129 protein-coding genes, 11 tRNA genes, 1 other RNA gene and 1 pseudogene (2 of these 142 cut by a window edge) are annotated in these 111,457 nt (G+C 44.3%); 86 read left to right on the forward strand and 56 right to left on the reverse strand.

Annotated features, from left to right (window positions below; all coding sequences use genetic code 11):
* On the reverse strand, window positions 1-56 hold the 5' end (the start) of the coding sequence (locus QVC96_RS02315) for a helix-turn-helix domain-containing protein (RefSeq protein WP_238024782.1). 526 nt of this gene lie to the left of the window's left edge; only the first 56 of its 582 coding nucleotides appear in the window; it begins with the start codon at window positions 54-56; its stop codon lies beyond the left edge, outside the window.
* A gap of 175 nt (window positions 57-231) precedes the next feature.
* On the opposite strand from QVC96_RS02315, the gene QVC96_RS02320 reads away from it, so the two are divergent.
* A tRNA-Glu gene (locus QVC96_RS02320) sits at window positions 232-320 on the forward strand.
* A gap of 488 nt (window positions 321-808) precedes the next feature.
* Here QVC96_RS02320 and QVC96_RS02325 read toward each other — a convergent pair.
* A complete protein-coding gene (locus QVC96_RS02325) occupies window positions 809-1,702 on the reverse strand; it encodes a translation elongation factor (RefSeq protein ID WP_287689829.1) in 894 nt (297 codons plus the stop codon).
* A 41-nt stretch (window positions 1,703-1,743) separates the two neighbouring features.
* On the opposite strand from QVC96_RS02325, the gene QVC96_RS02330 reads away from it, so the two are divergent.
* Both QVC96_RS02330 and QVC96_RS02335 read left to right on the forward strand, forming a co-directional pair.
* The gene (locus QVC96_RS02330; protein ID WP_287689830.1) at window positions 1,744-2,004 is read left to right on the forward strand and encodes a TIGR00304 family membrane protein; all 261 of its coding nucleotides are present in this window, start codon (window positions 1,744-1,746) and stop codon (window positions 2,002-2,004) included.
* A gap of 159 nt (window positions 2,005-2,163) precedes the next feature.
* Entirely contained in the window at window positions 2,164-3,081 is a 918-nt protein-coding gene (locus QVC96_RS02335; protein WP_238024774.1) for a transcription initiation factor IIB, read from the forward strand.
* Between the two features lie 24 nt (window positions 3,082-3,105).
* Here the strand turns inward: QVC96_RS02335 and yciH are convergent, their stop codons facing one another.
* On the reverse strand, window positions 3,106-3,405 hold the full coding sequence (gene yciH, locus QVC96_RS02340) for a stress response translation initiation inhibitor YciH (protein ID WP_238024773.1): 300 nt from the start codon (window positions 3,403-3,405) through the stop codon (window positions 3,106-3,108).
* Between the two features lie 91 nt (window positions 3,406-3,496).
* Between yciH and QVC96_RS02345 the strand changes: the two genes are divergently transcribed.
* A complete protein-coding gene (locus QVC96_RS02345) occupies window positions 3,497-3,646 on the forward strand; it encodes a DNA-directed RNA polymerase subunit P (RefSeq protein WP_238024772.1) in 150 nt (49 codons plus the stop codon).
* Here the strand turns inward: QVC96_RS02345 and speB are convergent.
* Entirely contained in the window at window positions 3,633-4,514 is an 882-nt protein-coding gene (gene speB / locus QVC96_RS02350) for an agmatinase (protein WP_238024771.1), read from the reverse strand. The two genes, QVC96_RS02345 and speB, sit on opposite strands and share 14 nt — an antisense overlap.
* Window positions 4,515-4,566: 52 nt before the next feature.
* Here speB and glyS point away from each other — a divergent pair, with 52 nt between their 5' ends.
* Genes glyS through QVC96_RS02380 form a run of 6 tightly spaced genes read left to right on the forward strand, consistent with a single transcriptional unit; the run spans window position 4,567 to window position 8,688 of the window.
* A complete protein-coding gene (gene glyS, locus QVC96_RS02355) occupies window positions 4,567-6,282 on the forward strand; it encodes a glycine--tRNA ligase (RefSeq protein ID WP_238024770.1) in 1,716 nt (571 codons plus the stop codon).
* The gene (locus QVC96_RS02360) at window positions 6,279-6,629 is read left to right on the forward strand and encodes a hypothetical protein (protein WP_287689831.1); all 351 of its coding nucleotides are present in this window, start codon (window positions 6,279-6,281) and stop codon (window positions 6,627-6,629) included. Before glyS ends, QVC96_RS02360 begins: the two co-directional genes overlap by 4 nt.
* Window positions 6,629-7,030 (forward strand): hypothetical protein, encoded by a 402-nt coding sequence (locus QVC96_RS02365; protein ID WP_238024768.1) that lies wholly within the window; start codon window positions 6,629-6,631, stop codon window positions 7,028-7,030. Before QVC96_RS02360 ends, QVC96_RS02365 begins: the two co-directional genes overlap by 1 nt.
* 17 nt (window positions 7,031-7,047) lie before the next feature.
* The gene (locus QVC96_RS02370; protein ID WP_238024767.1) at window positions 7,048-7,689 is read left to right on the forward strand and encodes a phosphate transport regulator; all 642 of its coding nucleotides are present in this window, start codon (window positions 7,048-7,050) and stop codon (window positions 7,687-7,689) included.
* Window positions 7,689-8,237, forward strand: coding sequence for a tRNA-intron lyase (gene endA, locus QVC96_RS02375; protein ID WP_425597975.1), 549 nt, complete (start codon window positions 7,689-7,691; stop codon window positions 8,235-8,237). Before QVC96_RS02370 ends, endA begins: the two co-directional genes overlap by 1 nt.
* Before the next feature lie 40 nt (window positions 8,238-8,277).
* On the forward strand, window positions 8,278-8,688 hold the full coding sequence (locus tag QVC96_RS02380) for a hypothetical protein (protein WP_320056929.1): 411 nt from the start codon (window positions 8,278-8,280) through the stop codon (window positions 8,686-8,688).
* Here QVC96_RS02380 and QVC96_RS02385 read toward each other — a convergent pair.
* On the reverse strand, window positions 8,681-9,289 hold the full coding sequence (locus QVC96_RS02385) for a UbiX family flavin prenyltransferase (RefSeq protein ID WP_287689832.1): 609 nt from the start codon (window positions 9,287-9,289) through the stop codon (window positions 8,681-8,683). The genes QVC96_RS02380 and QVC96_RS02385 overlap by 8 nt on opposite strands.
* Before the next feature lie 229 nt (window positions 9,290-9,518).
* Between QVC96_RS02385 and QVC96_RS02390 the strand changes: the two genes are divergently transcribed.
* The 6 genes from QVC96_RS02390 to QVC96_RS02415 are packed head-to-tail and all read left to right on the forward strand — an operon-like array spanning window position 9,519 to window position 13,013.
* Window positions 9,519-10,334: a sulfide-dependent adenosine diphosphate thiazole synthase gene (locus tag QVC96_RS02390; protein ID WP_287689833.1), complete on the forward strand. Its 816-nt coding sequence runs from the start codon at window positions 9,519-9,521 to the stop codon at window positions 10,332-10,334.
* A 6-nt stretch (window positions 10,335-10,340) separates the two neighbouring features.
* Window positions 10,341-10,682 carry a 30S ribosomal protein S24e gene (locus tag QVC96_RS02395; protein WP_238024763.1) on the forward strand — a complete coding sequence of 114 codons (342 nt, stop codon included), beginning with the start codon at window positions 10,341-10,343 and terminating at the stop codon, window positions 10,680-10,682.
* Window positions 10,675-10,860: a 30S ribosomal protein S27ae gene (locus QVC96_RS02400; protein ID WP_238024762.1), complete on the forward strand. Its 186-nt coding sequence runs from the start codon at window positions 10,675-10,677 to the stop codon at window positions 10,858-10,860. Before QVC96_RS02395 ends, QVC96_RS02400 begins: the two co-directional genes overlap by 8 nt.
* Window positions 10,857-11,852: a KEOPS complex N(6)-L-threonylcarbamoyladenine synthase Kae1 gene (kae1, locus tag QVC96_RS02405; RefSeq protein ID WP_287689834.1), complete on the forward strand. Its 996-nt coding sequence runs from the start codon at window positions 10,857-10,859 to the stop codon at window positions 11,850-11,852. Before QVC96_RS02400 ends, kae1 begins: the two co-directional genes overlap by 4 nt.
* The gene (locus tag QVC96_RS02410) at window positions 11,840-12,484 is read left to right on the forward strand and encodes a Kae1-associated kinase Bud32 (RefSeq protein WP_287689835.1); all 645 of its coding nucleotides are present in this window, start codon (window positions 11,840-11,842) and stop codon (window positions 12,482-12,484) included. The genes kae1 and QVC96_RS02410 overlap by 13 nt, the downstream gene beginning before the upstream one ends.
* Entirely contained in the window at window positions 12,453-13,013 is a 561-nt protein-coding gene (locus QVC96_RS02415; RefSeq protein WP_287689836.1) for an XTP/dITP diphosphatase, read from the forward strand. Before QVC96_RS02410 ends, QVC96_RS02415 begins: the two co-directional genes overlap by 32 nt.
* Before the next feature lie 30 nt (window positions 13,014-13,043).
* Here QVC96_RS02415 and QVC96_RS02420 read toward each other — a convergent pair whose 3' ends face one another.
* Entirely contained in the window at window positions 13,044-14,012 is a 969-nt protein-coding gene (locus QVC96_RS02420) for an aldo/keto reductase (protein WP_287689837.1), read from the reverse strand.
* A 56-nt stretch (window positions 14,013-14,068) separates the two neighbouring features.
* Here QVC96_RS02420 and QVC96_RS02425 point away from each other — a divergent pair, with 56 nt between their 5' ends.
* Window positions 14,069-14,410, forward strand: coding sequence for a hypothetical protein (locus QVC96_RS02425; RefSeq protein WP_287689838.1), 342 nt, complete (start codon window positions 14,069-14,071; stop codon window positions 14,408-14,410).
* Here the strand turns inward: QVC96_RS02425 and QVC96_RS02430 are convergent.
* The 5 genes from QVC96_RS02430 to QVC96_RS02450 form a co-directional block, all read right to left on the reverse strand.
* Window positions 14,378-15,349 (reverse strand): V0D/AC39 family V-type ATPase subunit, encoded by a 972-nt coding sequence (locus QVC96_RS02430; protein ID WP_287689839.1) that lies wholly within the window; start codon window positions 15,347-15,349, stop codon window positions 14,378-14,380. The genes QVC96_RS02425 and QVC96_RS02430 overlap by 33 nt on opposite strands.
* Complete coding sequence (locus QVC96_RS02435; protein ID WP_287689840.1) at window positions 15,346-15,678, reverse strand: hypothetical protein; 333 nt, start codon at window positions 15,676-15,678, stop codon at window positions 15,346-15,348. The genes QVC96_RS02430 and QVC96_RS02435 overlap by 4 nt, the downstream gene beginning before the upstream one ends.
* Before the next feature lie 6 nt (window positions 15,679-15,684).
* The gene (locus QVC96_RS02440; RefSeq protein WP_287689841.1) at window positions 15,685-16,470 is read right to left on the reverse strand and encodes a tRNA (adenine-N1)-methyltransferase; all 786 of its coding nucleotides are present in this window, start codon (window positions 16,468-16,470) and stop codon (window positions 15,685-15,687) included.
* A gap of 87 nt (window positions 16,471-16,557) precedes the next feature.
* Complete coding sequence (locus QVC96_RS02445) at window positions 16,558-16,704, reverse strand: ribbon-helix-helix domain-containing protein (RefSeq protein WP_012022157.1); 147 nt, start codon at window positions 16,702-16,704, stop codon at window positions 16,558-16,560.
* A 36-nt stretch (window positions 16,705-16,740) separates the two neighbouring features.
* Complete coding sequence (locus QVC96_RS02450; protein ID WP_287689842.1) at window positions 16,741-17,487, reverse strand: TrmB family transcriptional regulator; 747 nt, start codon at window positions 17,485-17,487, stop codon at window positions 16,741-16,743.
* Window positions 17,488-17,536: 49 nt separating this feature from the next.
* On the opposite strand from QVC96_RS02450, the gene QVC96_RS02455 reads away from it, so the two are divergent.
* Complete coding sequence (locus QVC96_RS02455; protein ID WP_238024752.1) at window positions 17,537-17,860, forward strand: 30S ribosomal protein S25e; 324 nt, start codon at window positions 17,537-17,539, stop codon at window positions 17,858-17,860.
* Here the strand turns inward: QVC96_RS02455 and QVC96_RS02460 are convergent.
* Together QVC96_RS02460 and rgy are read right to left on the reverse strand one after the other, a co-directional pair.
* Complete coding sequence (locus QVC96_RS02460) at window positions 17,845-18,720, reverse strand: carbon-nitrogen hydrolase family protein (protein WP_238024751.1); 876 nt, start codon at window positions 18,718-18,720, stop codon at window positions 17,845-17,847. The two genes, QVC96_RS02455 and QVC96_RS02460, sit on opposite strands and share 16 nt — an antisense overlap.
* Before the next feature lie 7 nt (window positions 18,721-18,727).
* Window positions 18,728-22,390 (reverse strand): reverse gyrase, encoded by a 3,663-nt coding sequence (gene rgy / locus QVC96_RS02465; protein ID WP_287689843.1) that lies wholly within the window; start codon window positions 22,388-22,390, stop codon window positions 18,728-18,730.
* A gap of 50 nt (window positions 22,391-22,440) precedes the next feature.
* Between rgy and QVC96_RS02470 the strand changes: the two genes are divergently transcribed.
* A complete protein-coding gene (locus tag QVC96_RS02470) occupies window positions 22,441-24,702 on the forward strand; it encodes a CDC48 family AAA ATPase (protein ID WP_238024749.1) in 2,262 nt (753 codons plus the stop codon).
* Complete coding sequence (locus tag QVC96_RS02475) at window positions 24,699-25,940, forward strand: 2,3-bisphosphoglycerate-independent phosphoglycerate mutase (protein WP_238024748.1); 1,242 nt, start codon at window positions 24,699-24,701, stop codon at window positions 25,938-25,940. Before QVC96_RS02470 ends, QVC96_RS02475 begins: the two co-directional genes overlap by 4 nt.
* 49 nt (window positions 25,941-25,989) lie before the next feature.
* On the opposite strand, the gene QVC96_RS02480 is transcribed toward QVC96_RS02475, so the two are convergent.
* From QVC96_RS02480 to QVC96_RS02505, 6 genes are read right to left on the reverse strand one after another with little or no spacing between them, the layout of a single operon-like run.
* Window positions 25,990-26,511 (reverse strand): GTP-dependent dephospho-CoA kinase family protein, encoded by a 522-nt coding sequence (locus QVC96_RS02480; RefSeq protein ID WP_238024747.1) that lies wholly within the window; start codon window positions 26,509-26,511, stop codon window positions 25,990-25,992.
* Complete coding sequence (gene spt4 / locus QVC96_RS02485; protein WP_238024746.1) at window positions 26,484-26,681, reverse strand: transcription elongation factor subunit Spt4; 198 nt, start codon at window positions 26,679-26,681, stop codon at window positions 26,484-26,486. The genes QVC96_RS02480 and spt4 overlap by 28 nt, the downstream gene beginning before the upstream one ends.
* Window position 26,682: 1 nt before the next feature.
* A complete protein-coding gene (locus tag QVC96_RS02490; RefSeq protein WP_238024745.1) occupies window positions 26,683-27,213 on the reverse strand; it encodes a DNA-directed RNA polymerase in 531 nt (176 codons plus the stop codon).
* Window positions 27,214-27,225: 12 nt separating this feature from the next.
* Complete coding sequence (locus QVC96_RS02495) at window positions 27,226-27,663, reverse strand: PIN domain-containing protein (RefSeq protein ID WP_287689844.1); 438 nt, start codon at window positions 27,661-27,663, stop codon at window positions 27,226-27,228.
* Entirely contained in the window at window positions 27,627-28,874 is a 1,248-nt protein-coding gene (locus QVC96_RS02500; RefSeq protein ID WP_238024743.1) for a translation initiation factor IF-2 subunit gamma, read from the reverse strand. The genes QVC96_RS02495 and QVC96_RS02500 overlap by 37 nt, the downstream gene beginning before the upstream one ends.
* 4 nt (window positions 28,875-28,878) lie before the next feature.
* Window positions 28,879-29,517 (reverse strand): 30S ribosomal protein S6e, encoded by a 639-nt coding sequence (locus QVC96_RS02505; RefSeq protein WP_238024742.1) that lies wholly within the window; start codon window positions 29,515-29,517, stop codon window positions 28,879-28,881.
* 68 nt (window positions 29,518-29,585) lie between these two features.
* Between QVC96_RS02505 and QVC96_RS02510 the strand changes: the two genes are divergently transcribed.
* The gene (locus QVC96_RS02510; RefSeq protein WP_238024741.1) at window positions 29,586-29,978 is read left to right on the forward strand and encodes a CbiX/SirB N-terminal domain-containing protein; all 393 of its coding nucleotides are present in this window, start codon (window positions 29,586-29,588) and stop codon (window positions 29,976-29,978) included.
* Window positions 29,956-30,402 carry a ribonuclease HI gene (rnhA, locus tag QVC96_RS02515; RefSeq protein ID WP_238024740.1) on the forward strand — a complete coding sequence of 149 codons (447 nt, stop codon included), beginning with the start codon at window positions 29,956-29,958 and terminating at the stop codon, window positions 30,400-30,402. Before QVC96_RS02510 ends, rnhA begins: the two co-directional genes overlap by 23 nt.
* 7 nt (window positions 30,403-30,409) lie before the next feature.
* Here the strand turns inward: rnhA and QVC96_RS02520 are convergent, their stop codons facing one another.
* The 4 genes from QVC96_RS02520 to pcn are packed head-to-tail and all read right to left on the reverse strand — an operon-like array spanning window position 30,410 to window position 33,574.
* Window positions 30,410-30,868 carry a 30S ribosomal protein S15 gene (locus QVC96_RS02520; protein ID WP_238024739.1) on the reverse strand — a complete coding sequence of 153 codons (459 nt, stop codon included), beginning with the start codon at window positions 30,866-30,868 and terminating at the stop codon, window positions 30,410-30,412.
* Window positions 30,869-30,885: 17 nt separating this feature from the next.
* The gene (locus QVC96_RS02525) at window positions 30,886-31,881 is read right to left on the reverse strand and encodes a methionine synthase (RefSeq protein WP_287689845.1); all 996 of its coding nucleotides are present in this window, start codon (window positions 31,879-31,881) and stop codon (window positions 30,886-30,888) included.
* Window positions 31,878-32,840, reverse strand: a complete 963-nt coding sequence (locus QVC96_RS02530) for a hypothetical protein (RefSeq protein WP_238024737.1) — start codon at window positions 32,838-32,840, stop codon at window positions 31,878-31,880. The genes QVC96_RS02525 and QVC96_RS02530 overlap by 4 nt, the downstream gene beginning before the upstream one ends.
* The gene (gene pcn / locus QVC96_RS02535) at window positions 32,837-33,574 is read right to left on the reverse strand and encodes a proliferating cell nuclear antigen (pcna) (protein WP_287689846.1); all 738 of its coding nucleotides are present in this window, start codon (window positions 33,572-33,574) and stop codon (window positions 32,837-32,839) included. The genes QVC96_RS02530 and pcn overlap by 4 nt, the downstream gene beginning before the upstream one ends.
* 150 nt (window positions 33,575-33,724) lie before the next feature.
* Between pcn and QVC96_RS02540 the strand changes: the two genes are divergently transcribed.
* The 6 genes from QVC96_RS02540 (at window position 33,725) to QVC96_RS02565 (ending at window position 35,529) form a co-directional block, all read left to right on the forward strand.
* Window positions 33,725-33,813 (forward strand) — tRNA-Tyr (locus QVC96_RS02540).
* A gap of 98 nt (window positions 33,814-33,911) precedes the next feature.
* Window positions 33,912-34,139 carry an LSM domain-containing protein gene (locus QVC96_RS02545; RefSeq protein WP_238024735.1) on the forward strand — a complete coding sequence of 76 codons (228 nt, stop codon included), beginning with the start codon at window positions 33,912-33,914 and terminating at the stop codon, window positions 34,137-34,139.
* 9 nt (window positions 34,140-34,148) lie between these two features.
* Window positions 34,149-34,334 carry a 50S ribosomal protein L37e gene (locus tag QVC96_RS02550; RefSeq protein ID WP_238024734.1) on the forward strand — a complete coding sequence of 62 codons (186 nt, stop codon included), beginning with the start codon at window positions 34,149-34,151 and terminating at the stop codon, window positions 34,332-34,334.
* Complete coding sequence (locus tag QVC96_RS02555) at window positions 34,334-35,245, forward strand: methyltransferase domain-containing protein (protein ID WP_238024733.1); 912 nt, start codon at window positions 34,334-34,336, stop codon at window positions 35,243-35,245. Before QVC96_RS02550 ends, QVC96_RS02555 begins: the two co-directional genes overlap by 1 nt.
* Window positions 35,246-35,276: 31 nt before the next feature.
* Window positions 35,277-35,385 (forward strand) — tRNA-Ser (locus QVC96_RS02560).
* 44 nt (window positions 35,386-35,429) lie between these two features.
* Window positions 35,430-35,529, forward strand: a tRNA-Leu gene (locus tag QVC96_RS02565).
* A 92-nt stretch (window positions 35,530-35,621) separates the two neighbouring features.
* Here the strand turns inward: QVC96_RS02565 and QVC96_RS02570 are convergent.
* Window positions 35,622-35,696: transfer RNA gene (locus QVC96_RS02570), tRNA-Val, on the reverse strand.
* Between the two features lie 70 nt (window positions 35,697-35,766).
* Window positions 35,767-37,695 (reverse strand): beta-CASP ribonuclease aCPSF1, encoded by a 1,929-nt coding sequence (locus tag QVC96_RS02575; protein WP_238024732.1) that lies wholly within the window; start codon window positions 37,693-37,695, stop codon window positions 35,767-35,769.
* A 73-nt stretch (window positions 37,696-37,768) separates the two neighbouring features.
* On the opposite strand from QVC96_RS02575, the gene QVC96_RS02580 reads away from it, so the two are divergent.
* Complete coding sequence (locus QVC96_RS02580; RefSeq protein WP_287689847.1) at window positions 37,769-38,824, forward strand: NAD(P)-dependent glycerol-1-phosphate dehydrogenase; 1,056 nt, start codon at window positions 37,769-37,771, stop codon at window positions 38,822-38,824.
* On the opposite strand, the gene QVC96_RS02585 is transcribed toward QVC96_RS02580, so the two are convergent.
* Window positions 38,814-39,512, reverse strand: coding sequence for an FKBP-type peptidyl-prolyl cis-trans isomerase (locus tag QVC96_RS02585; protein WP_287689848.1), 699 nt, complete (start codon window positions 39,510-39,512; stop codon window positions 38,814-38,816). The two genes, QVC96_RS02580 and QVC96_RS02585, sit on opposite strands and share 11 nt — an antisense overlap.
* A gap of 171 nt (window positions 39,513-39,683) precedes the next feature.
* Window positions 39,684-39,757, reverse strand: a tRNA-Ile gene (locus tag QVC96_RS02590).
* Between the two features lie 247 nt (window positions 39,758-40,004).
* Here QVC96_RS02590 and ahcY point away from each other — a divergent pair.
* The 7 genes from ahcY to QVC96_RS02625 all read left to right on the forward strand — a co-directional run bounded on the left by ahcY (window position 40,005) and on the right by QVC96_RS02625 (window position 47,091).
* Window positions 40,005-41,255, forward strand: a complete 1,251-nt coding sequence (gene ahcY / locus QVC96_RS02595) for an adenosylhomocysteinase (RefSeq protein ID WP_287689849.1) — start codon at window positions 40,005-40,007, stop codon at window positions 41,253-41,255.
* A gap of 296 nt (window positions 41,256-41,551) precedes the next feature.
* Window positions 41,552-43,354 (forward strand): ribosome biogenesis/translation initiation ATPase RLI, encoded by a 1,803-nt coding sequence (locus tag QVC96_RS02600; RefSeq protein ID WP_287689850.1) that lies wholly within the window; start codon window positions 41,552-41,554, stop codon window positions 43,352-43,354.
* A gap of 81 nt (window positions 43,355-43,435) precedes the next feature.
* Window positions 43,436-44,587, forward strand: coding sequence for a fructose-1,6-bisphosphate aldolase/phosphatase (gene fbp / locus QVC96_RS02605; RefSeq protein WP_238024727.1), 1,152 nt, complete (start codon window positions 43,436-43,438; stop codon window positions 44,585-44,587).
* Window positions 44,588-44,626: 39 nt separating this feature from the next.
* Entirely contained in the window at window positions 44,627-44,857 is a 231-nt protein-coding gene (locus tag QVC96_RS02610) for a 30S ribosomal protein S17e (protein ID WP_238024726.1), read from the forward strand.
* Window position 44,858: 1 nt separating this feature from the next.
* Complete coding sequence (locus tag QVC96_RS02615; protein ID WP_238024725.1) at window positions 44,859-45,104, forward strand: ubiquitin; 246 nt, start codon at window positions 44,859-44,861, stop codon at window positions 45,102-45,104.
* 3 nt (window positions 45,105-45,107) lie between these two features.
* Window positions 45,108-45,476 (forward strand): hypothetical protein, encoded by a 369-nt coding sequence (locus QVC96_RS02620; RefSeq protein WP_287689851.1) that lies wholly within the window; start codon window positions 45,108-45,110, stop codon window positions 45,474-45,476.
* 211 nt (window positions 45,477-45,687) lie between these two features.
* A complete protein-coding gene (locus QVC96_RS02625) occupies window positions 45,688-47,091 on the forward strand; it encodes an ATP-binding protein (protein WP_287689852.1) in 1,404 nt (467 codons plus the stop codon).
* Window positions 47,092-47,114: 23 nt separating this feature from the next.
* Here QVC96_RS02625 and thsB read toward each other — a convergent pair whose 3' ends face one another.
* Together thsB and QVC96_RS02635 are read right to left on the reverse strand one after the other, a co-directional pair.
* Window positions 47,115-48,776 carry a thermosome subunit beta gene (thsB, locus tag QVC96_RS02630; protein WP_238024722.1) on the reverse strand — a complete coding sequence of 554 codons (1,662 nt, stop codon included), beginning with the start codon at window positions 48,774-48,776 and terminating at the stop codon, window positions 47,115-47,117.
* Window positions 48,777-49,032: 256 nt separating this feature from the next.
* Window positions 49,033-49,617, reverse strand: coding sequence for a TFIIB-type zinc ribbon-containing protein (locus QVC96_RS02635; protein WP_287689853.1), 585 nt, complete (start codon window positions 49,615-49,617; stop codon window positions 49,033-49,035).
* A 104-nt stretch (window positions 49,618-49,721) separates the two neighbouring features.
* On the opposite strand from QVC96_RS02635, the gene QVC96_RS02640 reads away from it, so the two are divergent.
* The 3 genes from QVC96_RS02640 to psmB all read left to right on the forward strand — a co-directional run bounded on the left by QVC96_RS02640 (window position 49,722) and on the right by psmB (window position 52,172).
* Complete coding sequence (locus QVC96_RS02640; protein ID WP_238024720.1) at window positions 49,722-50,096, forward strand: ribonuclease BN; 375 nt, start codon at window positions 49,722-49,724, stop codon at window positions 50,094-50,096.
* A gap of 5 nt (window positions 50,097-50,101) precedes the next feature.
* Window positions 50,102-51,394, forward strand: coding sequence for a histidine--tRNA ligase (gene hisS, locus QVC96_RS02645; protein ID WP_287689854.1), 1,293 nt, complete (start codon window positions 50,102-50,104; stop codon window positions 51,392-51,394).
* 187 nt (window positions 51,395-51,581) lie between these two features.
* Window positions 51,582-52,172, forward strand: coding sequence for an archaeal proteasome endopeptidase complex subunit beta (gene psmB / locus QVC96_RS02650; RefSeq protein WP_238024718.1), 591 nt, complete (start codon window positions 51,582-51,584; stop codon window positions 52,170-52,172).
* A 1-nt stretch (window position 52,173) separates the two neighbouring features.
* Here the strand turns inward: psmB and mtnA are convergent, their stop codons facing one another.
* Window positions 52,174-53,223, reverse strand: coding sequence for an S-methyl-5-thioribose-1-phosphate isomerase (gene mtnA / locus QVC96_RS02655; RefSeq protein WP_238024717.1), 1,050 nt, complete (start codon window positions 53,221-53,223; stop codon window positions 52,174-52,176).
* Between the two features lie 2 nt (window positions 53,224-53,225).
* On the reverse strand, window positions 53,226-53,612 hold the full coding sequence (locus tag QVC96_RS02660) for a DNA-directed RNA polymerase subunit G (protein ID WP_425597976.1): 387 nt from the start codon (window positions 53,610-53,612) through the stop codon (window positions 53,226-53,228).
* A 45-nt stretch (window positions 53,613-53,657) separates the two neighbouring features.
* Between QVC96_RS02660 and QVC96_RS02665 the strand changes: the two genes are divergently transcribed.
* Together QVC96_RS02665 and tgtA are read left to right on the forward strand one after the other, a co-directional pair.
* Window positions 53,658-54,095 (forward strand): Lsm family RNA-binding protein, encoded by a 438-nt coding sequence (locus tag QVC96_RS02665; RefSeq protein WP_238024715.1) that lies wholly within the window; start codon window positions 53,658-53,660, stop codon window positions 54,093-54,095.
* Window positions 54,095-55,588, forward strand: coding sequence for a tRNA guanosine(15) transglycosylase TgtA (gene tgtA, locus QVC96_RS02670; protein WP_287690406.1), 1,494 nt, complete (start codon window positions 54,095-54,097; stop codon window positions 55,586-55,588). The genes QVC96_RS02665 and tgtA overlap by 1 nt, the downstream gene beginning before the upstream one ends.
* Here the strand turns inward: tgtA and QVC96_RS02675 are convergent.
* The 3 genes from QVC96_RS02675 to QVC96_RS02685 are packed head-to-tail and all read right to left on the reverse strand — an operon-like array spanning window position 55,556 to window position 57,956.
* A complete protein-coding gene (locus tag QVC96_RS02675) occupies window positions 55,556-56,281 on the reverse strand; it encodes a proteasome assembly chaperone family protein (protein WP_287689855.1) in 726 nt (241 codons plus the stop codon). The genes tgtA and QVC96_RS02675 overlap by 33 nt on opposite strands.
* Complete coding sequence (locus QVC96_RS02680; RefSeq protein ID WP_238024713.1) at window positions 56,263-56,784, reverse strand: PUA domain-containing protein; 522 nt, start codon at window positions 56,782-56,784, stop codon at window positions 56,263-56,265. The genes QVC96_RS02675 and QVC96_RS02680 overlap by 19 nt, the downstream gene beginning before the upstream one ends.
* Window positions 56,781-57,956: a proteasome-activating nucleotidase gene (locus QVC96_RS02685; RefSeq protein WP_287689856.1), complete on the reverse strand. Its 1,176-nt coding sequence runs from the start codon at window positions 57,954-57,956 to the stop codon at window positions 56,781-56,783. The genes QVC96_RS02680 and QVC96_RS02685 overlap by 4 nt, the downstream gene beginning before the upstream one ends.
* A 70-nt stretch (window positions 57,957-58,026) precedes the next feature.
* On the opposite strand from QVC96_RS02685, the gene QVC96_RS02690 reads away from it, so the two are divergent.
* From QVC96_RS02690 to QVC96_RS02720, 7 genes are all read left to right on the forward strand, one after another.
* Window positions 58,027-58,515, forward strand: coding sequence for a multiprotein bridging factor aMBF1 (locus tag QVC96_RS02690; protein ID WP_287689857.1), 489 nt, complete (start codon window positions 58,027-58,029; stop codon window positions 58,513-58,515).
* The gene (hflX, locus tag QVC96_RS02695; protein ID WP_287689858.1) at window positions 58,512-59,564 is read left to right on the forward strand and encodes a GTPase HflX; all 1,053 of its coding nucleotides are present in this window, start codon (window positions 58,512-58,514) and stop codon (window positions 59,562-59,564) included. Before QVC96_RS02690 ends, hflX begins: the two co-directional genes overlap by 4 nt.
* Window positions 59,561-60,097, forward strand: a complete 537-nt coding sequence (locus tag QVC96_RS02700) for a tRNA methyltransferase (protein ID WP_238024898.1) — start codon at window positions 59,561-59,563, stop codon at window positions 60,095-60,097. Before hflX ends, QVC96_RS02700 begins: the two co-directional genes overlap by 4 nt.
* A 13-nt stretch (window positions 60,098-60,110) precedes the next feature.
* On the forward strand, window positions 60,111-60,617 hold the full coding sequence (gene tfe, locus QVC96_RS02705; protein WP_238024891.1) for a transcription factor E: 507 nt from the start codon (window positions 60,111-60,113) through the stop codon (window positions 60,615-60,617).
* Complete coding sequence (locus tag QVC96_RS02710) at window positions 60,604-61,545, forward strand: DNA cytosine methyltransferase (protein WP_238024710.1); 942 nt, start codon at window positions 60,604-60,606, stop codon at window positions 61,543-61,545. The genes tfe and QVC96_RS02710 overlap by 14 nt, the downstream gene beginning before the upstream one ends.
* The gene (locus QVC96_RS02715; RefSeq protein ID WP_238024709.1) at window positions 61,545-61,991 is read left to right on the forward strand and encodes a RecB-family nuclease; all 447 of its coding nucleotides are present in this window, start codon (window positions 61,545-61,547) and stop codon (window positions 61,989-61,991) included. The genes QVC96_RS02710 and QVC96_RS02715 overlap by 1 nt, the downstream gene beginning before the upstream one ends.
* 77 nt (window positions 61,992-62,068) lie before the next feature.
* A tRNA-Val gene (locus tag QVC96_RS02720) sits at window positions 62,069-62,143 on the forward strand.
* 378 nt (window positions 62,144-62,521) lie between these two features.
* Here the strand turns inward: QVC96_RS02720 and QVC96_RS02725 are convergent.
* Window positions 62,522-62,596: transfer RNA gene (locus QVC96_RS02725), tRNA-Arg, on the reverse strand.
* 39 nt (window positions 62,597-62,635) lie between these two features.
* Between QVC96_RS02725 and rpiA the strand changes: the two genes are divergently transcribed.
* The 8 genes from rpiA (at window position 62,636) to rnpB (ending at window position 65,878) form a co-directional block, all read left to right on the forward strand.
* A complete protein-coding gene (gene rpiA, locus QVC96_RS02730) occupies window positions 62,636-63,319 on the forward strand; it encodes a ribose 5-phosphate isomerase A (RefSeq protein WP_238024708.1) in 684 nt (227 codons plus the stop codon).
* Window positions 63,320-63,389: 70 nt separating this feature from the next.
* The gene (locus QVC96_RS02735; RefSeq protein WP_238024707.1) at window positions 63,390-63,641 is read left to right on the forward strand and encodes a metal-binding protein; all 252 of its coding nucleotides are present in this window, start codon (window positions 63,390-63,392) and stop codon (window positions 63,639-63,641) included.
* On the forward strand, window positions 63,638-63,802 hold the full coding sequence (locus QVC96_RS02740; RefSeq protein WP_238024706.1) for a hypothetical protein: 165 nt from the start codon (window positions 63,638-63,640) through the stop codon (window positions 63,800-63,802). The genes QVC96_RS02735 and QVC96_RS02740 overlap by 4 nt, the downstream gene beginning before the upstream one ends.
* Window positions 63,792-64,127, forward strand: a complete 336-nt coding sequence (locus QVC96_RS02745) for a transcription elongation factor (protein WP_238024705.1) — start codon at window positions 63,792-63,794, stop codon at window positions 64,125-64,127. The genes QVC96_RS02740 and QVC96_RS02745 overlap by 11 nt, the downstream gene beginning before the upstream one ends.
* Entirely contained in the window at window positions 64,081-64,839 is a 759-nt protein-coding gene (locus QVC96_RS02750; RefSeq protein ID WP_238024704.1) for a geranylgeranylglyceryl/heptaprenylglyceryl phosphate synthase, read from the forward strand. The genes QVC96_RS02745 and QVC96_RS02750 overlap by 47 nt, the downstream gene beginning before the upstream one ends.
* On the forward strand, window positions 64,839-65,012 hold the full coding sequence (locus tag QVC96_RS02755) for a preprotein translocase subunit Sec61beta (protein ID WP_238024703.1): 174 nt from the start codon (window positions 64,839-64,841) through the stop codon (window positions 65,010-65,012). Before QVC96_RS02750 ends, QVC96_RS02755 begins: the two co-directional genes overlap by 1 nt.
* 40 nt (window positions 65,013-65,052) lie before the next feature.
* Complete coding sequence (locus QVC96_RS02760; RefSeq protein WP_238024702.1) at window positions 65,053-65,577, forward strand: CBS domain-containing protein; 525 nt, start codon at window positions 65,053-65,055, stop codon at window positions 65,575-65,577.
* A 1-nt stretch (window position 65,578) separates the two neighbouring features.
* An RNA gene (gene rnpB, locus QVC96_RS02765) (RNase P RNA component) lies at window positions 65,579-65,878 on the forward strand.
* Window positions 65,879-65,897: 19 nt separating this feature from the next.
* Here rnpB and QVC96_RS02770 read toward each other — a convergent pair.
* Window positions 65,898-66,449: pseudogene (locus tag QVC96_RS02770) on the reverse strand (DUF367 family protein); the annotation flags it as partial.
* On the opposite strand from QVC96_RS02770, the gene QVC96_RS02775 reads away from it, so the two are divergent.
* Window positions 66,427-66,675 (forward strand): Lrp/AsnC ligand binding domain-containing protein, encoded by a 249-nt coding sequence (locus QVC96_RS02775; RefSeq protein ID WP_287690407.1) that lies wholly within the window; start codon window positions 66,427-66,429, stop codon window positions 66,673-66,675. The pseudogene QVC96_RS02770 and the gene QVC96_RS02775 sit on opposite strands and share 23 nt — an antisense overlap.
* A 1-nt stretch (window position 66,676) precedes the next feature.
* Window positions 66,677-67,906 carry a tRNA(Ile)(2)-agmatinylcytidine synthase gene (locus QVC96_RS02780; RefSeq protein WP_287689859.1) on the forward strand — a complete coding sequence of 410 codons (1,230 nt, stop codon included), beginning with the start codon at window positions 66,677-66,679 and terminating at the stop codon, window positions 67,904-67,906.
* Between the two features lie 29 nt (window positions 67,907-67,935).
* On the opposite strand, the gene QVC96_RS02785 is transcribed toward QVC96_RS02780, so the two are convergent.
* Window positions 67,936-68,009 (reverse strand) — tRNA-Ala (locus tag QVC96_RS02785).
* A 218-nt stretch (window positions 68,010-68,227) separates the two neighbouring features.
* On the opposite strand from QVC96_RS02785, the gene QVC96_RS02790 reads away from it, so the two are divergent.
* From QVC96_RS02790 to QVC96_RS02800, 3 genes are all read left to right on the forward strand, one after another.
* Complete coding sequence (locus QVC96_RS02790) at window positions 68,228-69,646, forward strand: hypothetical protein (protein WP_287689860.1); 1,419 nt, start codon at window positions 68,228-68,230, stop codon at window positions 69,644-69,646.
* Window positions 69,647-69,935: 289 nt separating this feature from the next.
* Window positions 69,936-71,126: a Cdc6/Cdc18 family protein gene (locus QVC96_RS02795; RefSeq protein ID WP_238024698.1), complete on the forward strand. Its 1,191-nt coding sequence runs from the start codon at window positions 69,936-69,938 to the stop codon at window positions 71,124-71,126.
* Window positions 71,095-71,634, forward strand: a complete 540-nt coding sequence (locus QVC96_RS02800) for a DUF99 family protein (protein WP_238024697.1) — start codon at window positions 71,095-71,097, stop codon at window positions 71,632-71,634. The genes QVC96_RS02795 and QVC96_RS02800 overlap by 32 nt, the downstream gene beginning before the upstream one ends.
* A gap of 22 nt (window positions 71,635-71,656) precedes the next feature.
* On the opposite strand, the gene QVC96_RS02805 is transcribed toward QVC96_RS02800, so the two are convergent.
* Genes QVC96_RS02805 through cyaB form a run of 4 tightly spaced genes read right to left on the reverse strand, consistent with a single transcriptional unit; the run spans window position 71,657 to window position 74,394 of the window.
* Window positions 71,657-72,589, reverse strand: a complete 933-nt coding sequence (locus QVC96_RS02805) for an acyl-CoA thioesterase (protein ID WP_238024696.1) — start codon at window positions 72,587-72,589, stop codon at window positions 71,657-71,659.
* Window positions 72,586-73,050 carry a nicotinamide-nucleotide adenylyltransferase gene (locus tag QVC96_RS02810; RefSeq protein ID WP_238024695.1) on the reverse strand — a complete coding sequence of 155 codons (465 nt, stop codon included), beginning with the start codon at window positions 73,048-73,050 and terminating at the stop codon, window positions 72,586-72,588. Before QVC96_RS02810 ends, QVC96_RS02805 begins: the two co-directional genes overlap by 4 nt.
* A 2-nt stretch (window positions 73,051-73,052) precedes the next feature.
* Window positions 73,053-73,814, reverse strand: a complete 762-nt coding sequence (locus QVC96_RS02815) for an SAM hydrolase/SAM-dependent halogenase family protein (protein ID WP_238024884.1) — start codon at window positions 73,812-73,814, stop codon at window positions 73,053-73,055.
* 31 nt (window positions 73,815-73,845) lie between these two features.
* Window positions 73,846-74,394: a class IV adenylate cyclase gene (cyaB, locus tag QVC96_RS02820; RefSeq protein WP_238024694.1), complete on the reverse strand. Its 549-nt coding sequence runs from the start codon at window positions 74,392-74,394 to the stop codon at window positions 73,846-73,848.
* Here cyaB and QVC96_RS02825 point away from each other — a divergent pair, their 5' ends adjacent.
* The 6 genes from QVC96_RS02825 to QVC96_RS02850 all read left to right on the forward strand — a co-directional run bounded on the left by QVC96_RS02825 (window position 74,395) and on the right by QVC96_RS02850 (window position 79,552).
* Window positions 74,395-75,405, forward strand: coding sequence for an RsmB/NOP family class I SAM-dependent RNA methyltransferase (locus tag QVC96_RS02825; RefSeq protein WP_287689861.1), 1,011 nt, complete (start codon window positions 74,395-74,397; stop codon window positions 75,403-75,405).
* Complete coding sequence (locus QVC96_RS02830) at window positions 75,384-75,860, forward strand: hypothetical protein (RefSeq protein ID WP_287689862.1); 477 nt, start codon at window positions 75,384-75,386, stop codon at window positions 75,858-75,860. The genes QVC96_RS02825 and QVC96_RS02830 overlap by 22 nt, the downstream gene beginning before the upstream one ends.
* Before the next feature lie 67 nt (window positions 75,861-75,927).
* Window positions 75,928-76,902: a DNA repair and recombination protein RadA gene (radA, locus tag QVC96_RS02835; RefSeq protein ID WP_238024691.1), complete on the forward strand. Its 975-nt coding sequence runs from the start codon at window positions 75,928-75,930 to the stop codon at window positions 76,900-76,902.
* Window positions 76,903-76,937: 35 nt separating this feature from the next.
* Window positions 76,938-77,447: an HIT family protein gene (locus QVC96_RS02840; protein ID WP_238024690.1), complete on the forward strand. Its 510-nt coding sequence runs from the start codon at window positions 76,938-76,940 to the stop codon at window positions 77,445-77,447.
* 26 nt (window positions 77,448-77,473) lie between these two features.
* The gene (gene ilvA, locus QVC96_RS02845; protein ID WP_238024689.1) at window positions 77,474-78,682 is read left to right on the forward strand and encodes a threonine ammonia-lyase; all 1,209 of its coding nucleotides are present in this window, start codon (window positions 77,474-77,476) and stop codon (window positions 78,680-78,682) included.
* Window positions 78,683-78,739: 57 nt separating this feature from the next.
* Window positions 78,740-79,552 (forward strand): prephenate dehydratase, encoded by an 813-nt coding sequence (locus QVC96_RS02850; RefSeq protein ID WP_287689863.1) that lies wholly within the window; start codon window positions 78,740-78,742, stop codon window positions 79,550-79,552.
* On the opposite strand, the gene QVC96_RS02855 is transcribed toward QVC96_RS02850, so the two are convergent.
* From QVC96_RS02855 to QVC96_RS02875, 5 genes are all read right to left on the reverse strand, one after another.
* Window positions 79,545-80,510: an Lrp/AsnC family transcriptional regulator gene (locus tag QVC96_RS02855; RefSeq protein ID WP_238024687.1), complete on the reverse strand. Its 966-nt coding sequence runs from the start codon at window positions 80,508-80,510 to the stop codon at window positions 79,545-79,547. The two genes, QVC96_RS02850 and QVC96_RS02855, sit on opposite strands and share 8 nt — an antisense overlap.
* Window positions 80,511-80,544: 34 nt before the next feature.
* Window positions 80,545-81,966: an NAD(P)/FAD-dependent oxidoreductase gene (locus tag QVC96_RS02860; protein ID WP_238024686.1), complete on the reverse strand. Its 1,422-nt coding sequence runs from the start codon at window positions 81,964-81,966 to the stop codon at window positions 80,545-80,547.
* A gap of 1 nt (window position 81,967) precedes the next feature.
* Entirely contained in the window at window positions 81,968-82,981 is a 1,014-nt protein-coding gene (locus QVC96_RS02865) for an adenylosuccinate synthetase (protein WP_287689864.1), read from the reverse strand.
* 136 nt (window positions 82,982-83,117) lie between these two features.
* A complete protein-coding gene (locus QVC96_RS02870; protein WP_287689865.1) occupies window positions 83,118-84,161 on the reverse strand; it encodes a formate--phosphoribosylaminoimidazolecarboxamide ligase family protein in 1,044 nt (347 codons plus the stop codon).
* Window positions 84,158-85,156, reverse strand: coding sequence for a formate--phosphoribosylaminoimidazolecarboxamide ligase (locus QVC96_RS02875; RefSeq protein WP_287689866.1), 999 nt, complete (start codon window positions 85,154-85,156; stop codon window positions 84,158-84,160). The genes QVC96_RS02870 and QVC96_RS02875 overlap by 4 nt, the downstream gene beginning before the upstream one ends.
* A 56-nt stretch (window positions 85,157-85,212) precedes the next feature.
* Here QVC96_RS02875 and purB point away from each other — a divergent pair, with 56 nt between their 5' ends.
* From purB to tes, 4 genes are all read left to right on the forward strand, one after another.
* Entirely contained in the window at window positions 85,213-86,583 is a 1,371-nt protein-coding gene (gene purB, locus QVC96_RS02880) for an adenylosuccinate lyase (protein ID WP_287689867.1), read from the forward strand.
* Between the two features lie 23 nt (window positions 86,584-86,606).
* Window positions 86,607-86,692: transfer RNA gene (locus QVC96_RS02885), tRNA-Thr, on the forward strand.
* Window positions 86,693-86,706: 14 nt separating this feature from the next.
* Window positions 86,707-87,648, forward strand: a complete 942-nt coding sequence (locus tag QVC96_RS02890) for a thiamine-phosphate kinase (protein WP_287689868.1) — start codon at window positions 86,707-86,709, stop codon at window positions 87,646-87,648.
* Window positions 87,649-87,715: 67 nt separating this feature from the next.
* Window positions 87,716-89,461, forward strand: a complete 1,746-nt coding sequence (tes, locus tag QVC96_RS02895) for a tetraether lipid synthase Tes (RefSeq protein WP_287689869.1) — start codon at window positions 87,716-87,718, stop codon at window positions 89,459-89,461.
* A gap of 6 nt (window positions 89,462-89,467) precedes the next feature.
* On the opposite strand, the gene QVC96_RS02900 is transcribed toward tes, so the two are convergent.
* The 7 genes from QVC96_RS02900 to QVC96_RS02930 all read right to left on the reverse strand — a co-directional run bounded on the left by QVC96_RS02900 (window position 89,468) and on the right by QVC96_RS02930 (window position 94,275).
* Entirely contained in the window at window positions 89,468-90,097 is a 630-nt protein-coding gene (locus QVC96_RS02900; protein WP_287689870.1) for a 2,5-diamino-6-(ribosylamino)-4(3H)-pyrimidinone 5'-phosphate reductase, read from the reverse strand.
* A gap of 167 nt (window positions 90,098-90,264) precedes the next feature.
* Complete coding sequence (locus QVC96_RS02905; RefSeq protein WP_238024678.1) at window positions 90,265-90,789, reverse strand: MBL fold metallo-hydrolase; 525 nt, start codon at window positions 90,787-90,789, stop codon at window positions 90,265-90,267.
* Entirely contained in the window at window positions 90,786-91,493 is a 708-nt protein-coding gene (locus QVC96_RS02910) for a phosphoribosyltransferase family protein (protein WP_238024677.1), read from the reverse strand. The genes QVC96_RS02905 and QVC96_RS02910 overlap by 4 nt, the downstream gene beginning before the upstream one ends.
* 79 nt (window positions 91,494-91,572) lie before the next feature.
* Complete coding sequence (gatB, locus tag QVC96_RS02915) at window positions 91,573-93,000, reverse strand: Asp-tRNA(Asn)/Glu-tRNA(Gln) amidotransferase subunit GatB (RefSeq protein WP_287689871.1); 1,428 nt, start codon at window positions 92,998-93,000, stop codon at window positions 91,573-91,575.
* Window positions 92,993-93,406, reverse strand: coding sequence for a cytidine deaminase (gene cdd, locus QVC96_RS02920; RefSeq protein WP_238024675.1), 414 nt, complete (start codon window positions 93,404-93,406; stop codon window positions 92,993-92,995). Before cdd ends, gatB begins: the two co-directional genes overlap by 8 nt.
* Window positions 93,381-94,028: a uracil phosphoribosyltransferase gene (gene upp, locus QVC96_RS02925; RefSeq protein WP_287689872.1), complete on the reverse strand. Its 648-nt coding sequence runs from the start codon at window positions 94,026-94,028 to the stop codon at window positions 93,381-93,383. The genes cdd and upp overlap by 26 nt, the downstream gene beginning before the upstream one ends.
* A gap of 4 nt (window positions 94,029-94,032) precedes the next feature.
* Complete coding sequence (locus tag QVC96_RS02930) at window positions 94,033-94,275, reverse strand: 30S ribosomal protein S28e (protein ID WP_238024673.1); 243 nt, start codon at window positions 94,273-94,275, stop codon at window positions 94,033-94,035.
* A gap of 73 nt (window positions 94,276-94,348) precedes the next feature.
* On the opposite strand from QVC96_RS02930, the gene QVC96_RS02935 reads away from it, so the two are divergent.
* Both QVC96_RS02935 and ndk read left to right on the forward strand, forming a co-directional pair.
* The gene (locus tag QVC96_RS02935) at window positions 94,349-94,534 is read left to right on the forward strand and encodes a 50S ribosomal protein L24e (RefSeq protein WP_011921174.1); all 186 of its coding nucleotides are present in this window, start codon (window positions 94,349-94,351) and stop codon (window positions 94,532-94,534) included.
* Between the two features lies 1 nt (window position 94,535).
* Complete coding sequence (gene ndk, locus QVC96_RS02940; RefSeq protein ID WP_287689873.1) at window positions 94,536-94,958, forward strand: nucleoside-diphosphate kinase; 423 nt, start codon at window positions 94,536-94,538, stop codon at window positions 94,956-94,958.
* On the opposite strand, the gene infB is transcribed toward ndk, so the two are convergent.
* Window positions 94,948-96,741, reverse strand: coding sequence for a translation initiation factor IF-2 (gene infB, locus QVC96_RS02945; protein WP_287689874.1), 1,794 nt, complete (start codon window positions 96,739-96,741; stop codon window positions 94,948-94,950). The two genes, ndk and infB, sit on opposite strands and share 11 nt — an antisense overlap.
* Window positions 96,742-96,823: 82 nt before the next feature.
* Here infB and QVC96_RS02950 point away from each other — a divergent pair, with 82 nt between their 5' ends.
* The 8 genes from QVC96_RS02950 to QVC96_RS02985 are packed head-to-tail and all read left to right on the forward strand — an operon-like array spanning window position 96,824 to window position 106,845.
* On the forward strand, window positions 96,824-98,110 hold the full coding sequence (locus QVC96_RS02950) for an NAD(P)-dependent malic enzyme (protein WP_287689875.1): 1,287 nt from the start codon (window positions 96,824-96,826) through the stop codon (window positions 98,108-98,110).
* Between the two features lie 55 nt (window positions 98,111-98,165).
* Window positions 98,166-98,417 (forward strand): DNA-directed RNA polymerase subunit H, encoded by a 252-nt coding sequence (locus tag QVC96_RS02955; RefSeq protein ID WP_011921178.1) that lies wholly within the window; start codon window positions 98,166-98,168, stop codon window positions 98,415-98,417.
* 2 nt (window positions 98,418-98,419) lie between these two features.
* Window positions 98,420-101,794 (forward strand): DNA-directed RNA polymerase subunit B, encoded by a 3,375-nt coding sequence (locus QVC96_RS02960; RefSeq protein WP_287689876.1) that lies wholly within the window; start codon window positions 98,420-98,422, stop codon window positions 101,792-101,794.
* Complete coding sequence (rpoA1, locus tag QVC96_RS02965; RefSeq protein WP_238024668.1) at window positions 101,787-104,447, forward strand: DNA-directed RNA polymerase subunit A'; 2,661 nt, start codon at window positions 101,787-101,789, stop codon at window positions 104,445-104,447. Before QVC96_RS02960 ends, rpoA1 begins: the two co-directional genes overlap by 8 nt.
* A gap of 4 nt (window positions 104,448-104,451) precedes the next feature.
* Window positions 104,452-105,630 (forward strand): DNA-directed RNA polymerase subunit A'', encoded by a 1,179-nt coding sequence (rpoA2, locus tag QVC96_RS02970; RefSeq protein ID WP_287689877.1) that lies wholly within the window; start codon window positions 104,452-104,454, stop codon window positions 105,628-105,630.
* Between the two features lie 7 nt (window positions 105,631-105,637).
* Window positions 105,638-105,949 (forward strand): 50S ribosomal protein L30e, encoded by a 312-nt coding sequence (locus QVC96_RS02975; protein ID WP_238024666.1) that lies wholly within the window; start codon window positions 105,638-105,640, stop codon window positions 105,947-105,949.
* A gap of 12 nt (window positions 105,950-105,961) precedes the next feature.
* Window positions 105,962-106,393, forward strand: coding sequence for a NusA-like transcription termination signal-binding factor (locus QVC96_RS02980; RefSeq protein WP_238024665.1), 432 nt, complete (start codon window positions 105,962-105,964; stop codon window positions 106,391-106,393).
* An 11-nt stretch (window positions 106,394-106,404) separates the two neighbouring features.
* A complete protein-coding gene (locus QVC96_RS02985; protein ID WP_011921184.1) occupies window positions 106,405-106,845 on the forward strand; it encodes a 30S ribosomal protein S12 in 441 nt (146 codons plus the stop codon).
* An 8-nt stretch (window positions 106,846-106,853) separates the two neighbouring features.
* Here the strand turns inward: QVC96_RS02985 and QVC96_RS02990 are convergent, their stop codons facing one another.
* Complete coding sequence (locus QVC96_RS02990) at window positions 106,854-107,318, reverse strand: bifunctional nuclease family protein (RefSeq protein WP_238024664.1); 465 nt, start codon at window positions 107,316-107,318, stop codon at window positions 106,854-106,856.
* A gap of 87 nt (window positions 107,319-107,405) precedes the next feature.
* On the opposite strand from QVC96_RS02990, the gene QVC96_RS02995 reads away from it, so the two are divergent.
* The 5 genes from QVC96_RS02995 (at window position 107,406) to QVC96_RS03015 (ending at window position 111,106) form a co-directional block, all read left to right on the forward strand.
* Window positions 107,406-107,990 carry a 30S ribosomal protein S7 gene (locus tag QVC96_RS02995; RefSeq protein WP_238024663.1) on the forward strand — a complete coding sequence of 195 codons (585 nt, stop codon included), beginning with the start codon at window positions 107,406-107,408 and terminating at the stop codon, window positions 107,988-107,990.
* A gap of 53 nt (window positions 107,991-108,043) precedes the next feature.
* Window positions 108,044-109,351, forward strand: a complete 1,308-nt coding sequence (gene tuf, locus QVC96_RS03000; protein WP_238024662.1) for a translation elongation factor EF-1 subunit alpha — start codon at window positions 108,044-108,046, stop codon at window positions 109,349-109,351.
* A gap of 20 nt (window positions 109,352-109,371) precedes the next feature.
* Window positions 109,372-109,680: a 30S ribosomal protein S10 gene (rpsJ, locus tag QVC96_RS03005; protein ID WP_011921188.1), complete on the forward strand. Its 309-nt coding sequence runs from the start codon at window positions 109,372-109,374 to the stop codon at window positions 109,678-109,680.
* 25 nt (window positions 109,681-109,705) lie between these two features.
* Window positions 109,706-109,801 (forward strand) — tRNA-Ser (locus QVC96_RS03010).
* A gap of 15 nt (window positions 109,802-109,816) precedes the next feature.
* The gene (locus tag QVC96_RS03015) at window positions 109,817-111,106 is read left to right on the forward strand and encodes a cobyrinate a,c-diamide synthase (protein WP_287689878.1); all 1,290 of its coding nucleotides are present in this window, start codon (window positions 109,817-109,819) and stop codon (window positions 111,104-111,106) included.
* On the opposite strand, the gene QVC96_RS03020 is transcribed toward QVC96_RS03015, so the two are convergent.
* Window positions 111,080-111,457, reverse strand: partial view of a DUF2208 domain-containing protein gene (locus QVC96_RS03020; RefSeq protein ID WP_287689879.1) — the end only. 378 nt of this gene lie beyond the right edge of the window; 378 of the gene's 756 nt are visible here — the last part of the coding sequence; its start codon lies beyond the right edge, outside the window; it ends in the stop codon at window positions 111,080-111,082. The genes QVC96_RS03015 and QVC96_RS03020 overlap by 27 nt on opposite strands.

The raw sequence follows: 111,457 nt of genomic DNA on the forward strand, positions 1-111,457 counted from the left end.
GGATTAAGGTCAAGTAACGATATTGTAGGTGTAATGAAAGTGACTCTAAGGATCACGAGTATACACGGGTTTCATGGTTATTTAGATTTACTTTATAACCACTAAAATTGTGAATCCTTACAGTGGAAAACATTCGAACCAAGGATACTCCCTTGCTGTTAATTAACTTAAAAAACTATAACTTATGGAGGTCAAGATAAGTTTTATATACTTAGTTGTATTATTTTCATTGCCGCGGTAGTATAGCCCGGCCATGCTCTGCGCCGAGAGTATGCGGGCCTTTCGAGCCCGTGACCCGGGTTCAAATCCCGGCCGCGGCACTAATTTTCTGTTAAATTGAAAATGAATAACGTTGTCTTTATAAAGGCGTAAATGGAACAGATTTTTTTGACCAATGTCACTCTTTCCTAGTACAGTTTGTCATGTATTTCGCGTTAAAGGCTCCTTAAATGCGCAACAGTATGGAGCCCTGCTTTCCGATAAGTGGAGAGTGTTGTAATAAGAATCCTTATCTTGATCTAGAATAACATAATTAGTACTTTCCTGAACCTTCAAGCCTATTTTATCTAAAAATCTTTCAGTTCTGTCCCAATAGTCTCACAATTATATTTTCCTTTTAAGGTCTATGGCATTGCTCGTTTATGAATGATTTTCATTTCAACATAAACTTCCTTGAAAAGTATCTTAGTGCGTTAAAATCCGTGAAAACACTACATTGTGATAAGTAAGATACCTAACCCAGAAAAACCTCCAACTCTTCAAGGAAAGCGATAACAGGGAAGTGGCCTGTCTGCTTTTCAAATAGTTTTTAGGGTAAAAAATACCCCGCTACCCTAGGTTTACCCTGCTTTGTGTTTACGTTTAGGATAACTATCCTCTTCGGTTTTGGGATAGGCTGATTAAGTGTTACCTTATATTCCTCTCCATTTTTTTGAAGAGATCCTGTTACTGAAACTCCGTATGTCACGAAATGAAACTGGCCCTCAGAGACCTGAGTCCAGGGGAACATGATTGCCTTGCCTGTAAATTCTTTCTGAGCCTTCACTCCAGGCTTCACCATTAGATATGAGTCCTTTACTTCCTCTTCCTTCACATTTCTCAATGCCAGTCCTACCCTTACACCAGGACCCACACCCTCCTGGTCCTCATCTAAGACCTGAATACTCTTGATCTCTGTTTCCTTCATGGAGGGAAGCAGGACCAGCTTGTCATGTACCTTCAACTCCGTCATGGAAAATCCTGTGACAACTACACCCACTCCCTTAACCACGAAGGCCTTATCAATATATACCACCCCGTTATCTTCCATTACGCTCTCTTCGTCTACCGGTTCCTGAACTATTGGCGAAGTCTCCAGGGATGTACCCTTAAAGATCTTCCGTATCTCGGTCTCTCCTCTATTGGTCACTATGAATGTTGGTAGGCCTGAGGCTGTGGACAAAAGAGCTAACTCGCCATCAATCCAGGATAGACTGTCCCCAACATGGATGAATATCTTGGAGGAGAGCGTCGCTATTTCGGCTATGTCCAATATCTTTTCCGGGTACTCTGTAGAGGATAGAATTGACCTAATGTAGTCGCCATTTCTCCTGTAAAATATCCTTATTTTACCATCCTCGTGAAGCTTCCCAAGCTTTTCGGCTATGGTCTTCGCCATATCCCTATTCCCTGCCAATACGGACATGATGTTGCCCTTGTACAAGTTAAGTCACCAATATTAGGGAGATCATCGAGTCTGATATTATGAGGTTAACCCTTGCAGGAATTATTCTGATCTTTGCAGGCTTTCTGCTACTCTTTGCGAGCACATTCACCTCTGTACAGCCTTCTAATACAACAGTGGGCGGAGTTATCTTGATAGGACCTGTACCCATAATATTCGGTAAAGGTTATTCGGGAGACCTTATCCCGCTCATGATAATAGGAATAATCTTTACCATCATTGCTCTAGTATTTTTCTTTGGCTCTATCCTCCTTCTAAGAAGACCTAGAGATGGCACCTAGGTAACCCAATATCTCCCGCTATGTCGTTACACGGAACTCCGGTTAGGACCAAAGCGTAGACAGGAAAGACGCTAAGTCGATAGAAAAGTTTATATAGGGGTAGAAGTAAAATTTATAAATGCTTTTGTCTCGGTTTAGATTTTCCGCATGGTGAACTTCATGAGTAAGGAAAATTCGTCAGATAATCAGTGCCCCCCTGATAAAATAATTTTCGACGCCGATAGGGGGGAATACATCTGCTCTGAAACAGGTGAAGTCATAGAGGAGAGAATAGTTGATCAAGGTCCAGAGTGGAGAGCCTTTACTCCTGAGGAGAAGGAGAAAAGGAGCAGGGTTGGCGGACCTCTTAACCAGACCATACATGATCGTGGATTGTCCACATTGATAGATTGGAAGGATAAGGATGCCATAGGAAGAAACCTTGATCCTAAGAGGAGACTGGAGGTACTGAGATGGAGAAAATGGCAGATCAGGGCCAGGATTCAGAGTTCAATCGATAGGAACCTCGCTCAAGCAATGAATGAACTGGAGAGAATTGGAAACCTTCTGGGTCTACCCAAGTCAGTTAAGGATGAAGGAGCACTGATTTATAGGAAGGCCGTTGAGAAGGGCTTAGTTAGGGGAAGATCTATTGAAAGTGTTGTAGCAGCCGCGATTTATGCTTCATGCAGACGCATGAAAATAGCTAGAACTTTAGACGAAATTGCACAATACACCAAGGCTAATAGAAAGGAAGTGGCCAGATGCTATAGACTCCTATTGAGAGAACTTAACGTAGATGTTCCAGTTAGTGATCCAAAGGATTACGTTACAAGGATTGGATCCCTGCTCGGTCTTAGCGGAGCTTCAATGAAACTTGCCGCAGAGATACTTGAGAAGGCAAAGAACGTTGGACTCACCGCAGGGAAGGATCCAGCGGGACTGGCTGCAGCTGCAATTTACATCGCCGCCCTACTCAACGAGGAAAGGAGAACACAGAAGGAAATAGCCCAGGTTGCTGGAGTTACTGAAGTAACTGTCAGGAACAGATACAAGGAGCTTATTCAAGAACTAAAGATTGAAATACAAAATCAATAATCTTTTTCTTTGTTTTTAGTTTGATTATTCTATTACCATTATGTTAGACTCAGGAAAACCTAGTTTTACAAGTAAGTCCCTAGCTCTCTCCCTATGATCTCCCTGTATCTCTATGCGCCCATTTTTCACAGTGCCACCTGCGGCAAGTTTTGACTTAAGCTCAGAAGCTATCTTCTTGAGATCGGCATCGTCTCCCAAACCTTCTATAACTGTAACCTCTTTTCCATATCTTCTTTTTTCAAGTTTTATCTTGATGAATTGTTCTTCTTTATTTAATTGTTCACATACTTCCGGTGGAAGTCCTCCACACAAACTGTCTGCCATTTTGTAACATCATATTATGAAAGGGCCTTTTTAGGCTTTTCTATCGAGGGTAAGATTTAAAACAGCGTAGTAAAATCTGAACTAGACTAAGATGGGAGATCTATTTAGATGTGGAAAATGTTGGAAGACCTTCGATAGCGATAAGCTCAGGGTTCTACCAGGTGTGAGATGTCCCTATTGTGGATATAATATCATTTACATGATAAGAAAGCCAACCATCAAGACCGTTAAGGCAATTTAGTTTTTAGCTTGGCTGCGGTTTCAAGTATAAGCTTAGCACCTAGCACCGAAGTTATTTCGGATGGATCATAGGATGGGGATACCTCGACTACGTCAAATCCAACAACCCTTTTGTCCACCACCAAGTTCATTATGTCCAGTACTGTTGAGGGATCAAGGCCTTCTGGTTCTGGAGTGGCAACACCTGGTGCATAGGCCGGATCAATGGCATCCATATCATACGTGATATATATCCTGTTACATGGCTTAAGGAAGTTAATTGCCCTCATCGCCACTTCCCTGGGACCTAAAACCTTTACCTCATGAGAAGTTATAAAGGGAACATTATTTGCCTTGGCATACTCTATTTCATCCCTTCCCATGGCTCTATTCCCGATCTCCATTATTTTCACCCCCCTCTCACTCAACCTCCTCTGAACGCACGCGTGGTCGTATTTATACCCCATATATTCATCCCTGAGATCTAGATGCGCATCAAAACTAAGAACACAATCAGCCTTTGTTCCAATCACTGTTCCCACGGTAACTGTGTGCTCACCGCCTATGGATACCACGATCTTACCCAGCTCAGAAATGTAACTCACAACCTGTGAGATCCTCTCCACGTTTTCCTCGACATCTGACGGATGTAGTATGACATCTCCATAGTCTTGGAATCCCACCTCTGACATATCTATTCCGGACCTAATGGATAGAAATTCAATAAATTGGGAAACGTGTCTTATCTTTTGGGGCGCAAATCTGCTCCCTGGCCTGAAACTGCTGGTTATGTCCATGGGAATACCCAAGACGGCAAAGGGAGAGTTGGCCCTAAATACACCAAATTTTTGCACAGTTTCGTTCAAATATAGTAGTCTTGAATCGGACATATCTAAAGGATAATTGAGGAAGTTTATAAGCTCGGCTTTATGAAAAGGTCCCATGCCAGAGTCTGACAAAGTGATCGAGCTAGCGAAGAGGAGAGGCATATTCTGGCCCTCCTACGAGATATATGGCGGAGTGGCTGGGCTATACGATATTGGACCCATTGGCACAAGGATAAAGAATAAAATAATCAACACATGGAGGAAAATATTTGTTGAAGAAAATAGCGAATTTGTGGTAGAAATTGAAACTCCAATGATAACCCCCTCTAAGGTGCTGGAGGCCAGCGGACACGTGGAAAACTTCACCGATCCCATTGTGGAGTGTACAAAGTGTCACAAGATATACAGGGCCGATCACCTCGTGGAGGAGATGCTGAAAATCAATGTGGAGAGACTTAAACCATCTGAACTGACTTCACTAATTTCTGAGAAGGGACTTAAGTGCCCCTCATGTGGGGGTGATTTGGGAGAGGTTAGAAGCTTTAACCTCCTCTTTTCCACCAACATAGGCCCTTATTCCGGGAATACCGGGTATTTGAGGCCTGAAACAGCACAGGGCATGTTTACCTCATTTAAGAGGGTATATGAGACTACGAGGCAAAGGCTACCCCTGGGAATAGCTCAAGTGGGAAGAGTTGCCAGGAATGAGATATCCCCCAGGCAGGGTCTAGTTAGGATGAGGGAATTCACCATAATGGAGGTGGAGTTTTTCATTGATCCGGAGGATAAGTACATCCCGTGGTTGGACAGATATTACGAGGAGGAGTTTAGGGTCCTGTTTGGAGATGCCAAAGAGAAGGGATTGAAACCCACTACCGTTAAGGTAAAGGAGATGTTAGAGGAGAAACTGGTTGTAAATCCATGGATGAGTTTCTGGATGGCCTCTGCATCTAAATTTGTCCAAGCCCTGGGTATACCCAAGGATAATTTCTACTTTGAGGAGAAGTTGCCTACCGAGAGGGCTCACTACTCGTCGCAAACCTTTGATCAAATAGTTGAAGTAATGGGGGAGAAAGTGGAGATATCGGGCCACGCCTATAGGGGAAACTACGATCTTAGCAGACATTCAAAGTTCAGCAATGAGGATCTAACGGTATTCAAGAAGTTTGATCAGCCCAGAACGGTGATAAAGAAAACAGTCATAGTGAACAGGGATAAGTTCAAGGATAATCCTGAGCTTCAGAAGGAGGTCATGAAACTAATCTCTGGAAAATCGCCCGAGCAGGTGGAGGAACTTCTCAATAAGCAGGTCCAAGTAGCTGGTAGACAACTTTCCGAGTTCGTCCGCATAATGAACAGAGAGGAGAAGGAACATGGAGTAAAATTCTATCCGCATGTGGTTGAGCCTTCCTTTGGGGTTGAAAGGTGCCTTTATCTAAGTGTACTTTCCGCTTACAGGGAGAAAAAGGATAGGGTGGTACTAGCATTACCCAAGAATTTAGCTCCCTATCAAGTTGCAGTATTCCCCCTACTGGAAAGGGATGAGCTCATAAAGAGAGCTAGGGACATATACAGTTCCCTTTCTAGAAAGTATGAGGTTCTTTTCGACGATGCTGGAAGCATAGGAAAAAGATATGCAAGAGTGGATGAAATTGGAGTGCCCTACGCTATCACGGTAGACCCACAAACATTGAGCGACGACTCTGTGACAGTGAGGGATAGGGATACCTGGAATCAAATTAGGGTTAAAATCTCCGATCTTGAAGGTGTTATGGACAAGTTATTTAGTGGGCAAGATCTTAGTATGTTATCAGGAGAGGCGAAAAGATGAATCCGGAGAACTCGGAGGAAGAGAAAAAACCAGACATCAAGTCGCTAGTTAATATAATTCCTCCGGCTTCAGCCCTAAGGGGTAGAGAAAAGGAAACGCTGAAAGAGAAGAGAGTCAAGGTTAGAAAGAGACCTGAAGTTAAGAGTGGCACTATTCTAGTGTCCTCCAAGCTTGTAAAGGACATGGGCATCAAAGGAGAGATAGAGATATCCGTCAAGGGGAAGAGAGCTAGATTCAAGGCACTTACCCAAGATAGCCTGCCTGATATAGAAATATGGGCCAGTCCAGAGGACATGCTGAAACTGGGAATCGAGGATAACAGTACAGTGACCCTGAGGTCTGTATAATGGATGGAGAACAGAAAATAAGAGATGTACTGGTTAAGTTTGAGGAGATAATAGAAAATCATTCCAATAATCTCAACCAGCTGGAGAACCTAATTGCTATAAATCAACCAGATGTGGAAAGATGTCACAGGATAGTCAAACGAATAAGGAGAACGCGTAAGGAATTATATGATGGTCTTAAGGTGATAATTGAACATTACCCTTCATTAAAAGATGAGAAAATAAAGCAGGAAACCTTGGGAATAGTTAGCTATCTTAACCTGATAGGGTTTACAGACGAGATGGAACTCCTGAGAAGTGCAGAGGATCTCCTTAGAAAGGCAGGTGTCTCATTGAATATACAGGCGGACTTAACACAGTTGGAAGAATTAGTGAAGATGACTTCCAAGCTTAGTTTTTAAACCATTATTACACTAACATGTCAATGAGCATTGCCCACATGAACCTTGAGGAGAGGTTACAGCAGATATCACTTAAGGTCATTGATCAGGTTAGAATACTTTACGAGCTAATGAAATCCGAGGATAATGTTACGCCAATGCAAGTTTACTCCAAGATCAATGGAATAAAGAATAGTGTAGAGACTGACAAGTTCATGCTAGGCGAATACATCATCAGGGTAAAGGAAGGAATTCAGGACAAGGACCTTTACATTGACGTGCTAAATAACCTTGAAAAGATCTCCCAGAACCTAGACGCGGCCTCTTATAGGCTTAGCGTTTTAATCTCGAGGGGAACGCAGATAGATGAATTAATGTACAAATTGATAACAATCATTGCTGAAAAGCTACTTGCATCTCTGATGCACCTAGTAGAGTCACTTAGGCTTCTATCAGTTAATGCTCAAAAATCTGTGGAGGCAGCTAGAAACATAATAAAGCTGGAGGAAGAGGTTGACGATCTGTACAGAAGCTTGGAGCTAAAGCTATTTGAAAAGAAATACGACGACTTGATTTACGTTATGCTGATGAAGGACGTCGCTGACAGACTAGAGGACAGTGAGGACATGGTCAGGGACTCGGCGACTTCTATAACCTATATAGCCTTTGGGAGAATATGATGAAATTTTCCGGCGAGTTGTTAGGAGATAAAATAGTAATTTTCAACTTGGACGAGGCCAAGGCACTCTATCAGATGGGCTTCTATGGTAAGCCACTAACTATTTCTAAACCGAAGTCGGTCAAGGATATAAATAAGCCATTGGAGCTTTCATTGCTTGAGGGTCTTTACCTATCTGAGCAGGGTCTCCTGGAAGTTAGACATCTAGGTGATATTTGGGACGTAACAAGGCTGGAGAGTTACGCTACCTCCATAGTGACTAAGTTCAGACCCCTCTACCTAGTTTACAAGGACCTGAAAAGGAGGGGTTTCATCGTTAGATCTGGCATAAAGTTCGGTTCAGATTTCGCGATTTATACCCTAGGGCCAGGGGTAGAGCACGCACCGTTCGTCGTATCCGTGATTGATTCGTCTGAGAGGCTTTCTGTGAACGAACTCATGAGTTACGGAAGAGTATCGCACAGCACAAGGAAAAAATTGGTACTAGCAATCGTCAATACTCAACTGAGCGAAATCAAGTACATAATGTTTAAATGGGTGAAGCTATGAAATTAAATGTGTAATCACGACTATTGGGGGTTCAGCTACTTTGAGGGATGATTTCGAACAAAGGAGGGATCAACCCAGGGATAGGCGTAGTAGACCGACCGATGGTGAGCCTAAACCGCTTCCCTTGGGAGATAAGTGTAACTACTTGTGCCCCTACTTCAGGTGCAACAAGAGAGCCCTAATGATCCAAACCAGGTATGTTAAGGGTAACCCACAGAAGGTGGGTTTCTGCAGATGGGTTGGCGACACATGTATCACTGGTGAATGTCAATACGCGTATTGTGAGAAAAGGGCCCTACTGCCTGGGAATAAGTGCGCCTTTGCGATTAACAGAAGCAATGGAGGAGAAGACGTGGAAAGGGACCTTAAACAGGATGACTTGTACGAAGATGATAAGGTTAAGGAGATAATTTCTAAGAAATTTGGCAAAAGGGATCTAGATCTTATCTAGACCATCGCCTGTAGATATCATGTTCAATCTCTAAGGCATCTAAAGTTTTTCCTACCACGAAGTTTACTATGTCCTCTATACTCCTTGGCCTGATGTAAAATCCAGGAGAAGCAGGTAGAATTACGCCCCCTGCATAGGAGACTTTAAGCGCGTTTTCTAACTCTATGGTGCCTAGGGGAGTTTCTCTCACCACCAGCACCAGCCTCTTCCTAAGCCTGAGAATGTTTATAGCTGTTCTTGAAATCAAGTTTGATGATATACCTGAGGCTATCTGGGCCAACGTTCTGATACTGCATGGTATAATTGCCATTCCTTTTGTCTTCACCAAGGCACTTGAGCTCGATGGAGACGCGTCCATCTCATTCTCCAAGTAAACTTCTTTGGCTATCTCTTTCACACGACTATGCAGATCTTCTCCCTGTTCAGCTTTTGCTACCTTCAGAGCACCCCTACTAACGATAACAACAGGGTCAAATCCCAAGGAGACTAAAGTCTTAACCATTGATATGCCATAAATTACTCCACTTGCACCTGTGATACCTACTACAACTTTCCCTTTTGTCTTGCCTGTTCCTGTTTCCTTAGCCAATCTCTCATCCATATGGTATAACACCTGTTGCTACAGAATGTCCATGGTCTATTATTACAACATGTTTTAACCACTATTGGCTTCGTCTTTATAATCGCTTTACAAACATCACATCGTAGAGACCTGGTGGTAGTATTTAATTCAAGTGGCATAGATTAGTTTCCCAGCTATCTTTAATATCGATTCCCTTCGTCAACTATTTATAAGTTAGTTTATAAGCGAGTTAAATGAAGATTTTGTCATGAACGTAAAGCAGGTAGATGAAATCAAGATAACAAGATATATCCTGAAGGCCACTTTCGAAGATTGGATGGATTTTTCCGTTAATGACGTGGTGATTGTAGGAGCAGGTCCTTCTGGACTAGCAGCTGCATATTATCTAGCCAAAGCTGGACTCAAAACTACGGTGTTTGAGAGAAGACTCAGTTTCGGTGGGGGTATTGGAGGGGGAGCAATGCTGTTCCACAAGATCGTGATAGAAAGCCCAGCAGATGAGGTGCTCAGGGAAATAGGAGTGAGATTACAAAAGTTTGAGGATGGGGTGTATGTGGTGGATAGCTCTGAATTTATGGCTAAACTGGCTACTGCTGCCATCGATGCCGGAGCTAAAATCATCCATGGAGTTACTGTAGATGACGTGATTTTCAGGGAAAATCCGCTAAGGGTAACCGGGGTAGCTGTGGAATGGACTGCCACTCAAATGGCGAGCCTCCACGTAGATCCTCTCTTCATATCTGCCAAGGCAGTAGTTGACGCTACGGGACATGACGCTGAGGTTATCTCAGTGGCATCAAGGAAAATTCCTGAACTCGGGATAGTTATCCCAGGTGAGAAATCTGCATATAGCGAAGTGGCTGAACAACTGACCGTTGAGCAGTCTGGCGAGGTTGCGCCAGGACTTTACGCTGCAGGCATGGCTGTGACCGAAGTCAAGGGATTGCCCAGAATGGGACCCATATTTGGAGCAATGTTGCTTTCAGGAAAGAAGGTTGCAGAGGATATAATTCAGAACCTCAAGGCTAACTCCGCAACACTTAAATCCGCCCAGAAAGAGTAAGGAGAGATGTCTCAGGCACAACAGATCAAGGTCTCTGACAAGGCTGAAGCCTTAGTTGAGAATCTTAAGGATAATAAGGTAATTGGAAGGAAGGAAATCAAAATTAAGGTTTATCATATTGGTAGTCCTACCCCATCTAGGGCGGATATAAGGAAAGCCATTTCGAGTTTCATTGGAGCAAAAGAGGATCTAGTGGTCATAAGGAAGATAAATACAGGATACGGTGCAGGTATAAGCGAAGCCCTGATTCATGTATACTCAGAGAAGGATCTTTTGGATAAATTCGAGCCGGTACATCTCCTAAACAGAGGAAATAAGGCCAAGTCTCAGGGTGAGTCCAGTGGCTAAGGGTGAACAGAAGGCATCGGCTAGATTATATTACGAGATAGTTGACGGGAAAGTAAAGCTGAAGAACAAGAAATGCCCCAGATGTGGAAGCGTAATGGCCCACCATATGAAGCCAAAGGAAAGATGGACCTGTGGCAAGTGCGGATATACTGAGTTCGCAGGTAAATCTAAGGCATGATAGTTTTAGGTATAGAGTCCACTGCTCATACTTTTGGAGTGGGTATAGCTCAGGATCAGCCTCCCTTTATTTTAGCAAATGAAAGGGACACCTTTGTGCCACAGACGGGGGGCATGAAGCCCAGCGAAGCTGCCAGGCATCATACTCTGGTTGCCCACGAGATTCTAAAGAGGGCACTGGACCAGGCCAAGCTCTCTATCAAGGAAGTAGATGGGATTGCAGTGGCACTTGGACCGGGTATGGGTCCAACTCTCCGAGTCGGAGCAGTGGTAGCTCGTGCCCTAGCCCTTAAATTCAACAAGAAACTTGTACCCGTAAACCACGGGATAGGTCATATTGAGATTGGGTATCTTACAACTAACGCCAAGAATCCGCTGATTCTGTACCTGTCAGGAGGAAACACCATAATCACGACTTACTATAAAAACAGGTTTAGGATATTTGGTGAAACTCTGGATATAGCTCTTGGTAATATGATGGACACTTTCGTCAGGGAGGTAGGTCTTGCTCCACCTTACATTGTGAACGGTAAACACAAGATTGATATCTGTGCCGAGGAGGGCTCCAACATCATTGAGCTACCATATACTGTGAAAGGAGAGGATATGTCATTTTCAGGACTACTTACTGCGGCCCTTAGGGCTTCTAAGAAGCGTGACCTTCATGACGTATGTCTCAGCATCAGAGAAATAGCATATGACATGCTCTTGGAGGCTACTGAGAGAGCCCTAGCCCTGACTGAGAAGGATGAAATCATGATTGTGGGAGGAGTTGCAGCCAGTGGCAGTTTGAGGTCTAAACTTGAAAGGTTGAGCAGTGATTGGAATGTTGAACTTAAGGTTGTGCCCACATCCTTTGCTGGAGATAACGGTGCCATGATAGCCTATGCAGGACTGCTCGCTTTGAGACATGGAGTCTCCATAGACGTAAAGAACTCGGTTATTAGGCCTCGTTGGCGCATAGACGAGGTAGATATTCCATGGAGAGCCTGACTCTTATTAAGCGTGGGGCAGAATCCCTAATCTATTACGGTAATTTCTTGGGTATAAAAGCAATATACAAGGTAAGGACTCCAAAGGGTTACAGACATCCCCTCTTAGACAGGAAAATAAACATGGAAAGAACTATCTCAGAGGCTAAGATTATGCTAGCTGCCCTCACAAGTGGGGTCAATGCCCCTGCGATCCTTTATGTAGATCCTGATAAATTCACAATTATTATGGAATTCCTAGAAGGGAAGACCATAAAGGATGCGATCAGTATCACTGGATTGGAGATATTCAAGGATATAGGATCCATGACAGGAAAGATGCACCTCAATGAAATCATACACGGGGATCTCACCACTAACAACATGATATTTCATGACGATAAGGTATTCTTCATTGATTTTGGTTTGTCGAGAAGATCAAGGGATATAGAGGACATGGCCACTGAGGTTCACGTATTTCTCAGATCTCTGGAAAGTGTTCACTCCGACATAAAGGACGAGGCTTTCTCTCTCTTCATGGATGGATACAACGAGGTAACGGGGAGTGGGAAAGAGATAATGAGGAAAGTCGAAGAAATCAGAATGAGAGGTAGGTACGTGGATGAAAGGAGAAATAAAAGTGGTAACAGGTAACAGTTACAAATTTATGGAATTTCAAGATCTTGCCAAAGATAAGGTGATACTGAGCAAGGTAGATGCTCCCAAGCTAGAGATTCAAGCAGATAGTCTTGAGGAAATAGTCAGATACTCGGCGGTAACGTTTTACTCCCTTTACAAGTTCCCCCTGATAGTTGAGGATAGCGGGCTATTTGTGGAAGCTCTAAGGGGTTTCCCTGGACCCTACACAAATTACGTTAAGAGGACGCTTGATTGTGAGGGGATTCTGAAGCTCATGGAGGGCTTGAGCGACAGGAAGGCTTACTTTAGGTCTGTGATCGCGTACATAGATGGGGAGAGATTGGCCCTCTTTAGGGGAGAAGTATCAGGTCGTATTGCGGAGACCATGAGAGGCGATAAGGGATTTGGCTTTGACCCAATCTTTATACCGGACGGATATGGGGTTAGCTTCGGGGAGATGGAGCTTGGTGAGAAGAACTCCATCTCCCATAGGGGTAGAGCTTTCAGGGAGTTTTTGAAATTCTATGAAAGTATTCAACAGTAACTAGACATGAAAAGACCAAAAATTAAGAAGTTATTTATAGACCTGAGTCTCCCTGATGCTCTCCTCGTTAAGATCCCTGTAATTTCTCTCGTAGTAGTCCAAGAGAAAATTTACGTCCTCCTTGCTTAAGACAAACTCTGTGGATTTCACGAACTGTTCCAGTTCCTTCACAGTAGTGATATTTGGAATCACTGTTGAAACTCTGCTGTAGGATAGCACGAAGCTCAAGGCCAACTGACTCAGTGTGATTCCCCTTTTACTGGCGTAATCCAGTAGACCCTTTGTTCTTTCCACTGCAGTGTTTATCCAATCTTGACTCTTGAAATGTCTATGCAATTTTGGATCATAATTCAGAGGCCATTTTGATTCATTTAGTACATCAGAGGCATGTGGAACTCTAACCACATGGCCAACTTCAAATTCTAGAAACCTTAGGCCAGGGTAAAGCTCGATTAAATTGAATATGTGTTCGAGGGCCTCATATCCCATTTCAATTGCCTTCAATCCCTCGTCTTCCCAACCTAGGGTAGGACCTAGAGCTACTCCGACCGCCCTTGCAATTCCATCTGATTTAAGCGACCTCATGAAATCCAGTAAGTCCCTCCTAGTAATATCCCTCATCTTCGGGTTATGTATCATCAGGACGTCAACGTAGTCCGTGGAGAGTCTCTTCAACGACCTATCCACAGCGGTTCTAAGGTAGTCTAGATCAAATTTCTGCTTGGGCCTCTGCGGAGATGAATAGAAGTCATAGCCTACCTTAGTGAGTATCACTGCCCTGTCCCTTTTTGATCCCAGGGATCTTCCGAGTATCTCCTCTGCCCTTCCATTACCATACATGTCTGCCGTGTCAAAGAAATTGATTCCCAGATCCATCGCGCGTTTAACTATTTCCTGTGCCCTTTCCGGCTCACCCCACCAGTCTGTAACCAAAGTCCACATTCCTACTCCCAATTCTGACGTCTTTATCCCAGTATGACCTAGTTCCCTGAGTAACATGTCATACTACCTAAATAATAGGTAGGGTTTTATCCTAATAAGGTGATTTCTATTTTATGCAGATTAGAATGACTGAAAGGGAATTCGACAAGGTGTTATCTGCCTTAAAGTCCCTAGTTTACGACTATAATACGAAAATAAGGGAATATGGGGTATACCTGAAGCCATTCCATGTAGTCTACAAGAAGGGAAAGAGATACATCTATATTGGTAAATACTGGTACAGACTGGAGAAACTAAATGGGAAATTGAAGTGGATATATCTCGGTAAAGCGAAACCCCTAGAACAGCTCCCAGATCCTCCCTCTCTGCCTGAGAGTACCATAGTCAGGGAAGATTCCGTATACGTGTTTGATGACTCGCTGTTAAACCAGCTGAAAAGATACAGAGGACTTTAGTTTTTCAGGCATAACTCCAAGCTTCATCCCATTGATCAAAGTTATCAAGTCCTCGGTATCGAGCTTGATTAGCTCAGATACGCCCATGGCAACTATTGGGTTAAAGGGAGAGCCCATGAAAACCCCTAAAGCTCCTAACCTAGCATTGCTCCTTGCTATGTTATTGAATGAAGCAAGTGCTGTGTAGACTCCCGATAGGTCCAGGCTCTTAGAATAACTGGTTCTTCTTAAGACGTTTAAGACGTCCTCAGGAGTTTTCGATGAAGCTAGATCCCTTATGTCGTCTTCGCTCATGCGACAAGTGGGTCCAAATGCAATTTTCTGCCTAACTGCCAAGCTAGTAGAGTAGTAATCCTTGTATCCACAAAGGATATTGTTTGCGGATACCTTCCAATCTCCTTTCAGACCCTCAGTTAACATGGACATGTAGTGAATAAAGAAATACTCTAGCAGAGAATTGAACTGGGATAGGTCCTTGGGTGACTTAGACTGGGCAAATCCGAGAGCCTGCCCATATATGGTTCCTTGAAGAATGGAGTTCAATTCCTCTAGCGTTGAAGGTATTTGGTCCAACTTGGCCTTGAGGTAGATTAACCTAGATGTGTCTCCTTTTACCTTGTTCCAGATAGATGAGACCACGTAGGTCAGTTCGTCTAAGGTCATTCTATAAATATATCCCTGTACTATATCTCTTGCAAGCTTCAACGAATTGGAAAGATTGTAAAGTTCCTGTAACTGATCCAATGCTCTCTTTTTAAGCAGTAGTTCGGCCCTATCTACAGAATCGGGAGTTTCCTCAAGTATACCCTTCTCTTTCAAAATCCCAAGTAGTTCCTTCCAATCTCTTGATGAAAAGAGCTCATTGATGGTTCCCTTGGTTAGAGTCGTTGCCTTAAATAATCTAGATACGGAGGAAATGTAGGCTGAAGTTGAGCTCACTTATAAGCCCCCTCTAAGGCCTTTACTGTTTCTTCTATTGCCTGCTCTAGGTTCTTTTCAGCCCTTTGTCTGATCTGAGCCAAAAGCGACTCTTTCTCCTCGTTGAACTTTTTTCTTAAAGCATCTATTGTAGCCGTTTTCTCACTCTCTATGGACTTCTCTGCCTCGCTTAACGTGGACTCTGCTACCTTTTCCAGCTCTGAGGAGAGGCTCTGAGCCTTAAGAATGAGTGCCTTGGCATTATCAGCAGTGTCACGCTTTGCCTTCTTTACTTCCTCCTCAAACTCAACTATGGCCTTGGTCAAAATGTTAAGCTTCGCCTCGCTCATTGCAACTCATTCACCTATTTCAGAACTCCCTTTTATTGATTTTCTACCCGTAATGATAAAACCAGTGTGAGTTACCCCTATACTTCTAGGCCTGGTGGCATTCTCCTTCACTTGGTACTCCCTCAATATGAGCTCCACAGCCTCCACATCTACGAAACCATTCTTCCTCAGCGACAGGAAAGTCTTCTCTATTTGTCCCACGGTGGGAACAAAGACCACCACTGAGCCAGAGGGCTTAAGGGCCTTATAGACCGTTTCGGTGGCTAACCATGGGTCTGGCATGTCAAGGAAAACAGCGTCCACATTAACCTCGTCTATATTCTCCCTCACGTCTCCTAGCTTAAGCTCCACCCTATCAAGAAGCCCAACAAGCTCCAAGTTCTTCCTAGCACGCTCTTGCATGTCCTCCCTAACGTCGTAACTTATTACCTTCCCGCTGGGACCTAGGAAATGTGAAAGTGAAATTGTAAGAAAACCCGATCCAGTACCTGCCTCTACCACCGTATCTCCAGGTCTTATTCCGGATTTAAAAATCATGTACCCTATATCCTTTGGATATAAGACCTGAGAAGGCCTATGGAGGCCATCGTAGATGTAATCCAAACTGGGATACATAATGAATGCCCTTCCCTTACTTATCTCAACGAAGTCCCCATATTCCCTGCCTATCACGTTGTCAAAGGGTAATGAACCCCTATCGGTATCGAGTTTCTTTCCCTTCTCCAACCTCACCAGGTAAACGCGCTTGGGGTCTATCCAAACTACCGCTAAGTCTCCTTCCCGTAAAACCACGGTGGTTAAAGAGACTCACACGTAAAAAATCTTGTCTTGTCAGAATTGGTGTCTCAACTCACCAATCATGAATACCAGCCTTCATCATCAATCCTTAATCCATAACTCCTTTCTAATAAAGTCCCCTATTGCTGCCCTTATTACCTCACTCCTCGTCTCATATCTGCCTGTATTCACTAACTCATCCATAGCTTCTAGAAATTGTTCTGGTAGCTTTACCGTTATTATTTTCATTTGACCTCGATATAGATCATAACCTAGCCTTTTCTTTTAAGGATTTGTGCCTATAGGCGAGGCTTGATCCCAAAGGTGATTGAAATATACCTGGGCTATATCTACCAGATATCTGTGATTGGAAATTATACCAGAGAGATTATTGTGAGACTTAATCACCAATAAAACCGATGATGAGGTGACAATTCCGCTTCCGAACATGTTATCCAGAACCCTCAGCTGGATGCTTACCTTTTCAGGTATCCTTATCCCCTTCTGCACGATCACCCTAACCTCTGAGGTGAAGGACTTTCCATTTATTATCTGATAAACCTCATCATCCATCAACTCCTGAGAGGAGATAGCTATGAGATACTGCTTGCTAGGCTCGTTTAACACATCAACTAATGTCCTCTTTAGATTGGCTGGCGGAACAACGACCACAGTGTAAGCCGATGAAGAGTCTATCATCGTGGAGAGTGGCTCAATGAACTCTCTTTCAAACTGAGAGACTCTTAATTCAAGTAGTTTCTTAATATTTGACCACAGGTCTCTCAGCGATACGGCCTCATACTTAACTGGCCTTTTCCCTACCTTTTTTATCCAGCCCCTTTCCTCTAGTCTATTCAGAATTGAGTAAATTTTTGTGTAGGAAATATTCAATTTATCCGAAAGGTCCCTAGCACTACTCTGTCCCTCAAGCAGAAGAGTAGAGTAGATTTTCAGTTCGCTTCTAGATATTCCCAATATTGATGCGAACTTGCTAACTCTCGATAGAAGATCGTCCAGTAGATCCTGATCCATTAAAGATTATTATCCCTGTTTCCATTAATGAATAAAACGGGTGAATGGATTGGGTGGAGCCTCAAAGAAACCCATTAGTAACATAGAGAAGAGAATAAAGAAGGAAGCGGAAGCTCAACAAAAGAAAGAGAAGAAGAAGGTAAGCAAGACAGGGAACGAGGTAATCTCTAAGAACATAACCATCAGCGATGAAATGATAAAGAGAGTTCAAGAAGAGATAAAGAAGGAGAAGATCATCACACCTTATACGTTAGCAACTAAGGCTAATATAACACTTAGCGTAGCTAAGAGAATATTAAAAGACCTGAATGAACAGGGCACAATAAGGGAAGCCTTCAGAAATAGGAGGACCGCTATTTACGTAGCTGCGTGATCTCTAACTGGTTGAACGTTATTCACAGTTTTAGCCCTTTTTACACTCTTGCATAACCCAGTTATTATGGATTCTAGGTCTCCTGCCTTCGATATCAAGTTGTCGTGGTTGGTAGTTATCATGGTGCTTTCCACTAAAACTATTGAATCCTCCTCATTTGCCTCCTTGTAGATTAATGAGTCAGGCGTTGTGATGAAAGTGGGGGAGTAGCCTACTATATCTCCTTCTTCATTCTCTATTATCTCCCCGTTGATAAGGTAAGACATATCATTCTCTAGAGTTCTAGCTATGGCCAAGTGCTTCACAGAGTCCTGCTTCTTTGGATAGGCCTTCATTGTCCCTATAACAGCCTGTGAACCTCCAAAGTAAAGAAGCCTGTTTATTTCGGGTGACATGAGATCATCCTCAGCTATTAGACCATACTTCTTGTCTAGAACCACATGCATGGGTTCCTTACCATTGGAGATCCCCAACCTAATATCCTTCTCCGATGATGCAACCTTCCTATACTTACCTATGATTTCGCCGTCGGGAGATATCACAAGAGTGGTCAGGAATACCTTAGGACCGGCTTGCTCTAGCAATGGACCTGCTATCACGTGGACCTGTCCCTCCATGGCTAATTTTATTACAATTTCTGAAGTATTGCCGGGTATTTTCTCAGCCAGGTTCTTCACTACACTTCTCATTTTCTTCTCGTTATCATAGACCTCAAATCCATTCCCCACAGGAAAGAGAGAGGGTAGAACCACAAGTTTTGCACCTCTCTCCTTTGCGGTCTTAACTAGCTTCTTAGCCTTCTCAATGTTATGCTTCTTCGCCATTTCCTTAAGCTTTAAGTGAGTGAGCGAGATCAGCATAATTATTTCACCTTATGTCCTGTATTTCGTTGTACAATTGCTTTAATACTTGCCTATAATCCTCCTTACCCTCCTCAATGAGATCCATCCTTTCTAGGAGTGATCTTGTCCTATCCTCTGAGACAAAGTTAGAGTACCTAGAGTTGAGGAACTCGAAAACATGCTGACCCAATTTAGAGGGTATAAGTCTCTTTACTTTCATGGTCTCAAACACATATCCCCTCTTTAGAAGAGTGGATATTATGAAGGCATAGGTGCTGGGTCTCCCGATTTTCCTTTGTTTCATTAAAGATACCAATTCGCCCTGGGTATAAAGGGCATGATCACTTTTTTGAAACGAGCCTGTTACGATTGCATCAATCTCTGCTGGAAGTTTCTCCTTGACCTGCAAAGAGAATGCTTCTCCGATGGATCTGAAAGGAATGTAAAGTATTTCTGAAGGGAACGAAATGTCCTTGGAAAGCTTAACATTGGTCACGACTTCAAGTACATTGCTCTCCAAGGTCAAACTATCATTACCTTTTTTGGCAGAAATTTGTAATATTTCCTTCTCTATGACCAGCGGAACAAGCTGGCTTGAGAGGAACCTCCTGAATATCATATCATAAAGTCTGTAATGGTTGTACGTGAGACGTTTCGAAGGTTCTATCTCACCCTGTTCTATCATGGCCCTTAATTGCTCACCGTTTAAAGGTCTGGTCGGTCTAATAGCTTCATGTGCGCCTCCCTCTCCCCAGCTCCTAGGCACGAACACCTCCCTATACTTTTCCCCCAAGAGATCCTTGAGATAGGATTCTGCAATTCCTATACCCACATTAGATATTCTTGTGCTGTCCGTTCTATGATAAGTTATGAGACCGTTCTCGAAGAGATCCTGGGCTATACGCATGGCGTCTTGTGCAGATATGAAAAAGAAAGTGGAGGCATCTGAAAGATAGGTATCCGTTGTATATGCCGGAAAGGGACCTATGGTATCCTGTTTTCTCTCGATCGATTGAATTATTATCTTTATCTTTGAATTCTTTCTAACTCCAGGTTGTTTGGGTACAAGTATATTGAGATTACCTGCCTTAGCTATATAGACCGTCCTTTTGGTTCTGAGATATTCGTCATATCTGGATATAACCCAGCCTAGAACTGGCGTTTGGACTCTGCCTGCGCTTAGGTTTCTGTTCTCCTCGTTACAGTCTCTATCGGTATATATCTTGGCGCAGTACTCCTTCCAGAACTCTTCCTTGAGCTTATTGGAGAGCTTGAAACCTATCCATCTATCCTCTATCCTTCTGACCAATTGAGAACGTAACATGTTAACTGAGAACGTCCTAGGCGAGTTCAATGCCTCAGTTATAGCTCTTCTTGTGACCTCATGAAACTCGGCCCTAAATATATTGGAATTAAAGGGTCTAAGATTAAGGTACAGGTCCCAGGCGATTTTCTCACCCTCGACATCTGGGTCTGTTCCTATGAGCACTTCGTCAGCCTCTAGCACGAGCCTTCTGAGAACATTTATGGAGGACCTCTTATCCCTCACATTGGTGGACATACAGATGGGGCACTTTCCTCCCTCTGCGTACTCGGTGAACTGGTGACCATTTTCACACCTCTTTATTGTGTTATAGAAGGGAATAACATTAATGTCCCCATTGGTCCTCACTTCAACTCCGTAAATGCCCAGGTTCTTTGTGGTGAGGTCATATACATGACCACCGCTGGAAGTTACCATTAGTATCTTATCTCCTATTACAGTTTCATAGACCCTTAATCCCTCAAAATCCCTTACGCTGGGCCTTGAGAAGAAATTGGATATTGTCTTGGCCTTGTTTGGGGATTCCACAATTAATAAAATAGTCTTGATTTTCTCCATTGGCATAGAAATTGGCTCTATGTTTCTTCTCCTCATGATTTCGGCCCTTTCCTTATCTATCTGTTTCACTATATCTTGCAGGTCCTTGTCTCCAACCCTTTGGTTGTCCAGGTCTAGAGGACTCCACTTCATTTCGTCCAAGATAAAGGATAGCTTCTTCTTCAACAGCTCAAAGAGGATCACGTCATCCACGAGGAGAATAGACAAACCTGTAGTTAGATGTCCGCCATAGAGTCTGGAAGTTCTCCCGCTTGCCTGTATATAGGTAAGATAATCGGGTATAGAGATGTAATCCCCAGAAAATGAAATGTCTCCGAACTTGGATATAGCCTCTACTATCCTTTTATCCTTGAGGTACGTATTTACGATCTCGTATGCCCTTATCATATTCCTGTCCTCTAAGGTCCCATCCTTAACCGATTTAGCCAGCATTGCCAAAGCTGCTGTCGAGGTCCTCCTCAGTCTGTATTTCACAAATCTAAGAACCCTAGTTATCTCAGGGTCCTTAAGAACAACTGAAAGCAAGGTAAGTATTCTCAACATGGCCAGCGGATGCATGGCCTCTCCAAGCTTGAATCTGAACTTCGGGATTCCCGCAAACACCGCATATCTGACCCTCCAAGGAATATCTATCCCCCTTACTAGGAGTCCATAGTGAGTAGCAACTCCTATCAGCACGTCTATGGAACCTTGCTCAAACTCCTCCAACTTCTTCGTTGTATTGGAAGAAACCACTGAAGCTTTGAGAAAGTCAATCTTCTGGGAAATTTCCTGGGCAAAGCTTAAACCCTTATCCACTGGAACGAAAACTAGCCCTCCCGGTCCTAATCTCTTTATCAAGTCAACTGTTTGAGATATTATATCTGTCCCCATGACGTACGAATCGATCACGTTCCTCAGGTAAATGGTTGCACCGCCTGGCTTGAAACCCATTAGGGAAGTGAAAACGGGGTTACTTCTGGTAATAGTGGCCGACGAAAATATGGCCACCCTGTCCTTCACGTACTTCTCTCTGATTTTTCTTATTTCATCAAAGGATGAAACATCATCCCTAGAAGTCTTTAATAATTCCCTCACCTTCGTTACGTTCTCGTCGCTGAAACCCATCAACTTGAGGATGGTGAGTGAACTCTTGCCTGACTTGAGCACTGCGTCGACGTCATCAACAAAGAGATACCTATAATCAATTTTGTTTATTTCATCTAGGTGCTGAATCACGTATCTTGACGTAGAGATAAAGATATCAAAGTCCTGCTCAATAAGCGATTTGGTTAGTTCATCCTTTTTAGATTGGTTTAATCCACTCATATAATATACCAATCTGGGAGTAAAGTCTAGGGATTTTCCCATCTCTTGGATCTTCTGAACTACCTGAGAAACCAAAGTTCTGGTCGGGAAAATCATCAGGGATTTCTCGGACCTAGAGGCATAATACAAAGACATTATCATTCCAAAGGTGGTTTTACCTAACCCTGGAGGAGCAATAATGGGAAAGCTCTCTCCTCTAAGGGCTCTAATAATCCAAGATCTCTGAGGACCCAAAGGTTCGGAACCAACCACACGTTTAAACAGATCTATTACTTTCCTCTCCTCTTCAAGGATACTCTTCTCCTTCAATAGTGATTTTATGGTCCCTGTTCGTTGCAATATTTCAACTAACTGTTGTAAATCGCTGACCTCAAAGTCCTCCCTCAAGCACTTCTCACATACACTTCCCTTGCCCAAACGAAGAGACGTTATATTAGAACCGCAATTGGGACACGAATCCATGTACACTACGTCTGGAAGTCGTTCATCAGTATTCATTATCTACCATGTCAAAAAGACTTATTTAAATGGTTATACTAGATTCAGACATGTCATCGAATCTGAGACTGAGAATATTGGAAGCGAGACAGAAGGATGTGGGACGTAAAATAGCCAGAATGACAGAACACACAATGAGGAAATTGGGAATTGAAACTGGGGACTACATTGAGCTCACGGGGCCCAGCGGTACCGCCCTATTGCAGGCCATGCCCGCTTATGACCTGAGTGACGGAGAAATTAGGGTTGACGGTTACGTTAGAAAGACCATTGGAGTTTCCATTGGGGATGAAGTTACGGTTAAGAAGGCTAAAGTTGACCCAGCGACTAAAGTTACCCTTGCCCCAACTCAGCCTATTCGTTTTGATCAGACGTTTGTGGATTACGTGAAGGAGTACCTCATGTACAAACCCCTTATCAAGGGAGAAACTATTTCCATCCCCATTTATACTGGAACGATAGATCTGGTTGTGTCCAACACCCAGCCCAGTAACTATGTGTTCGTTACCAGCAGTACGGAGATCAACATAAAGGAGGAACCAGTTAGGGAAGCCCAGGTGTATCCGAGGGTTACATGGGAGGATATTGGAGACTTAGATGAGGTTAAGGAGAAGCTAAGGGAGATGATAGAGCTTCCAATGAAGCATCCAGAGCTGTTTCAACACTTGGGCATAGAGCCACCTAAGGGCGTACTCCTTTACGGTCCTCCGGGCGTTGGGAAGACCCTACTGGCTAGGGCACTGGCCAATGAGATAGGGGCTTACTTTGTTACCATTAACGGTCCTGAAATAATGAGCAAGTTTTATGGGGAAAGCGAGCAGAGGTTAAGGGAAATCTTCGATGATGCTGACAAGAATGCCCCCTCAATCATTTTTATAGACGAGATAGACGCCATAGCCCCAAAGAGGGAGGAGGTTACAGGCGAGGTTGAGAAGAGAGTTGTGTCTCAATTGCTGACCCTCATGGATGGAATAAAGGGACGCGGAAGGATAGTAGTCATAGGGGCCACAAACAGGCCCGATGCAGTGGACCAAGCACTAAGGAGGCCAGGTAGATTCGACAGGGAGATAGAGATAAGGCCTCCAGACACCAAGGCCAGAAAGGAGATACTGCAGGTTCATACTAGGAACATGCCCATAGCTGATGATGTAAACTTGGACGTAATAGCGGAAATGACCAACGGTTATACGGGTGCAGATATAGCCGCACTGGCTAAGGAGGCGGCAATGCATGCCCTGAGGAGATTCATCAATGCCGGGGATAGGAAGAAACTTTTGGAACAGGAAAGATTGTCCCCTGAAGTTCTTAAGGAACTCAAGGTTACCATGGATGACTTCATGAATGCAATGAAATTCGTTCAGCCCACCTTACTTAGGGAAGTTTATGTGGAAGTTCCTAGGGTAAGATGGTCAGAGATTGGAGGTCTGGACAACGTAAAACAGCAATTACGCGAAGCAATAGAGTGGCCCATGAGGTTCCCTGAGGTTTTCAGTAAAGCTGGTATAAGGCCACCTAAGGGCGTACTCCTGTTTGGTCCTCCTGGAACCGGCAAAACCATGCTTGCTAAGGCTGTGGCAACGGAGAGCGGTGCTAACTTCATTGCAGTGAGGGGACCGGAAGTCTTATCCAAATGGGTTGGAGAGAGCGAGAAGGCAATCAGAGAAATCTTCAAGAGGGCTAGACAAACAGCACCTACTGTGGTGTTCTTCGATGAAATTGATTCCATTGCTCCCATGAGAGGGATGGGACATGATAGCGGAGTAACTGAGAGGATGGTGAACCAATTGCTATCTGAAATGGATGGAATTGTTCCCCTAAGTAAGGTAGTGGTGATCGCGGCGACTAACAGACCTGATATAATTGACCCAGCCCTACTGAGACCTGGTAGATTTGATAGACTGATTTACGTTCCTCCACCAGATAAGCAGGCAAGATTGGAGATACTGAAGGTACATACGAAATCTGTACCACTTGCCCCTGATGTTAATCTGGAGGCTCTGGCCGAGAAAACTGAGGGATATACTGGAGCTGACCTAGAAGCCCTAGTTAGGGAGGCCACCATGATATCTTTGAGGGAGATCTACTCCAAATGTAACAGTTCTGCGGAACAGGAATGTAAGAGTGCTAAGGGAGATGGGGTTACTGAGTGCCATAATAAAGTAATCAAATCGTGTATCGATTCCAATGCTCCCAAGGTAACATCGGCCCACTTTGAAGAAGCAATGAAAGTGGTAACGCCCAGTCTAACGAAGGCCCAGATTGAAAGGTACGAAAGAATGGCCAAGGAGCTGAAGAGGAGTGCCCTAGGATGAACAGGTATAAGATCCTCCTTGTCGTAGGGGATGGTCTAGGAGATAGGCAGGTAACAGCGCTAGGTGGTAAAACTCCCCTAGAAAAGGCTGATAAGCCCACTATCGCGTCACTTCTTCATTCATCCCTTGTTGGGTTAATGGATCCCATAGGCCCAGGAGTGGTACCTGGTAGTGATACGTCACATCTTGCCATTTTTGGATTGGATCCAAGGAAATACTATAAGGGACGTGGTAGCTTTGAGGCTCTTGGCGCTGGAGCGGTTCTTAATGAGGGAGATGTTGCGTTCAGAGGAAATTTCGCCACTGTGGATTCAAACCTTGTGGTAACGGACAGAAGGGCCGGTAGGAAAATCGATGAGGCAGATGACCTGGTTAGAGAATTGAACGATAAAATCCATGAGATAGATGGAGTAAAGGTTAGATTTTATCATGGGACTGAGCATAGGGTTTCCGTAGTCCTCTCAGGAGAGAACCTGAGCGATAAGATATCGGACACGGATCCTCATGAGGTAGGTAAAAGAGTATTATTCAGCGAACCCCTTGATGACTCTCTCAATTCAAAGAGAACTGCAAATGTGATAAACACGTTAACAAGGAGAATATACGAGGTTCTTTCTACCTCACCACTGAATGAGAGAAGAGCTAAGGAGGGATTACCACCAGCCAATATAATTCTATTAAGGGGCGCATCAATTCATTCTGAACTACCAAAACTTAGAGATTACACTGGCCTGAGCGGGGCTGCAGTCTCTGCGACTGCCCTTATCAAAGGCGTATGTAAATCCCTAGGAATGGATGTGGTTACCCCGCCTGGTGCAACTGGGGGTATAGATACGGATTATATGGCTAAAGCTGAAGCCGCAGCTAAACTGTTAGAGGATCATGATCTGGTTTTCCTGCATATCAAAGCCACCGATGCGGCCTCCCACGATGGGAAAATTTCTGAGAAAGTTAGAGCAATTGAAATGATAGATAGATCAATAGGGAGAGTTCTGGATAGGTATGGTTCAGAACTCGTTATCCTCTTCACAGGCGATCATGCAACGCCAGTGGAACTAAAGGAGCACTCTGGCGATCCTGTACCAGTTCTGCTTTACGTGCCAACCAATATCATTCCGGATAACGTAGAGGACTTCAATGAAAGGCAAGGTAGAAAAGGCTCTCTCAGGATCGTCGGGCTAAATATAATAGACTTGCTTTTAAACTACTCTAACAGGGCCACAAAATACGGCGCGTAATTGATGAGGCTCGAAAGGTCGGATAGATGAAGAACTCGCGCAGGTCTGATCAGCAGAGTTCAGCCGTAAACTTGGAGAAGATATCCATGACTCTCCATTTCGCTCCATCCCAATTTTCCAGACAAACCGCTCCGGCATTGGGTTGGCCGTAAACAACCAAATCTCCACTTTTTCCATATAGTATTATGGGTATCACCATCATGTCGTCCTCTCCTTCGATGAATACGGATGTTGGTCCCTGCCCATGCATTATCTCCTTTATCTTGGACATGGCACTGAATCTAAGAATGCCAGCTTCATTCGTCACAACCACACTAGATCTCTGAGTGGAGATAGACACGCTCCTTCTCGTCTTACCATCCACAACTGATAAGAAAGGCGTGATTCCAGCTCCCGTCACTAAGCTGGTCACCACGTCCCCAACCGTGATTATCCTTTCAAATCGGGTTAGATAGGAGAGTAACTTCCCGTTATTCAAAAAAAGAATGCCGTAGGGTCTAGCTAGTTCCGCTCTTACGTTCTTTGGGGGTCTAAAACATATCTCTACTTTACGTTTATGGCGTACCTCCAAGGTTTCGACTCACCTATGGTCTCAGCAAGCTCCGATTTCTCGCTAAGGAGAATAACCATCCCCTCCCACTCATCGCTAAAAGTTGTACCGTTGCATATGGGGCATTGCTGTACCTCCCTATTCACTAGAGCCTTGCATGATCTACATGCCTTAAGGGTCTTGGCCGACATCTCAGTTCCTCCTCTCCACCTTCCCTAGACCTATTTGTCTCATGGTTAGTCCAATCCTTGGTAACCTGTTGCTTGCCGTGGAAGAAATGGTCATTATCCTGGCCCTGACCAGATCTCCCTTCTGAAAAGTCTTTTTAGATTTCTCTCCAATTAAAATTCCTCTTACTGAATCAAATTTGTAGTTATCATCACCAATTTGAGATACGTGAACTAGGCCATCCATTGGGCCCATATTTACATAGATTCCATAGTTATCAACCTGGGTTATGTCGCCCTCTATAACCTCCTGAATCATGGGTGAGAAAGTTAAGAGTTCGAACTCTACCTCATGATAGGTTGCACCGTCACCAAAGACAATCATCCCCTCCTCACTAACATTTGCCCTGATTACGGACAGAACCAGACCTAAATCTTTAAATAACCTTTCCTTATATTCATTATTAAGTATCTCTGTTGCTGTTTTGTTTAAGGGTTCGCCAAAGAGTTCAGGTGGTATTCTGACAACTCCTCTGGCCTTTACAACTTTAAACATAAAGAATCGGGGCTAAATAGTGTGAAAGGATTTTATAATTTTACCCCACCTTCCCATGAAAATTATTTCAACATTGTGTTTTAGCGCCTGCCTTCTTAATTCCTCGTCATTTGTAAACAGGATAAGTTCTAGATCCCTTGCAGTGGCAATTAACGCCTCGTCTGTAGGAAGATCTGAATGCAGGTCTATCAACTTCCACCAGTCCCTGTAGACCTCTAGATATTTCTTAGCCAATGAGACCCTAGACTGAATCTTTGAAGAATTTTTATATTTTCTCTTCAATGTTTCCAGTTCCTGAAGAACTAATTTATGAATATAGAATAGAGGTTTATATTCAAAATATTCCACTACCCTATTAAATGGATCTACCTTGTCATAAACATACATAAGAACGTTAGTATCTACTAAAACCCCTACAGAACCACCTGTCCCCATCCTACCAATCTCCATCTTCCGCCAATCTGTCTGCTTATCACAAGTCTAGCCTTCTTGTCCCATACTGCAAGGGGTCTCTTGAGCTCCATCTCTATTTCATCCGATTTGGCCCTGGTAACCACTCCAAGACTGGTAGCAGAACCCAGCGTTATGAGAAGCGTTTCTTTTGGTCTGATTGGGTCTACCTTTGTCATGTCCTTACTTCCCACAACTCTCTCCAGGAGATTATAGGTGGTGGTTATCTTCCAAAGAACTGGAATGTCCACATTGGCGCCAGTTACTATACTTCCTATCAGACTATCAGCCTTAGTTACCGATGGATCGAGGTAAGTACCCATGGCCACTAGTCCTCCTGGACGTGCCTCCTGAAATTCCAAGTCTCCAAAGCGCAGAGAAGAGACCCTAGTGTAAATCGGTTTATACGTAACTTTCCCCTTTTCCTCTAATCTGATTCCTGGAAGTATCTTGATCTCCTGTTCAACCTTAAACATTCCCTGAATTATACTCCCTCCAACTACCCCTCCCTTTAACTCACTGGATGGAGTACCAGGTTTATTAACATCAAAGCTTCTTATAACTAACATTATTGGATCAAGGTTTGGATCCCTTTTTGGCGTTGGAATTCTCCTTTCCAGCGCCTCAATTAGAGCATCTATATTTATTTTATGAAGTGCACTGACTGGTATTATCTCTGCCTCACTGGCCCAGGTATCCTTAATGAATTCCTTGATCTGGTTAAACTGAGCAAGTGCTGCGTCCTTAGATACCACGTCCACTTTATTCTGCACTATCACGAGTTTGTTTATCCCCGCTATTCCCAATGCCACGAAGTGCTCCCTGGTTTGAGGCTGAGGAAAGGGTTCATTTGCAGCAACAACTAGGATCGCTCCGTCGAGTATTGCGGTACCGGAGAGCATAGTAGCCATCAATACTTCGTGCCCTGGAGCATCAACGAATGAGACTCGTCTCAAGAATTCCGGTTCCTCATCACTACCACACGAATTGCACGACGGTTCATTAACGTACGCATCAGGTTTCCTACAGGATTTACAGAGACCAAAGGACGCTTCCGCATACCCTAGTCTTATGGTCATTCCTCTTTTCAGTTCTTCAGAATGTTTAGATGTCCAGACTCCAGTTAGGGCCTGAACTAGGGTAGTTTTACCGTGATCTACGTGCCCAACAACACCTATGTTAACTTCTGGCTGTACTACTGGCCAGGGCAAAAAATCACCTTACAATTATACAGTTAATCTGAACATTCTCGGGACTGATTACGTTTCCCCTTACTACCTTCCTTCTTCTCTCTCCGTCCTCGGATGGTATAAATCCTGGTGGACCTGCTAAAAGTATTCTACGCTTTGCAGCTCCCTGAACATCGGGTCTCATGGGGAAACCTGTATTATCTGAACCTCCTGTTATTGCTAGCTTAAGTGCTATCCCGCCTACGGATAGGGTGAAATTATCACCTATCTTAGATCCCACCAGATTTACCTGACCTTGATCCACATTTAATTGGAAAGACTTAGTTCTATATGCAGTAGCCTCGAATTCCTCCGCTCCAAATTTCTCAGCAAGCGCCTTACTGGCGTGAATCTCGCCCTCAGGCACCTCTGTTGAGTCTCTAGCAATGAAATGAACCTTTACCTTGACCTTCTTATCCCCCTCTTGTTTCTGTATCTCAACCGTGATGAACTGATCTGCGCCCAGTTTCTCCCTTGTCTTTGGATTAACAAGACATACAGGCAAAGTCCTTCCATCCTTTTCTCCTTCCTCCGACTGCACGTTATCCACTAGCCTGACCTTTACCTTGGTTGGAACAACCTTCTTTGACGCAGGATCAGATATAACAATCTTGAAGTCAGCCAATTCGTCTTTCCCCTTTTCACAAAGGTATAATGACACGAGTATATAAACTCAGGGTTATGATTATTGATATGAAAATAGGAATCCTACTTGTACTTCACGGAAGCAGAGTAAATGAGTGGAAAGACGTTGCAGTAAATTATAAGGATCTTCTCAGGAACTACTTTGAATTAGTTGAATTTGGATTTATAGAATTTAACCAGCCCACTCTGAGAGAGAGTGTAGAGTCGCTGGTTAGAATGGGAGCTACTGAGATAGTAGCAGTTCCGCTTTTATTTGCAGCAGGAGCACATTTCTACAGGGATATTCCAAGGCTAATCGGCATAGACGAGAACGGAAGAGTTACAGTTGATGGAAACAGCGTGAAGGTAATCATAGCTAGACCCATAGGTATTGATAAAAGGGTTGCAGAGGTACTGAAGGAGAGGGTAGAGCAAGCCCTTGAAAGTCCTAGGCAAGTTTGATGGTCTATGTGAGCCTAAAAACCCTGGAGGAATAGCCACATTTGGATATGTGATCTACATTGACGGGAACGTGTTAGAGGGTATGGGACTTGCATCAGAACCATGGAGCCCTGACTCCACCAATAACGTTGCTGAATACACTGGTTTGATATGTCTTTTATCGAAAATGTTGAGTCTTGGGGTAACCGAAGCTAGGATAGAGGGAGATAGCCAGCTGGTGATCAGGCAGCTTAAGGGAGAATATTCGGTAAAGTCCAAGAGAATCATACCACTTTTCAACAAGGCTAAGGAACTTCTTTCTAAGTTCTCTTCTGTGGAGATCGTGTGGATACCAAGAGAAGAGAACAAGGATGCTGATAAAATGACCAGAATAGCGCTGGAAAAGGCGCTAAGGGGAGAATTAAAGAAAATAGGATGCGACTGAAACTGCGTTATGAGGACGCACTCACTAACAGTTCCGCCTTTGCCGGATCGTATGTCCAGTCCTGAGGCAATTTTTCCGTTTTCTTGTAGTACCTGGATAGTCTTCTTATCTTAGACTCTATTTCCTCGAGACCTTTCTTCGCGGTTTTATCCCCAGGATACTCATTAAGATGTCTCCTTACGTTCACTGCTCTCCTGATAAGGTTAAAGAGGTCCTCTGGTATCTGAGAAGCCAATCCCTTTTCCCTCAGGAACTGATTGACCTTCTTTCCAATAATGGGCTTTGCAAGAGGTATTCCATATTGATCCCTGAGTACAATTCCGATCATGGACGGAGTATAGCCCTTTTTCGCCAGCTCTTCTATGAGCATCTCCACTTCCTCTCTTGAGAACCTGACCCATTTAGGGGACCCGGTTCTTACTGGTCTGGTTGAATGGGAACTGCCGTTGGCTCTCCTCTTGTTCAAACGTAATCACCACTTGGTTATTTTCCTACTGTACCGCTCTTTTTAAGTTCTTCCCTCACCATCTGAACTCCTTTCACCATTGACATCATCTTGGAGAAGGCAATGTTTCTCGGAAGCAGTTTCAGTCCACAATCTGGATTTATCCATATCTTTTCCATTGGGAAGTACTCCATGAGTCTCTTGATATCCTTGTATACCTCTTCCGGAGATTCAACGTTCCTGTTGTGAACATCTATAACACCCGCACCTATTTCCTTGTCATACCCATGTTCCTTAAACAATTTGAGAGGCTTGTAGTTATATATCTTCAATGCAAAATTTATCTGATCTACTTTGAAATCATTTAGATATGGCGCAACAATCTTGTAATCTCCATAACATATGTGCAACATCAGCTTGGCATTTATTCCCTTAACCGATTCATTAACCGCCTCAACTGCCCACTCCACCTCCTCAGCGCTGGAGTGAATAGCGGGTTCATCAACCTGGATCACTGATGCTCCCGCCTCCACTAGATTCCTGATCTCAGCGTTTATAGCCTTGGCTAGATCAAAGGCCATCTCTCTCCTATCCTTATAATACTCGTTATAGGACCAGAAGGCCATTGTATACGGACCTGTTATTGTTACCTTGAAATAGGGGGTGTATGTTATACTCTTTGTAAATTGGACTTCGTCCACAAGCATTGGTTTGTTATACTCTATCTTTGAGACCACTGAGGGCTTCCTGTAATATGCTGTTCCCCAAACTCTCACTGGTCCATAAAACCTGAAACCCTTGAGTCTCTCAGCAAAGAACTCAACCATTTCATCCCTTTTCACCTCACCGTCCGTGGGAACATCAATGCCGGCCACTTGATGATCTCTCATGACGGTAATAGCTGCGTCGTTAAACGCCTCTTGCAGGTCCTCCTGTGACATTCTACCGTTCTTAGCCGAGGAAATGGCTTCCCTTAACCATTTAGGCCTGGGATAACTTCCTATAACTGTTGTTGGAAGGGGTGGAAGATTCATGATTTATCACCCAGCTTCTTGAGAAGTTTCAATTTTCTTACAGCGATCATCTCGGGTATAAAATCCATTGGTGCTGCGTTCCCTACTATTACCTGTGAAGCGCCCTTCTGATAACCCTTGTTAATGATTCTCCTGATGGTGGATATCTTCTCCAGCTTAGTGTTTCTAGTGTTAAGCACTCCAAAGAACACCCTTCTCTTGGCAATCCTAGCGTAAACCTGAGCTAGTAAATTAATGTTTTCAATCACATCTAATCCATGGACTTCAACTGGAAGCTTAAAGAAGGTCTCCAACTTTGAAGGATTCACCCTGAAATAGGTTATGAGGTGTTTTTCGTTGTTCACTCCCTTCACCATCTCCGAATAAGCCTCTTCAAGTTTAGATATTAACGAGGTCTTGATCCCCTTCTCAAAGAAAGAGGGTTCATGGATCTCTATGACCAATTCGCTGGATATGGCCTTCATCACGGAGTTTACTTCCTTTGCGTAAGCAAAGACCAATTCCTCATCGTCGTAATGTCTGTTATCGCTGAGGAGGGCGTATGTTAAAGGACCCACAATGACGGCCTTTAGTTTACCCGTGTAACCTACCTTCTTGGCAATCTCCATATCTTCCTGGAGGGTCTTAATGTACTCATCAGGTTGGGCCTTTATCTCTCCCTTGATAACAGGTTTCCTATAATAGAAATTATTATCATAAAATCTCATTAATTCACCTTTGGTAGGGCCAGATATATAGGAGAATGTCACATCCATCAGGTCGTCCCATCTCAGGAGTCCATCAGTAGTGTAACTCGCGCCCACATCCTTGGCCAAGGACATGAAGCCACTTGTTCTCTTGGCTATCTCCTTATCTAGAACTGTCTTATCTATCTTTCCTGACCTGTATCTTGAAAAAACTTTTCCGAGCGATATTGCCCTAGGATAACTTCCAACTATACTTATTGTAAATTTTATCACCCCATATTGGGAGCTAGCAGGTACACTACACTACCGCCATTATCCATATTAAATTCTAACTGTAGTGGTTTCTGTTCCGAATAAAGGAGAGTAAGGAAGCCTGACAACCTAGTTAGTACCAGGACATCCTCAAGGTAATCTGCTGAATAACTGGATGTAGAGGGTCTCTTAACCTCTATCTTCTGCAATCCTCCTATCTCCTTTGTGAACTCAACCTCAACCTCGGTTGACCCCTTAGATCTGAGCTTTATTTCCATCTCTGTAGCATCTATCTCCACCGAATCGCTAACCGTTGAGATTTCCGAAATAGCTTTCTTAAATCCTGAAGATGTGATCTTCGCCTTAACGTCAAAGTCTAGTTTTAGCTCTGGTAGCTCTTGGACTGGCACGTCTATGTTCCTGATGGTGAATTCTCTGGGTGGCTCGCCCAACATCCTTATGTTTATCTCGGATTCCTCTCTGGATTCCATTTCCAGCCTTTCCTTTCTCCTAGCACTGGCCATGACCTTCAGCATGTATTGGGTATTAAACCCAAATCTGAATTCATCCTCGACATCAAATTCCTCAAAGGCTTCCTTGGGGAAGTGCAACTTGATCAGCGAAATGTGAGCTCTATCCACAGCAATAACATCTAATCCTGAGGAGGTAAAAGTGAAGGTAACCTCATCAATTAGCTTAGAAAGCGCCTCTATAACAGTTTTAAAATCCATTGCGTTAGCATAGGCAATTCTCATGCTCTCATAATGAAATTCCTGTTCCACACTTTAAGTTATGCCTCTCCACTTTCATCGAGAAAGTGTTGTTGGCAAAGTTCTGATATTACAGTTCTCCTTGCCGATAATGTAGCGGAAAACTTTTATGGGCAAAGGAACAGTGAATCTTGTCCCACCGTAGCTCAGCCCGGTTCAGAGCGCCCGGCTGTAGATAAAGGGCAGTTACCGGGTGGTCCGGGGTTCAAGTCCCCGCGGTGGGACTGTTCTGTTTCCATTGCGACATGATAACTTTACGTTACAAAGAGCCACTCAATTTATAAACGAGACTGAGTCCTACTCATAATAGGTGTTTCACTTCATGGCCGAAACAGCACACAAACTACTCGCAGAGTCCGTTGGTAGCCTAGTGCTAGTTAAATTAAAGGGAAATAAGGAAGTGAGGGGGCTTCTAAAGAGTTACGATCAGCATATGAATCTAGTTCTATCAGATTCCGAGGAGATTCAGAGCGATGGTGGAGGAAAGAAGATGGGAACCATAGTCATTAGAGGAGACAATGTTATTCTAATTTCCCCAATTCAGCAGTAGGTGGGATGAATGAAGGGAACTCCATCATTCGGAAAGATGAATAAGGGAGGCAGTCACATTAGATGCAGAAGATGCGGTAGAAATTCGTATAACCCTACCAAACACAAATGTGCAGCATGCGGGTTCGGAAGGTCAAAGAGAATAACAAGGTATAGCTGGAAAACTAAAAAGGTCAATGGGGTCAGGTTAAAGTAATGGATTTCGGTTGGAGCTGGCATATAGAGTGGCAGTCCTCCTATGAGTTCCACGGCCATCATATTGACCAAGTTCTGGAAGACGTAACTACCCAGTTTCAGAGAGTAATGGTAGCCCGTTTAACTAGGTTCGGCAAATCACTCATCATAGATGGCAAGGTTCAATCCACCGTATCTGACGAATACATATATCATGAAACTCTAGTTCATCCTCTTCTCCTTTCCTTGGACAGACCCAAAAACGTGTTAATACTGGGCGGCGGAGAGGGTGCCACTTTACGGGAAGCCCTCAAGCATGAGTCTGTAAGTAGGGCAGTAATGGTGGATATAGATCAAGCTGTCATAGACTTTGCAAGGAAGCATTTAGCTGAATGGCATATGGGCTCCTTTGATGATCCCAGGACAACGCTGGTTATTGATGATGCTCTAAAGTATGTGGAAAGGACACAGGAGAAGTTCGATGCTGTGATTCTAGATTTAACGGATCCCATTATGGGCAACTCGTCATATAAACTGTATACTAGGGAATTTTACGAAAAGTTATCTAGACTGGTTAGCACTGACGGAGGTATAGTAACTCAGGCTACTTCTCCATCCTTCAGCTTAGATACGTTCTCTGTGATATATAACACGCTTAGGTCTGTATTTAGAAAGGTTTCAGCATCAATAACCTATGTTCCATCATTTGATGGGTTATGGGGATTTGTATATGCATCTAATAGGGTGACGCCAAACGAGCTATCCCCCACCACTGTAAACACCCTAATAGGCCAAAGAATAAGGGGAAGACTGAGATATTATGATGGCGAAACTCACTCGATGCTTTTCAGTATTCCCAAGAATGTTAGGGACAAGTTATCATCAGAGAGTAGAATTTCCACAGAGTCTAGTCCCATCACTGTCCCTGCTTGATTTTTTAAGTCGAAAATCGTAGATTAATTATGCCGGGGTGCCCGAGCGGACCAAGGGGGTAGGCTCGAGACCTTTCCAGCGTTAGAGCGTGCGACCTACTGTCTCACCGAGACACGCGGGTTCAAATCCCGCCCCCGGCGCATTAACCGTGATTTTTTAAATCGGATAGATGTTAGATAAGTGTGCGGGGGTGCCCGAGCTAGGTCAAAGGGGGTAGGCTCAGGACCATAAGGTGAGACCCCTACTGGAGTAGTCCTGCGCGGGTTCAAATCCCGCCCCCCGCATACTTCTAAATTCTATGAATATTGCGGATTGGATCCCAATTGCTAGGATCAAGCCGATGGTGAACACAACTCAACCAGATGGGACGTGGACATGGGCCCGCTGGGATTTGAACCCAGGACCTCCGCTGTGTCAGAGCGGCATCCTAACCAGGCTAGACGACGGGCCCTCATGAACTAGAGCCTTGCACACTTAAAAAATTTAGGCTTCTCCACCTACGCATTCTAAACCAGGCTCTGTCAGGAAGCCTTGTCTAACCTTATGCTATCCAGAATTGCTGGCGAGTAGATATTTGCTGACCTTAATCCCAGCCTCTCCCTTTCCCTGTAGTTTTCGATATGCCTCCTGAACTCTCTAATGGCTGAGGCTTCTCCGTGGTTTAATATTACGTTTCTGGGTTTGGGCGTTAGATCTTCTAGGAATTTTAGAAGTTGCCTCCTATCCGAATGACCTGAAAATCCGTCTATGGGGGTAGTCTCTAGATTCACCTTAATGTTGTCTATTCTCCCGTCCCTTCCTATGATCTGTATTTCCCTTGCTCCGTCCCTAACTTTCCTGCCAAGCGTTCCCTCGGCTTGATAACTCACGAATATTAAACTGTTCTTTGGATCTGGAGCTAACTGCTTAAAGAACTCTACCGCAGGTCCACCGTTTAACATCCCAGAAGTTGCAAGGATTATGCTGGGTTCACCCTCAGCAATGTCTTCCCTGTATCCCTCTATTCTCTTAAAGAAGTCTGAGGTAAATGGGTTCTCGTCCCTGAACAATATGGAATCCCTTACTTCCTTCCCTAGCCACTCTGGATACGCAGTATGTATCGCCGTAACCTCGTCGAATAGTCCAGTAACATAAACCGGTACTTCCGGTATGAGTTTTCTCTTCATAGCGTCATTTATCACCAGCATAATCTCCTGTCCTCTTCCCACAGCCAAAACTGGGATGAGAACCTTACCACCCCTGTTTAGGGTCCTGTTTATCACATCAATTAACTGCTTCTCCGACTCTTCCCTATTGGTCTGGGTTTGTGCACCGTAAGTGGTCTCCATTATTAACGTGTCAACTCTAGGGAACTCAGAAACTGCCCTGTCCAATAACCTAGTCCTAGCATATTTGAAATCTCCAGTATACACAAGGTTGTGTACTCCATCCCCTATGTGAAGATGGGCCATCGCAGAACCAATAATGTGGCCGGCATTATAGAAGGTGAGCCTAATATCAGGGGCAATATCCGTGACTTCCTCATAGTCAAGGGTTATCGTGTGCAGTAACTCCTTTCTAACTTCCTTGGCTGAATAGGGTAATGGCCTTCCTTCCTTGTCTGCCACATCCAGTAGATCCAGTTGCATTAACGCCATTATATCCCTAGTGGGCTGTGTTGTGTAGACAGGTCCGTCATAACCATACTTGAAAAGGAATGGAATCATTCCGCTGTGATCTAGGTGAGCGTGAGTTAGCACCACTGCGTCTAGGTCCTCAAGTCTCAACTGGTCAATATCCAGTTTTGGAAACATTCTTTCTCCGAAATTCACGCTCGGGTTGACTCCTACGTCCATTAATACCCTGCTCTCTGGAGTCTCCACTAGAACTGCGGATCTCCCAACCTCTTGAAAGGCCCCCAGCGCTGTTACCCTGACATACCTATCCTTAAACAGTAACTCCCTATGTATTCTCTCCCCAAAGGTTTTGAGCATCTTTGCCCTGTACTCAGTTTCGTTGTAAATGTGGGTGAGTACACCCTCCACGGTTCTAGACTTAATTGGAGGTTCCCTGATTATCACCGGCCTCCAGTAGGTATCCATGAAGATTTTCTGTTGGATCAATCCCCTCTTCCCTATCACCAGTCCAGGCTTCTTTGCCTTAATGAGGACCTCCCCAAGTTCATCGTCAAATTTTATATCAGAAATTTGGGCCTCCGCCGGTACGAAGTTCTTTATTATCTCTATGGTCTCCTTCTTATCCTTTCTTACACTACTATCAGCCTTGATCACGATCCTTTTCTTTATTTCTTTCACTATTTTCTTCACCAGTTCCATTTTATCGCTTAGAACTGATGGATTCTTGACATATACTGCAATTTCAGGACCTTCGAATTCGATCCTTGTAATTTGGGCTTCTTTTGGAATTCCATTGTATATGGACGATATTATTCCTAACCTAAAATTGGACACTTATCTCACCAAAAACAAAGAAATCTAACAGACATAGGTAACTCTTTATTATATTTAAATCTTCTTTCATAGTATGGAGATTCATGAGCACATCATTGAGCTCCCTAAGAAGGTCTATGTGGGCAACGGAATACTATCGAAGCTCAGAGATTATCTCTTTCAATTGAGCGTATCTGAACCAGTCCTCGTGGTTACTGGTCCCAATGTCAGGAAAATTGTAATTGACGAGATCGCGAAGGGACTCAACGAATTGGGTAAGATGGAATTCGTGGAGGTCATGGATTCTTCCGTTGATGAGGTGAACAGGGTAGAAGAGAAGGCCAAGGAACTAAACCCTAGGTTTGTCCTGGGAATAGGAGGCGGAAAGACTATAGATGTGGCCAAGTACGTCGCATACAAACTAAACGTAAATTTCATCAGTATTCCCACCGCTCCCTCTCACGACGGGATTACCTCCTCCTTTGCATCAATAAAGGGGCTTGGTAAGCCTGTGTCAGTTAAGGCGAAGATGCCCTATGCTATCATTGCTGATATAAACGTGCTCAGTTCTGCACCTAGAAGACTCATAAATGCTGGAATAGGAGACACCATAGGAAAGCTGGTAGCTGTTAGAGACTGGAAACTTGCATCCAAACTTACTGGAGAATATTATGGAGATTATACGGCGTCTCTGGCTCTACTTTCCGCAAAACATGCTCTTAGTTGTACCAAGATAATCCATAGGGACCTGAAATACAGTGTCAGCCTGTTAACCGAGGCTCTAATTAGTAGCGGAGTGGCCATGGGCATGGCCGGGAGTACAAGGCCAGCAAGCGGGTCTGAACATCTGTTCGCCCATGCTGTGGACCTTCTTCAACCAAATGCGGCACTTCACGGTGAGCTAGTGGGAATAGGTTCCATCATAATGGCTTATATTCACGGAATAAACTGGAGGGAAATAAGAAATGCCCTAGACAGAATAGGAGCACCCACCACTGCCAAGCAGCTTGGAATTCCAAACGATGTAGTCATAAAGGCCCTCACCATAGCTCACACCATAAGACCTGAAAGATACACAATACTAGGCGATAGGGGATTAACTTGGTCGTCAGCAGAAAAAGTTGCACGGGATACGGGAGTTATTGAGTAATAAAAGCCTTGGTGTAGGATTCCTGATATACCACAACCACGTCTTCTAGCACATACTTAATTATATCCCTGGCCAGAAGTAGCTTCCTAGTTTGAAGATCTTCCAGCAGAAATATCTTTTCTGGTATGGTAATCTTCAGGGTTTTCTGATCCTCCAAAAGTTCTGGTGCGGGCATCTCTACACCTCCAAACCACCTTTTGATTAAAGCCTGTATCTTCTCCTTCACATCGGTCACTTGTTTTACTACCTTTACCTTATATACTAGGGTCTTTCCGGCGAGGGGATGATTGAGATCAATGTAAACTCTTCCTCCACTCACGCTCTTTATTGTCCCCACTGAACCATCAGAAAATCTTACAGGCATTCCAGGATAGGGAGTTATTCCCTGCTTCCTAACCTCGCCTAGGGACATGACCTTAACCTTAGAGGGGTCTCTTTGACCGTAGGCGTTCTCTGGCGGTATTTCGATTTCTCTCTCTTCATTGAGCTCAAAATTGTATAGACTGTCTTCAAGTCCTTTAATTAGCCTATGTTCCCCCAGGATAACAAGTTGTGGTTCATACTTCTTGTCCTCACTATAAATGTTGGCCTTCTTGGCCTCTTCCTCTATGGTAGTATCCACAAGCTCACCTGTATTTTTAACTTTACCTGTGTAATCTATGTAAATAAAGTCCTTCTCTTTGAACATGATAACCAAAGCTCATAAGGCAGTGAAATTTTAAAATTAGTTCCCGTACCAATATCTAGAAATAATAGTGTTACATTAAAGATTATTGAGAAAATCTCAGGGTGCGACCTTTACTGACATCCACTGGCAGAAGCTTAGGGAGTTCAAACGCGGGTATCAACTGAATACGTGTGGGCCCGGAGGGATTTGAACCCTCGACCACGCGGTTATGAGCCGCGCGCTCTACCTAGCTGAGCTACGGGCCCCTCACCTAAATAGGACATTTTTGTTTTTAAGGCTTACGACTCGGTGAATCAACCGCTTATTAGGAGCTTGATCTCTTTCATTTTATCACGGTTATCTAAAGTATTAACTCTATAAAATATCACAATATTACTATTATTGGAATTGGGAAAAGATATTTCTGGTCTGCAATTTGTTAGGGTATATCTGAAGTCCACGCTTGCCTCAGACCTAGCATACAAATTTATACTATCTTGTATCGTTGATCTCATGAATTACCGCATTAAGGATATATCCCTTGCAGACCAGGGTCAAGCCCAGCTGGAATGGGCCGAACTGCATATGCCAGCCCTCATGAGCATACAGAGGGAACTAGAAAGAACAAAACCACTAAAGGGAGTTAGAATCGCTGCAGTACTGCACGTAACCAAGGAAACAGGAGTTCTCATGAAAACCCTTAAACTCGCAGGAGCGGAAGTGTCCCTAGCAGCCAGTAATCCCCTATCTACTCAGGATGACATAGCCGCAGCACTTGTAAAAAAATATGAAATTAATGTTTTTGCATGGAAGGGAGAAAATGAGCAGGATTACTATAACAACATAAAGGCCATAGTGGAGATCAAACCACAAATAGTCATGGATGATGGCGGTGATTTACACGCTTACCTGCATGAGAACAATCTTTACGGCGACGTGATAGGCGGTACCGAGGAGACCACAACTGGCGTGGTCAGGCTAAAGGCCATGGAAGAGGACGGCGTTCTGAAATATCCGGTCATAGCGGTGAATAATGCTTTTACCAAATATCTGTTCGATAACAGGTTCGGGACCGGGCAAAGTGCCATCGATGGGGTTCTCAGGGCGACCAATATTTTGATAGCAGGAAAGACATGCGTAGTTGCAGGTTACGGATGGGTAGGAAGAGGAATAGCATCTAGACTCAGAGGGCTTGGAGGAAGAGTAATAGTAGTAGAAGCCAATCCCTTGAGGGCACTGGAGGCAGTGATGGAAGGATTCGAGGTGATGACCATGAAGGAGGCGTCAAAAATTGGAGATCTATTTATCACTGCTACTGGTAACATCAGGGCAATATCTAAGGAACATATCCTGAACATGAAAGATGGCGCAATTCTGGCAAACGCGGGCCATTTCAATGTGGAGATTGACGTTGAAGGTCTGAGAAAGATAGCTAAGAGCAGGAGGATGATTAGGCCATATACGGAGGAACATGTGTTACCAGATGGAAAAAGAATATACCTTCTGGCAGATGGGAGGCTGGTAAACTTAGCTGCGGGTGAAGGACATCCCAGTGAGGTCATGGACCTCAGTTTCTCAAATCAGGCCCTTTCAGTAGTCCACCTCTACCAGAACAGAGGATCCCTGAAGCCTAAGGTTTATGACGTTCCCCAAGATATAGATGAAAGGGTAGCTAAATTGAAACTGGATTCAATGGGAATTCAGGTAGAGGAGTTAACAAAGGAACAGATTGAGTACTCAAAGCAATGGAGATATGGCACCTAAGCCACTTCTTTTACTACTTCTCAAAATTATATTATAAAATATCTAGAATTAAAGCACCAAGGAAACCTACGTATCCTGACGACCTGAAGACCACATGTATACCTCGTTAGAATTAGGCCGTCGAAAATTATAAGTACTATTCAAATGAGGATTGATTGGTGCTTGCGTTGATGGAAGAGGAATGGGAAGATATAGAGGAAGAGGAATGGGAAGATATAGAGGAAGAGGAAGATTGGGAAGAGGATGAATGGTAAAGTAAAACACATAATTTTTGTTTTTTGCGGGAGGTGTGCCACTTGAGAGTTGCTGTCATTAATTACGATTCCTGTAAACCTGATAAATGCTCAATTGAATGCGTCAGGTTCTGCCCCATAAATAGGGCCGGGAGTAAGGCCATAGAGATAGATCAAACCAAGTTAGGTAAACCTGTTGTATATGAGGAAACATGTATTGGATGTAATATATGTGTAAAGAAGTGTCCCTTTGAGGCAATATCCATAGTAAATGTACCGGATAACTTCAGCAAGGAAGTTATCCATAGATATGGGACTAATGGATTTGAACTGTTTGGTCTTCCTATTTTAAAGAGCGGTTATATTATAGGTCTTCTAGGTAAAAATGGAGCTGGGAAAACTACTATCCTGAAGATTCTAAGCGGTGAAATTATACCGAATTTTGGGGAGGTTGACAACCAACCTAGCGTTGATACAGTACTACAAAAATTCAAGGGAAAAGAACTGTTCTCCTACTTTAGTGATCTATATAATAAAAAATTAAAGGTAGTCCATAAAATTCAGTATATAGAGTATGCTTCTCGTCTATTAAAAGGAGAGGTTTCTCAGCTACTGAGAAAGATAGATGAGCGAGGAAAGCTGGACGAGATAAGAGAACTGTTATATATGAACTCTATTTGGAATAAGGAAATTTCTACTCTCAGTGGAGGAGAACTGCAAAAAACGCTAATCGCAGCAGCACTAGCTAGAGAAGCTAACGTCTACGCTATAGATGAACCATCCTCCTATCTGGATGTAAGGGAAAGGATTAACGTAGCTAAGGGAATAAGGGAACTCACCAAAGGGAAATACGTGGTCACTGTAGATCATGACTTGATAGTCTTAGATTACATTGCGGATTTCGTCTCAATTATTTATGGTGAAAGCGGAGTTTATGGAAAGGTCTCAAAAACTTATTCCACAAGAGTTGGAATTAACAACTTCCTTAATGGATACCTGCCCGCTGAAAACATGAGGGTCATGGATCATAAGATCCAGTTTTATCTGAAGGATATTACAGATTTAGATCTAGCTAAAAATTCGACAGAGAAAGTACGCTGGAGCAATATAACTAAAACTCTGGGAGACTTCACGCTTGATACGGATCAAGGATATGCTAGAGAAGGCGAAGTTATAGGGATAGTGGGACCCAATGGAATAGGTAAAACCACTTTTATTAGAATCCTTGTTGGAGAGATGGAACCAGATTCAGGTTCCATCACCCCCACGGGACTCGCTTTGTCCTACAAGCCGCAACGTATAGTTCCTGACTATGATGGGACTGTGAGGGATTATCTAGAATCGGTAAGTAAAGATATCCTATCCACTTCCTCTTGGTTTTACACAGAGGTCACGCGGCGGCTTCGACTTCATAGGCTATTAGATTCCAACGTCAAGGATCTAAGTGGAGGAGAACTGCAGAAGCTCTACGTTGCTGGAGCGCTAGCTAAGGAGGCCCATATTTACCTGTTAGACGAACCTTCCTCATATCTAGATGTGGAGGAACGATATGTGGTGGCTAAGGCAATAAAGAGGATTACAAGGGAGAGGAAGAGCGTATCGTTTGTTGTGGACCACGATCTAGCAATTCACGACTACATAGCTGATAGGCTCATAGTTTTCACAGGTATGCCGGGTAAAAGTGGACATGCCAGTGAACCCCTGTCCTTGAGTAAGGGAATGAACATGTTCCTGAAAGAAATAGGACTAACCTTCAGAAGGGATGCCGAAAGTGGAAGACCTAGGGCAAACAAGATAGGGAGTTACCTTGATAGGCTCCAGAGGGAAAGAAATGAATATTACTCGACGGAGACCGTAGCAGATTAACTGCCCAGAGGCTTAGAGGAACTCTCGATCCTAACTTTTCTTCAATAAGACTTTTTATTTATTAGACGCGTAAACTCTTTCATGAGATCTACTGTTAGTGTAATCAAGGCAGATATTGGAAGTCTAGCCGGGCATCATGTAGTCCATCCTGATACAATGGCAGCAGCCAACCGGGTTTTGGCAGAGGCTAAGAGACAGGGAATTATCCTTGACTACTACATTACTAACGTGGGGGATGATCTGGAATTAATAATGAGTCATACCAGAGGGGAATTGGATACAAAGGTCCATGAAACGGCCTGGGATGCGTTCAAGGAAGCAACCAAAGTATCTAAGGAATTGGGTCTGTATGCAGCAGGTCAAGATCTACTCTCCGATTCGTTCTCTGGAAACCTGAAGGGAATGGGTCCAGGGATGGCAGAACTGGACATAGAGGAAAGGCCTTCAGAACCAATTGCCATATTCATGGCCGATAAGACAGAGCCAGGAGCATTCAACCTGCCTCTTTATAAGATGTTTGCGGATCCGTTCAACACCGCAGGTCTTGTGATTGACCCCACAATGAATGAGGGGTTCAAGTTCGAGGTATTGGATGTGTACGAGGGGCAAAGCGTTATCCTGAATAGCCCTGAAGAGATCTATTCCCTCCTAGGACTAATCGGCACTCCAGCTAGGTACGTGATAAGAAGGGTTTACAGAAAGGCCGATAATATGCTGGGCTCTGTAACATCCATAGAGAGGTTGAACCTGATTGCAGGGAAATATGTAGGTAAGGATGATCCTGTTCTCATAGTCAGGTTACAGCACGGGTTTCCCGCGCTTGGAGAAGCTCTAGAGGCGTTCTCATTTCCGTACCTAGTCCCTGGATGGATGAGAGGAAGCCATTATGGTCCCATAATGCCTGTATCGCAAAGAGACGCCAAAGCCACTAGATTCGATGGACCACCAAGACTCATAGGACTAGGCTTCAATGTGAAAAATGGAAGACTAACTGGGCCGTCTGACCTCTTTGACGATCCTGCCTTTGACGAAACTAGGAGAATGGCAGCCATGATAACTGACTACATGAGAAGACATGGTCCATTTATGCCCCACAGGCTTGAACCAACGGAGATGGAGTATACTACCTTGCCAACGCTAATAGAGAAGTTGAAACCTAGGTTTAAGAAAGAAGAGGATGTAGCTAAAGCTAAACCCAGCGTTTACACGTCAAAGGATCAGGGAATGGACTAAATTTATTTTACTCAACGATTAACAACAGTGGGTGATCACGTGGGTAATATATATACGAGGGACATCAAGAGAATCGGCCAACAGATATACGAGCTGTATAAGGACCAAATTAGTACTGACTATGAAAAAAACAAAGAACTGGTAAAACAGGTAGTTGACGTATACTCTAAGAAAGTTAGAAACAGGATTGCTGGATATATAACTAGGAAGGCTAAACAGGCCAGCAGACCTGTAGAAGCTACAGAACAGCAGGAAGATCTAGAGGAGTGAAATGGTTAAAGTATTGCTTAGAGGTCCTCTAGTATCAATTTTTAACAAAAGCGAATTCTTGGTAGATGGTGATGATTTACTCTCGGTACTGTCAAAAATCGATAATCGTGGGATTATAGTTAATGATGGAAAAATTAAGCCCGGTTACCTTATCTTGGTAAACGGAGCTGATTTTAGGCTGTTGAAGAGTAGCAGTCTGAAAGATTCGGATACCGTGGACATTATCCCTATAAACCATGGGGGTTAAGTCTTGGAAATACTAGAATTACAAATAGAAAAAGGACTGGATGTCAAATCCCTCATTAAATACGATGAGAACTGCGTGTCACAGGTAGTATTTAGCTTACCTCCACTATCTGTAATAAGACAGGCATGCTACATTTTCTTTAACGGGAAAAATAGAACTAAAATAAGGGATAAAACCCTCTATTTCTTAGCTCTGCTCAGTTCCACGGACCAGCTAAACGAGGCAATGAAAAATACCCTTCCTAAGGACTACGTTGGAAGGGCCTACATTATAAAATGCTGTAAAAATGACTCCTTTTCTGACCCAATTCAAATCTCATCTAACCAAGAAAGAATTAGCTTGAGCAGAAATGCCGTACTTTCGCTTGGGTGAGACATTAATTTATTATCACTATCTCTAGATGTGGTCCAGACTTCCACCCATATTGCTCATCTTGATAGGTTTGATGATACTTCTTTATCCCATTTTCCATTTTCACCTACTATACATTATCATAGCCTTTATTCCTGTTTTACTATTTATCGTCATTTTTAGATTCAAGAAAACCACGCTATTAACTAGCAAGATCATAGACAAGCAAAATGTGTTCGAAATTCAGTCAAATAATCACACATATTCTGGGATTATTCTAAAATTAAATGGAAAAATTGAGTTAAACAAAGATAATATTAATTTTCAGAAAGAATTAGAATCACTTATGGAGACTCTGGGAAGAAGGGATGTAGGATTCGAATATTATGTTGTAACAAGCCTATCAAAAAAGAAGACCTCATCTTCCCTTATATTGCTAAGAGAGTGTAATAATTGTATAGAGGAAATACTTCAAGAAGTCCAAAATATAAGAAATATTTCCAATGCAGTGGCACCTCATATACAGTTAGATGTTACATCCTCATCGAACTCCGCCATTCCACTGCCCAGAGGATGGGGAGAGTTATCCTTCGCCAAGGTTTATGAGAGGGTCATTGACTCTCCAAAGAATACATTGCTCCTGAACGAATATGACGTAGATCTAGGCTATATGAAGACTGACGTTGCGGAGATCAAGACAGGGATAAGCATAAGAGATCTCACCAGACATATTGCAATATTTGGAACTACAGGTAGCGGAAAATCTACAACTGCTACATTATTAGCAAAAAAACTGATTAAGAAAGGGATATCTATAACTATATTGGATTGGCATGGTGAGCATGTTGGGAAAATATCAACCCTTAAAGTTGCAAACAAGGAGAGCCCTGTGAGAATCAATCCACTGAAGCTGGGCGATATAGAGGAGGTAGTAGAGATTATGGGAGACGTGCTCAGACTTACCGATCCTCAGAGATTCCTTCTCTACTCCATCTTACTGAAAATGAGAAGGGCCAATAGATTCGACATGAAGATGTTGATCTCTATCTTAAGGAATATCGAGGAAAGTAGCAATTGGATGAGAGAGGTTAAATACGGACTTTTGAGGAAAATATATCTACTATTCACAAAGGAAGCTAAACTGATATTTGACGATAAGGTAGACAACGTGGAGGTTAAGGAAGGTCTTTTCAATACTATTATAGATTTAAGTTTTATCAGAAATATTAGACTCAGGAGGATATACGGTTTAATGATAATTAAAGTGATATCAGATTATTTCATGAGGGAGAAACCTATGAGCACCTCTCTCCTGATGATTGAGGAGGCCCATAACTTCTTTGCTCATGATAATGATTTCTTGGAAAAACTAATCAGTGAGGTTAGAAAGTACGGATTAGGATTGTGTATAATTTCCCAATCTCCGTCGTCTATATCTCCAGAAGTTTTGAAGAACACAAATATCAAGATCATACACTCAATAAAGTCAGATACAGACAAGCGAATTCTAGCCGAATCCCTATCTCTAACTCCCTCACTCTACGATAGCCTAGATAAGCTGGATGTAGGAGAGGCCCTGTTGTCTGCTCCAAATGTTAGAATACCAGTTCTAGTGAAAATAAGAGAAACAGAATAAATATAAATAGATGTTTAAAAAAGTTAATCCTCTTCTGAGGGCTTCTCAGACTTATTGTCTTTTCCTCCAGTTCCGCCCGATTTCTTTCCTGCTGCTACTAGGTCATCTATCCTGAGTATGAGTGTGGTAGCCTCTGTTGCAGCCTTAATTGCATTCATCTTTACAAGAGCGGGCTCTATAACTCCCCTAGCCCAGTTATCGGTAGGCTGACCAGTATTGAGATCTACGCCGTACCACTTGTTTGCTTCATTCTCGTGCAGAGATCTCAGTTTCATTAACTGATCTATTGGATCAAAGCCAGCGTTCTCAACTAGAATCATCACGAGGCTCTCAAGTGCGTTGGCATATGCCTCTATTGCCAGTTGCTCCTTACCTCCAACTTGTGGAGCCTTCTTTCTTAGCCTCTTTGCAATCTCTATCTCTACTGCTCCTCCTCCTGCCACTGCCCTTCCGTCCTTGATAACGTCCGCCACTGTTCCCAAAGCATCTCTCAATGCTCTCTCCGTCTCATCTACAACTCTTTCTAGACCTCCCCTAATGAGTATACTAATGGCCTTTGGATTCTTGGCTCCTTCCACAAACACCATCTTGTCCTCTCCTATCTTTCTCTCCTCTACAAGTGCCGCATGTCCTAGATCCTGCTCTGATATCTCCTCAATGTTGGACACTACCCTACCTCCTGTGGCTCTTGCCAACTTCTCTAGGTCACTCTTCTTTGCCCTCCTCACTGCTAGAATGCCTTTCTTTGCCAGATAGGACTGTGCTACCTCGTCTATACCTTTCTGGCAAATTATTACATTAGCTCCTGTTTTTGCTATCATGTCTACCTTTTCCTTGATAATGTTCTCCTCTTCCTGCAAGAATCTCTCCATCTGGGTTGGATCGTTGATTCTTATTTCAGCATCAAGCTCTGGCTTTTCTACCTCCAGTGGAGCGTCAATCAATGCTATCTTTGCGTTCTCCACTCTCTTGGGCATTCCAGGATGTACGACTTCCTTATCTACAATTATACCATATATTAGCTGTGTGTCATTTATACTTCCACCTGCCTTCTTAACTATCTGGATATTGTCTAGGTCAACGTACCACTTATCCCCTCTGAGCTCTGCCACCTGGGACACTGCTTTAACTACTACATCGCTCAGATATTCCCTAGAACCTGCAACTGCCTTGCTGCTTAGCGAAGTCATGGCAACCTTCTTCATCAGCTCTACGTCATTAATACTAACAGGTTGAGCTATCTCTTGAATCGTCTGAAGGGCTACCTCTTCAGCCTTCTTGTATCCGCTGATAATAATCGTTGGGTGTACTTCCTTGTATAGCAAGTCCTCTGCTTTCCTAACCAGTTCTCCAGAGAGAATCACAGCGGTCTTGGTTCCATCGGCTGTTTCTTCGTCCTGACCCTTAGCTATCTGAACAAGGAGTTTGGCAGCAGGATGTTGCAGATCCATCTTATCCAACAAAGTAGCTCCATCGTTGGTAATTGTAATGTCTCCAAGACTGTCTACAAGCATCTTGTCCATACCTCTAGGTCCGTATGTAGTCCTTAGCGCCTCTTCCACTGCCTTGACGGCCGCAATATTGGCCCTAAGTGCCTCCTTTCCAAAAGCCCTACTTGAACCTTCTTTCAAAATTATTACGGGAATACCTTCCGGAGTTGTAGCAACTGTAGCTTGTGAAGCCATAACGGTCACCTTTCAGCATCTCTTAGAAAGAGGTTATATAAAAACTTTTCTTATCTGGTTTACCGATCGATGTGGTATCGATTAACCAGTAATCCTTTTCCGGCTAATTGACCAGAAATAATCTAGTCAAAAATAAAACTTACTAATAACATTTTTCTATAACTAAGTATATTCAGAAAACTCTAAATATATTTTTCTATAACTAAGTATATTCAGAAAACTCTAAATATATTATATTTTCTTGTTTCTAATTTAATTATACTTTAATCTCAGATTGGTCAAGTATTCTCATTATTTCCAGTTTTATAGTAAATGGAATTTGTTTTGCAACTCTCTTTATATTTTCTTCATCTGTATAATACTGTTTAAAAAGGTTTTTAATACGGGCTCTATTATTACCATAGATTAAATAATATGTTAATAATACTCTAGTCTTAAATTTTAACCCGCTGAATATACCTTTATCTTCCAGATATTTGTATATTCGGAAGGTTACTCTATCACTTTGCAATTTATATAATGCGTCCAATGAAATCGGGGAATAGATTCTGGATATATGAATACGTCTATCATTACCAGATAAATTTAGTTTAACTCCCTTAAACTTTCTCATAAACCTTGTTTTCTTCATTAATTCTATAAATTCTCTATAAGAATCTAGCCTATTATTCTTAAGAATATAACCCTGGCCCGATGTTCTTGACACCTCTTCTGCATAAACAGGCCTATAGTCGTAGACCTTATCCAATGTGGTCCCACAATCTCCACATACGATCTCACCTCTTACATAGTCCCATAGTAGATTCTTTGAGCCACAGTAGTCACATATCAAGGTATCCATGTATAGCAGAGTGATAGACAAGTTCATCCATGCTTCTTTACCCTAGTAAATTGTGGGAGATTAAATCGAAACTAATTTAGTTATGACATATTGATGTCATGAAAATGGACAACGTTTTCGAGGATTTAATGGATAGCCTCTCAAAGAACGATATGGAGGATGTCATATCACGCGCAAGGGAACTAGAGAAGAGCGATACATCGGCATGGAACAGATTTGTAGTTTACCTAGATTTGAGAACCAAGGGCAAAAAGGTATCAATCTCCAACATAAATTCTAGCCTAGGGATTTTGGACAAAAATAACAAATTAATCGGATTAGTGCTAGTTATATCTGAGAATGAATCGATAGACATAGAGAAAATAGTAGAATTAGTAAAATTTGCAAAATCGATGAGGATAGAAATTTTCATGGCGCTTGTGGATAAGTACGGAGATATAACATATTATACTCTGGAGGAGATAAACTTAACGAAGTGATTTCGATGGTATCCTATGAGCCTATGCGCGGAATGGAGGATTATTTTGATGCGGACTCAAAGGTAATTAGATGGATTGAGGACAGTTTCCGAGAAACGGCAGAGATTGCAGGTTACAAGGAAGCAATGACTCCCATAGTTGAAGACTTTGAGCTGTTCTCCCTTAAGGGTGGAGAAGAGTTAAGGAATACAATGTATGTCTTTAAGGACAAAGGGGATAGGGAAGTAGCTTTGAGGCCAGAGATAACACCGAGTATAGTGAGACTATACCTAAACTCCTTACAGCACTACCCTAAACCCTTGAGAATCTTTTACATAGGTAGGGTTTACAGATATGATGAACCGCAGCAGGGTAGATACAGGGAATTCAGACAGGCAGGAGTAGAGCTATTGGGCTCCGATTCTATTATGGCAGATATAGAAGTACTTCATTTATTAGAAAATTTCTATAGAAAAATTCATCTTAAGGATAAGATTTCAATTAAAATAAATAATATTGGAATTTTCAGAATAATTTTTAATTATCTCTCACTTAATGACCAGGTACAGGAGCATCTGTTACACCTCTTGGATAAGGGAAAAATAGAGGAGGCTGAGAAAATCCTGGGTGAGAAAATAAGCGAGAACTCTAAGATTAGACGATTCGTTCAGATTTTAATCACTAACGGTAAATCCGTTAAATTGAATGAAGTAATGGATGAGGCCGAAAAGACAGAAGTACCAGAGTTAAAAAACGAAATAGAAAAACTAAGACTTCTCTCCGATGTTCTGTCCTCTCTTAATCTTAATCACACGCTAGATTTTGGGTTCGTCAGGGGACTGGCGTATTACACAGGTCCCATCTTCGAGGCGGTGAAAAAAGATCTTCCCTTCAGTATAGCAGGGGGAGGGAGATACGATTCACTGGTGGAAGTCTACGGGGGGAACAGGACACCTGCTGTTGGCTTTGCCATAGGAATTGAAAGAACCATGTATGCCATTGATAGGGACAAGATGAAATTAAACCCAGAGGTGCCGGTCATAGCTGTTGTAGCTCTGGACATGTCGGTAATTCCGCATGCTCTCACAGTGGTATCTATGCTTCGGGATAGGGGATTCGTAACTATTCTGAATAACAAGGAAATCTCCCTATCTAAACTAGTACCATTCTATGCTGAACAGGGGTTCACGCATTTGGTAATTATAGGACAGAAGGAGGTTACGTCAGGGAAAGTCACAGTGAGAAACCTAATTAAACGGGAGCAATTATCGGCAGAACTAAAGGAACTGCCAGATATGATAGTTCTATCCGACAAATGAGATACAAGGATCTCTTTGGCATACCAACCACCCTAGTTATATTTGCATGTACCTTACGCTAGACCTCTTAGCACTGTATAGATCTGGAGATTACCACAACTCAGCGATACCGTAACCATACAGAAGAGAGAATGGAATTAAGACAAATATTATAACCCTTAGAAGAGTAGATTGAGAGGGAATATTAATGGAAGAATTACCTTCAACAGCTGTTGGTATTAGACTTCAAGATGGAGTAGTTTTAGGAGCAGTCAGGCGATTAAGTTATGGAGGTTACGTACTAAGTAAGTCCGCTAAGAAAGTCTTCCCCATTTCAAGGTTTGGAATAGGAGGAGCGGGACTTTTCGGAGATCTTCAGGCGCTCACAAGAATAATGAATGCCAACATTAAGTATTACGAGCTCTATAACAATAGGCCTATTTCCACCAGAGCAGCGGCGAAACTACTTTCGATTATACTTTACCAATACAAATACATGCCCTTTATCTCTGAGGTTTTATTCGGAGGAGTTGATAACGGAGAACCTCAGCTATACGTTCTAGATCCTTTGGGATCTCTTCTCGATGACTTATACGCAGCTGTAGGTTCCGGAGCTAGGGTAGCCATAGGAGTCCTAGAGGCTGAGTACTCGGAGAAGCTAACATTGGCTCAGGGAAGGGAGCTTGCTATCAAGTCGTTGAGGGCTTCAGCAGAGAGAGATGTAACTTCTGGAGATGGAATTGATATACTAACCATCTCGAAGGATGGAAAAATAAATACAGAGTTTCTATCCTCTTAACCTACTCTATAAATTTCTTTAAACTATCTCTAAATGGCGGGTATGCTATTCCTTTTTCGGTTATAATTCCCGTTATTAGTTCTGGCGGAGTTACGTCAAAGGCGGGATTAAGGACCTCTGCGTCCTTTACCGTGATCTCAACCATGTTTAGTACAGTTTTTACCTCGTCTGGTTTCCTTTTCTCAATTACAATGTCGTTAGCCCCTGTCCTGTCTATGGTACTTGTTGGAGCAACCACGTAGAAATCCGCTCCGTGATATTTGGCTAGTATGGAAATTCCATAGGTTCCTATCTTATTGGCCACGTGGCCGGAAACCAGGATTCTGTCTGCACCCAAAATCACCTTAGTAATCCCTTCATGCTTCATGGCATATGCCACCATATTATCTGTGATCAGCTTTGAGGGTATTCCGTCCTTGGTTAATTCCCACATGGTCAGTCTAGCTCCCTGTAATAAAGGCCTTGTCTCTGTTGCGATAACCCTGATGGATTTCCCTTGCAACCACGCAGTTCTTATAACTCCAAGAGCGGTACCAAAACCTGCAGTAGCTAACGAGCCTGTATTACAATGGGTGAGAATTACGTCCCCATCCTTAATTACTTGGCTACCTATCTCTCCCATTCTCCTGTTAATCTCTATATCCTCCTTCTGAATTCTCAATGCCTCTTCAACTATCTGATTTTTGAATTCCTGAGGAGATACACCATCTGAAAGCAGTGAGTTGGCCTTTGATTTCATCCTGTCTATGGCCCAGAACAGATTATATGCGGTAGGCCTAGTTCTGCTGAGTCTCTCCGCCGCCTTATTCACCACCTGGTACAATGTCTGGATATCACCCTGCGAATTATACACCGCCGCCGCGATACCCAACGCTGCCATAACACCTATTGCGGGGGCACCTCTCACCTCCATGGTCTCTATAGCTCTTGCAACGTCCTCATAGTTAGAAGACTCCTTGTACTCCTCTTTCCATGGTATGGCACTGGTGTTTAGCCAGACCACCTTTCCATTCTCAAATTTTAAAGGAACTATATCGCTTAGCCTTCTCACATTTACCCACTCTTCTTTACACAGAAGTATACATGGTCCATAACATTTAGTCCTGCTCTCTTCAGAAAGTCGTCCTTGCTAGATATTCTTAGAAGTGGACCGAAGAATGAGATGATGGTTACATATGCACCCTCATTCTTCTTCTTTTGGGTTACTACATAACCATGTGCGCAGAAATCCCTTTCGGTGAAATCCGGTCTTTCCTTGGAAAGCACTATATTTACACTTTCTCCGTCATTAAACATGTTAAGCGAGGATATCATATCCAGATTAAATTCAGTGTCCTGACACTTCATGGAAATCACCAAAAGGTCTCTCAGTTCTCCTCTTTTTATAGAATCTATTTTGCAAGTTTCTGAAAATGCATAACTACTGAGCACGGGAATCACTCCACTATTTAAATCCCCATATTTTAACTTTATGTGGGTTTGGTTATGAGCGCCTCAAAAAGAATCGTGGCTGACATGAACTCACTACTGGATAAAACAGTGGTGGTTAAACTAAGTAATGGTAAAAGCTATTCGGGGCAGTTATCCTCATACGAGCTGACTCCATTTATGATAAGCCTAATTAATGCGAAGGACAGTGAAAATAACTCCTTTTACAAGGTATTAATAAATGGCAACGTTATTTCAGAGATCCTAGTAAAGTCCGTTCCAATCTTCGATGCTAGAGAGTTTGCTGAAGTGGTTCAGAAGAACCTAGGCCTGAGACCTGGTGACGTAAAAGTGTACGAAGAAGTTGGAATTATCACAGTGATGGAGAGAATTAAGGTATCTGAAAGCGGAGTTGAAGGTAGCGGTCCTATGGCTCAGAGAATATATGACCTTTACAACGAGTATATTGCCAAGAAGAAAGGAGACACGAAATGATAGGTGACTTTGAGGTCAAGGATGAGGATCTGGCCGGTAGGATAGCAGTACTGGAAACTAAGCACGGCAAGCTAGAAACTCCTGCTTTTTTCCCCGTCATAAATCCCCTGAAACAGGAGATTTCCCTTGAGGAGCTCAGATCTATAGGTTTCAATAATTTTATTACAAATTCGTTCATTTTAAAGAAGAACGGTGTTATTCCCAATACCATTCATGAGAAGTTCGGTGACAATTTCATTATTATGACGGATTCGGGAGCCTATCAGATACTTGAATACGGGGAAATAGAACAGACAAACAGGGATATTGTATCATACGAGGCCAAAATCAGGCCAGACATAGCAGTGTTTTTGGACATACCAACAGGCAATGCAGACGATAGAGAGGAAGCCAAACTTTCCGTGGAGACAACCCTAGAGAGAGGAAAGGAAGTTATTGACATAGTAGATCAAAACCAAGATATAATCTGGGTTCACCCCATCCAAGGTGGCCCGTTTCTTGACCTCGTGGAATACTCCGCTAAGGAAGCCAGTAGAAGGGCAAGCTACAAAATGCTAGCCCTTGGAAGCCCTACAGTCTTTTTGGAGAAATACAAGTATGACACCCTAATGGACCTGATTTACACCGCCAAATCTAACGTTAGCAGGGGAATTCCATTTCACCTATTCGGGGGAGGAGTACCTCACATCATCCCCTTTGCAGTGGCGCTAGGTGTGGATTCCTTTGACTCCGCCTCCTATGCAATTTTCGCTAGAGATAATAGGTACTTAACGGGGGAGAGAACATATAGGCTTGAGGATCTTGAGTACTTCCCCTGTAGTTGTCCCGTATGTTCTAGATACGATCCATCTGAGTTACTGGAGATGAAATCGGAGGATAGGTACAAACTTCTAGCTATCCACAACCTCTGGAAGATAAAGGAAGAGATGAACAGAGTAAAGCAGGCCATAAAGGAGGGGAGATTATTCGAGTATATTCATCAGAAGGCCTATTCCCATCCGGCCCTTTACTCGGCATTCAAGTCCATGCTCAAGTACTCCAGTTATCTAGAAAAGTACGATCCGAGGGTCAAGGGTAACGTTAAGGGAGTCCTCCTATTCGACGCCAACTCAATGAAGAGACCTGAGCTTTTAAGGCACTCTGAATTTATGGAGGAGTTAAGCCCCAAGAAAGCTAAGGCTTTGATAATCTGTGGAGATAGATTGAACAGCCCCTTTATCTCAGATCCTAAGGTTAAATCGATACAGGGAAAGAATAAGGATTATGACCTATTCGTTGCACTTCCCTTCTACGGTTTAGTTCCTGTAATGGCATCGGAAGCCTTTCCCCTATCACAGTTTGAGATTCCAGATACGCTCGACGAAATCACAATAAGCGAGACGGTCTCCAAAATAAAGGAGATATTGCGCAATAAAAACTACGCAGAGATAAAGTTCATGGAATGTGAAAAATCTGCACTGTCACATGTAATGTCTATCAACACCACTCTTTGAAAGCTCCTTCTGTATCATTTCAAGTTGCCTTTGAAGTTCCTGCTCTATCTTTTTGGCATCCTCATAAAGTTCCTTGGTGTCTATGTTGAAGCCAATAACTTTGTTTATAACATCCACGGCCACAGCTGCCGCACCCGGATCCAATCTCTCTCTGTCCGCGTATGGAAGCAGGATAGTGGCTGGAAGGTCCTCTATTTCAGCATAAACCGTGAAGAGGGCAAGCGGTCCAACCATGATAAGTTGTTTGTTAAGAGTGGGATAGGGTAAATCTATTGAACTTTTACTGGTTTTCATCCACTTTATGGACTCATTGACGTCCTTGTATCTCTTATCTAGACCTCCTATTAGGATTGAGTCCTTCAACTGAACCTTCTTCAACCATTTAACTAAACCATGAGCGAAGTTGCTCCACTCCCTCTGAAAAGGTAGTAGATGATTCAGGAGCACTAGAACCTTGAACTCATCGTCATAGAATAGCTCGAAGGGTGTTGCAACTCCGTAATCGTCCAGAAAGGTAACATCCCTGAGATACTTTGTGGTCACAAACCCCACTCTTCTCATTCTTCTGGATAAAACGATATGTCTCACTGACAGGTAACCAACCTCTCCCAAGGTCCTAAATCCTGAGATGAACCTGGAATTTGCAAGCTCGTTCTCTGAGATGTCCTTTAGAATTACTTTCGTATCTTCCACCTCTCCCTAACTGTTAATGCTACTCCCCTTTTATATTCCATCACTTCCTCGCCTGATAGCCTCATTTTTCCTATTGCCAACAACTCGTCATCCTTGTTCACAACAATGGCCTCGTCTCCGGCTCTCAATCTCCTATCCACGTTCTCCACATGCTTGGCGAAAACATTACCCTCCCTCAGTATTGCATCTTCCACCTCCTTCCTTACCACCACCCTGAGGCTTGGGAAGGGAGTACACTCTTTCAGTTTTCTTCCTGCGTTAATGGTTAAGGAGAAAAGCCCATCCTGAGGTCTTAAGACCAGGAAAAGGCCATCATCCGAAACAACGTTCCTAATACGCCACGTGTTCACAGACCTCTGAATCTTGAACGACTCTTGGGAGTCAAATAAACAGTTACCAATACCAAAACCAAATTGATAATCGGCTATGGCCTTTAACACGTCAAGATAGGGGAGAGCGTCCTCTGGTTCTGTTACAAATTGCTTGTATCGGTTCTGATTCATACATACTTCTCTCCCCTATCCACTACTTCCTTACTTAATTTTTTGGATCTTAACCTCTCAATGGCGCTCCTGAAATGGGCCATGTTGATCACGTTGCTGTCGTTCCTTATTGCAATGTAACCTGCTTCTGTGCAGAGATTTTTGAGATCTGCGCCACTGAATCCTTCAGTCATCATGGCGAGCTCATCCACGTTAACCGAGTTATCCACCTTCATCTTCTGCAGGTAAATTCTTAGTATCTGCTTCCTTCCATCAACGTTGGGCAAAGGTATCTCTATCAGTCTGTCAAACCTTCCAGGTCTCAGAAGTGCTGGATCAAGTATATCTATCCTGTTCGTGGCAGCTATGATCTTTACGTTGTCCAAAGGTTGAAAACCATCTATCTCTGCAAGGAGTTGCATCAATGTTCTCTGAACTTCCCTCTCCCCACTGGTCCCCAAATCAATTCTCTTGGCGCCAATAGCATCTATCTCGTCAATGAATACAATGGAAGGCGCCTTCTTTCTAGCCAGCTCAAATACGTCCCTGACTACCCTAGCTCCCTCTCCCACAAACTTCTGAGCGAACTCCGAGGCCACAACATGTATAAATGAGGCATTACTCTCGGAGGCGACGGCCTTGGCCAGCATAGTTTTCCCGGTACCTGGAGGACCATAAAGAAGTATCCCCTTAGGGGGAGTAATCCCAAGTTCCTTGAATAGTTCAGGCTTCTTGAGGGGAAGCTCCACTACCTCTCTGACTTCCTGAATTTGCTGATCTAGGCCCCCTATATCCTGATACCTTACATTGGGTCTCTCCACCACTTCCATGGATCTTACCAAAGGATCATCCCTGTCCCTCAGGACCTCAACAACTGCAGAACCTCTTTGATTTAGGGCCACGTATTTGCCCACCTTAATGGAGCTAAAGTCAACCGTTCCTGATACGTTCACCACCAAGTTTGGACCTGAAGTACTCTTAACCACAACTCTACCATCTTCAAGAATATCCAGGACAATTGCCTCTATTAGTGGCGGACTCAGTAATTTCTCCATTTCAGACTTGTAGTAGTTCAGCTCCTTTCTCAGGCTCTCGGCCTCCATCTGCATGGTCCTTATCTTCTCCTCCAGAATCCTCACCGCGTGCTCATCGGTAACAGAAGTATCCCTTGAAAATTCTAGTTCATCAGACAAACTAGATCGAATAACTCATTTGTTAAGTTAGACTAAAAATGTTTATCGCCAACTATTATACATGAGACCAATGAAAAAAGGCGTAGAGACATATTGCGAAATGTGTGGAAACAGGATTGATGGACCTAGTTTCTCAGTGAAATTTGAGGGTAGTACCATAACGGTTTGTAAGTCATGTTATGAGAAAATCAAAAAACACTCCACCCTAGTCCCCAGGGAGACCAAACCCCAGCCTGCTAAGCAGAAGAAGGTGGCTAAGACCGAGGAGACGGAACTTGACATAGATGAGGATTATCCCAAGATAATCAAGGAGGCACGGGAAAGATTACACCTGAGCACTAAGGAACTAGCGGAGAGAATGAAGGTACAAGAGAATATTATAAAGAGAATGGAGATGGGGAAACTGAAACCTACCATAGGTGAGGCAAGAATGCTGGAGCGCATACTAAACGTGAAGCTTGTGATACAGGTCAGCCAAGGAAAGGGCAAGTCTCAGGAGCCTGAGGATCAAACTCTAACCCTAGGAGATATCATCAGGATCAGGGAGGGGAAGAAGTGAAAGCAACCCTCTTCGTATCACACGAGTTTGCCGACGAAGCGATGTCCCTGCTTGAAACTGCTGGATACGAGGTTGAGAAGACATATCCTCTCCCATCTAGACCCAACAGGCTTTACTACATTCCTCAGGACAAGGTGAAGCTCCTGCAGGAACAGAAAACCGACGCCGTCGTGGTCTTTGATCTCCTATCTCCTAGGCACTTCATAAATTTAAACAGGTCGCTGAGCGGAAAGAAGGTCCTCGATAAGCTCCTCCTTCTGCTGGAAATATTCGCCCTCCACGCCGGATCCAAGGAGGCCAAACTTCAAATTGAACTGGCCAGATTAAAATACGAATTACCAATTATCAAGGATATATATAGTAAAACCAAAATATCAGAGCAACAGGGACCTCTGGGTGCAGGTACTTACGGCGTCGAGTCCACGTTAAGACTTTACAACAGGAAAATATCGAAGATTACGAAAGAGCTAGAGGGACTGAGAAAGTTCAGAGAGGTACAGCTCAGGAACAGAAGAGAGGAGTTTCCCTATGTGGCAATCACGGGCTACACAAACGCCGGGAAGACCTCGATCTTTAACGCATTGACGGGGCTGAACAAGCCAACGGATCAATCAATGTTCACCACCACTGCTCCCAAGAGATACGCGATCTCCATCGGGCCCAAGAAGGTGACGCTGGTTGATACGGTGGGTTTCATCAGGGGAATTCCACCCCAGATAATTGATGCCTTCTTCGTGACCTTGTCAGAGATAAGATACGCTAATGCCCTGTTACTCGTGGTGGATATCTCGCTGGAGGACTCCCTGCTCCTAGAAATGACCAGATCCTCCTTCGAAATTCTCCGGGAGTTGGGAATCTCGGGCAAACCCATGGTGATAGTGGGGAATAAGGCTGACCTAGTGGACGGGAGATCAAAGGAGAAAATGGAAATGATATACTCCCTGAGCGACAAGCTATACTCCCCCATAACAGATACTATTTTAGTTTCAGCTAAAAGGGGCTGGAACTTAGATAGTCTGAGGGATAAGATATTCTCCCTAGTCAACTGAAAGATGTATACGTGCTCAGGCTTGGTCACAGGCCTCAAAGGGATAAGAGGGTCACCACACACGTAGCCCTAGTTGCGAGGGCATTTGGGGCCAAGGGTATTTACATTCAAGGGGATGATCGGAAACTTATCAAGAAAATTGAGGACGTAATCAATATTTGGGGAGGAAAGTATTTCAGAATTGAAATGATATCCAATCCAAGAAAATTAGTAAAGGACTGGAAAGCTACGGGCGGTAAGGTTGTACATCTCACCATGTATGGAATAAACTTGCCAGACGTGCAGGAAAAGATACGTGAGCTGGACAAAATTCTAGTGATTGTGGGCGCAGAAAAGGTTGAGGGGTGGTACTATCACATGGCAGACTTCAACGTCGCCATCTCCAATCAGCCACACTCAGAGGTGGCATCCCTAGCTCTCTTTCTTGATAGACTATATAAGGGAGAACAGCTAAATATTATGTTTGGGGACGGCAAAATTAGTGTTATCCCTATGGAGAGAGGTAAGAAGGTGACCAGACGTGACGACCAGTAACATTGATCAGCTCATGAAGGATATGGCAAGGGATCTCTTGGGGGAGGACGTTATAGACGTGCTTTCGTTCCTTCTTGACAACAAGACAGAGCTGACTGACGAGGACATGGCCAACAAACTCAATGTTAAGGTTAACGAAGTCAGAAAGAAACTATATGCTCTTGCCGAACACGGGCTAGTGAGTTACAGGAGAACCAGAGATAAGGAGACCGGATGGTATGTGTATTACTGGAAGGCTAACGTGGATCAGATAAATGAACTTCTTCTATCGCGCAAGAGGGAAATCCTGAACAAGCTCAAGGCCAGACTTGAATATGAAACCAATAACGAATTCTATATTTGCCCGGAGGACAAAACCAAGTATACCTTTGAGGAGGCCTTTGAGAATGAGTTCAAATGCCCCAAGTGTGGCGTTCAGCTGGTTTATTACGACTCAGCCAAGATGCGGGAATTCCTGGAACGCAAAATCAGGGAAATAGAAGAGGAGATTTCCAGGGAGACTAAGGTTGGGAGTTCCTAAGGTAGTGGACCTTTTTTCAGGAGCCGGAGGATTCGGGAGAGGTTTTAAGGAGACAGGATTTCAGATCGCTGTCGCTGTGGAGTTAAATCACGCTGCTTCGAGAACGTACTCGGCTAATTTTCCCACAACCACAGTCCTGGAGGAGGACGTTCGAGAGATCACAGGGAGGGAGATAATGGCGGAGATTGGTTCTGAGCCAGACGTCGTAATAGGAAGCCCGCCATGTGAACCCTTCACCGCCGCCAACCCTCTAAGGATGGACAACCCGGTGGATAGGCTGTATGAAGATGATAGAGGGGCATTAACTCTGGAGTTTATCAGACTGGTGGGAGAGCTAAGACCCAAGGTTTTCGTCATGGAAAACGTTCCATCCCTGGTGGAGACCAAGGAATTGAGGGAGGCCCTCATCCACGAGTTTAGAAAGGTAGGATATGAACCCGTGTTCAACCTTTTACGGGCTGAGGACTACGGGAATCCCTCAAGAAGGGCCAGGGTTTTCATTTCCAATCTTAAGCTTGAACTGAAGACTGTGCCCAAACGAACTGTGTGGGATGCGATCTCAGACCTGGAGAACAGGTTCGATGTTCCTAATCACGAAGTTGTGGAGGTAAATGAGAGGAAGTTGAGGGAAATGGCATCCCTAGAGTATGGAGACTACATGACGATGTTCCGTGGTCATAATAAGGACATTCCGCTTTATGTGAGGCTAGATCCTATGGATATTGCGCCCACGGTCATGGGGAATTCCAAGTTTGTCCATCCCTTCAGTCCCAGGTATTTGACGGTTAGGGAACAGGCCAGATTGATGAGCTATCCAGACTATCACGTGTTCTATGGCAGCAAGGAAGAGCAGTACAATCAAGTGGGCGAGGCTGTACCAGTAGTCTTATCAAGAGGAATAGCATCGAGTATACTCGGTGCTCTTTAGTGGAGATAAGCGTGGTTCTACATAACGTAACAAGTTCGCAGCGGCTAGTGGATTTCGCCAAACTCGTGTTTGGCCTAGACGTTAAGAGACTTGTGTTAACCAAGGTAGGTGGTACGGCCGCACAAGCTGGAATACCGGACGTGGGAAGGCTTGCAGTCAAGACAGGGAAGTCATTGATAGTTCTACCAGACCTAAAGGACGCCATAGAATTACTTGGTTCCAGAAAGGTATACCTCCTGTCTCCCCTTGCTGATAGGGAAGTGGACGAGTTGGATCTATCTCAAGATTCCTTGCTGGTTTTTTCTGGAATAGAAAACGGATTTACAAAAATAGAGCAATCATTAGGGGATCATGTAACCTTGAGGTCCATGAAGATGGACCCCGGACCTATACCCTATGCCAGTGCAGTTCTATACTGTGCACTAGTGGGAGGAAAGAGAGTTTAGACTAGATTTCCTTCAGAAACATATTAATACCACATGAAGGAAATGTAGTTCGCATTATAAGCCCTTGGTAAGGTGTTGGGCCCGTCGTCTAGCCTGGTTAGGACGCTGGCCTTACAAGCCAGAGGTCTTGGGTTCAAATCCCAACGGGCCCACCTCTCTTCTGAAGCGGACACCTTTACATATGCCTCTCTTTCAACTCCTTAACAATTATCCTTCCCAGATTCCGCATAACGCTAGTTTATCTGTTGCCAGTATCCCTGCACATATATGTAGGACTTCAATTACGATGGCAAGTGCCCATGATGTTGCGAGTCCTCCCTTACTGAGTTTTAAGCGTCGAATCAATCAAGAAGGGGCTACTCAATATTTTGTATTTAAGAAGACTCTAATGCAAAATACACAACAAACCGAACTGGACACCCAAGTATTTCTGAGCTGGTCATAGAAAGCCCTTAAAGTTACCATATCTCAGGTTCAGACCCTAAAATGACAATAGTGGATTTGATCCCTTCAATCACCGTGTGATAATGCGGACCCGCCGGGATTCGGACCCGGGACCTTAGGCTCCGGAGGCCTACGCTCTATCCTGGCTGAGCTACGGGTCCGTCATAACCTTTATTTTCAAGTTATTTAACCTAAACTCCATGGCCGACCCCAAGGAAGTCCTAGCTCAATACGTCCTGCCAATTCTGGCCGACAAGAAGATCATTGGTTTGGGAACCGGCAAGACGGTGCGTAAACTCGTGGAAGTCATGGCCCTACACAATTCCCTTCAGGACAAGAAAGTGGTTACCAGTTCCACCGACACTGATATGTTGGCCTCTAGTAAGGGAGCCATGGTTCTTTCCCCCTTCTCCGGGGTTATTCCAGAGATTTACGTGGATAGCTTTGACTTTCTGGTTGAATCCCGCGGGAGAAAGGTGCTCATCAAGGGTGGAGGAGGAGCATTACTCAGGGAGAAGATACTATCATTTTTCTCTCTACAAAGAATATTTATAGGAGAGGTATCCAAATTCGTGTCCAGAAAGGAGATCCAGGTCCCGGTAGAGATTGTCCCTGCAGGTTTCTCTCTGATTCTCGCCAGACTGAGTCAGATGGGTCTCAACCCAGCACCAAGGGAAGGCACAGGAAAGATGGGTCCCATAGTAACGGACAATGGTAACCTCATCCTCGATATTAACGTAAAGGTTGAGGATCTATGCAGACTAGAGAGAGAACTCAAGACAATCCCCGGGATAGTGGAAACGGGTATATTTTGTGAAAACCTATATGATTCCATAGTGGTGGGGGATAGCGAAGGAAGACTCCAGGTATTTCAGAGAGGCTGAAAGGGCTGTTAAGGAAGGGAGGATTATCGAGCTTAGATCTAGGGAAGGTGGGCCTCCCCTTTTCATTTTCATGGCAAGGGAGAAGGGACTACACAGGGATCACATAGTGGGTCCCAGATCCTGCGATTGCGAGTCCTTCCTTTTCCATGGTATCTTGGAGGATGGGGGAAGCTGTATACACATAGAGGCGTATAACCTGGCATCAAAGAGGGAGAATTTCAGAAAACTTACCGTGGAGAGGAATGAACTTAAGCAGATACTCACCGAGATTTTCGCTTACGGAAAATCCTTAAAACTGAGAAAACTAATTTCATCGAGATGACCGATTTAGCAACCATTCAAATTGTGCTAATAGCTGCTGCCGTGGCAGTGATAGGTGGAGTGACCTATGCGACCTTCGAGGAAATATTAACCGGGATTCCCACAAAGAAGGAACAGGTTAAGGTGGAGAGAAAGAGAAAAGGTGGATCTCATGGGAGGTAAAAGAAAGAAAAGGACTAAGATTGTAAGGGTTAAGCCTCAGCTACCTAAAACCTTCGAATGCCCAAGGTGCGGTAAAATAGCAATTACCATCAAATTCGACAAGTCAGATAGTGGTCCCAAAACTGCCCATATAAAGTGCGGTAATTGCGGGCTCAGCGCGGATCTGGATGGAATTCCCCCGGTCTATGACGAGGCCAACGTTTACGGAAAGTTCCTCGATCTTTACCTTGAAGGAAAGTTGGAAATAAAAGAGGGAAATCAAGAAGAGACTGAAGATCATGAGGATCAAGGGGAAGACAGCGAGCTATCTGCAGAAACTAATTGACGAAGGGCAGCCAATTCATTTTTCTCTAATAGACCCTGATAAGGTGAAGGACCTAGAGGGATTGGGTAGAGTTGCATCAAGCCTGTACAGGGCTGGCACCTCGGCCTTTCTCATTGGTGGCACTCTGGGGGTTTCAAAGGAGAAACTGGACGGAATAATACACGTCCTCCAGGACTTCCGTATTCCAAAGATAATTTTCCCCAGCAACATCAACCTGATATCGGAGAAGGCTGACGCAATTCTCTTCATGTCCCTTCTCAATTCGGACGACCTATACTACGTGATAGGGGCACAGGTTTCTGCTTCAATAATCGTGAAGACCATAGGCCTGGAACCCATACCCACCGGTTACCTTATCGTGGGGCATGGGGGAACAGCAGCACATATAGGGAGGGCTAGGGTTGTCCCCTATGACAATCCGGAACTGGCGGTGGCCTACGCCCTGGCAGCGGAATACATGGGGATGGAGTATCTTTACCTAGAGGCAGGTTCGGGCGCACCGGAGACCGTAAGGCCGGAGATGGTTAAGTTCGTGTCCAAGTACTCCAACATAAACCTCATTGTTGGCGGTGGAATTAGGACCCCTGAAAGGGCCGTGGAACTCGTGAGGGCAGGAGCAAAGGCTATCGTGACCGGAAATGTTATTGAGAGTGATATTGAAAGGGCAATAAAAATAATAGAGGCCATGCAGAGAGTTTACAAGATTGAGTAATGCCCTCCACCAAGAAGAAAAAGGAAAACGTTCCCGTAATGTCTATGGCTGGCTTGATCAGGTACTACGAAGAGGAGCATGAGAAATATAAGGTGGATCCCATTTACGTGATCATTGCAAGCGTGGTGCTGGTTGCCGTAGTGGTGGCCATAACCAAGATAATTCCACCGTAGGGCTTCCAAATTGTTCGTCAATTTATCGGATATAAGAAAAATGAGAGAGATGGCAGGGCTAACGCAGACGGAATTGGCCAAGAGGGTGGGTGTTTCCCAGTCCCTTATTGCCAAGATCGAGAAGGGAAAGATTGACCCCAAGCTTTCGGTGGTCAGAAAGATCCTGGATGAACTCACGCCTCTGATTGAGGTATCCGAGGTAGCGGTCAATCTGATGCATTCTCCCGTAATCTCCGCTAAAATGGATGACAGGGTTAAGGACGTGGTGGAGTTGATGGAGAGCAATAACATATCTCAGGTGCCCGTTGTTAACTCTGGCGGGAAACTCATGGGAATGATTTACGATTACATTCTCATGAGGAAGCTTGCTCTTCCATCCTCAAGAAACTTGAAGGCGGTGGACGTTATGGCCCCATTACCGCCCCTGGTAAATTCGTCCACCCCTGTAAATCAGGTCATGAAGCTCCTCACCAGGTACTCAGTCACCCTCGTCGTGGAGGGAGACCTTATTCCCCTGGGCATAATTACCAGAAGCGATTTAATAACATACCTGGCAAGGAAATAGGGGGAGCCCGGCAGGGGGCCACGGGAAACTGGGGAAACTCCAGCCTCTCGCCCTGGGGGAGTCCCGCGAGGGACGGGGTTAGTCGCTCCGACAACTGCACAGAAACGATACCTGCGATAGGCCACATGAAAATGATCATGTTCTCCCTCCGGCGACGGAGGGGGAGGTGTGAGAGACCTATCGCGGGTTGAAACGGCAGATCTCCCCTTGAGCAAGTAGGGGAGGATTGGGCGAAATGACTCTCCTGATACGCAAAGCCTAATCCCCCAAGTACAGAAGCTGGGTTATTGCCTGGGCTCCCCCATTATTTCCTTAATGAAGGAGTTTTCCAGATGAACTATCTCTTCTTCGCTCTTCCCCCGATAGGCCTCCAGCAACTCCCTGTTCAGGTCCAGGAAGGTTTTTCCCCACTTCATTATGGATGCGAGTTTTAGAGCTTCCTCAACCTCATCCATAATGTAAAGGGAGCCCACAACGGCCTCCAGTGAGGATAGCTTTATGGGCTTGGAGTAGTTTACCGGATTTCCCGCAAAGAGCAATGGGAGCCTCCTCCCGTTTCTTACGTACTTGCGGAAAAAGGAGTCATCGGATCTGTTCCAGGAGGAATCTAGAACGGTGATTCCCCTGCTCAGGTAGGTTTCCCTGTCCCCCACAGATAACACTCGGTCTGACAGGGGATTCAGAACTACACCCACAGGCCTATCAACCAGCTTCGCGAAGCCCAGCCTCACCATCTTCCTCCCTGTGCATTTAGCTGGATCGTCTTCTCTAAATTCTAAGATAAATATATGCACAGAGTATCGTAAAGTTCTTATAACTTTATATTTATTAAAGCTAGTGGGATTGAACTTGGTAACTGCAATTGTCCTCATAAACACAGATCCTGGAGGGGAAGAGGAAGTTTATAACAAGTTAAAGGGAATGAACGAGGTAAGCGAGACGTACATAGTGTACGGAGTTTATGATATTGTTGCGAAAATAGATTCGCCAGATATGGATTCTTTAAGAAATTTTATTAGTAATAACATCAGGAAGCTTCCCAAGGTTAGGTCAACGCTAACCATGATAATTATGGAGAGCAAGACCCAGAAGAAGTGAAATGAGGTACGTAATTGGCGTTGACGACCATGATTCCCCCAAGGGCGGGTGCACCACACATTTTTCCTTGCTTTTGCTGAAAGAGTTCCATAGACACGGCATAAAGCTGGTGGGCTATCCCAGACTCACCAGGTTAAACCCTAACATTCCGTGGAAAACCAGGGGTAACGCCTCTATCTCCTTCGTTGTGGAAACGGATAGGGATGAAAGGGAACTACTGGAGATGGTGTGGAGCGAATCCGTGAATTATGTGGAGAAAGTGTCCCAGGGCTTGGCCTACAGGAGATCCCCTGGAGTTGCAGTTGGTAAGGCTGAGGTCATGGGGAAACTGGAGCATCTTTACTGGAAAGCTGTTGGGGACGTGGTAACAGTTGATTACGTCAACACCCTGTCCGAAAGGCTTGGAATTCTGACCAGGGGAGGCAGGGGAGTGATAGGATCTATTGCATCCATGGGGTTTTCAGGTGAGGGAACTTACGAGCTCCTGGCATACAGGGCGCAGGAGAACTGGAGGAGCAGGAGGAGCATTGACCTGTCCTCACTGATAGAGTATGATGAAAGCCACTTTCCCAGAGTATACGCCAACGTTGATTACGTGGATATGGAACCTCTGGTGCTTTCCCACGGAAACGACCCAGTCCTGTTTGGCCTCAGGGGAAGGGATCCGGCCTCATTGATGGAGGGGATGGAGATGATAAAGGTGGATGAGAAGGTGGATGGATACCTCGTGTTTGTGACCAACCAGGGAACAGATCACCATTTCCGTAACCCCGCGCTCAGGCCATACTCCAGTTTCGTAGGGGAGGTTACCGTGAACTCCGTGAAAGTTGAGAGGGGTGGAGATTGCGTTGTGTTAAGCGATGAGGCTGTGATCCTAGTGTATAAGGAAACCGGGGAGTTAAATAGGGCTATGAGGGAGTTGCTACCTGGAGACAGAATCAGGGTGTATGGAGCCGTAAAGCCCTCCGTGAAGTATGGGATCGTCGTGGAACCTGAGAAGGTGGAGGTGACCGCACTGGTGAGGAAGGTGGAGGTGAAGAATCCCAGGTGCCCGCTCTGCGGTAGTTCCTCCGAATCTGCGGGAAAGGGAAAGGGGTTTAGATGCAGAAAGTGCGGTCACAGGTTCTTTGGGGAGAAAGTGTCAAGGGAGGCCGAGAGGGGTATCAGCCTGGGGATTTACCAGACCAGGAAATACAGACATCTCACGAAGCCCATATTTTACAGCGATTAATCTGTGATGAAGAGGTGGAATGGATGGAGTGGACCGGCCGGGATTTGAACCCGGGACCTCGCGGATGCCGACCGCGCACTCTTCCAGGCTGAGCTACCGGCCCATTATATGATAACGCTGATCTGTTTATAAATCTACCACCATAAAGTGAGGGTCTCTCAATTAAATAAAGTCTAAAACTCTTGGTAAATGAACTTTCTGATTCTCCTTCTTCTCATCCTTCACCAAGGAACCCCTTAACCATTTACACTTACTATTCTATATGGACTACAGAGTATATATGAATAATGCTTATATAAGATTCTGGTAGAATTTACATTTATGAGCATTAATGTGGGAGAAGAATCCCTGAGGTCCCTACTAGGTGACCTTGGAATACTGGGTTACGTTGCTAATTCAATTTTCCAGATAGCCCAGCAGGAACAATGCCTTATCAATTACATGGGAGGTGTAATGAAGAGGTACGGGAACTCGCCCAAAAGTTACATTGTCTACCCCTCGCTCATATCACCGTTTGAGTTTAGCGGGAGCGCCGTCCTCAATAGAGGGGAGGAGGTGAGGAAGTATTATGGTGAATTGTCCCACCTGGTGAGGCACGGCATACTGGTGAGGACCAGCGTCAAGGGAGAGGAAACGCTGGTCTTCATAGGTGGATTTGATCAGGGGTGGGCCAGCGACGTGGTGGCCTTCAAGGCCTACAACGGAGGTAACGCGTATAAGGCCAAGTTTTCTATCTCCTCCAACATTCTCCTGGGGTTGTACAGCAAGGAGACGGGACTGGCAGTGATTCCCTTTGGAGGAGGGGGTCCCCAGAACTGGTACAACTTCCGGAGTCCGGCACAGCAGGTCTGCAGGGATATGATGGAGAGGACCGGGATGAAGATGTTCCTTGATGATATTTATCAGAGTTTGTGGCAAAAGATTCTGAACGCGTTCCTGCAGGGAAGCGAAATTCTGTCCAAATATATCAACGTGTTTGCCTTTGGAGGGATAATGAATTTCGTGCCGTACATACAGGCGGACCTGTGGCCCACTCTCTTCGAATATATTCCCAATAACATTGTAATAGTAAAGAACGAAGTAGCTAGGTACTGGGAGATCAATACAGATATATTAGGTCATATAGAAGGAATATCGTCACAGAAGCCGGCTTTAACTCCGGGAATTGTAATGTTGAGGGAGCTTGATGATATTCTGCAGAGGCCAACACTCATAACCTTCCCCAACTCTCCCTCATCCTTGCTTTACTATTTATCTAAAGGAGTGAAGGCCGCATTATCTCGAGGATATCAATTCTCCAGTTCTGTGGGCCTGATAAGTAACATGCCCATCATTGAGGGTTCACCCGTTCTGGGAAGTCAGATCTGCTCTGCGGAGTGCCAGGGTTCCCAGGGCCTCATCGGTTTCATAGGGAATGGCCTTAACCCCCTACCAGCTCCTGGGGGGATGAGGCAGTTCCAGTCAGCTGTATCTCTTCTCGTCCCTCCCCCGCGATCGTATCAGTGGGATGACATAGTGGAGTGGGCCAGAACCTACAACCTTGACGTGAATAAGTTGAACCTTGCAGCTGACATCATCGTGGTCATAGCGCAGGCAGCGAGGAAGGTAGCCCAGGAACTGGGGATAGAGGAGGAAGAGGCGAAGAGACTCGCCTCGGAGCTCGAGATTAGTGAGGAGATCCTTTCCAAGGGAGTGGAGAACGTTGCCACCGAGCTAACCAACTTAATACGTTCTCTGTAATTCAAAGAGGTGTCTAGTCGGAATAGATCAATTCACTTCATTCATACTCAGGGACCCCTGGATTTCCACTGGAGACTCTATTTCAAACCCGTTTCGTCCATATAAAGCTCTTTTATACAAACCCGTGTTTCTATCCCTTTATCACCTACTCTCAACTAATTTTTCCAGTGGAAACAGAGGGGTGTCTCCACTTTTCTTGGATTCTCCAGTGGAAACAGAGGGGTGATTTACTCCCCGGTTAAAGCCAGTACCAATCCTTAAAATCAGTTGAGATCAAGATTCCTGTAGTATGAGTGACATCATTGACGAAGTGTTATCCTCAGTTAAGAACTCGGTTATCTTTAAAAACAGGGAGTATCTTCTTCCAGATTATATTCCCGAGGAACTGCCCCATCGAGAAAATGAGATAAAGAAGCTGGCCAGCATTCTCGTACAGCTGTACAGGGGAGAGAGGCCCAGTAACATCTTCATTTATGGTCTTACCGGGACCGGGAAAACAGCAGTAACCAGGTATGTTCTGAGTAATTTACAGAAGAAGCTGAAGAACTTTGAGTATGTGTATATAAACGCTAGGCAGACGGACACGCCCTACAGGATCCTTGCGGACATTATCGAGATTCTGGGAGATAAGGTTCCCTTCACAGGTCTCTCCACAGCAGAGCTCTACAGAAGAATGGTCAAGGTTCTGGAGAGATCCGAGAGGGTCATGATCATAGTCCTGGACGAGATAGATGCCCTGGTCAAGAAACATGGGGATGATATACTCTACAAGCTGACAAGGGTGAACTATGAGGTGCATAAGAGTAAGATCTCCATTGTGGGAATAACAAACGACGTCAAGTTTATAGACGGACTGGATCCAAGGGTAAGGAGCAGTCTGGGGGAGGAGGAGCTTGTTTTCCCCCCATACAACGCTGAGCAACTTGAGGATATTCTAAAGAAAAGGGCTGTTCTGGCCTTCAAGGAGGGAGTGGTTTCTGAACCGATTATCAAGTTATGTGCTGCCATAGCAGCCAGGGATCATGGGGACGCCAGGAGGGCCTTGGACCTTCTCAGGGTTGCTGGGGAGATAAGTGAGAGGGAGAGGAAACAGCAGGTTGGGGAGGAAGAGGTTGAGAAGGCCAGGGTAGAGATAGAGCGAGATCGCGTGTATGAGGTGATCGCCACTTTACCCTTTCACTCTAAGCTGGTGTTGTTGTCCATTATCAAGGGATTAACCAGGAATTCAAGGTTAACCACTGGGGAAATTTACGACCTCTACAGGAATATTGCAACCTCCATGGGTTCAGAGTTCGTGACCCAAAGGAGGGCAAGCGACATAATAAATGAACTGGATATGATGGGCATAATCTCCGCAAGGGTGGTAAACAGGGGGAGGTACGGTAAGACCAAGGAAGTGGTTCTGGCGGTGGATTCTGGGATAGTACTGAAGGCCCTCTTGGAGAGTGATGAAAGGTTTGCTGATTTCTGGAGTGGATGATGGGTATTTCCCCTTAAGGTATAAGGGTCAGAAAGGTAAGGCACCCCTTGTTGTCACGCTCTTTGAAGGGATGAAACTTAGGGATGTGAGGATAGACCTGATAACGGTTGACGGGAAAGATGCGAAGGAGGTCTTCTCCAGAATTAACTGGGGAGTTAAAACCATATATGACGGAGTGACGTATGGCGGTTTCAACTATATCATCCCGGAGAAGGACTTCATAGTCCTTTACGGGAGTAGGCCCAATCTCGAGGAGGTAAGGAGGGCCCTGAGGACCCATTTTCAGGATGAAAGGGAGGGAGAAATCATGGAGGTTCTCGAGAGATTGATAAGAATAGAGACAAGATGGGGTCCCCTGTACCTGTATACTGACCTAGATATTGGGGAAGCTAGGAGAGTGGTGGAGGCATATCAACTGGTCTCGAAGTATCCTGAGCCCATAAGATATGCTCACATTATAGGGAGAGCGGTGGGGTTATGGAGAGAAAACGTGAAGGGAATGGCCTAGGGGTCTGACCGACAGCTCCTGCTCAACTGTAACATTCCCTCTTCTGGAGGGATTTACCCATGCTTATTCTTTCCTCCCTTTCCTTAACCCTCTCTTCCATGATCTTCCTCTCGTATTCTGAGGAAGGTTCTAGCTTCTGTATTGGCCTAGGCTTCCCATTCTCATCTATGGATACAAAGGAGAACACAGTCCTAGAGACAAGCCTTCTTGTTCCGGTGAAGTGATTTATGGCAAATATCTTTGCCCCCACATCCAGAGAGGTATTTCCTGTGTATTCCACTGCTCCCTGAATCTCCAGGATATCACCTATCTTCACTGGAACGAGGAAGTCAGCGGAGCCTGCGCTTGCCGTGAATGTGTTGCCCTTGGAATACATCTTGGCAACTATGGCCAATGCCTCATCAAGCATCATGTACATTTTCCCGGCGTAAAGTATACCGTTCCCGAAACCGTGTTCCGGGTAAATGGTTCTTATGTAGCTTCTTCCAAAGGTCATTCCCGGCAAAAGTTCAGACGTGTCCTCAGAAACCTTTTTCTTCCTTTCCAGTCTTTTGAGTCGCCTTCTCTCCGCGCTTTCATCGCCCTCTATCTTAACGTTAAGGGGTCTGGGTCTACCGTTCTCGTCAACGGCGACGTAGCTCATCAACCCTATTGCCCCGAGCTCCTCCGTATTTCCCCTCTTGATGCAACCCGTGACCTCAATTTCAACAGAGCTTTTCCACGAGGCCTTAGCCTCAGCAGTAACCCTCAGGATATCTCCCAGTCTGGCAGGCTTAAAGAGGTATAGGTAGTCCACCGACGCCAGAAGGTAATTCCCCTGGCTTACTCCTGACATGAGAATTCCTGCCGTATCTATGAGCCAGCTCATGTAGATTCCGCCATGGAGAGATCCAAAGTGATTGGTGTGCCAAGGAAACACGTTGTAGTAAGTTTCTGTTCTATACGTAGATATCACCTCTTATCAGTACCCACTATTTCTCTTAACCGTTCATCCCCCTTAATACTCTTTATGAAGTCGGAGACCTCCTCCGGAACCAGGCTTTCCCACTCTTCTCCGGTTATCATGTTCTTTCTGATGAGGGTGGAGTTGAACTTCTCCCTGTGGAATGAGGGCGGAATGAGGATCTCGCTACCTGCCTCCTTGAACAATCTCAACACCAGGGGATTTCTGGCTATAACGGCTTCAAACGATGGAACATACATCTTAACATGATATGCCCATACGTTGTTCATCAGGATATCAGGTATTGGGATAAGATAGTATCTATCCCCTGGTATCCCCTCCGCCTTCATTGCTCTCCTGATCATCTCAATTCTCTCGCCTGCGGTGAAGGGATTGGAGAGGGTGTGGCTCTCCTGTGCGCTTCCAATCAGAATCACCAGTTCATCTAGCCTCTCCAACCCCCACTTGACCACGCTCAAGTGGCCCAGGTGAAAGGGCTGAAATCTTCCAGGATAGATTCCTCTATGCAGACATCATCACCTTCTTTTACATTAAGCACTACTGAAGCATCTGCCTTATTTAACCCTAATTCAAGGAAACCGTATCCATTTCGATAAATTATGAGACCGTTCTCCCCATCTTGGAATGTTCTGGCACCCACTCCTGTAAACGTTCTATCTCCCACCTTTATCTTGGCCCGTCCACCAAATTTCACTCGGGCGTCTCTCAGGGAGAGCGCGACGTTACCGAAGTGGTCAACGAAGAATACCTTTGAGCAGATCATTCCATCCTCCCTTCTGCTCTCCAGGTTTAGCTTCACCAGTTCACTTTCGTCGATCTTGGCCCCTAAGGTCTCCATGGGAACCCCCCTCGTTAACAGTGCTGCGCTAATGGAGAAAATATCTCTGCCATGAAATGTGTTGGATATTTCCTTGGACAGATATACTCTCTCGTTGTCTATACTGTGAATCCTGAGGATACCGTCCTCTCTTATCGCTGGGTAAAGGACTCCGTTATCTGGACCCACAAAGTAGTAATTTCTGGTCCTCACGGCCAGGGGTCTCCTCTTCGTCCCTACTCCAGGATCCACCACCACTAAGAACGTGGTATATTTCCTGAAATATCTGTACGCGGTGTAGAGGAGATAGGCCCCCGCAATTACGTTGAAGTTCTTCGAGTTAGGCGAGATGTAGACCACATCAACATCCCTGTTAACTCTCCTTATCACCGCCTCCATTACCGCGTTGTAGTTGTCGGAAATTCCAAAATCAGTTAGAACTGCCAGCAAGTTTCTCTACCTTTAGCTCCAAGTAGGACTTGGTAATGATTTCGCCATTTATTCCAAACTTGGACCTGAACTCCTTAAAGAAGTCCAGTAACCTTTCCTCCTTAACGTCTATTCCCTCTATTTCGAGGAAGTTACCTAGCCCCTCCACGGTATCTACGCATATGTTGAACTCTCCCTTCCTCAGCACATGTCGGGTTTTCCTTACGCTTTGCGCAACTCTGTAACCAAGCTTCTCCAGTATCCTTATCATGCTCTCCTTGTCGTCAAGGGAAACAGTTATTTCCTCCCTGGATTTACTCTTGGAACCCATCTTGGGCCCCTTGTAGGTGAGCTCTATCTTATCGTTCACAAGTCGTATTCTCAGTGCCTCATCGGTCTTCCTAAAATCTCTGGAATCTCCGTTAAGGTAAATGTCCTCCTGAATTTCCTTGCCCACATACTCATACCCTTCCTGTAATAATCTATCAATCAGGAATTGCGGATCGAGACTGAGCTTCACTTTTATTTCACGTTCAATCACATCGGTCATATGAGTGAGATTGATTCCTATCTAAAAAATCATGAGTCACTCCTTTACACTTATCATATTACTCCCGAGATAAAGAGGATAGCAGATAAGTATGGTTTCTTGGAATACATGGTTGAGAGGTATCTGGAATTTCTGGGCGACCAAACCGAGGATTTTCTATCCTCCTGCTCTTTACCCTTAACCAAATCCATAAGGTGCAACTCGCTCAAGGTTAATTGTGGGGAGCTGGAGAAGAGGTTAGCCGACAGGGGGTTTTCCCTCACCAAGATATGGTGGAGCAGATTCGGATACAGGGTGGAAAAGAGTCCTCCTAGACCAAGTCTGGGCGCAACCGTGGAGTACATGAAGGGTTTCTATTACATTCAGGGAGAGGCCTCCATGATTCCACCCGAGGTGTTATCACCCAGGGAAGGTGAGCTGGTGCTTGACATGGCCTCCTCCCCGGGTGGGAAGACCACTCACATGGCCCAGTTGATGAACAACAGGGGAACCATAGTGGCAGTAGAAAAAAATCCATCTAGACTAAGAAAAATAAAATCGAACATCTCCAGGCTTGGAGTATCCAACGTTGTGCTGTTATCGATGAGCGGAGAGGAAGTTTCTAGGCTAGGTATGGAGTTTGACAGGATACTCCTTGACGCCCCTTGCTCAGGCGAGGGGTTGATACCCCTGGATCCTTCTAGGAAAACCAAAACTGCACCAGAGGACCTGAAAAATTTTCAACGAACCCAACTAACTCTCTTGGTGTCAGGGTTCAGGGTACTCAGGAGAGGAGGGTTCATGGTTTACTCCACATGCAGTATTGCCCCAGAGGAGGACGAGGTGATAGTTGATTTCGCAGTCAAGTATCTTGGTATGAAGGTAGAAAGGATTCATGGAATACCTGGAGAGAGGGGATTAACCAGTTTTAAGGGTATCTCGTTCTCCCCAGAACTCAGCGGATGTATTAGGACCTATCCTCACCTGCAATACACGGAGGGATTTTTCATTTGTCTGCTGAAGAAAGAGTGAGAAAGGTTAGGACGGAGCAATTTTCCCGGGCCCTTCATGAATACGGATGTGATCGCTTTCCCGCGAACTTTGAACTGTATGAGATAGGGGATATTATCTACGGGACAATGGGTGACCCCAACATACTGGAAGGTATCATGAGAAGGGACGTAAAGGTTGAGATGATAGGTTTACCTCTTCTCTTGAGGAGGGGAAGAAAACTAGTGCCTCTTCTAGCTCTTGGCGACTACATGGCCAAGTCGTGTTCACACAGGGTTCGCTTACCGGATAGGATAATTGAAAAAATACTTTACGGAAGGACAGTGACAGTGAAGGAGACATACAATTTCAGAAAGGGGTTATTAATCGATGGACACAGCGATTTTGTAGCCTTTATTACCCTCAGATCTCGGAAAAAAGGAACTGAGATAATACCGGATCTAGATATAGGATGGTATTTAAGGGCCGGAGGATAATGATAAGTAAATATTTATTGTTATGCACGGGTGTATTAACTTTAGAAAAAGGTGAAGTGGTGGAAAAATGGCAGACCAAGTAGAGGAGAAGAAAAGGATCAAGACAGTGAAGGATCTGTCGGGAGTAGGTCAGGCGGTACTCAATAAGCTCACAGAAGCCGGGTATTCAACTCTAGAATCTATAGCAGTTGCGTCTCCCCAGGACTTGAGCACAGCAGCCGGTATACCACTGACCACAGCTCAACGTATTATCAAGGAGGCCAGGGACGCTCTGGATATCAGGTTCAAGACAGCTCTTGAGATAGAACAGGAGAGGGCCAGCGTTAAGAAAATTACCACCGGAAGTCAGGCTCTAGATGGACTTCTGGGAGGAGGTATAGAAACTAGGACCATGACAGAACTGTTTGGAGAATTCGGATCAGGGAAGACTCAGATATGCCATCAAGTCTCAGTTAACGTTCAACTTCCTCCAGAGAGGGGCGGGTTGTCTGGCAAAGCATTGTACATAGATACCGAGGGAACGTTCAGGACAGAGAGAATAAAGGCAATGGCATCTGCGCTAGGGCTAGAACCCAAGGATGTTCTGCAGAACATAATGAGCATAAGGGCCATAAATACTGATCACCAAATAGCCATAGTAGAGGAACTGCAGGACATCATAGCCAAGGATAATTCCATTAAACTGGTCGTGGTAGATTCAATAACATCTCACTTTAGGGCAGAATATTCAGGAAGGGAGAACTTAGCTGTGAGGCAACAGAAGCTTAATAGACATCTACATCAACTTGTGAGACTGGCAGAGATCTACGATCTGGCCGTAATAGTCACCAACCAAGTTATGGCAAGGCCAGACATGTTCTATGGGGATCCAACAGTGGCCGTGGGCGGACACACGTTGTATCATGTTCCAGGGATAAGAGTTCAGATAAAGAAGAGCAGAGGCAATAGGAGAATAGCTAGGATGGTGGACGCACCTCATCTCCCAGAGGGAGAGGTCGTATTCAGTATAACCAATACAGGTATAAGGGATGCCGAAGAATAAAACTTCTTAATAATCTGCTTCAATAAAAACACTCCATGGATCATTTGTGGGCGCCTTGGCGCTCCAAGTATATCATGGATGCATCTAAGGGAAAACAAGAGGGTTGTCTTTTCTGTAGGGTTACAAGTGAGAACAGGGATCAGGAGAACCTGGTGGTATGTAGGGGGAAAAGGGCGTTTATCATCCTCAATAAGTACCCATATAATCCAGGTCATCTTATGGTGGTTCCATACAGGCACGTTCCATCGCTGGAGCTTCTTGATCCCGAAGAAAGCTCAGAGCTAATTGCCTTGACCTCTAAGGCGGTGAAATCACTGAGGGACGTGTATACGCCTGACGGTTTTAATGTGGGAATTAATATCGGAAGGGTAGCTGGGGCCGGGATCGAGCAACATATTCACATTCACGTGGTACCTAGATGGAACGGGGACTCGAACTTTATGCCGGTGATAGGAAACACAAAAGTCCTCCCCGAAACGCTGGAAGAGACGTATAAAAAGCTCAGCGATAAATCCATATGTGGTGAAGAAGTCTTCGATCGCTGATCGATGAAGAGGGCAGGGTTTTACTGATGATGCGAAAAATTCTAGATGATATATTTAGGGCAAAGGAGAGGATTTCCCCCTATATCCATGATACTCCTGTGGACTACTCTACCACTTTCTCGAGGATGACACAGTCTGAAGTTTATCTTAAGCTCGAGAACTTACAGAAGACTGGATCCTTCAAGGTAAGGGGAGCCTTTAACAAGATCTTGGAAATGAAGGAGGAGGAAAGGAAAAGAGGTGTGATTGCAGTTTCCGCAGGTAATCACGCTCAGGGAGTGGCGTATGCTGCGATGACACTGGGTATAAGGTCAACCATTGTTATGCCTGAAACGGCTCCAATTTCCAAGTATAAGGCCACCAAGGGTTACGGCGCGGAGGTGATTCTATACGGTAAGTTTATTCATGAGAGCATGAAGAAGGCCGAGGAATTAATACGGGAGAGGAACTTAACCTTGGTGCATCCGTATGACGATCCGTTAATAATTGCTGGTCAAGGAACTGCTGGGCTGGAGATGGCTAAGGAGAAACCAGATGTAGTGATAGTTCCCATAGGGGGCGGTGGCCTGATTTCCGGAGTGGCTGTTGCCCTAAAGGGAATTAATCCCAACACAAGGGTTATAGGCGTACAGTCCTATGCGTCCCCATCCTTGAAGATTTCCAAGGAGCTCGGAAGGTTGACCGATATAGAACCCTCCTATTCAATTGCAGATGGAATTCTGGTCAAGTCTCCTTCCTCCCTTACATTTGAAATTATCTCGGAGTATGTGGATGACATAGTTTTGGTTGATGATGAGGAGATAGCTTGGGCCATGATGATGTTGCTAGAGAGAAATAAGACGGTCGTAGAGCCTGCAGGTGCCGCATCCCTGGCGGCACTACTTAGTGGCAAAGTGGAGGCAAGAGGCAAGAAAGTGATGACTTTCCTGAGCGGAGGTAACGTGGATTTATCTCTCCTAGCAAGGATCATAGATAAGACATTGTACAAGACCAAGAGAATTGTTAAGGCAAGGGTGATAGTTCCAGACAAGCCAGGCTATCTTAATAAGGTTCTCAATTACGTGGCCCAAATAAGAGGAAATATAATTGATGTCGTTCATGATAGAGTTAGTAGCGACGTATTGCCTGGATACACAAAGATATACGTCATGTTTGAAGTAGCGGAACAGGAGGATCTTGGAAAGTTTATAGTAAGTCTTCAGAACGAGAATATAGAAGTGAAACTCATAGAGTAGGTTTTTACTGTGTGTTCTTCTCCTTATCCGAAATTCTTAATAATCGGAATCCTTGACATGACCACGGTTGATCCAGATGGAATTTATTATCTAGGTCCCAAGGGTAGTTTCTCGCACGAGGCTGCACTTAAAATTGATGGGAGTCATATCGAGGTGCCCTCCATATCCGAAATATTTGACAGGGTATCTATGGGTGGAATAGGGGTAGTTCCTGTAGAAAATACGCTGGAGGGGCCGGTTAATGAGACCCTGGATAATCTCTATACAAGGCAAGGCATATACGTAAACAAGAGAATAGACATGAAGATAGATCTAGTCCTAGCTTCGAGGCCAGATGCGAATCTTCAATCGATAACGAGGGTGTACTCCCATAATCATGCCATTCATGAAGCTAGAAATACCCTGTCAAAACTCGGTCTCACCAATTTTATTCCCGTAAACAGCACGTCTAAGGCAGCTCAACTGGCGTTGGAGGACAGGCATTCCGCTGCCATATGCTCTAGGTTTGCTGCCAGTCTCTACGGGCTGAAAATCCTTAAGGAGAATATTCAGGACGGAGTTAACATTACTAGATTCCTTGTGGTGTCCAGAGATTTAACTGAGGACGGCGAAAGGAGCATTGTGCTTTTCACGGTTCCTGACGTTCCCGGTTCGCTATTCAAGGTTTTAGAGAAATTCTACCTTCATAATATCAATCTCTCAATGATATACTCTAGGCCAACTAAGATAATACCATGGAATTATTACTTTTACCTGGAGTTCGAGGGAAGTATAGCAGAAACTAGGCGGATGGGACTTCTTGACGAGTTATCCGAGGTTACACAGGAACTAAAAATAGTGGGAAGCTACATTACAGTGCCCGCTACATGACTATTCCAGGTTTTAGATTGTCCAGGCTATAGAGGAGCATGTAGCTCCTGGCCCCAGTTATCCCCAACGCCTTCATGGAGGCCTCCCTTATCACCGACTTACTTTTACCGTGCAACATACAGTAACATAGGTAGTCCCATGGCTTATTGCTCTCTCTCAACACTACGTGTGTGGCCTCATTCAGATTTTCCGCTATTCGATTACACGATTCCTCAATATTATCGGTGTTTATGAGCAACATGGCGTTTTCAGTGATTCCCACTTTCTCTCCGTTTATGGTAGCTCCGTAATCCTTGATGACATGTTTTGACCTTAATTCGGAAATTAGATCCACCAGCTCAGACTCGCTATATCCAAATTTCTCTGCAAGGCTTTTGAAAGGCCTTTCTACTATGGGGAGTGGATAGGATAGAGCCTTCAGGAACTCCATGTTAAGCCCCAGCTCCTCCGCTGTTGGTATTTTTTCGGGAGTTTTCTCGTTCTTGCTCCACGATATTCCGCGTATCAAATCATACTTAACGCTTAGTTTCAGATTCCTCTTGGAGAACAGAATCACGTAATCCTCAGCCTTCACTTCCTCCATTAGATCCCTGACCTTCCGCTCCAGAGCTTCCTTTGATTCAGCCTTAAGTACGTACCATACGTTATACCTTGGATGGTTTCTGATGAAGTTATGAGTGAGCTCCCTGATGTGGAGTGCCTCCCTCCTAAACCTATCTAGCTGATCCAAAGGTATAGCAGCTGCTATCAGGGCCCCTTCCATCCCCTTGGATCTAAAATTGACATACATTCCAACTCTTTTTATAATTTCAGAATCTACAAGATTGAGAGTTTCCTTAAGAACAAGGTCCGTTTTTAGATTTAGTCTATTTGCGATCACATCAAAGGGTTTTTCGTCGAAAGGGAAGTTGTATTGGAGTTCCATGAGGAGGTTTATTTGGGTATCGTTAAGTTCCATAATTATATAACGAGATTAGGGGATTAAAAACCCGTTATTTCTTGATGTCTAAATAATCTATTCCCAGCTTGTTGAGTATTCCTCTAGCAGCTAAAACTCCTGTCGCCGCTGCTATGTTTATGCCTCTTGAGAGACCCGCGCCATCTCCTGCTGCATACAGGTTATCCACAACGGTTTCCATATTGCTATCCACGACAGCTTTCATGCTGTAATACTTTATTTCTGGAGCGTAAAGTAGCGTGTTGGACGAATAAATTCCTGAAGCCATGTTGTCCAGTCTCTCAAGACCTTCAACCAAATCAGCGACAACCCTGTAGGGCATTCCCATACTGATGTCTCCCGGTGTCACATCCTTGAGCGTGGGTTTAACTGTGGACCTTCCTATTCTCTCCCACGTGCTTCTTCTACCTTTCTCAAAGTCTATGAGCCTCTGAAGAATTGGCTTTTCTCCTCCCAACCTTGTCATCAATCTCGCTACACTCTTCCCATACTCAATGGTATCCTCTAGTGGGTCTGATAGCTTTACTGTAGCTAAGAACGCAAAGTTTGTATTTCGGCTTTTTTTATCCACATACGTCTCACCATTAACACCAATGGTGCCGTCGTCGTAGACCTCCTTCATGATGAATCCTCCCGGATTTACGCAGAAAGTCCTAACCTTATCGTCGTACTTCCTAGTGTACATAATAACCTTGGGATCCCAGACCGCACTAGTTAAATCCTCCATGATGAACGATTCCACTTCTACTCTAACGCCTATATCAAGAGGCCCTGATACCATATCTACGCCCAGCCTCTTGGCCTGATCGTAGAACCATTTGGCACCAGATCTACCTGGCGCAGCTAGCACTGTCTTGGCTTCTATCTCTCCCTTATTGGTCTTGAGATTGAACATATTCCCTTTCTTCTCCAGTTGATAAACTTCGGTAAGCTCTGAGATTTTTATTCCGTTTTTCTCCACGTAATTTGTCATCTCTTCTATTACGAGGGGACTCTTGTCCGTGCCTATATGCCTCTGGACAATGGGAACGAATTCTGCTCCAGCCTTAGCTGCTTTTCTCTGGACTTCTTTGACCCTCTCCTCGTTGGGTCTAAATAGCCTGTCCTTAGGAGCGCCAAACTTCACGAAAACGTCGTCAATATAGTTAACTAGGTTTTGCGCTTTCTCCCAGCTTCTCATTATCTCGTGAAGCTCTCCACCTATATCCGGCCTGAGGTTTATTATCCCGCTACTGAATGTTCCTGCTCCTCCCAGACCGTAGTTTATGTGACACGGTGTACAGAAGGTGCACTTTTCCTTGGGCGTGAGCAACGGGCAACTCCTTCTAGATGCCCTTACTCCCTTATCCAGTAGAAGAACCCTGTATTCTCCGTTCTTAGGTATGGCGTTGGCTATCTCATATGCCGCAAATAAGCCTGCGGGACCTCCCCCTATGATCACTACATCATACTCCATGCTACTCACCAACCTTCTCCTTCCGGAGATCTATGGTGTCTAAGGAATCCTCTCCCGTACCAATTAGCGTCACAGGAACCTTAAGCTCGTTTTCTAGATCCTCAATCCACATCTTAGCCTCCCTTGGCAGCTTAGAGTATTCCCTTACCCCCTTTGCATCCTTGAAGATAGCGTCTAGCTTGGTTATGGCGATCTGTGTGGCCGAATTAAGCTGAATTGCCTTTCTGGCAAGTGTTAGGTTAAAGGGTGCAGCTCTCCTCATTCTACCAGTGACAGTTCCTCTCTCCACAAGTCCCATCTCTTCAGCCTTCTCTTTGGGTAATTCGTTCTCTAGGTACCCCTCTCCTACCCTAGTCACGAACGACTTGAAGATGATGATGATCTGGTTCACGTATTTGGGTCCCAGCCCAATCTCGCTTAAAACCCCTCCTGATGTGGTATTCCTGCTGGTGACAAAGGGGTATTCTCCGTGATATAGGCTCAAGTACGTTCCCTGAGTTCCCTCGCCTAGAACCTTTTCACCCTTCTCTATATATTCCAGGGCAGTATCTGGCACATTTGAAATATATTTCTCTAGATCTTTAAAATCCTTAGCCAGTTTTAGTTTTCTTAGAACTCTCTTAGCCTCCGAAGTTCCTACCCCCTGACCGGTACTACCTATTACCTTCATTAGGTACTCGTCCCTTCTCTCCTCCTCTACCTCTTCTTGGGTGATTATCCCAACGTGCGGGTCCATCACGAACCTCTCCGCAGATCCAGTTTCATTCAATTCCTTAGTCAGTTGCTCTACGCTTGTAAGGGCTCCTGGGCCTAGGGCCAGTTTAACTTTAGGATTGACGAAGGCCGAGGGTATTATCCTGATTTTCCACGTCCTACCGTTATATGATACCGTATGGCCCGCATTTATGGATCCTGTCCTTATCGCAAGGGAATATCCGCCGTTTAAACCTAGATATGAAGCTATCTTTCCCTTACCTTCGTCTCCATAAAAACCTCCAACCAAAATATCTAACATTAAACACCGTTTTGGTTAATCTCCTTCCATAATATAAAAACCTTAACGTAGAGGATTTATCATGATAAAAACGGTGTTAATAGGGCCAGTAAACAGAACAATTACATTCTCTATATAGATAAAACTCAATTATTAATTAACTTGTAACGCTCTCGAGCTCCCTTTTCTGCATAGCCTCTTTGATTTCTATGGCAATTCTTCTCCCAAGGCTGATGGGCCTACCGAAATATAACTTGGAGTACTGGCTCCCTATTCCCATATAGGCGTTAGTCCCTCCACCTATTCTGGGAGCCACATCAAAGACCACTATGTCTAGGTCAGGAGTAACTGCCAGTTGTAATGTAAACGGGCCTATTATGCCTCTTTTTTCCAGTTTTCTGGTGGCTTCGACAAACGAGTAACCTGCCTCGAATAGCCTCTCAAGCATGCTCTCCCTAATTGTTGCCGGCTCATGACCGACCTCAATTAATCTGGGATATCTTCCCAGTTTGCTCTGTATATCAAAGGGAAGTCGATAATACGAATCCAAGTCACTTTGAATTCTTCTGTCAACGCTAATTATTTCAACTCTGTCAAATACTGGTGAGTAGAAATAGTTAACATTGAAGTACGCTCCAAAAATAAACTCCTCTATAACCATCTGTGATATTCCTTGCTGATCTATGATTCCGTCCCTCTCTAGGTTTCTCAGTTTCTCCTGAAAATCTTCCCTGTTGGCGGCGAAGAAGAATCCTCTTTCAACCCTTCTTTTTGCCTCAGGTATCTTGGCTATGACAGGACCTTCTACCTCTTCAGGTTTCAGGATCCTAGGCCTCCTTATTTTAGCCTCGTCGAGTATCCTGTAGTAGTTCTTCTCCCCTGTTCGCTCCTCCCATCTGAGCATCATCCTGTTTCCGAAGAACTTAACCTTCATGGTTTCGATAGCGTCATAACCTAGGTATACCGCCATGCTCCTGTTTGGTACGATGAGTGCATCCTGTTCAATCAGGTTCCTCTGAACATCCTCAGAAGAAATCTCTTTGAAATCATTGAGGACTATGCATGCATCCACTATCCTTTTGAACTCCTTGTAGGGCCTTTCCCTCCCCTTCTTGCAAAGCGCTATTGTGCTGAATCCCTCATCCTTGGCACCGTCAAATACGTCCAGTGCAGAGTGGCTCGCAACAGAAGCTATTTTCATGTTGTCACCTCATTTAGCCTGTTCTTCTGTAGGGCTAGATTTATTTCTCTCCCTATCCTCCTGCCTACGCTCATGGGTTCATCCCAATAGAGCCAGCTATACGGACTCCCGTCTACGTAAAGGTTAGTTCCAGCCACGATTCTTCCGGAGAATTCGAAGACAACCACATCTAGCGTATCCGTAACCACTGATTCGAGACAGAAAGGCCCTATGGCTCCCGGAGGCACAATGTCTCTTGTGGTCCTAACAAAATTCTCGGCGTATTCATACACCGACGGCAATAAACTCTCTCTAGCTACAGCGGGTATGTTTCCTGCAACCACAAAGGTTGGTTCCACTCTCAAATCGCTGGGAAGCCTCCTCAAACCGTCCACATTTGTCTCATATCTGATATCAATCCCTGTCATCTCCACACGTTGTAGAACGGGACTATAGAAGAATTGAAAGTACATAGGAATTCCAACTACGTATTCTTGGATGATCAGATCTTCGACATTATTGATAAGTCGCTTTTCCAAGAGCCTCTTTATCCCTTCCTTAACTTCCTGTTTATTCCTAGCTATAAAATATCCTCTACCACCCTTAGCCCCAGGTAATTTCACTATAACCATTCTGTCAACGTCCTCAGGACTTTCGAATTTCATTGGGGTTTTTATGTTACTTAATTCAAGTAATTTCATCTTCTTGGTTTGGTTGGATTCCCACGGGAACAGGTTTCTGTTGCCAAAAATCGGCGTTCTTATTCTTGAGACCCTCTCCATGCCTATGTATTCTATTAGACTTCCATGAGGTACAAATATGGAATTTGAAGTACTATTAATCTTATCTACAGCCTGATCTTCATCAGAGTATACGTAGAAATTGTCTATGAAACTGAATCTTCTGTAAAAACTTTCCCTTTTGGTGCTTACAACAATTCCTGTTTCAAAGCCCTCTCTCTTGGCTCCGTGAAGGATCTGAAGGGACGAGTGACTTGCTAGGGTGAGTAATAGCATCTCGAGGCTTAGAATAAGGAAATGTACTTTTAAACTTCCTTGATCTTGCAAAGAGTATGGATGTTGTCTGCCCCATAGATTGGAGGTATGGTAGCGAGGAGATGAGAAGAATATTCACGAGGGAAGGAATAATCAAGTACAGGATCAGGGTGGAGCTGGCCTTACTTCATGCATTGAAGGAACTGGGTTACCTATCTGAAGACGAGTACGTCAAGGTGGAGAAAGCCTCAGAGAGTATCACTCCTGAGGAGGTGGATAAGTTGGAGGCCAAACTTGGACATGATGTGATGGCCCTCGTGGTATCCATGGCTGAGAGGGCTGGGGATGCGGGTAGATTTGTTCATTTTGGTGCGACAAGCTATGACATTGTGGACACGGCCTACGCTCTCATGTTCAGGGATGCACTATCGATCCTGAAGGATAAGATGATCAAATCATTGGAGAAGCTGAAGGATCTAACTCTGAGATATCAAGACCAAGTTATGGTGGGCAGGACTCACGCTCAACACGCAGTACCAATAACCTTAGGATTCAAGTTCGCAAACTACCTGTATGAAATGACAAGGTCTCTGGAAAGACTTGTTGAGGTTGAGAAGAGGGTAGTACTAGGTAAAATGAGCGGAGCCGTTGGTACCATGGCCAGCTGGGGAAAGGATGGACTCAGGATAGAACAGCTTGTGATGGAGAAGCTTAACCTAAGTCCACATTCCATATCCACACAGGTTGCACCTAGGGACGGGTTTGCTGAGCTGATCAGCGATCTTGCCATAGCCGGTTCGGTTATGGATAGGTTTGCAATAGAGGTGAGGGAGCTCATGAGGCCAGAGATCGGGGAAATAGCGGAGGGAGTTGGAGAGAGAGTGGGTAGTAGCACCATGCCCCACAAGGAGAACCCCGTGACTGCTGAGAAAATAAGCGGGCTCTCCAAGCTACTGAGAGGAATGGTGATATCGGAACTGGAGAATATACCCCTATGGCATGAGAGGGATTTAACAAACAGTTCCAGTGAGAGATTCATCATCTCTCACGCCTTCCTTATCATGGATGAAATGATGGATAGTTTCTATGAATTGTTATCTAACCTGAGAGTCAACTTGGAGGCCATGGAAAGGAACCTTGAGCTAAGTAAAGGATTAAACATGGCGGAGAGCCTAATGATCAACCTCACACTGAAGGGAATACCTAGGCATAAAGCCCATGAGATGGTTAGCAGGATTTCCAGAGAGGCCAGAAAAAAGAATACCAGTCTCTTGGAAGAGGCAATGAAGGACAAGATAATTTCCTCCACGTTCTCGCGCGAAGAACTCGAAAGGATATTAAATCCCAAAGCATATCTAGGTCAATATAAGGCGATCATAGGAAGGGCTATAGATAGCTATGAGCGTCTTTTGAACAGGCTCAACGAGGCTAGGGGAGTTATACATTAATACCCCAAGCCAAAATTTTCCATGCCGCTGTAGCTCAGCTGGTAGAGCGCCGGCCTCGTATCTCCGAAGCGAAAGCCGGTGGTCGCGGGTTCAAATCCCGCCGGCGGCTCATTGGTGAGTTTGATGAAATTAAGGGAGCTGGGAGAGCATAAGTTCATTGAGACAGTCATATCCAAGTATGTGGATTCCGACGTTAACTTGGACGTCTATAGGCAGGGGAACATAGTTCTGAAAATAGACGGATTTCCCATAAAATACACTATGCCCTTTATGGATTTGTACGATCTGGGATGGAAGGCTGTAGTTGCAAGTATGAGTGATTTGATATCCTACGGCGCAATTCCTTCCGTGGTCCTTTCGTCTTTCGGGCTCAGTCCAGAGATCGAGTCAGGAGAGGCAGAGAAGATGATAATGGGAATGAGCGATGCATCCAGGTATTATGGAGCTATATTTGGTGGAGGAGATACCAATTCCTCGCAGGACTCTGGCTGGATAGACGTAGCCATACTTGGCAATCCTATTTGCGGAACCAGACCTAAGGCAGAACCAGGAGACCTACTATATATTACGGGCGAGTTAGGGCGAACAACTGGCGCATTTCTATGGTATATCTCAGGCGGAAAGTCTCCCTTAATCCAAGATTCTCTAATCAAACTTAAGCATCCAGTGGTGGATAGGGCCATTTTACGTGCACATAGTGAACTTTGTAATGCTATAGCACTCGGGACTGATGTGAGTGATGGGATACTGGTAAGTCTTAATAAAATAGCCCGTTACATTGGTTATGGAATTAATATAGATAATATTCCTTTAGTAGAATATATCCAGGAGTTGGTTGACAAGAACATTGTTACCATGGACGAGGTACTGAGATCTGGAGGGGAAGAATATGAGACAATTTTTGTGGTAAAGAAGGAGTCATTGCCTATTTTCTTGGATGTCGTAGATAAGTACGGTATATCTATGAAAAAGATCGGTAGTGTTATTGATAGCGAGCCTGAGATCAGATTAAGTTCAAAAAGATATGATGTCCACGGATGGGATAACTTCAAGGGCTGGTTTTAACCAAATAACCGGTTTGTAAGGAGAATAGACTTATATATAGTCCTAGCAATTTCATGTGTAGATCTACATGGCTCAAGTTGAGACAGAAAACAAGGGTTTTAGACTATTGCCAGCGCCATCTAAATTCGAGAATGGTGAAGTAAAGTTCGGCGACAGGGACATTAAGGTTGGAGGACCCTTACCTAAGCTTTCCCAGGACGAGAAGCTAATCAGGGTTACACATTCTTTGTGTCCCGCTTGTTACAGGTTACTTCCAGCGACTATATTCGAGAAAGACGAAAAGATGTACATCAGGAAAATATGTCCTGAGCACGGAGAATTCGAGGATCTTTACTATGGAGACGTGGGCATGTATTACAAATTTGATTACTGGGAGTACGAGGGCAAGGGTCCTAAAGTCCCTTACGTGGATCTTAAGTCCCCCTGCCCCTATAACTGTGGGCTCTGCCCCATGCATCATCAGCACTCGGCACTTGTAAACCTGGTCATAACTAACAGGTGTGACTTATCTTGTTGGTACTGCTTCTTCTACGCTGAGAAAGCAGGTTATGTCTTTGAGCCTACACTAGAGCAGATAAAATTCATGGTTGATCAGCTGAAAAGGCAGGATACAACAATAGTCATTCAGGTCACAGGTGGCGAGCCAACCCTGAGGGAGGACATAGTTGAGGTAATCAGGCTTCTCCGGGAGTCGGGCGTTAGGCATATTCAGCTTAACAGTTGGGGAGGAACTTTCGCTAAGATGTACATGACTGATCCCGATAAGGCAGTCAGGTATGCAATAGCATTGAGGGAAGCTGGGGTCAATACGGTTTACATGAGCTTTGATGGTACCACTAGAAAGACCAATCCCAAGAACCACTGGGAGGTTCCGTATACCTTAGAGGTGTTTAGAAGGGCAGGGATGACCAGTGTTGTCCTAGTGCCTACAGTAATCAAAACTGTAAATGACCATGACCTAGGAAACATAGTGAAGTTCGCAGCAAGGAACATGGATGTGGTGAGAGCCATAAACTTCCAGCCTGTCAGTTTGACGGGAATGATGAAGAGAAACATGAGGGCCAAGTTCAGAATAACTATCCCAGAAGTTCTGAAGAACATAGAGGATCAGACCGATGGTGAGATCACCAGGGATAGCTGGTACCCAATAGGCACCTCTGTTGTGTTCTCGAGGTTGGTCGAGGCGCTAACTGGTAAGGAGCAATTTGAAATGGCTAACCACCCGAGCTGCGGTGCTGGAACCTACATTTACATAGAATGGAGAAACGGAGAACCTCACTTTATACCAATTTCCAAGTTCATTGATCTAGAGGGACTACTGGAGTACTTCAAGGAGAAGGCAGAGGAACTTAAGGAGGGAGCAAATAAGTATTGGATAGGAATGAAGTTACTCTATAACGTCAGGAAATTCATAGATAAGGAGAAAGGTCCCAAAGACTTTGACGTGTACAAGATGCTGTATAACGTAGTAGTAAGCCATAACTACGAGGCTTTAGGTGAATGGCACTATAGGACACTCTTCCTAGGAACCATGCACTTCATGGACCTCTACAATTACGACATCAACAGGGTCATGAGATGCGATATTCATTACGTAGTACCTGACGGGAGAGTTATTCCGTTCTGTACTTACAATGTTCTCAACGATCTCTATAGGGATAAGGTACTTAGGGAGTACCAGATACCCCTAGACGACTGGATAAAGAAGCATGGGGAAAACAGTCTAGGCGACGCAATGAAATATAGAAGGGTGGCAAGTACCCTGGAAAAGGGAGAGATATACAAAGAAACATACAAGTACTTCGGCGAATAATTTTCTTCATTTGATTTTTCTTTTATAAATTATAACTATTTCTTCTCCACATTGACAAATATAGCTAGATTGTAGCTTAAGCACAGGCGACAGGTACCCAGGAAAGCCTTCTCCGTCAAAGATGGAAGTTCCAGATCCAAATATTCTTGGAGAAATGGTTACCCTGAGTTCATCCACGCATTCCTCCTTCAGGAGAGACCAGTTTAATTTTCCTCCACCCTCAACCATTACTGTTCTTACCGAGAACGTTTGATAGAGATCACTCATGGCGTCGCACATGGTGGAGAAAGTCCTCACGTATACTCCCTTATCAGTCAGGCTTTTCAAAGAATCGTTAAGGTTCTTTGTGTAAACCACAGTGGGAGGAGGTACATTGAATATTTTCAGCCCAGGGTCCAGATCTCCGCTATTGGTTATAATAACTCTAATTGGATTTTTCCCTTTGTAGTACTTTAGAACCAGACTAGGGTTATCAACTCTAGCAGTTCTTGCTCCTATTACCACCGCATCTACCTGCGCTCTTAACATATGCTGTCTTGTTTTATCGTACTTACAGCTAAGCTCACTGAAGGAATCCCGGGCCGCTATCTTGCCATCCACTGTCATTGTGCTGGATATGATAATGTAGGGTCTCATCTTTTCAAATCACAGGTCTCAAGTTATAAAACCAAACTCGCAAGTCACATTTAGATCTCTTTTCACAGGTTACGCAGCAGTCATAACAAACGTTGCTGTTCTTTATCCCACAGAACTTGACCATCCTAGGTCTGAAGCAAGATCCACAGTTTTCCTCGTATACCATTTTAATACCTCTTGTATTCATATAGCCCGAAAATATATTTAATCCTGGAGTCAAAGGGGCTTAATTTAGAGGCCCCTACAAAGAGGCTGTCGTTATTTCTCAAGATTATTGAACCTCGAGTGGGAGAACCACTCCTAGTTATTTTAATATCTCCCATCACTATCCTATTTTCTCTCAGAACCATAAAGGGTGAAACAGGCGGATACTCTTCACCGGCGCATTTACCCATCCTCAAGCCGGTTGAATCATTCTCGTGAACGATAATTCTAGCGTCTATCGTATCCACGAGAAATTTGGCACCTGCGGCAGCGTCCCTCAAACAGCTGGTCAAAATCACGTAGATGGACTTGGTCTTTTCCTTGGCAATCTCCAGAACGTTCCGTAACAGTTCTGTAGGCTGTTCTCTTCCTCCAGTGTCTATAAGGTAGAAGTTATCTCCGGTCTCAACTAAGTAGGCGTTTCCAGGATATCCGTACATCTTTCCCGCAACTACGTAAACTCCCTTAGCTATCCTCGCAATGCTCACAGATCAAATACGACCTCCATTGGAAATTCGTTGACGGAGTTAATGTTTTCTCTCTTTGCTACAATGATGAGAGCCCCTATGACAGTGGCGCCTGCCTTTTTAATCAGTTTCGATGTAGAAAGTAAAGTTTTTCCTGATCTCATCACATCGTCAACTATAAGGATCTTATCCGATTTTGATATGAAGTCTCGCCTCGCGTAGATGCTGGCAACCACACTATCAGACTCCTTTACGTTTTCTTCCACGTAGGTCAAGTATATGGAGTCCTTATGTTTTTTCACGATTATCAGTGGCTTATCCAGTATCGTGGAAACGATGGTGGCAAAGGGTATCCCGTTACTTGCAATACCAACCACTTTTTCCGCATGCATGAAATGTGCAATGTGTGTCTCTAGGAGTATCTTTAACATGTTAGGGTAGTGAAGAAGCTCCGATGTGTCGATGAAAGAATCAGGAAATTTTCTAATTTTATCTTGGAAAAATCTATGAAGGAATCCTCTCTGGCTGACCTTTCCAATCAGGTCTCTTGCCTGTTGCTCGCTGGGCACAGTGGATCCATTGACGTACCTGCATAGAAGACTCTCCTGTAAACCCAACAACTTGGAAAGTTCCTTATAGGTGTACCTGTTCTTTAATTCTCTCAGCAGATCCACGGCTAACAATCTATCCCTTAGGTCTTTGTCCTTACTTCCATCGCGAATCATTAAAATATCGCCTTCCCATTGTTGTTACAGATGATTGGGATCTTAAGTGCTGATCAAGTGATGTAAAAAGGTTTCCTGATCAGAGGCCTAGTTTCCTTCTTATGATCTCGTTAACCAGCTTAGGATCAGCCCTTTTTCCGGTCTTTTTCATAACAATTCCCACGATGTAGTTAGCAACCTTTGGGTCCTTCTTAACTTTCTGAATTAGCTCAGGTTCGTTCCTTAACGCCTCGTCGACTATACCTTCTATAAGGCCTTCATCAGAAACGGTGGTAAGACCCATGGAAGCTACTATATCGGCGGGCATCTTACCCTCAGTTATTATAATGGGCAGTATTTCCTTGACAATCTTTATAGTAATAGTGCCCTTATCCATCAACTCCAGTAACTGGCTAAGGTGTTGTGGAGTCGCCTTGGAGTCGGTAATTTTCATGTTTTTATCGTTTATCCATCGAAGGTAGTCATTGATTATTAGATTGGATAATTTCTCATAGTTTTTGTAATTCTTTGCCGTAGCCTCGAATAGATCAGCGAGAGCCTTATCCATGACCAGAACAGTGGCGTTATATCTGTTTATCCCATATTGTTTTATCATTCTTTCTACTCTAGCGTCCGGAAGCTCTGGGAGGTTCTCCCTAATCTTTCTTACAAGCTCCGATGATATTTCATATGGAGGAAGGTCAGGGTCTGGGAAATACCTATAGTCTTCATCAGTTTCCTTAGCCCTAGATGAGACTGTGACCTTTCTGGCGGAGTCCCAGTGCCTAGTTTCCCTAGGAACTTCCTGACCCTGTAGTATGGCGGCCCTCTGCCTGGCTACCTCATATTCCACTACCTCTTTAACGTCCTTAGGGGATCCCACGTTCTTAACTTCCACCCTCTCTCCTCCTTCCACCGAGATGTTAACATCAGCCCTCATTGAGCCCTCAATTTCACAGTCACATACCCCAAGGTGCTCTAGAATGGACTTAAGCTTGTCCAGGAACAATTTGGCTTCTTTAGAATTTTCTAGGTCAGGTTCAGTAACTATTTCTAGCATTCCCATTCCAGACCTGTTGTAATCCAGAAGAGTATAGGTGCTGGTTAACATGGATCCTGTGGGATATATGGTCTTGGCTGGATCTTCCTCAATATTTATCCTTCTTATTCTAATAATCTTTTCTCCTAAATTAATTCTACCATTTCTAGCAATAGCCATACTGCCTGGGCCGTCATATTGGGAAATTTGATAATTTTTGGCCATATCGGGATAGAAATAATGTTTCCTAGTAAATGTTAGATACCTAGGATACTCACACTCTAGAGCCATGGCCACCATTAGGGCCTTGGTCAAGGCCTCCTCATTTAGTACCGGTATTGCCCCAGGAAGGCCCAAGCACACGGGACACAGATCCGTATTGGGATCTAAATTAACGTAATCTGCGGGACATGAACAGAAAAGTTTAGTTTTTAGGGAAGTTAAGTGAACGTGAACTTCGAGACCAATTCTAGCCTTTGGCTCACTCATTATTCTCACCTTTTAATACGAATGAATGCGGAAGGAGTTCATTTAAATAAAATGTAATGATTTTCCCAGTTTTATCCCTAGTTACTATCACAATATCGGTTCCAAACTCCCTAAGGACCTGCCTACATGCACCACATGGCATTATTCCACTTCCATCCGAAAGGGAAACCGCTATCTTCTTGAACTTTCTAATCCCCCTTGCGACAGCAGTGAATACTGCCACCCTCTCCGCGCACATAGACAAGCCATAGGAGGAGTTCTCCACATTAGTGCCCAGTATGATCTCTCCGTTCTCTCCAAGCAATGCCGCTCCAACCCTTATACCTGAGTATGGCGAATAGGAGTTGCTAGCGGCCATCGTGGCCTGAGTCAGAAGCTCCTCATCCGAAGGATCTGTCACCTGCATCACCTAACCCTGGCACAATATATCCCCTGTTATTAATTTCAGGATCTATGGACACGGTAAAAATATCCACATCAGGATACTTGTTACGTATTTTGGTTATACCGTACTCTGACGCAATGACAGACGCTATGATCATCCTCTTAGGCCGAAGCTGAGATATCATGTCTAGTATCTTCATCATTGTACTCGCTGTAGCTATCATGGGGTCCGCAATAATAGCGATGTCATCTCTTGAGATTCTTGGGAACTTCATATACGTTATTTGAACTTCCATTTCTGTAGGCGGGGAGGAACTTTCCACCTCCTTTCTAGAGGCAGCAACAACGCCCTGCTTGGCTGCAGGAAATGCCTTCAAGAGTCCCTCAACTAGAGGTGTAGCCGCTCTTAACACGTTAACTATCATGATATTGTCTAGGTCTCTTATTACAACCCCCTTTGCCTCCACTCCAAGTGGAGTTACTACCTTGACAATATCAAAATCAAGATGATTAGCTATCTCGTATCCAATAAGCCTCCCCAACCTGACCATTCCTTTCCTAAACATTATCTGATCGGTCTTAACGTCTCTAAGTTGAGTTAATATATGCAAAAATAGGGGCTTATCTAGTAAAAATACAGCCATGAAGTTACCTCTTGGTTGTTAACTTTCTTGCCTCCCTTTCTGTTTCCCTAAGAATTACGATGTCTCCAAGTCTCACTGGGCCCTTAATGTTTCTGGTTAATATCCTGCCCTTGTCCCTTCCTTCAAGAACCCTTACTCTGACTTGAGTAACCTCTCCTGTAACTCCAGTCCTATCCAGTAATTGAATAACCTCAGCTGGAAAGCCGAACTCCTCAATAATTGAAGAGGTCTGTTGTCTTTCGCTCATGTTTTCTTACCTTGTATAAGGTCTCAGCAATTCACTTATATACTTCACTCATATTGAGATAAGGTAGATCAAGATGGTAGTTTCCCATAAATGCAGTTTCTGTGGCGGGGATATACCACCGGCTACTGGCATGATGCATGTTAGGAATGACGGAACAATCCTTTGGTTCTGCTCAAATAAATGCAGGAAATATATGTTAAAGTATCACAAAGACGCTAAAAAGTTAAAGTGGACAACCTCCTACTCGAGGGTAAGATAAATTGGCCATCCAGAAGACCTTTGTAATGATTAAGCCTGATGGAGTGAGAAGGAAACTCGTTGGAGAAATAGTGGCAAGGATAGAGAGGAAAGGGTTAAGAATAGCTGCGATGAAGATGGTCAAGATTGACAAGGAAAAGGCAAATAAATTATATGAAGAACATATGGGAAAATCCTTCTTCAATGAACTTGTGAGTTATATTACTTCAGGTCCAGTGGTTTGTATGGTGATAGAAGGAGACGAGGCAGTTAAGGTTATGCGAACCCTCATAGGGGCCACAGATCCTAAGGATGCGTCGCCTGGTACCATTAGGGGAGACTTTGCCCTATCTAAGGCCGAGAACGTAATACATGCCTCAGACGCGGAAGAAAAGGCAAAAAGGGAGATGTCTCTTTTCTTTTCCCAGAACGAGATCATTGAATGAAAATGCCATAGAGGGGATTCTCCGACTTTTTTATCTTTATCAGTTCTTTAATAACTTCCATCATATCTTCAGTAATGGAATCCTTATAATTCTTGAAAAGTATTTCCAGATCCTCCTGAGGAACGTCGGTGTAAAGAACGTCTCCTTCTTGTACTTGCCTACCTATCATTATATTTCCCTTTATTGACATGGAGACCTCCATACCCTTTGTGGCCCTCTCAAGATTCTTCTTGTTGTCCTGAATCGCCAGAACTTCTCCTACCCTCTGTCCATCTTCCCTTATAAGTGGATATTTGGGCTTCACTACTCCTCCTAACACCTCTATGCCTACAATGGCTGGATCGCTTCTTCTAAAGACGTATCCTGGTAATATCTTGATCTTTCCTGGTAAAATCAGGGAATCTAGGGTCCTCCTCTTCCTCCTTTCCCTAAGATCTTCTATGTATTTTACAGTGTCATCAATTAACTGGTAAATTATATCATTGTAAATTATCTTCACCTTGGATACGTCCAATCCTTGGAGAGGCTTCACTCTGAAGGCAGCAATTATCCCATACTCCTCAACCTCCTTCGCTGAGAGTTCGGCTTCAATTAGATCCCTCTTCGTGATTGGACCTATATCGGCAACTCTGACCGGGATTCCTATTTTCTCAAATCCTGCTACCAGAGACTCCAAGGATCCTAAGCTGTCCGCCTTTACAACTATGCCTGTAGAATTTCTGGAGAACCTTACCTTGGATAGCTCCTCCTCAATTAATTTCCTAGCTTCCTGAAGCTTGGCCTCATCGTTGGCAACGTATAGGGGAGATCCAGCTAGAGCTTCTTCCAGACCAGGTGCAGAAATTTTAACACCCGCCGCTGCAGATATCTCATCAATACTCTTGTAACCTGACCTGGTCATTCTCATGTCTTGTAGAGGTGCAGGGAGTAGGATATTCCTTATTTTGGTTACAATTGCTCCGTTTATACCTCCTAGCACTATTGTATCATTTTTCCTGAGTATTCCATCATAGATTATTACATCAATGGTATGTCCCAATCCCTGTTCTTCCTTAACTTCGAGAATTACTCCCTTGGCCGGTCCCTCCACAACTCTTAGCCTTGTTTTAAGGTACTGTTGCGTCAGACCTGCCAAAAGAGCTAGTAGTTCAGGTAAACCCTCCCCAGTCTTCCCTGACACTGGAACAATGGAGATATAGCGCGTGAAATCTCTTACCCTATCGAATCTTTCCGCATTAAAACCCATTTCTGCTAACTGCATGACCAATTTGTATACGTAATTGTCTAGGGCTTTCTGAACACTTTGCGATTGGGTTTTAAAGGACTTTGTAAAGGTCTCATTCTCTAGAGGCTTCCAACCAGGGATCCTGTCAATCTTATTGGCTGCAACCAGAAATGGTACCTTCTTATCCTTCAAGATCTCGATAGACTCTGTGGTCTGCTTCTGGAATCCTTCAGTTATATCTACAACTAGGATCGCTATGTCCGCTACACTACCTCCTCTTCTCCTCAGGTTAGAGAAAAGTTCATGTCCCGGTGTGTCTATGAAAAGTAATCCTGGAATTTCTAGTTTTACAGGAATAATACTTTTCAAGGGCTGTGCAACCTTCTCAATGACGCTACTGGGAACGAAACTAGCGCCAACTTCTTGGGTCATCTCACCCGGCTCCTTCTTAACAACAGCTGTTCCCCTAATTTTGTCTAGAAGAGTTGTCTTACCATGGTCAACGTGACCCAAAACCACAACAATTGGCTGTCTAAGTCTCACCTCTGTCTTAGACAATCAGAATCACCGAACCTACATGATATGGTGAGCTTTGTTTATTATTTTTAAGTAAGTACGGTTTTTCCTTTGGTTGAGAAAAATGGTCGTAACTGATTTTGAGAGCATGGCTTTGGATGTAGCGGTGAGATATAAAGGAAAAATACAAGTTATGCCGAAGGTTCCTGTTAACTCCCTAAATGATTTCTCAGTGCTTTACACTCCTGGAGTGGCAGCAGTTTCTCAGGCTATTCATAAGAATAGGGAACTATCGTTCCACTATACCTATAGATGGAATGCGATTGCTGTGGTAACAGACGGATCCAGGGTACTGGGTCTTGGTGACATTGGTCCAGAGGCAGCTATGCCGGTAATGGAAGGCAAGGCTCTCATCTTTAAGTTCCTAGGTGGGGTGGACGCTATTCCTCTTCCTTTGGGGACAAAGGACGCAGATAAGATTGTGGAAACGGTAAAGTTACTGGAGCCCGCCTTTGGCGGGATAAATCTGGAGGATATCGAGTCCCCTAAGTGCTTCTATGTATTAGAGAAACTTAAGAGTATAATGGAGATTCCTGTTTGGCATGATGATCAACAAGGTACCGCGGGAGCTACCCTTGCAGGATTGATCACAGCCCTGGAGATAACTGGAAAGGATCCCAAGACCATTAAAATTGTTCTCTTTGGTACAGGTGCCGCTAACATAGCCACTGCACGTCTATTAGGAAAATTTGGAATTCCGCTTAAGAATATTGTACTTGTAGACTCGGCAGGAGTGATCTATAGGGGAAGGGAAGACGAGGAAAGAATGAAAACCGAAAATCCATGGAAATATGAGCTACTTAAGGAGACCAACGGAGAAGGTGTCACCAAGATAGAGGACGCATTTAGGGGAGCCGATGTTGTGATAGCCGCATCAAAACAGGGGCCAGACGTAATTAAAAAGATCTGGATAAAGCTAATGAATACGGACCCCATAGTGTTTGCACTGGCCAATCCTACACCTGAAATATGGCCGGAAGAGGCAAAAGAGGCCGGAGCCAAGATTGTGGCAACTGGAAGAAGCGATTTCCCCAATCAAGTGAATAACTCCCTCATTTTCCCGGGAGTGTTCAGGGGGTCTCTAGATGTCAGAGCTAAAGCAATAACGGATGAAATGGTGATTGATGCGGCGAGAGAGTTAGCCAGTCACGTGAGGGAGAAGGGAGCCACCCCAGACTACATCATTCCAAAGATGACTGAGTGGGAAATATATCCGCGCGTAGCTGCAGCTGTGGGAATAAGGGCTATACAGCAAAATGTTGCTAGGGTATCAAGGAACTATAACGAGCTCTTTGATAACGCTAAAGCCTTAATCGAGAAAGCAAGAACGCAATTGAGATCTATAGCTTAAATTTTTATAACTATATACACTATGAACCTTTGCCTAGTATACTAGGGTGTAGGTTATGCGTTCATCTTCTAAAAAGATAGATCCGAGCGTGCATGTTCTTGTTCCCAAACATGAAGTGCTTTCCGTTGAGGAAGCGTTCAAGGTTCTCAAAGAGCTTGGTATTGGGCCCGAGCAACTTCCTTGGATGAGAGCTTCGGATCCTATGGCAAGGACGATCAACGCGAAACCAGGGGATATTGTGAAAATCACAAGGAAAAGTCCCATAGTTGGAGAGCTCGTAGTTTATAGGTATGTGGTGAGTGGATAGACATGCTTTCAGTTGATGATAGGTGGGTAATAGTAGAGGCTTACTTTAAGTCCAGGGGGTTAGTGAGACAGCATTTAGACTCATTTAATGATTTTATAAAGAACAAGCTTCAGGAAATCATAGATGAGCAAGGAGAAATAACAACTGAAATCCCAGGTTTAAAAATCAGATTAGGTAAGATAAGAGTAGGCAAACCCAGAGTTAGGGAGGCCGACAAGGGAGATAAGGAAATAACACCCATGGAGGCGAGACTGAGAAACCTGACCTATGCCGCACCGATTTATTTGACCATGACACCTGTTGAAAATAATATTGAGGGAGATCCCACAGAGGTTCATATAGGAGACATTCCCATAATGCTCAAATCAATAGCCGATCCAACTTCGGAATTCAGTCAGGACAAACTCGTGGAGATCGGAGAAGACCCAAAGGACCCAGGAGGATACTTTATCATTAATGGAAGTGAAAGGGTAATAGTAACTCAGGAAGACTTAGCTACAAACAGGGTTTTAACGGATGTGGGTAAGGCTGGGTCCAATGTGACTCACACAGCAAAGATAATTTCAAGTACTTCTGGATATAGGGTTCCTATAACTATAGAAAGATTGAAAGATTCCACCATTCACGTCTCGTTCCCTTCAGCACCGGGTAGGATACCTTTCGCCATACTCATGAGAGCCCTAGGGGTAGAGACCGACGAAGACATTACGCTAGCGGTATCCCTTGATCCAGAGATACAGAACGAACTCCTTCCCTCTCTGGAACAGGCCAGCTCCATTTCTTCTAAGGAGGATGCGCTGGACTTCATTGGTAACAGGGTAGCCATAGGCCAAAAGAGAGAAATGAGGATACAGAAGGCTGAGCAAATTCTAGATAAATACTTCTTACCACATATAGGTACAAGTCCCTCGGATAGAACGGCTAAGGCTTACTATTTGGCTTTTGCAATATCCAAGTTGATTGAACTTTACCTAGGAAGAAGGGAGCCTGACGATAAGGATCATTACGCAAACAAAAGGCTAAAATTGGCAGGAGATCTCTTCGCCAGCCTCTTCAGGGTAGCGTTTAAGGCCTTCGTTAAGGACTTGGTTTTCCAGCTGGAAAAGTCAAAGGTTAGAGGAAGAAGGTTGGCAATAAACGCTCTTGTGAGGCCAGATATAATTTCAGAGAGAATAAGGCATGCCCTTGCAACAGGAAACTGGGTTGGAGGAAGGACTGGCGTAAGTCAGCTTTTAGACCGTACCAATTGGTTATCAATGCTTAGCCATCTCAGAAGGGTAGTTTCATCCCTGGCAAGGGGCCAGCCCAACTTCGAGGCCAGGGATCTCCACGGGACTCAATGGGGTAGAATGTGCCCATTCGAAACCCCAGAAGGTCCCAATAGTGGTTTGGTGAAGAATATAGCTCTCTTAGCTCAGATATCCGTGGGGATAAACGAGAAAAGCCTCGAGAGAACCCTTTACAACTTTGGCGTGGTTCCCGTAGAGGAAGTTATTAAGAGGGCCAAGTCAGAGGAAGGTCAATCCGAAAATTATCAGAGCTGGAGCAAAGTAATTCTAAACGGAAGGCTGGTTGGATACTATCCTGATGGACGTGAGTTGGCCGAGAAGATAAGGGAAAGCAGAAGGGAGGGAGAACTGAGCGATGAGGTCAATGTAAGTTATAACATAACGGAGACCTTTAACGAAGTATATGTCAATTCGGACAGCGGGAGGGTAAGAAGACCCCTCATAGTTGTTAAGCATGGTAAACCTCTGGTAACGAAGGAGGACATTGAGAACCTGAAAAAGGGCAAGATAACCTTTGACACCTTAGTGAAGGAAGGTAAAATAGAATTTCTTGATGCCGAGGAGGAAGAGAACGCGTATATTGCTCTGGAGCCAAAGGACGTAACCAAGGAGCATACTCACCTAGAAATATGGGCCCCGGCAATTCTCGGGATAACTGCCTCAATTATTCCATACCCGGAGCATAATCAATCTCCTAGAAACACCTATCAGTCTGCTATGGCCAAGCAGGCTTTGGGATTATATGCAGCTAACTATCAGATAAGGACAGACACTAGGGCTCACCTTCTTCACTATCCCCAAAAACCAATAGTTCAAACAAGGGCTCTGGAGGCTATAGGTTATACGGAAAGGCCTGCAGGTAATAACGCTATATTCGCCCTCATGTCCTACACTGGATATAACATGGAAGATGCCGTTATCATGAACAAGTCTTCAGTTGACAGGGGCATGTTTAGGTCCACATTCTTCAGACTCTACTCTGCGGAGGAAATCAAGTACCCAGGAGGTCAAGAGGATGAAATCTTACTCCCCGAGCCTGGAGTTAGGGGTTACAAGGGCAAAGACTATTACAGGCTTCTGGAATCCAACGGAATAGTTTCCCCGGAGGTGGACGTTAAGGGAGGAGATGTATTAATAGGTAAGGTAAGTCCGCCAAGGTTCCTTCAGGAATTCAAGGAATTATCACCGGATCAGGCCAAACGTGATACATCTATAATAACTAGACATGGGGAACGCGGTACCGTGGATCTAGTGCTGGTAACTGAGACATCTGAAGGGAACAAACTTGTAAAGGTGAGGGTTAGGGATTTAAGAATTCCAGAGATAGGAGACAAGTTTGCCACCAGACATGGACAGAAAGGAGTAATTGGGATGTTGATACCTCAGGTAGACATGCCGTACACAACTACAGGACTAGTTCCAGACATAATACTTAATCCTCATGCGCTTCCTTCTAGGATGACCGTGGGTCAGATAATGGAGGCTTTGGCAGGGAAATATGTGGCTGCCACGGGAAATCCCATAGATGCGACGCCTTTCTATAACACTCCAATCGAGGAAATTCAGAGGAAGCTTCTGGAGCATGGTTATCTGAGCGATGGTTCAGAAGTTGTATATGATGGTAGAACTGGAGAGAAATTGAAGGGAAGGATACTGTTTGGCGTGGTTTACTATCAGAAACTCCATCATATGGTAGCGGATAAGATGCATGGTCGTGGTAGAGGTCCGGTTCAGATACTCACAAGACAGCCCACTGAAGGTAGAGCTAGGGAAGGAGGACTCAGATTTGGGGAAATGGAAAGGGATTGCCTCATAGGGTATGGCGCAGCAATGCTAATCAAGGACAGGCTGCTGGATAACTCAGATAGGGCAACAGTATACGTTTGTGAGCAGTGTGGATATGTTGGTTGGTACGATAGGACAAAAAACAAGTATGTATGTCCTATTCATGGCGATAAGACAACTTTATACCCTGTTGTAATATCATATGCGTTTAAGTTGTTACTTCAGGAACTCATGAGTATGGTTATCGCGCCTAAGTTAGTGTTGGGAGATAGGGTACCTGTTGGAGGTAATTCCAATGAGTGAGAGATATCAGGTTAATGAGAAGATAATAAAGGGAATTCGTTTTGGGATACTATCCCCGGACGAAATCAGGAAGATGTCAGTCACCGCCATAATAACTGCTGACGTATATGACGAGGACGGTACTCCCATAGAAGGGAGCGTGATGGATTCTAGGCTCGGAATAATAGAACCTGGCCAGAAGTGTCCAATCTGTGGAAATGTTCTAGGTAACTGCCCCGGACATTTTGGTCACATAGAGTTAGTAAGACCTGTTATCCATGTAGGTTTCGTCAAGCATGTCTACGACCTGTTAAGATCCACCTGTAGGAGATGTGGGAGGGTAAAGATTAGTGAAAGCGATATTGAAAAGTACAGGAAAATCCATGACGCAATAAAGAAAAGATGGCCCTCCGCTGCCAAAAGACTGATTGATCACGTTAAGAAGACGTCCATGAAGGCTGCAGTATGTCCCCACTGTTCAGAGAAGCAACTGAAGATCAAGCTGGAGAAGCCATACAACTTTTATGAGGAAAGGAAGGAGGGTGTGATGAGGCTAACTCCCTCCGATATTAGGGAAAGATTGGAGAGAATACCTGATTCCGATGTGGAACTTCTTGGTTACGACCCAACCACCAGCAGGCCCGAATGGATAATTCTTACTGTATTACCAGTACCTCCCATTACCATCAGACCCTCAATAATGATAGAGAGCGGAATAAGGGCGGAAGACGATCTAACCCACAAACTTGTAGATATAGTAAGGATAAATGAGAGATTAAAGGAAAGCATAGATGCGGGCGCTCCCCAATTAATCGTTGAGGACCTCTGGGATCTCCTCCAATACCATGTGGCTACCTATTTCGATAACGAGATACCAGGCCTACCCACATCCAAGCATAGGTCTGGAAGACCGCTGAGAACCTTAGCTCAGAGACTTAAGGGTAAGGAGGGAAGATTTAGGGGTAACCTTTCAGGAAAGAGGGTTGACTTCTCGGCTAGAACAGTTATATCACCAGATCCGAACATCAGTATTGATGAAGTTGGAGTTCCATACGACGTGGCACAGATACTGACTGTACCGGAAAAGGTTACTAAGTGGAACATAGAGAGAATGAGACAATATGTTATAAATGGCCCAGATAAGTGGCCTGGAGCCAATTATGTAGTCAGGCCAGATGGAAGAAGAATAGACCTTAGATATGTCAAAGACAGGAAGGAGTTAGCTGCTACTCTTGCTCCTAACTTTATCGTGGAGAGACATTTGGTTGATGGTGATATAGTCATATTCAACAGGCAACCCTCGCTTCACAGAATATCCATGATGGGCCACAAGGTAAGGGTACTTCCAGGGAGGACCTTCAGGCTAAACCTTCTAGTATGTCCGCCGTATAACGCTGATTTTGACGGGGACGAGATGAACTTGCACGTACCGCAGTCTGAGGAGGCCATAGCTGAGACCAAAGAGTTAATGACAGTACATCGTAATATATTAACACCTAGATACGGAGGTCCAATTATAGGTTCGGCCCAGGATTACATTAGTGGCGCTTATCTGCTCACGGTTAAAACAACTCTACTCACTGAGGACGAAGTTCAGACAATTCTGGGAGTCGCAAACATAAATAAGAATTTAGAAGAGCCAGCAATTCTGGCGCCTAAAAGGCTCTACACAGGAAAGCAGATAGTTAGTCATTTCCTGCCTGAAGATTTTAACTTCCACGGGCCTGCAAATATATCAAGTGGTGTGAGATCATGCAAGGATGAGGACTGTCCACACGACTCCTATGTGGTGATCAAGAAGGGGAAACTGTTAGAGGGTGTCTTTGATAAGAAAGCGCTAGGAAACCAGCAGGCTGAAAGTATACTTCATTGGCTTGTAAGGGAATATGACGAGGATTACGTCCTCTGGCTGATGGATAATCTATTTAAGGTCTTCCTTAGATACATAGAGCTTCACGGTCTAACCATGACGCTTTCTGACGTAACCATTCCAGAGGAGGCCACAAAGAAGATTGCGGAGAGAGCACAAGAGGCAAGAAAGAAGGTTAATGAACTTATTGAAAATTACGAAAAGGGACAACTAGAGGTAATTCCTGGGAGGACACTGGAGGAAAGTCTGGAGAGCTATATTCTTGACGCGTTAGACAAATTAAGGAATGAAGCTGGAGAGATAGCCACGATGTATCTAGATCCGTTTAACAATGCATATATCATGGCAAGGACTGGAGCTAGGGGAAGCGTTCTCAATATCACTCAGATGGCCGCCATGCTAGGTCAGCAATCAGTCAGAGGAGAGAGGATAAAGCGCGGATATGCTACCAGGACTCTTCCTCACTTCAAACCTGGAGATATAACCCCAGAGGCAAGGGGGTTCATTTACTCTTCCTTTAGAAGTGGGTTGAATCCAATCGAGACCTTCTTCCACGCTGCAGGTGGTAGGGAAGGTCTGGTGGATACAGCCGTGAGGACATCTCAGAGCGGTTACATGCAAAGAAGGCTCATAAACGCGCTTTCCGATTTAAGAATAGAATATGATGGTACGGTGAGAACGTTATATGGAGAAATGATTCAGACTCTATATGGCGGGGATGGGGTTCATCCAATGCAGAGTGCGCATGGTAAGACAATAGATGTGGATAGGGTGTTAGAAAGGGTCGTTGGCTGGAAGAGGTGATCTCATGATAAATGACGCAGATAAGGAATATTTGGAACAGGCTCTATCTAGGTTAAGTGGAAAGATTCCATCGTCCATTATTCTCAAGCTAAGAGATTCAATAGTTAATTCCCAAATTGAGATTACCAGGGAGGAAATTGATAAAATCATGGAGATGGTAATGAAAGATTACCTTAGTTCGCTAGTCCATCCTGGGGAGGCAATAGGTGTTGTAGCTGCTCAGTCAATAGGTGAGCCAGGTACACAGATGACATTAAGGACTTTCCACTTTGCTGGCGTTAGAGAGTTAAACGTTACCTTAGGTCTACCAAGGCTTATAGAAATCGTGGATGCAAGAAAGGTTCCTTCCACTCCCATGATGACTATTTACCTGAATCCAGAGTACGCAAAGGACCGGGACATGGCACTGGATGTGGCCAGGAGGATTGAATACACTAGGGTGGAGCATGTCGTGGAGACAGTTAACCTGGATGTTGGTGGCATGGGTATAATTCTCAAACTGGATCCTGTCCTGCTTAAAGATAAGGGATTGACCACAGAGGACGTGGAGAAAGTGATTAAGAAACTTAAGATGGGAGACTATAGGGTTGAGAACCCTGACGAGTACACAATTGCCATATATTTCGAAAATATGGACACCGTGACCGGGCTATTTAAGATCAGAGAAAAGATCCTGTCCACAAAGATTAAGGGAGTTAAGGGGATTAAGAGGGCAATAATAAGGAAAAAAGGAGACGAATATGTTATCATCACTGATGGATCCAACCTTGAGGGTGTTCTAGGCGTTAAGGGTGTTGACGTCTCCAGAATAGAGACCAATAATCTACATGAGGTAGAAAGCGTATTGGGCGTGGAGGCTGCAAGAGAGCTTATAACGAGAGAGATAAAGAGGGTCCTTGAGGAACAGGGTCTAGATGTGGATATAAGGCACATAGAGCTAGTTTCAGACATAATGACAAGAACAGGGGAAGTCAGACAGATAGGTAGGCATGGTGTAACTGGCGAGAAGACTAGCGTACTGGCAAGAGCGGCCTTCGAGGTTACGGTGAAACATCTCCTTGACGCAGCTGCGAGGGGCGACATGGAAGAGTTTAAAGGAGTAGTAGAAAACATTATTATAGGCCAACCAATTAAGCTGGGTACCGGAATGGTTGAACTTTTAATGAGACCCGCGAATAGGTGAAAGGAAAATGTCACAATCAATAACTTTCGAGTCTGAAATCAAGGTCCTTCTTAAGACAGGTAAAGTAATTCTAGGAAGTAAGAAGACCATAAAGGCTTTGAAGCTGGGAAAGCTAAAGGGAGTTATAATAGCTTCAACATTAAGAAGTGATATAAAGAACGATATAATGAGATACGCGTCTTTGGCTGGTGTTCCTGTTGTAGAATATAAGGGAAGCGGATGGGAACTGGGAACAGTGGTAGGTAAACCTTTTCTCATATCTACTGTGGGCGTAGAGGAGCTTGGGGATTCTCAGATCATGAAATTAGCAAATCAGTGACGGTGATAACAAATGCCTGATATTAAGTTAACTCCCGAAGAGATGCGATACATGTCGCTTTTTCAAGATGTAACAAAGGTTACTGTAAGAGATTGTATAATAGACGAGGAAGGCAATAGAATAATATTCCTTGTAGATCCTGAAAATATGGGAATGGCTATTGGAAAAGGAGGAATGAATATCAAGAAGTTAAAGAAGATTATTGGTAAGGATATTGAAGTAGTGGCGTATAGCGATAACCTAGAAGATCTCATAAAGAACCTTATGTCACCTGCTAGGGTTAAGAGCGTTAAAACCATAGACAGCAACTCAAGGAAAACGGTACATGTAACGGTGGATCCTCAGGATAAGGCTATTGCCATAGGTAAAGCTGGGAGGAACGTCTCTAGGGCCAAAATAATTTTAAAAAGATACATGGACATAGACTCCGTGATAATTAATTAAGAGGTGTCGATTTGGCAGATAAGTCTCCAAAAGGTATATTTGCCGCTAGGAAACTAAAGCTCAGAAGGTTAAAGTTTAGATGGAGCCAGAGAAAGTTCAAGACTAGGGTCTTACAATTAAAGAAAAGATTTGATCCGTTACAGGGCGCCCCTATGGCTAGAGGGGTAGTTCTAGAGAAAGTTGGTATAGAGTCTAGGCAGCCCAATTCTGCAGTCAGGAAATGTGTTAGGGTTCAGCTGGTTAAGAATGGGAGGGTCGTAACTGCGTTCGTTCCTGGCGACGGAGGAGTAAACTTCATTGATGAACACGATGAGGTCATAATAGCCGGAATAGGAGGTACTTTGGGTAGGTCAATGGGTGACTTGCCTGGAGTCAGATATAAGGTAATAATGGTGAATGGTGTCTCCCTAGACTCACTATACAAGGGTAAGAAACAGAAGCCAGTCAGATAGCTAAGTTTTTACGCCTTGTTTCCTCTCTCTGTGGATCTATCCACTAACTCCTTCTTTACCTTTATTGGCTTCCCAGTGAGTAAGGCAAGATATATCGCATGGCTTGGTATCATTCTTTTCTGAATTATCAAACCTCCAAAGTTTAGCTCCACTGTGGCAATGTATATATCGTCCTGTATATCATCAATGATTACCTGCGTAACTCTCTTCTCTAATTCCTCAATTACTTCTGGAATAAATGAAATAATATCGTATACAGTCTCCCTCCTAGCTAGCTCCGAGAGGCTTCCAGAGTCGTTAGGTTCGTTCTTCAATAGTTTGTTTATTGCATTTACTATGTCCGGTGGAACGTAAAACAGATTAAATTCCCTACCATCCTCTAGGTAGCACACTATTACTGGTACACCATTCATTGGCGAAATAAATGCGTCTACCTTGCTTACTCCTACAAGATCGTGCTCCTGTTCAGCCATTATATATTATCTTATCTCACGAAGACTATTAAACCCTTCATGAATAGTTATTTAATCCGTTAAGTTCGTATAGAGGTGAGTGCAGAAATGGATAGTTACGAGCTATCAAAACTGGATATAAGGATATTCGACAAATGGGATAACAAGGTCGAGATACGGGATCCTAGTTTAAAGAAGTATATCTCACTAATGCCGGTTTATCTCCCACATTCTGGAGGGAGACATGAGCACAGGAGGTTTGGAAAAGCAAGGGTCTCTATTGTGGAGAGATTGATAAATGAACTGATGAGGCCTGGGAAGAATAAGGGAAAGAAGATCTTAGCATACAACATCGTAAAGGCCACGTTTGAGCTGATTAACGCGAGAACCGGGCAGAATCCTCTGCAGGTATTAGTTAGGGCTATTGAGAACTCGGCGCCAAGGGAAGAGGTAACAAGGATCATGTACGGTGGAATAGTCTATTACGTTGCTGTAGACGTATCACCCCAAAGGAGAGTGGACATAGTGCTAAGGAACCTAGTGGACGGGGCTAGGCAGGCTGCTTTCAATAATCCAAAGCCCATCGAGGAGGCGTTAGCGGACGAACTCATTGCTGCAGCCAGCGGAGATAACAGGAGTTTCGCCATTAGAAAGAAAGAAGAGATGGAAAGGATAGCCCTGAGCTCTAGATAAATAGCTAAACTTTTATTAACTAAGACCTTTATCTCGGGTAGGAGTTGAGCTAGATGTCTCAAAAGCCACACTTGAATTTGATCGTTATAGGGCATGTAGACCACGGAAAGAGCACTCTAGTTGGAAGACTTTTAATGGATAGAGGTTTCTTAGACGAGAAGACCATCAAAGAGGCCGAAGAAGCTGCTAAGAAACTGGGGAAAGAGTCAGAGAAATATGCCTTCCTTCTAGACAGGCTGAAGGAGGAGAGAGAAAGAGGTGTCACAATTAACCTGACCTTCATGAAATTCGAGACAAAGAAGTACTTCTTTACCATAATTGACGCTCCTGGACATAGGGACTTCGTCAAGAACATGATCACTGGCGCAAGCCAGGCAGACGCTGCCATACTGGCCGTTTCAGCTAGAAAGGGTGAGTTTGAGTCCGGAATGAGCTTGGAGGGACAAACAAGGGAGCACATTATTCTTGCCAAGACCATGGGTCTCAACCAGGTGATAGTAGCCATCACTAAGATGGACGTAGCGGAGCCACCATATGACCAGAAAAGATACAACGAGATCAAGGAAACAATTGAGAAGTTCATGAAGTCCTTTGGATTCGATATGTCAAAGGTCAAGTTTATCCCCATCGTGTCAATTACTGGAGAGAACGTAACCAAGAGATCTGAGAACATGAAGTGGTACAACGGTCCCACGCTAGAGGAGGCACTAGATATGCTAGAGATCCCACCGAAGCCAGTTGATAAGCCTCTGAGATTACCCATTCAAGAAGTATACTCCATATCCGGTGTCGGTACTGTACCAGTGGGCAGAGTGGAAAGTGGTGTCATGAAGGTAGGCGACAAGATAGTGTTTATGCCTGCGGGTAAATCCGCAGAGGTTAGATCTATTGAGACTCATCACACCAAGTTGGAGAAAGCCGAACCTGGAGATAACATTGGTTTCAACGTGAGGGGTATTGATAAGAAGGATGTGAAGAGAGGAGACGTGGTAGGCCACACCACCAACCCACCCACAGTGGCTGACGAGTTCACCGCAAGGATAATTGTGGTATGGCACCCAACAGCCTTGGCAGTGGGTTACACTCCAGTAGTTCACGTTCATACAGCTAGCATTGCCTGCAGAGTTTCAGAGATTGTAGCTAGATTGGATCCGAAGACCGGTAAGGAGGCTGAGAAGAACCCACAATTCATTAAGCAGGGAGAGTCTGCAATAGTCAAGTTCAAGCCCATAAAGCCACTCTGTGTGGAGAAGTTCAGCGACTTCCCAGCGCTAGGAAGATTCGCCATGAGGGATATGGGTAAGACTGTAGGTGTGGGAGTCATAAACGACGTTAAGCCCAGCAAGATAGAGATAAAGTAACAAAATAGCGGTGTACATGGATGCCAAATAAAGCTAGAATACGGCTGTGGAGCACTAACGTTAACAACCTAAACTATGTGGTAAATCAAATAAAGGGCATAGTGGATAAAACAGGAGTTAGCATGAGGGGACCTATTCCGCTTCCCACTAGGAGAATGGAAGTTCCCGTAATGAGATTGCCACATGGTGAGGGAAGAAAGAAGTGGGAGAAGTGGGAGATGTCCCTGCACAAAAGGATAATTGACATTTCTGCCGATGAAAGAGTAATGCGCCAGTTGATGAGGGTTAAGGTTCCAGAGGATGTATATATAGAGATCCAACTTATTTAGAAATCGCGTTTTTCCTCGTGAAGGTGCCGGGGTGCCCGAGCGGACCAAGGGGCTGGCCTGGAGACTAGACCAGCCAGCCAGTAGGGGCAACCCTACGCGGGTTCAAATCCCGCCCCCGGCGCGTTAGGTGATTATTATGTTACCTAGAGTTCTAATTTCTGCAGATCGTAGCGGTTCGGGAAAAACTCTTGTGACAGCAGGTATAATGAAAGCACTCTCAAAAAGGATGAGAGTGAGCGGCTTCAAGACTGGGCCGGATTACATTGACACGGGATATCATAGGATTGCCACCGGTAAACCATCAATAAATCTTGATCTCTTCATGATGGGGGAGGATGGTGTTCTAAAGTCTCTCGTCAAATATTCTCGCGGAAGCGATATTTCCATAATAGAGGGAGTGATGGGTCTTTATGATGGCCATGGGATAGAGTATAGTACCTACAGGTTATCTCAGGTTACCCGAACCCCAATAATTCTTATACTGGATTGCAGTTCCATGGGAGCCACAGCCGCTGCGCTAATTCATGGTCTCAAGAACTTTGGGAATGCAGATATACGGGGAGTTATATTCAACAAGATAGCATCAGAATCCCACTACTCCTATTGTAAGGAAAAAGTGGTAGATGCAAAGGTATTGGGATATATTCCAAGGATCAATTTCAGTGTACCCTCAAGGCATCTTGGGCTTTTCACAGTTGAAACTTATAATAAGGCCATGGAGGCAGTCGAGGAAATGTCCAAACAAGTTGAGTCCTTTGTTGACCTTGATGAGATAGTAGATATAGCCAACACAGCCTCTGACATAGATGTGAACCTAGAGGAAGAAGTACCCAGCAGTAAGAAGGGTATTGTTGCTGTGGCATACGATTCTGCATTCTCTTTCTATTATCAAGAAAACCTGGACATAATTGGCAAATCCTATGCAATCAAATTGTTCAGTCCAATACGCAACGAGAAGGTGGATGAAGCAGATCTAATCTATTTGGGTGGAGGTTATCCAGAGCTGTTCCCCAAGGAACTTTCAGAATCTCATTCCACTATCAACTGGATAAAGAGGTCTGTGTACACTGGTATCCCAATTATTGCGGAATGTGGAGGGTTAATGTATCTCTCAAGCTACATTAAAACAAAGGATGGTAAGTTCCACATGGCAGGAGTATACGACATAGGAATTTCAATGAATAAGCTCACCTTGGGCTACAGGGTTGTAGATGTGTTGGAGGACATTCCTCTCGGAAGGGCTGGAGACGTGATCAGGGGACACGAGTTTCATGCCTCGTCCCCAGACTACGTCAACGAGAAAAGGTTCACATTAAAACATAGAAATGGAAAAGGTATAGAAGATGGCCTTGACGGAGTCAGGGTCAATAATGCTATAGGGTCTTATCTTCACGTTCATTTAGCCGGTTTGAGATTGTCTCTTTAACTCCAGTCTCTTCACTCTCTCTAGCATGTCCAATAATTTGTCAATATCCTTGGCGTAGAGCCTTATCTTGTATGGATACTTAGCCTCAGTGGAATCGATTTCCACATACTTCTTTTCCCTATTAACCACGAAATTGGAGTTGAGTAAATGTTTTGCATGTAGGAAGACTGACATGCCACCTGAACCAATCACTCCCTTCTCTGTAACCTTGTAACTTAAGGGAGCCATGGTTGACATCATACTGGGCTTAAACAGTCTCCTGTATACAAAGAATCCAAATAGATAGATTATTTCAAAATAAACTAGGTAAACTGCCAGTCTATAATAGGGATCGGTCTGAGAGGTAGCGAA

It is taken from the genome of Metallosphaera javensis (ex Sakai et al. 2022), from assembly GCA_021654415.1.
Classification (GTDB): domain Archaea; phylum Thermoproteota; class Thermoprotei_A; order Sulfolobales; family Sulfolobaceae; genus Metallosphaera; species Metallosphaera javensis.

Excerpts from the sequence above, each read along its gene's own strand:
- QVC96_RS02330 (WP_287689830.1), top strand. The coding sequence starts at position 1,744 with ATGAGGTTAACCCTTGCAGGAATTATTCTGATCTTTGCAGGCTTTCTG.
- QVC96_RS02335 (WP_238024774.1), top strand. The coding sequence starts at position 2,164 with ATGAGTAAGGAAAATTCGTCAGATAATCAGTGCCCCCCTGATAAAATA.
- yciH (WP_238024773.1), bottom strand. The coding sequence starts at position 3,405 with ATGGCAGACAGTTTGTGTGGAGGACTTCCACCGGAAGTATGTGAACAA.
- QVC96_RS02345 (WP_238024772.1), top strand. The coding sequence starts at position 3,497 with ATGGGAGATCTATTTAGATGTGGAAAATGTTGGAAGACCTTCGATAGC.
- speB (WP_238024771.1), bottom strand. The coding sequence starts at position 4,514 with ATGTCCGATTCAAGACTACTATATTTGAACGAAACTGTGCAAAAATTT.
- glyS (WP_238024770.1), top strand. The coding sequence starts at position 4,567 with ATGCCAGAGTCTGACAAAGTGATCGAGCTAGCGAAGAGGAGAGGCATA.
- QVC96_RS02360 (WP_287689831.1), top strand. The coding sequence starts at position 6,279 with ATGAATCCGGAGAACTCGGAGGAAGAGAAAAAACCAGACATCAAGTCG.
- QVC96_RS02365 (WP_238024768.1), top strand. The coding sequence starts at position 6,629 with ATGGATGGAGAACAGAAAATAAGAGATGTACTGGTTAAGTTTGAGGAG.
- QVC96_RS02370 (WP_238024767.1), top strand. The coding sequence starts at position 7,048 with ATGTCAATGAGCATTGCCCACATGAACCTTGAGGAGAGGTTACAGCAG.
- endA (WP_425597975.1), top strand. The coding sequence starts at position 7,689 with ATGAAATTTTCCGGCGAGTTGTTAGGAGATAAAATAGTAATTTTCAAC.
- QVC96_RS02385 (WP_287689832.1), bottom strand. The coding sequence starts at position 9,289 with ATGGATGAGAGATTGGCTAAGGAAACAGGAACAGGCAAGACAAAAGGG.
- QVC96_RS02390 (WP_287689833.1), top strand. The coding sequence starts at position 9,519 with ATGAACGTAAAGCAGGTAGATGAAATCAAGATAACAAGATATATCCTG.
- QVC96_RS02395 (WP_238024763.1), top strand. The coding sequence starts at position 10,341 with ATGTCTCAGGCACAACAGATCAAGGTCTCTGACAAGGCTGAAGCCTTA.
- kae1 (WP_287689834.1), top strand. The coding sequence starts at position 10,857 with ATGATAGTTTTAGGTATAGAGTCCACTGCTCATACTTTTGGAGTGGGT.
- QVC96_RS02410 (WP_287689835.1), top strand. The coding sequence starts at position 11,840 with ATGGAGAGCCTGACTCTTATTAAGCGTGGGGCAGAATCCCTAATCTAT.
- QVC96_RS02415 (WP_287689836.1), top strand. The coding sequence starts at position 12,453 with ATGAAAGGAGAAATAAAAGTGGTAACAGGTAACAGTTACAAATTTATG.
- QVC96_RS02420 (WP_287689837.1), bottom strand. The coding sequence starts at position 14,012 with ATGTTACTCAGGGAACTAGGTCATACTGGGATAAAGACGTCAGAATTG.
- QVC96_RS02425 (WP_287689838.1), top strand. The coding sequence starts at position 14,069 with ATGCAGATTAGAATGACTGAAAGGGAATTCGACAAGGTGTTATCTGCC.
- QVC96_RS02435 (WP_287689840.1), bottom strand. The coding sequence starts at position 15,678 with ATGAGCGAGGCGAAGCTTAACATTTTGACCAAGGCCATAGTTGAGTTT.
- QVC96_RS02445 (WP_012022157.1), bottom strand. The coding sequence starts at position 16,704 with ATGAAAATAATAACGGTAAAGCTACCAGAACAATTTCTAGAAGCTATG.
- QVC96_RS02450 (WP_287689842.1), bottom strand. The coding sequence starts at position 17,487 with ATGGATCAGGATCTACTGGACGATCTTCTATCGAGAGTTAGCAAGTTC.
- QVC96_RS02460 (WP_238024751.1), bottom strand. The coding sequence starts at position 18,720 with ATGCTGATCTCGCTCACTCACTTAAAGCTTAAGGAAATGGCGAAGAAG.
- rgy (WP_287689843.1), bottom strand. The coding sequence starts at position 22,390 with ATGAATACTGATGAACGACTTCCAGACGTAGTGTACATGGATTCGTGT.
- QVC96_RS02470 (WP_238024749.1), top strand. The coding sequence starts at position 22,441 with ATGTCATCGAATCTGAGACTGAGAATATTGGAAGCGAGACAGAAGGAT.
- QVC96_RS02475 (WP_238024748.1), top strand. The coding sequence starts at position 24,699 with ATGAACAGGTATAAGATCCTCCTTGTCGTAGGGGATGGTCTAGGAGAT.
- spt4 (WP_238024746.1), bottom strand. The coding sequence starts at position 26,681 with ATGTCGGCCAAGACCCTTAAGGCATGTAGATCATGCAAGGCTCTAGTG.
- QVC96_RS02490 (WP_238024745.1), bottom strand. The coding sequence starts at position 27,213 with ATGTTTAAAGTTGTAAAGGCCAGAGGAGTTGTCAGAATACCACCTGAA.
- QVC96_RS02495 (WP_287689844.1), bottom strand. The coding sequence starts at position 27,663 with ATGGAGATTGGTAGGATGGGGACAGGTGGTTCTGTAGGGGTTTTAGTA.
- QVC96_RS02510 (WP_238024741.1), top strand. The coding sequence starts at position 29,586 with ATGAAAATAGGAATCCTACTTGTACTTCACGGAAGCAGAGTAAATGAG.
- QVC96_RS02525 (WP_287689845.1), bottom strand. The coding sequence starts at position 31,881 with ATGAATCTTCCACCCCTTCCAACAACAGTTATAGGAAGTTATCCCAGG.
- pcn (WP_287689846.1), bottom strand. The coding sequence starts at position 33,574 with ATGAGAATTGCCTATGCTAACGCAATGGATTTTAAAACTGTTATAGAG.
- QVC96_RS02545 (WP_238024735.1), top strand. The coding sequence starts at position 33,912 with ATGGCCGAAACAGCACACAAACTACTCGCAGAGTCCGTTGGTAGCCTA.
- QVC96_RS02550 (WP_238024734.1), top strand. The coding sequence starts at position 34,149 with ATGAAGGGAACTCCATCATTCGGAAAGATGAATAAGGGAGGCAGTCAC.
- QVC96_RS02555 (WP_238024733.1), top strand. The coding sequence starts at position 34,334 with ATGGATTTCGGTTGGAGCTGGCATATAGAGTGGCAGTCCTCCTATGAG.
- QVC96_RS02580 (WP_287689847.1), top strand. The coding sequence starts at position 37,769 with ATGGAGATTCATGAGCACATCATTGAGCTCCCTAAGAAGGTCTATGTG.
- QVC96_RS02585 (WP_287689848.1), bottom strand. The coding sequence starts at position 39,512 with ATGTTCAAAGAGAAGGACTTTATTTACATAGATTACACAGGTAAAGTT.
- ahcY (WP_287689849.1), top strand. The coding sequence starts at position 40,005 with ATGAATTACCGCATTAAGGATATATCCCTTGCAGACCAGGGTCAAGCC.
- fbp (WP_238024727.1), top strand. The coding sequence starts at position 43,436 with ATGAGATCTACTGTTAGTGTAATCAAGGCAGATATTGGAAGTCTAGCC.
- QVC96_RS02615 (WP_238024725.1), top strand. The coding sequence starts at position 44,859 with ATGGTTAAAGTATTGCTTAGAGGTCCTCTAGTATCAATTTTTAACAAA.
- thsB (WP_238024722.1), bottom strand. The coding sequence starts at position 48,776 with ATGGCTTCACAAGCTACAGTTGCTACAACTCCGGAAGGTATTCCCGTA.
- QVC96_RS02635 (WP_287689853.1), bottom strand. The coding sequence starts at position 49,617 with ATGGATACCTTGATATGTGACTACTGTGGCTCAAAGAATCTACTATGG.
- QVC96_RS02640 (WP_238024720.1), top strand. The coding sequence starts at position 49,722 with ATGGACAACGTTTTCGAGGATTTAATGGATAGCCTCTCAAAGAACGAT.
- hisS (WP_287689854.1), top strand. The coding sequence starts at position 50,102 with ATGGTATCCTATGAGCCTATGCGCGGAATGGAGGATTATTTTGATGCG.
- psmB (WP_238024718.1), top strand. The coding sequence starts at position 51,582 with ATGGAAGAATTACCTTCAACAGCTGTTGGTATTAGACTTCAAGATGGA.
- QVC96_RS02665 (WP_238024715.1), top strand. The coding sequence starts at position 53,658 with ATGAGCGCCTCAAAAAGAATCGTGGCTGACATGAACTCACTACTGGAT.
- QVC96_RS02680 (WP_238024713.1), bottom strand. The coding sequence starts at position 56,784 with ATGAATCAGAACCGATACAAGCAATTTGTAACAGAACCAGAGGACGCT.
- QVC96_RS02690 (WP_287689857.1), top strand. The coding sequence starts at position 58,027 with ATGAAAAAAGGCGTAGAGACATATTGCGAAATGTGTGGAAACAGGATT.
- tfe (WP_238024891.1), top strand. The coding sequence starts at position 60,111 with ATGAAGGATATGGCAAGGGATCTCTTGGGGGAGGACGTTATAGACGTG.
- rpiA (WP_238024708.1), top strand. The coding sequence starts at position 62,636 with ATGGCCGACCCCAAGGAAGTCCTAGCTCAATACGTCCTGCCAATTCTG.
- QVC96_RS02735 (WP_238024707.1), top strand. The coding sequence starts at position 63,390 with ATGGCAAGGGAGAAGGGACTACACAGGGATCACATAGTGGGTCCCAGA.
- QVC96_RS02740 (WP_238024706.1), top strand. The coding sequence starts at position 63,638 with ATGACCGATTTAGCAACCATTCAAATTGTGCTAATAGCTGCTGCCGTG.
- QVC96_RS02745 (WP_238024705.1), top strand. The coding sequence starts at position 63,792 with ATGGGAGGTAAAAGAAAGAAAAGGACTAAGATTGTAAGGGTTAAGCCT.
- QVC96_RS02750 (WP_238024704.1), top strand. The coding sequence starts at position 64,081 with ATGAGGATCAAGGGGAAGACAGCGAGCTATCTGCAGAAACTAATTGAC.
- QVC96_RS02755 (WP_238024703.1), top strand. The coding sequence starts at position 64,839 with ATGCCCTCCACCAAGAAGAAAAAGGAAAACGTTCCCGTAATGTCTATG.
- QVC96_RS02760 (WP_238024702.1), top strand. The coding sequence starts at position 65,053 with ATGAGAGAGATGGCAGGGCTAACGCAGACGGAATTGGCCAAGAGGGTG.
- QVC96_RS02780 (WP_287689859.1), top strand. The coding sequence starts at position 66,677 with ATGAGGTACGTAATTGGCGTTGACGACCATGATTCCCCCAAGGGCGGG.
- QVC96_RS02790 (WP_287689860.1), top strand. The coding sequence starts at position 68,228 with ATGAGCATTAATGTGGGAGAAGAATCCCTGAGGTCCCTACTAGGTGAC.
- QVC96_RS02795 (WP_238024698.1), top strand. The coding sequence starts at position 69,936 with ATGAGTGACATCATTGACGAAGTGTTATCCTCAGTTAAGAACTCGGTT.
- QVC96_RS02800 (WP_238024697.1), top strand. The coding sequence starts at position 71,095 with ATGAAAGGTTTGCTGATTTCTGGAGTGGATGATGGGTATTTCCCCTTA.
- QVC96_RS02815 (WP_238024884.1), bottom strand. The coding sequence starts at position 73,814 with ATGGAGGCGGTGATAAGGAGAGTTAACAGGGATGTTGATGTGGTCTAC.
- cyaB (WP_238024694.1), bottom strand. The coding sequence starts at position 74,394 with ATGACCGATGTGATTGAACGTGAAATAAAAGTGAAGCTCAGTCTCGAT.
- QVC96_RS02825 (WP_287689861.1), top strand. The coding sequence starts at position 74,395 with ATGAGTGAGATTGATTCCTATCTAAAAAATCATGAGTCACTCCTTTAC.
- radA (WP_238024691.1), top strand. The coding sequence starts at position 75,928 with ATGGCAGACCAAGTAGAGGAGAAGAAAAGGATCAAGACAGTGAAGGAT.
- QVC96_RS02840 (WP_238024690.1), top strand. The coding sequence starts at position 76,938 with ATGGATCATTTGTGGGCGCCTTGGCGCTCCAAGTATATCATGGATGCA.
- ilvA (WP_238024689.1), top strand. The coding sequence starts at position 77,474 with ATGATGCGAAAAATTCTAGATGATATATTTAGGGCAAAGGAGAGGATT.
- QVC96_RS02850 (WP_287689863.1), top strand. The coding sequence starts at position 78,740 with ATGACCACGGTTGATCCAGATGGAATTTATTATCTAGGTCCCAAGGGT.
- QVC96_RS02855 (WP_238024687.1), bottom strand. The coding sequence starts at position 80,510 with ATGGAACTTAACGATACCCAAATAAACCTCCTCATGGAACTCCAATAC.
- QVC96_RS02860 (WP_238024686.1), bottom strand. The coding sequence starts at position 81,966 with ATGGAGTATGATGTAGTGATCATAGGGGGAGGTCCCGCAGGCTTATTT.
- QVC96_RS02865 (WP_287689864.1), bottom strand. The coding sequence starts at position 82,981 with ATGTTAGATATTTTGGTTGGAGGTTTTTATGGAGACGAAGGTAAGGGA.
- QVC96_RS02870 (WP_287689865.1), bottom strand. The coding sequence starts at position 84,161 with ATGAAAATAGCTTCTGTTGCGAGCCACTCTGCACTGGACGTATTTGAC.
- QVC96_RS02875 (WP_287689866.1), bottom strand. The coding sequence starts at position 85,156 with ATGCTATTACTCACCCTAGCAAGTCACTCGTCCCTTCAGATCCTTCAC.
- purB (WP_287689867.1), top strand. The coding sequence starts at position 85,213 with ATGGATGTTGTCTGCCCCATAGATTGGAGGTATGGTAGCGAGGAGATG.
- QVC96_RS02890 (WP_287689868.1), top strand. The coding sequence starts at position 86,707 with ATGAAATTAAGGGAGCTGGGAGAGCATAAGTTCATTGAGACAGTCATA.
- tes (WP_287689869.1), top strand. The coding sequence starts at position 87,716 with ATGGCTCAAGTTGAGACAGAAAACAAGGGTTTTAGACTATTGCCAGCG.
- QVC96_RS02900 (WP_287689870.1), bottom strand. The coding sequence starts at position 90,097 with ATGAGACCCTACATTATCATATCCAGCACAATGACAGTGGATGGCAAG.
- QVC96_RS02910 (WP_238024677.1), bottom strand. The coding sequence starts at position 91,493 with ATGATTCGCGATGGAAGTAAGGACAAAGACCTAAGGGATAGATTGTTA.
- gatB (WP_287689871.1), bottom strand. The coding sequence starts at position 93,000 with ATGAGTGAGCCAAAGGCTAGAATTGGTCTCGAAGTTCACGTTCACTTA.
- cdd (WP_238024675.1), bottom strand. The coding sequence starts at position 93,406 with ATGCAGGTGACAGATCCTTCGGATGAGGAGCTTCTGACTCAGGCCACG.
- upp (WP_287689872.1), bottom strand. The coding sequence starts at position 94,028 with ATGGCTGTATTTTTACTAGATAAGCCCCTATTTTTGCATATATTAACT.
- QVC96_RS02930 (WP_238024673.1), bottom strand. The coding sequence starts at position 94,275 with ATGAGCGAAAGACAACAGACCTCTTCAATTATTGAGGAGTTCGGCTTT.
- QVC96_RS02935 (WP_011921174.1), top strand. The coding sequence starts at position 94,349 with ATGGTAGTTTCCCATAAATGCAGTTTCTGTGGCGGGGATATACCACCG.
- QVC96_RS02950 (WP_287689875.1), top strand. The coding sequence starts at position 96,824 with ATGGTCGTAACTGATTTTGAGAGCATGGCTTTGGATGTAGCGGTGAGA.
- QVC96_RS02955 (WP_011921178.1), top strand. The coding sequence starts at position 98,166 with ATGCGTTCATCTTCTAAAAAGATAGATCCGAGCGTGCATGTTCTTGTT.
- QVC96_RS02960 (WP_287689876.1), top strand. The coding sequence starts at position 98,420 with ATGCTTTCAGTTGATGATAGGTGGGTAATAGTAGAGGCTTACTTTAAG.
- rpoA1 (WP_238024668.1), top strand. The coding sequence starts at position 101,787 with ATGAGTGAGAGATATCAGGTTAATGAGAAGATAATAAAGGGAATTCGT.
- rpoA2 (WP_287689877.1), top strand. The coding sequence starts at position 104,452 with ATGATAAATGACGCAGATAAGGAATATTTGGAACAGGCTCTATCTAGG.
- QVC96_RS02975 (WP_238024666.1), top strand. The coding sequence starts at position 105,638 with ATGTCACAATCAATAACTTTCGAGTCTGAAATCAAGGTCCTTCTTAAG.
- QVC96_RS02980 (WP_238024665.1), top strand. The coding sequence starts at position 105,962 with ATGCCTGATATTAAGTTAACTCCCGAAGAGATGCGATACATGTCGCTT.
- QVC96_RS02990 (WP_238024664.1), bottom strand. The coding sequence starts at position 107,318 with ATGGCTGAACAGGAGCACGATCTTGTAGGAGTAAGCAAGGTAGACGCA.
- QVC96_RS02995 (WP_238024663.1), top strand. The coding sequence starts at position 107,406 with ATGGATAGTTACGAGCTATCAAAACTGGATATAAGGATATTCGACAAA.
- tuf (WP_238024662.1), top strand. The coding sequence starts at position 108,044 with ATGTCTCAAAAGCCACACTTGAATTTGATCGTTATAGGGCATGTAGAC.
- rpsJ (WP_011921188.1), top strand. The coding sequence starts at position 109,372 with ATGCCAAATAAAGCTAGAATACGGCTGTGGAGCACTAACGTTAACAAC.
- QVC96_RS03015 (WP_287689878.1), top strand. The coding sequence starts at position 109,817 with ATGTTACCTAGAGTTCTAATTTCTGCAGATCGTAGCGGTTCGGGAAAA.